The sequence below is a fragment of the Amycolatopsis sp. NPDC005961 genome (assembly GCF_040629235.1).
In the GTDB taxonomy this organism is placed as follows: domain Bacteria; phylum Actinomycetota; class Actinomycetes; order Mycobacteriales; family Pseudonocardiaceae; genus Amycolatopsis; species Amycolatopsis camponoti.
The window spans coordinates 109,828-196,672 of record NZ_JBEXVF010000012.1 but is presented as its reverse complement, the minus strand read 5'-3'; the positions used below and the strand labels follow the sequence as shown (position 1 = coordinate 196,672).

79 protein-coding genes and 2 pseudogenes (1 of these 81 cut by a window edge) are annotated in these 86,845 nt (G+C 72.7%); 37 read left to right on the top strand and 44 right to left on the bottom strand.

Annotated elements, in window-relative coordinates; genetic code table 11:
- Positions 1-96: 96 nt before the first annotated feature.
- From ABZ342_RS14305 to ABZ342_RS14295, 3 genes and pseudogenes are all read left to right on the top strand, one after another.
- Positions 97-255: pseudogene (locus ABZ342_RS14305) on the top strand (helix-turn-helix domain-containing protein); the annotation flags it as partial.
- On the top strand, positions 252-1,688 hold the full coding sequence (locus ABZ342_RS14300) for a HAMP domain-containing sensor histidine kinase (RefSeq protein ID WP_360472734.1): 1,437 nt from the start codon (positions 252-254) through the stop codon (positions 1,686-1,688). The pseudogene ABZ342_RS14305 and the gene ABZ342_RS14300, both read left to right, overlap by 4 nt.
- Before the next feature lie 245 nt (positions 1,689-1,933).
- Positions 1,934-2,386: pseudogene (locus ABZ342_RS14295) on the top strand (integrase core domain-containing protein); the annotation flags it as partial.
- Here ABZ342_RS14295 and ABZ342_RS14290 read toward each other — a convergent pair.
- Both ABZ342_RS14290 and ABZ342_RS14285 read right to left on the bottom strand, forming a co-directional pair.
- A complete protein-coding gene (locus tag ABZ342_RS14290; protein WP_360472731.1) occupies positions 2,383-4,290 on the bottom strand; it encodes a potassium transporter Kup in 1,908 nt (635 codons plus the stop codon). The pseudogene ABZ342_RS14295 and the gene ABZ342_RS14290 overlap by 4 nt on opposite strands.
- 95 nt (positions 4,291-4,385) lie before the next feature.
- Entirely contained in the window at positions 4,386-4,694 is a 309-nt protein-coding gene (locus tag ABZ342_RS14285; RefSeq protein ID WP_360472728.1) for a winged helix-turn-helix domain-containing protein, read from the bottom strand.
- A 186-nt stretch (positions 4,695-4,880) separates the two neighbouring features.
- On the opposite strand from ABZ342_RS14285, the gene ABZ342_RS14280 reads away from it, so the two are divergent.
- Both ABZ342_RS14280 and ABZ342_RS14275 read left to right on the top strand, forming a co-directional pair.
- Complete coding sequence (locus tag ABZ342_RS14280; protein ID WP_360472726.1) at positions 4,881-5,813, top strand: TerC family protein; 933 nt, start codon at positions 4,881-4,883, stop codon at positions 5,811-5,813.
- Complete coding sequence (locus ABZ342_RS14275; RefSeq protein ID WP_360472723.1) at positions 5,810-6,187, top strand: bacteriophage spanin2 family protein; 378 nt, start codon at positions 5,810-5,812, stop codon at positions 6,185-6,187. The genes ABZ342_RS14280 and ABZ342_RS14275 overlap by 4 nt, the downstream gene beginning before the upstream one ends.
- Before the next feature lie 65 nt (positions 6,188-6,252).
- Here the strand turns inward: ABZ342_RS14275 and ABZ342_RS14270 are convergent, their stop codons facing one another.
- Positions 6,253-7,695, bottom strand: coding sequence for an aromatic amino acid ammonia-lyase (locus ABZ342_RS14270; RefSeq protein WP_155543197.1), 1,443 nt, complete (start codon positions 7,693-7,695; stop codon positions 6,253-6,255).
- A 90-nt stretch (positions 7,696-7,785) separates the two neighbouring features.
- Here ABZ342_RS14270 and ABZ342_RS14265 point away from each other — a divergent pair, with 90 nt between their 5' ends.
- The gene (locus ABZ342_RS14265) at positions 7,786-8,610 is read left to right on the top strand and encodes a MurR/RpiR family transcriptional regulator (protein ID WP_155543196.1); all 825 of its coding nucleotides are present in this window, start codon (positions 7,786-7,788) and stop codon (positions 8,608-8,610) included.
- Complete coding sequence (locus tag ABZ342_RS14260; protein WP_360472720.1) at positions 8,576-9,910, top strand: MFS transporter; 1,335 nt, start codon at positions 8,576-8,578, stop codon at positions 9,908-9,910. The genes ABZ342_RS14265 and ABZ342_RS14260 overlap by 35 nt, the downstream gene beginning before the upstream one ends.
- A gap of 38 nt (positions 9,911-9,948) precedes the next feature.
- Here the strand turns inward: ABZ342_RS14260 and ABZ342_RS14255 are convergent, their stop codons facing one another.
- Positions 9,949-11,166: an oxygenase MpaB family protein gene (locus ABZ342_RS14255; RefSeq protein ID WP_360472717.1), complete on the bottom strand. Its 1,218-nt coding sequence runs from the start codon at positions 11,164-11,166 to the stop codon at positions 9,949-9,951.
- A gap of 135 nt (positions 11,167-11,301) precedes the next feature.
- On the opposite strand from ABZ342_RS14255, the gene ABZ342_RS14250 reads away from it, so the two are divergent.
- Positions 11,302-11,958, top strand: a complete 657-nt coding sequence (locus tag ABZ342_RS14250; RefSeq protein ID WP_360472714.1) for a TetR family transcriptional regulator — start codon at positions 11,302-11,304, stop codon at positions 11,956-11,958.
- 28 nt (positions 11,959-11,986) lie between these two features.
- Positions 11,987-13,093, top strand: a complete 1,107-nt coding sequence (locus tag ABZ342_RS14245; protein ID WP_360472711.1) for an acyl-CoA dehydrogenase family protein — start codon at positions 11,987-11,989, stop codon at positions 13,091-13,093.
- On the opposite strand, the gene ABZ342_RS14240 is transcribed toward ABZ342_RS14245, so the two are convergent.
- On the bottom strand, positions 13,090-13,554 hold the full coding sequence (locus tag ABZ342_RS14240; RefSeq protein ID WP_360472708.1) for a MarR family transcriptional regulator: 465 nt from the start codon (positions 13,552-13,554) through the stop codon (positions 13,090-13,092). The two genes, ABZ342_RS14245 and ABZ342_RS14240, sit on opposite strands and share 4 nt — an antisense overlap.
- 67 nt (positions 13,555-13,621) lie before the next feature.
- On the opposite strand from ABZ342_RS14240, the gene ABZ342_RS14235 reads away from it, so the two are divergent.
- The 3 genes from ABZ342_RS14235 to ABZ342_RS14225 are packed head-to-tail and all read left to right on the top strand — an operon-like array spanning position 13,622 to position 16,351.
- Positions 13,622-14,659 carry an LLM class flavin-dependent oxidoreductase gene (locus tag ABZ342_RS14235; protein WP_360472705.1) on the top strand — a complete coding sequence of 346 codons (1,038 nt, stop codon included), beginning with the start codon at positions 13,622-13,624 and terminating at the stop codon, positions 14,657-14,659.
- Positions 14,652-15,689: an LLM class flavin-dependent oxidoreductase gene (locus ABZ342_RS14230; protein WP_360472702.1), complete on the top strand. Its 1,038-nt coding sequence runs from the start codon at positions 14,652-14,654 to the stop codon at positions 15,687-15,689. The genes ABZ342_RS14235 and ABZ342_RS14230 overlap by 8 nt, the downstream gene beginning before the upstream one ends.
- On the top strand, positions 15,686-16,351 hold the full coding sequence (locus ABZ342_RS14225) for an NAD(P)-binding domain-containing protein (protein WP_360472700.1): 666 nt from the start codon (positions 15,686-15,688) through the stop codon (positions 16,349-16,351). The genes ABZ342_RS14230 and ABZ342_RS14225 overlap by 4 nt, the downstream gene beginning before the upstream one ends.
- Here the strand turns inward: ABZ342_RS14225 and ABZ342_RS14220 are convergent.
- Together ABZ342_RS14220 and ABZ342_RS14215 are read right to left on the bottom strand one after the other, a co-directional pair.
- Entirely contained in the window at positions 16,284-16,685 is a 402-nt protein-coding gene (locus ABZ342_RS14220) for an ANTAR domain-containing protein (protein ID WP_360472697.1), read from the bottom strand. The genes ABZ342_RS14225 and ABZ342_RS14220 overlap by 68 nt on opposite strands.
- An 85-nt stretch (positions 16,686-16,770) precedes the next feature.
- Entirely contained in the window at positions 16,771-18,144 is a 1,374-nt protein-coding gene (locus ABZ342_RS14215) for an MFS transporter (RefSeq protein ID WP_360472694.1), read from the bottom strand.
- A 93-nt stretch (positions 18,145-18,237) separates the two neighbouring features.
- On the opposite strand from ABZ342_RS14215, the gene ABZ342_RS14210 reads away from it, so the two are divergent.
- The 3 genes from ABZ342_RS14210 to ABZ342_RS14200 all read left to right on the top strand — a co-directional run bounded on the left by ABZ342_RS14210 (position 18,238) and on the right by ABZ342_RS14200 (position 20,127).
- Positions 18,238-18,756, top strand: a complete 519-nt coding sequence (locus ABZ342_RS14210; protein ID WP_360472691.1) for a helix-turn-helix domain-containing protein — start codon at positions 18,238-18,240, stop codon at positions 18,754-18,756.
- A 67-nt stretch (positions 18,757-18,823) separates the two neighbouring features.
- Positions 18,824-19,381, top strand: a complete 558-nt coding sequence (locus tag ABZ342_RS14205) for a TetR/AcrR family transcriptional regulator (protein ID WP_360472688.1) — start codon at positions 18,824-18,826, stop codon at positions 19,379-19,381.
- Between the two features lie 11 nt (positions 19,382-19,392).
- Positions 19,393-20,127, top strand: a complete 735-nt coding sequence (locus ABZ342_RS14200) for a cupin domain-containing protein (RefSeq protein WP_360472685.1) — start codon at positions 19,393-19,395, stop codon at positions 20,125-20,127.
- Between the two features lie 6 nt (positions 20,128-20,133).
- Here the strand turns inward: ABZ342_RS14200 and ABZ342_RS14195 are convergent, their stop codons facing one another.
- Entirely contained in the window at positions 20,134-20,610 is a 477-nt protein-coding gene (locus ABZ342_RS14195; RefSeq protein WP_360472682.1) for a hypothetical protein, read from the bottom strand.
- A gap of 45 nt (positions 20,611-20,655) precedes the next feature.
- Entirely contained in the window at positions 20,656-21,537 is an 882-nt protein-coding gene (locus ABZ342_RS14190) for an SDR family oxidoreductase (RefSeq protein ID WP_360472679.1), read from the bottom strand.
- Between the two features lie 110 nt (positions 21,538-21,647).
- On the opposite strand from ABZ342_RS14190, the gene ABZ342_RS14185 reads away from it, so the two are divergent.
- Both ABZ342_RS14185 and ABZ342_RS14180 read left to right on the top strand, forming a co-directional pair.
- Positions 21,648-22,217, top strand: coding sequence for a helix-turn-helix domain-containing protein (locus ABZ342_RS14185; RefSeq protein ID WP_360472677.1), 570 nt, complete (start codon positions 21,648-21,650; stop codon positions 22,215-22,217).
- A complete protein-coding gene (locus ABZ342_RS14180) occupies positions 22,214-22,981 on the top strand; it encodes an SDR family oxidoreductase (RefSeq protein WP_360472674.1) in 768 nt (255 codons plus the stop codon). Before ABZ342_RS14185 ends, ABZ342_RS14180 begins: the two co-directional genes overlap by 4 nt.
- A 62-nt stretch (positions 22,982-23,043) precedes the next feature.
- On the opposite strand, the gene ABZ342_RS14175 is transcribed toward ABZ342_RS14180, so the two are convergent.
- Positions 23,044-23,730, bottom strand: a complete 687-nt coding sequence (locus ABZ342_RS14175) for a Rieske (2Fe-2S) protein (RefSeq protein ID WP_360472671.1) — start codon at positions 23,728-23,730, stop codon at positions 23,044-23,046.
- Entirely contained in the window at positions 23,727-24,308 is a 582-nt protein-coding gene (locus ABZ342_RS14170; protein ID WP_360472668.1) for a sigma-70 family RNA polymerase sigma factor, read from the bottom strand. Before ABZ342_RS14170 ends, ABZ342_RS14175 begins: the two co-directional genes overlap by 4 nt.
- A gap of 114 nt (positions 24,309-24,422) precedes the next feature.
- Between ABZ342_RS14170 and ABZ342_RS14165 the strand changes: the two genes are divergently transcribed.
- A complete protein-coding gene (locus ABZ342_RS14165; RefSeq protein ID WP_360472665.1) occupies positions 24,423-25,691 on the top strand; it encodes a vanadium-dependent haloperoxidase in 1,269 nt (422 codons plus the stop codon).
- Between the two features lie 37 nt (positions 25,692-25,728).
- Here ABZ342_RS14165 and ABZ342_RS14160 read toward each other — a convergent pair whose 3' ends face one another.
- Positions 25,729-26,232: a MarR family transcriptional regulator gene (locus ABZ342_RS14160; protein ID WP_155543178.1), complete on the bottom strand. Its 504-nt coding sequence runs from the start codon at positions 26,230-26,232 to the stop codon at positions 25,729-25,731.
- 62 nt (positions 26,233-26,294) lie between these two features.
- Between ABZ342_RS14160 and ABZ342_RS14155 the strand changes: the two genes are divergently transcribed.
- Together ABZ342_RS14155 and ABZ342_RS14150 are read left to right on the top strand one after the other, a co-directional pair.
- A complete protein-coding gene (locus tag ABZ342_RS14155; RefSeq protein WP_155543177.1) occupies positions 26,295-26,720 on the top strand; it encodes a DUF6069 family protein in 426 nt (141 codons plus the stop codon).
- Positions 26,721-26,730: 10 nt separating this feature from the next.
- On the top strand, positions 26,731-27,333 hold the full coding sequence (locus ABZ342_RS14150; RefSeq protein ID WP_360472661.1) for a hypothetical protein: 603 nt from the start codon (positions 26,731-26,733) through the stop codon (positions 27,331-27,333).
- Between the two features lie 64 nt (positions 27,334-27,397).
- Here ABZ342_RS14150 and ABZ342_RS14145 read toward each other — a convergent pair whose 3' ends face one another.
- Together ABZ342_RS14145 and ABZ342_RS14140 are read right to left on the bottom strand one after the other, a co-directional pair.
- On the bottom strand, positions 27,398-28,054 hold the full coding sequence (locus ABZ342_RS14145; protein WP_360472658.1) for an amidohydrolase family protein: 657 nt from the start codon (positions 28,052-28,054) through the stop codon (positions 27,398-27,400).
- A gap of 30 nt (positions 28,055-28,084) precedes the next feature.
- On the bottom strand, positions 28,085-29,197 hold the full coding sequence (locus ABZ342_RS14140) for an NAD(P)/FAD-dependent oxidoreductase (protein WP_360472655.1): 1,113 nt from the start codon (positions 29,195-29,197) through the stop codon (positions 28,085-28,087).
- Positions 29,198-29,260: 63 nt separating this feature from the next.
- On the opposite strand from ABZ342_RS14140, the gene ABZ342_RS14135 reads away from it, so the two are divergent.
- Together ABZ342_RS14135 and ABZ342_RS14130 are read left to right on the top strand one after the other, a co-directional pair.
- Positions 29,261-29,938, top strand: coding sequence for a TetR/AcrR family transcriptional regulator (locus ABZ342_RS14135; RefSeq protein ID WP_360472652.1), 678 nt, complete (start codon positions 29,261-29,263; stop codon positions 29,936-29,938).
- A gap of 88 nt (positions 29,939-30,026) precedes the next feature.
- Positions 30,027-31,676, top strand: coding sequence for a CotH kinase family protein (locus tag ABZ342_RS14130; protein ID WP_360472649.1), 1,650 nt, complete (start codon positions 30,027-30,029; stop codon positions 31,674-31,676).
- A 1-nt stretch (position 31,677) separates the two neighbouring features.
- On the opposite strand, the gene ABZ342_RS14125 is transcribed toward ABZ342_RS14130, so the two are convergent.
- On the bottom strand, positions 31,678-32,550 hold the full coding sequence (locus tag ABZ342_RS14125; RefSeq protein ID WP_360472646.1) for a hypothetical protein: 873 nt from the start codon (positions 32,548-32,550) through the stop codon (positions 31,678-31,680).
- Between the two features lie 52 nt (positions 32,551-32,602).
- A complete protein-coding gene (locus ABZ342_RS14120; RefSeq protein ID WP_360472643.1) occupies positions 32,603-33,322 on the bottom strand; it encodes a TetR family transcriptional regulator in 720 nt (239 codons plus the stop codon).
- Positions 33,323-33,415: 93 nt separating this feature from the next.
- On the opposite strand from ABZ342_RS14120, the gene ABZ342_RS14115 reads away from it, so the two are divergent.
- The 3 genes from ABZ342_RS14115 (at position 33,416) to ABZ342_RS14105 (ending at position 35,814) form a co-directional block, all read left to right on the top strand.
- A complete protein-coding gene (locus ABZ342_RS14115; RefSeq protein WP_360472640.1) occupies positions 33,416-33,883 on the top strand; it encodes a glycogen operon protein GlgX in 468 nt (155 codons plus the stop codon).
- A gap of 81 nt (positions 33,884-33,964) precedes the next feature.
- Positions 33,965-34,912 carry a GNAT family N-acetyltransferase gene (locus tag ABZ342_RS14110; RefSeq protein ID WP_360472637.1) on the top strand — a complete coding sequence of 316 codons (948 nt, stop codon included), beginning with the start codon at positions 33,965-33,967 and terminating at the stop codon, positions 34,910-34,912.
- A gap of 209 nt (positions 34,913-35,121) precedes the next feature.
- Positions 35,122-35,814 (top strand): signal peptidase II, encoded by a 693-nt coding sequence (locus ABZ342_RS14105; protein WP_360472635.1) that lies wholly within the window; start codon positions 35,122-35,124, stop codon positions 35,812-35,814.
- Between the two features lie 10 nt (positions 35,815-35,824).
- On the opposite strand, the gene ABZ342_RS14100 is transcribed toward ABZ342_RS14105, so the two are convergent.
- Entirely contained in the window at positions 35,825-36,778 is a 954-nt protein-coding gene (locus tag ABZ342_RS14100) for a sensor histidine kinase (protein ID WP_360472632.1), read from the bottom strand.
- A 164-nt stretch (positions 36,779-36,942) separates the two neighbouring features.
- Positions 36,943-37,527: a helix-turn-helix domain-containing protein gene (locus ABZ342_RS14095; protein ID WP_360472629.1), complete on the bottom strand. Its 585-nt coding sequence runs from the start codon at positions 37,525-37,527 to the stop codon at positions 36,943-36,945.
- A 110-nt stretch (positions 37,528-37,637) separates the two neighbouring features.
- Between ABZ342_RS14095 and ABZ342_RS14090 the strand changes: the two genes are divergently transcribed.
- The gene (locus ABZ342_RS14090; RefSeq protein WP_360472626.1) at positions 37,638-38,906 is read left to right on the top strand and encodes an alpha/beta fold hydrolase; all 1,269 of its coding nucleotides are present in this window, start codon (positions 37,638-37,640) and stop codon (positions 38,904-38,906) included.
- Between the two features lie 11 nt (positions 38,907-38,917).
- The gene (locus tag ABZ342_RS14085) at positions 38,918-40,294 is read left to right on the top strand and encodes an MDR family MFS transporter (RefSeq protein WP_360472623.1); all 1,377 of its coding nucleotides are present in this window, start codon (positions 38,918-38,920) and stop codon (positions 40,292-40,294) included.
- A gap of 319 nt (positions 40,295-40,613) precedes the next feature.
- Here ABZ342_RS14085 and ABZ342_RS14080 read toward each other — a convergent pair whose 3' ends face one another.
- Entirely contained in the window at positions 40,614-41,069 is a 456-nt protein-coding gene (locus tag ABZ342_RS14080; protein WP_360472620.1) for a DinB family protein, read from the bottom strand.
- A gap of 151 nt (positions 41,070-41,220) precedes the next feature.
- Between ABZ342_RS14080 and ABZ342_RS14075 the strand changes: the two genes are divergently transcribed.
- Together ABZ342_RS14075 and ABZ342_RS14070 are read left to right on the top strand one after the other, a co-directional pair.
- Positions 41,221-42,522 carry a DUF1800 domain-containing protein gene (locus ABZ342_RS14075; protein WP_360472617.1) on the top strand — a complete coding sequence of 434 codons (1,302 nt, stop codon included), beginning with the start codon at positions 41,221-41,223 and terminating at the stop codon, positions 42,520-42,522.
- The gene (locus ABZ342_RS14070; RefSeq protein ID WP_360472614.1) at positions 42,519-43,727 is read left to right on the top strand and encodes a DUF1501 domain-containing protein; all 1,209 of its coding nucleotides are present in this window, start codon (positions 42,519-42,521) and stop codon (positions 43,725-43,727) included. The genes ABZ342_RS14075 and ABZ342_RS14070 overlap by 4 nt, the downstream gene beginning before the upstream one ends.
- Here ABZ342_RS14070 and ABZ342_RS14065 read toward each other — a convergent pair.
- The 5 genes from ABZ342_RS14065 to ABZ342_RS14045 are packed head-to-tail and all read right to left on the bottom strand — an operon-like array spanning position 43,720 to position 47,790.
- Entirely contained in the window at positions 43,720-45,030 is a 1,311-nt protein-coding gene (locus tag ABZ342_RS14065; protein WP_360472611.1) for a HAMP domain-containing sensor histidine kinase, read from the bottom strand. The genes ABZ342_RS14070 and ABZ342_RS14065 overlap by 8 nt on opposite strands.
- On the bottom strand, positions 45,027-45,707 hold the full coding sequence (locus ABZ342_RS14060; RefSeq protein ID WP_360472609.1) for a response regulator transcription factor: 681 nt from the start codon (positions 45,705-45,707) through the stop codon (positions 45,027-45,029). Before ABZ342_RS14060 ends, ABZ342_RS14065 begins: the two co-directional genes overlap by 4 nt.
- A 9-nt stretch (positions 45,708-45,716) precedes the next feature.
- Positions 45,717-46,337: a DUF5947 family protein gene (locus tag ABZ342_RS14055; RefSeq protein WP_360472606.1), complete on the bottom strand. Its 621-nt coding sequence runs from the start codon at positions 46,335-46,337 to the stop codon at positions 45,717-45,719.
- The gene (locus tag ABZ342_RS14050) at positions 46,334-46,792 is read right to left on the bottom strand and encodes a NifU family protein (protein ID WP_360472604.1); all 459 of its coding nucleotides are present in this window, start codon (positions 46,790-46,792) and stop codon (positions 46,334-46,336) included. Before ABZ342_RS14050 ends, ABZ342_RS14055 begins: the two co-directional genes overlap by 4 nt.
- Complete coding sequence (locus tag ABZ342_RS14045; RefSeq protein WP_360472601.1) at positions 46,789-47,790, bottom strand: hydrogenase expression protein HypE; 1,002 nt, start codon at positions 47,788-47,790, stop codon at positions 46,789-46,791. Before ABZ342_RS14045 ends, ABZ342_RS14050 begins: the two co-directional genes overlap by 4 nt.
- Before the next feature lie 169 nt (positions 47,791-47,959).
- Here ABZ342_RS14045 and ABZ342_RS14040 point away from each other — a divergent pair, with 169 nt between their 5' ends.
- Positions 47,960-48,478: a helix-turn-helix transcriptional regulator gene (locus ABZ342_RS14040; RefSeq protein WP_360472598.1), complete on the top strand. Its 519-nt coding sequence runs from the start codon at positions 47,960-47,962 to the stop codon at positions 48,476-48,478.
- On the opposite strand, the gene ABZ342_RS14035 is transcribed toward ABZ342_RS14040, so the two are convergent.
- The 6 genes from ABZ342_RS14035 to ABZ342_RS14010 all read right to left on the bottom strand — a co-directional run bounded on the left by ABZ342_RS14035 (position 48,475) and on the right by ABZ342_RS14010 (position 53,400).
- Positions 48,475-49,440, bottom strand: a complete 966-nt coding sequence (locus ABZ342_RS14035; RefSeq protein WP_360472596.1) for an MEDS domain-containing protein — start codon at positions 49,438-49,440, stop codon at positions 48,475-48,477. The genes ABZ342_RS14040 and ABZ342_RS14035 overlap by 4 nt on opposite strands.
- A gap of 358 nt (positions 49,441-49,798) precedes the next feature.
- On the bottom strand, positions 49,799-50,260 hold the full coding sequence (locus ABZ342_RS14030; protein ID WP_360472594.1) for a DUF6292 family protein: 462 nt from the start codon (positions 50,258-50,260) through the stop codon (positions 49,799-49,801).
- 319 nt (positions 50,261-50,579) lie between these two features.
- Positions 50,580-51,248, bottom strand: coding sequence for a hypothetical protein (locus ABZ342_RS14025; RefSeq protein ID WP_155543154.1), 669 nt, complete (start codon positions 51,246-51,248; stop codon positions 50,580-50,582).
- Positions 51,249-51,268: 20 nt separating this feature from the next.
- Positions 51,269-51,634, bottom strand: a complete 366-nt coding sequence (locus ABZ342_RS14020; RefSeq protein ID WP_196425446.1) for a hypothetical protein — start codon at positions 51,632-51,634, stop codon at positions 51,269-51,271.
- A gap of 31 nt (positions 51,635-51,665) precedes the next feature.
- Positions 51,666-52,034, bottom strand: coding sequence for a roadblock/LC7 domain-containing protein (locus tag ABZ342_RS14015; protein WP_155543153.1), 369 nt, complete (start codon positions 52,032-52,034; stop codon positions 51,666-51,668).
- A gap of 385 nt (positions 52,035-52,419) precedes the next feature.
- The gene (locus ABZ342_RS14010) at positions 52,420-53,400 is read right to left on the bottom strand and encodes a sigma-70 family RNA polymerase sigma factor (protein WP_360472590.1); all 981 of its coding nucleotides are present in this window, start codon (positions 53,398-53,400) and stop codon (positions 52,420-52,422) included.
- A 94-nt stretch (positions 53,401-53,494) separates the two neighbouring features.
- On the opposite strand from ABZ342_RS14010, the gene ABZ342_RS14005 reads away from it, so the two are divergent.
- Positions 53,495-54,058: a dihydrofolate reductase family protein gene (locus ABZ342_RS14005; protein WP_360472587.1), complete on the top strand. Its 564-nt coding sequence runs from the start codon at positions 53,495-53,497 to the stop codon at positions 54,056-54,058.
- 113 nt (positions 54,059-54,171) lie between these two features.
- On the top strand, positions 54,172-54,615 hold the full coding sequence (locus tag ABZ342_RS14000; protein ID WP_360472584.1) for a hypothetical protein: 444 nt from the start codon (positions 54,172-54,174) through the stop codon (positions 54,613-54,615).
- 9 nt (positions 54,616-54,624) lie between these two features.
- Here the strand turns inward: ABZ342_RS14000 and ABZ342_RS13995 are convergent, their stop codons facing one another.
- Entirely contained in the window at positions 54,625-54,987 is a 363-nt protein-coding gene (locus ABZ342_RS13995; RefSeq protein ID WP_360472581.1) for a nuclear transport factor 2 family protein, read from the bottom strand.
- Between the two features lie 78 nt (positions 54,988-55,065).
- On the opposite strand from ABZ342_RS13995, the gene ABZ342_RS13990 reads away from it, so the two are divergent.
- Positions 55,066-55,860, top strand: coding sequence for a MerR family transcriptional regulator (locus ABZ342_RS13990; protein WP_360472578.1), 795 nt, complete (start codon positions 55,066-55,068; stop codon positions 55,858-55,860).
- A 53-nt stretch (positions 55,861-55,913) separates the two neighbouring features.
- Here ABZ342_RS13990 and ABZ342_RS13985 read toward each other — a convergent pair whose 3' ends face one another.
- The 4 genes from ABZ342_RS13985 to ABZ342_RS13970 form a co-directional block, all read right to left on the bottom strand.
- A complete protein-coding gene (locus ABZ342_RS13985) occupies positions 55,914-56,390 on the bottom strand; it encodes a (2Fe-2S)-binding protein (protein ID WP_155543145.1) in 477 nt (158 codons plus the stop codon).
- A gap of 10 nt (positions 56,391-56,400) precedes the next feature.
- Complete coding sequence (locus tag ABZ342_RS13980) at positions 56,401-58,680, bottom strand: molybdopterin cofactor-binding domain-containing protein (RefSeq protein WP_360472575.1); 2,280 nt, start codon at positions 58,678-58,680, stop codon at positions 56,401-56,403.
- A gap of 203 nt (positions 58,681-58,883) precedes the next feature.
- Positions 58,884-60,095 (bottom strand): helix-turn-helix domain-containing protein, encoded by a 1,212-nt coding sequence (locus ABZ342_RS13975; RefSeq protein ID WP_360472572.1) that lies wholly within the window; start codon positions 60,093-60,095, stop codon positions 58,884-58,886.
- Between the two features lie 62 nt (positions 60,096-60,157).
- Entirely contained in the window at positions 60,158-64,141 is a 3,984-nt protein-coding gene (locus ABZ342_RS13970; RefSeq protein WP_360472570.1) for a cellulase family glycosylhydrolase, read from the bottom strand.
- 256 nt (positions 64,142-64,397) lie between these two features.
- Here ABZ342_RS13970 and ABZ342_RS13965 point away from each other — a divergent pair, with 256 nt between their 5' ends.
- Positions 64,398-65,390, top strand: a complete 993-nt coding sequence (locus ABZ342_RS13965) for a hypothetical protein (RefSeq protein ID WP_360472568.1) — start codon at positions 64,398-64,400, stop codon at positions 65,388-65,390.
- A 146-nt stretch (positions 65,391-65,536) separates the two neighbouring features.
- Positions 65,537-66,349, top strand: a complete 813-nt coding sequence (locus ABZ342_RS13960; protein ID WP_360472565.1) for a SigB/SigF/SigG family RNA polymerase sigma factor — start codon at positions 65,537-65,539, stop codon at positions 66,347-66,349.
- Here the strand turns inward: ABZ342_RS13960 and ABZ342_RS13955 are convergent.
- Entirely contained in the window at positions 66,328-72,684 is a 6,357-nt protein-coding gene (locus ABZ342_RS13955) for a type I polyketide synthase (RefSeq protein WP_360472562.1), read from the bottom strand. The genes ABZ342_RS13960 and ABZ342_RS13955 overlap by 22 nt on opposite strands.
- A 119-nt stretch (positions 72,685-72,803) precedes the next feature.
- Here ABZ342_RS13955 and ABZ342_RS13950 point away from each other — a divergent pair, with 119 nt between their 5' ends.
- Entirely contained in the window at positions 72,804-76,388 is a 3,585-nt protein-coding gene (locus tag ABZ342_RS13950; protein WP_360472560.1) for a hypothetical protein, read from the top strand.
- Positions 76,388-77,128, top strand: a complete 741-nt coding sequence (locus tag ABZ342_RS13945; RefSeq protein ID WP_360472557.1) for a hypothetical protein — start codon at positions 76,388-76,390, stop codon at positions 77,126-77,128. Before ABZ342_RS13950 ends, ABZ342_RS13945 begins: the two co-directional genes overlap by 1 nt.
- A gap of 11 nt (positions 77,129-77,139) precedes the next feature.
- Here ABZ342_RS13945 and ABZ342_RS13940 read toward each other — a convergent pair whose 3' ends face one another.
- The 8 genes in view from ABZ342_RS13940 to ABZ342_RS13905 are tightly spaced (at most 15 nt apart) and all read right to left on the bottom strand, a layout consistent with a single transcriptional unit that may run on beyond the window.
- On the bottom strand, positions 77,140-77,436 hold the full coding sequence (locus ABZ342_RS13940; RefSeq protein ID WP_360472554.1) for a hypothetical protein: 297 nt from the start codon (positions 77,434-77,436) through the stop codon (positions 77,140-77,142).
- Positions 77,429-79,498 (bottom strand): AAA family ATPase, encoded by a 2,070-nt coding sequence (locus tag ABZ342_RS13935; RefSeq protein WP_360472551.1) that lies wholly within the window; start codon positions 79,496-79,498, stop codon positions 77,429-77,431. Before ABZ342_RS13935 ends, ABZ342_RS13940 begins: the two co-directional genes overlap by 8 nt.
- A gap of 1 nt (position 79,499) precedes the next feature.
- Entirely contained in the window at positions 79,500-81,155 is a 1,656-nt protein-coding gene (locus ABZ342_RS13930; protein ID WP_360472548.1) for a hypothetical protein, read from the bottom strand.
- A complete protein-coding gene (locus ABZ342_RS13925) occupies positions 81,152-81,661 on the bottom strand; it encodes a hypothetical protein (protein WP_360472545.1) in 510 nt (169 codons plus the stop codon). Before ABZ342_RS13925 ends, ABZ342_RS13930 begins: the two co-directional genes overlap by 4 nt.
- 1 nt (position 81,662) lies before the next feature.
- Positions 81,663-82,790 carry a hypothetical protein gene (locus ABZ342_RS13920; RefSeq protein ID WP_360472542.1) on the bottom strand — a complete coding sequence of 376 codons (1,128 nt, stop codon included), beginning with the start codon at positions 82,788-82,790 and terminating at the stop codon, positions 81,663-81,665.
- On the bottom strand, positions 82,787-84,787 hold the full coding sequence (locus ABZ342_RS13915) for a hypothetical protein (RefSeq protein WP_360472540.1): 2,001 nt from the start codon (positions 84,785-84,787) through the stop codon (positions 82,787-82,789). Before ABZ342_RS13915 ends, ABZ342_RS13920 begins: the two co-directional genes overlap by 4 nt.
- A complete protein-coding gene (locus tag ABZ342_RS13910; RefSeq protein WP_360472537.1) occupies positions 84,784-86,007 on the bottom strand; it encodes a hypothetical protein in 1,224 nt (407 codons plus the stop codon). The genes ABZ342_RS13915 and ABZ342_RS13910 overlap by 4 nt, the downstream gene beginning before the upstream one ends.
- A gap of 15 nt (positions 86,008-86,022) precedes the next feature.
- Positions 86,023-86,845, bottom strand: the 3' portion of a protein-coding gene (locus ABZ342_RS13905; RefSeq protein ID WP_360472534.1) for a phage tail protein. It continues 1,103 nt past the right edge of the window; only the last 823 of its 1,926 coding nucleotides appear in the window; its start codon lies off the right edge, out of view; its stop codon occupies positions 86,023-86,025.

The following is an 86,845-nucleotide window of genomic DNA, read 5'->3' as shown; positions in this document are numbered from 1 at the left end:
GCTCGAACTCGGCTGGCTGAGTGACGGCTGGGAGACTCCCGAAGAGTCAGCGGGGCGTCCACCTCGCCGGTACTACCTCGTGACCGACGACGGAGGCAGATCCTCGACCGCGTGTGGCGCGACGACTTCGGCGGGGACGCCAGCATCGTCGACACCTACATCTCCTACCTGCGCCGGAAAGTGGACACCGAGGAGCCGAAGCTGATCCACACCGTGCACGGCGTCGGCTACGTGCTGCGGGAGCCCCGGCGGTGAGGCGGCTGTCGCTGCGCGCCCGGCTGCTCCTGCTCACCGCGGGTCTCCTGCTGGCCGGCCTGACCCTCATAAGCACGCTGGTTTCCGGTCGGCTGGAGCGCTTCCAGCTCGACCGGCTCGACGGCCAGCTGCGGTCGATGACCGAGCTCATCTCGCGCGCCGCGGGGCCGCCGCCCGCCGAGAACCCCACGGTGCGGCCGGACCTCCTCGACCCCGCGCTCGGCCTGTTCGGCACGCCGTACGTCGTCTACCTCGACACCGGCGGCGCGGTGGTGGGCGGCCTGCACTCCTCGCGGGTGCCCGGCGCGGCGCTGCCGCCGTCCGACGCGTTGCGCACGGTCCCCGCCGACGGGACGGCCGTCGACCTGGACGCCGCCGACGGGTCACAGCGCTGGCGTGCCGTCGCGCTCCGGGCGGTCCGCTGGGGCGGGACGGTGGTTTCGGCCGCGCCGCTCGCCGAAGCCGACGCCACGATCACCCAGCTGCGGGTGAGCAGCCTGGTCACCGGCGCGGGCCTGCTCGTCGTGCTGACCGCCGCCGGCTGGTTCGCGCTCGGCCGCGGTCTGCGGCCGCTGCGCCGGATCGAGCACACGGCGGCCGCCATCGCCGGCGGCGACCTCACCCGGCGCGTCCCGGGTCTCGCCTCGCCCGGCACGGAGATCGGGCACCTCGCGGCGTCGCTCAACACGATGCTCGGCCAGCTGGAGGAGGCGTTCGCCGACCGGGCGGCGTCCGAGGCGCGGATGCGCACGTTCGTGGCGGACGTCAGCCACGAGCTGCGGACGCCGCTGTTCGGGATCAAGGGGTCGACGGAGCTCTACCGGATGGGGGCGCTGACCGGAGCGTCCGATGTGGACGACGCGATGCGCCGCATCGACCGCGAAGCCACCCGGCTCACCGCGCTCACCGAGGACCTGCTGCTGCTCGCCCAGCTCGACGACGCACCCGAGGACCAGCTCGACCGCGCCCCGATGGACCTGCGCACCCTCGCCGGCGACGCGCGCCACGACCTGCGGGCGCTGGATCCTTCTCGCGAGATTTCCCTGACCGGGCCGGGCGGAGCCGGACCACCGGGCCCGGCCCCGGTCGACGCGGACGAAGCCCGGCTGCGCCAGGTGGTCACCAACCTGGTCGGCAACGCGGCGGCGCACACCCCACCCGGCACGCCCGTCCGCATCGGCGTGGGCACGGCCGACGGCCGCGCGGTGCTCGAGGTGGTGGACGAAGGTCCGGGGATGACGGCCGAGCAGGCGGAGAAGGTGTTCAACCGCTTCTACCGCGCCGACCGGTCCCGCACCCGAACGGGCGGCGCGGACGCGGGCCTGGGGTTGTCGATCGCCCGGTCTTTGGCCCGGGCACACGGCGGCGACGTCGAACTGGAGACCGCCCTCGGCGAGGGCGCCTGCTTCCGGCTGGCTTTGCCGCTGCTCTAGACGTGATGTCCAGGGACGTTGTCCCGAGTTGAGGTGACCGGTGACGGCCTGTCCGCTGACAGGTGAAGGCCTCCGGATGTGAAGTGGAGCTGTCTAGGAACCACATCACCCACCGGAGGCCTTCGTGTCCCACCCCAACGCCACCCTGACCCCACGCACCTGGCTGCGACTTGCCCGCCTGATCGTCGAAGAGGGCTGGACCTGCACCGCGGCGGCGAAGATGTTCATGGTCGCTGCGAGACCGCCGCCTGCCCGCCTCGATCGTCCACACCGTCATCGACGACCACTCCCGCGTCGCCTAAGCCGAAATTCACTCCGACGAAACCGCGGTCACCGCCACCGCAGTCCCGCACCGGGCCGTCGCCTGGTTCGCCGCCCGTGGTGTGACCGTCGAACGGGCCCTATCCGACAACGGCTCCGCCTACCGATCTCATGCCTGGCGCGACACCTGCACCGACCTGGGAATCATTCCGAAACGGACCCGACCCTACCGGCCGCGAACCAACGGCAAGATCGAACGCTTCCACCGCACCCTGGCCGAAGGCTGGGCCTACGCCCGGTTCGACCCGTCCAAGAGCCTGCGCCGGGCGGCGCTACCAGGCTGACTGCACTTCTACAATCACCACCGACCCCACAGCTCAACCGGCGGCAAGCCGCCGGTCACCCGGCTGACCAACCTCCCCGGACATCACATCTAGACGTCGACGTGGGAGCCCATGATCACCGTGCGGTCCCGGGGCAGGCCGAAGTACTCCGCCGCGTCCGCCGTGATGTACGACGTCGCGATGAACAGGCGCTTGCGCCAGGCCGCCATCGTCGGCTCGGGGCCGCGCTGGAGCTCGATCTTGGACAGGAAGTACGACGCCTCGTCCAGCCGCAGGCGGCCTTCGGTCTGCTCCGGGTCGAGCAGGGCGAGCGCGCCCGGGACGTCCGGGGTCTCCATGTAGCCGTACCGCGCGGTGACGAACACGATCCCGTCGTGGGCGTGCCCGAGGTCCGCGACGCTCACCCGCTCCTCGGTCGGTACCCGCGGTACCGGCTCGGTCTCCAGCGACAGGATCACGACCTGCTCGTGCCGGACGTGGTTGTGCTCGGCGTTCGCGCGCAGGGCCAGCGGGGCGGTCCGGCCGCCGCGGTTGAGGAACACCGCCGTGCCCGGGACCCGCTGCACCGGTGTTTCGTGCAGTCCCTCGATGAACTCCGGCAGCGGGCCCTCACGACGTTCGCGCTCGGCCGTGACGATCCGGCGGCCGCGCTGCCACGTCGTCATGATCGTGAACGCCGTGAGACCGATCAGCAGCGGCAGCCACGCGCCGTGCACGAGCTTGGTCAGGTTGGCCGCGACGAACAGCAGGTCCACGGTCAGCAGGACGGCCGCGCCGGCACCGAGCAGCCAGCCCGGCGTCCCCCACCGCGTCCGGGCGACGTAGAAGAACAGCAGCGTCGTGATGGTGATCGTGCCGGTCACCGCCATGCCGAACGCGAACGCCAGCGCCGTCGAGCTGCGGAACGCGAAGACCAGCGTCAGCACCGAAACCAGGAGCAGCCAGTTGATCCACGGGACGTAGATCTGGCCCCGCTCGGTCTCCGACGTGTGCGCGATCCGCAGCCGGGGCAGGTACCCGAGCTGGGCGGCCTGCGCGGCGACCGAGTACGCGCCGGTGATGACCGCCTGCGACGCGATCACCGTCGCCGCCGTCGCCAGCACCACCATCGGCAGCCGTCCCCAGCTCGGCACGAGCAGGAAGAACGGGCTGCTGACGTTCGCCGGGTCCTCGAGGATCAGGGCGCCCTGCCCGAGGTAGCTGAGCACGCAGGCGGGCAGGACCAGGAACAACCAGCCCCGGGTGATCGCGCGCCGGCCGAAGTGGCCCATGTCGGCGTACAGCGCTTCGGCGCCGGTCACCGACAGCACGATCGCCGCCAGCGCGAAGAACGCGATGCCGAAGTGCCCGGCCATGAACCCGATCGCGTACGTCGGCGAGAGCGCCTTCAGGATCTCCGGGTGCCCGGCGATCCCGGCGATCCCGCACGCGCCGACCACCCCGAACCACGCGATCATGACGGGCCCGAACGCCCGCCCGACCGCCGCGGTGCCGCGCCGCTGCACCAGGAACAGCCCGATGATGATCACGGCGGTGATCGGCACGATCCAGGCGTCGAGGTCGTCCGAGACGAGCTTGAGGCCCTCGACCGCGGACAGCACGGAGATCGCCGGGGTGATCATGCTGTCGCCGAAGAACAGGGCGGCGCCGAAGATGCCGAGCCCGGCCAGCACCAGTGCGGTCCGACGCCCGCTCGGCTCGCGCACGCGCCGCAGCTGGGTGATGAGGGCCATGATGCCGCCCTCGCCGTCGTTGTCGGCGCGCATGGCCAGCAGCACGTACGTGACGGTCACGATGATCATCACCGACCAGAAGATGAGCGACACCACGCCGAACACGTTGTCCGCGCTCACCGGGACCGGATGCGGGTCACCGGGGCTGAACACCGTCTGCAGCGTGTAGATCGGGCTGGTGCCGATGTCCCCGAACACGACGCCGAGCGCGCCGATCACCAGGCCCAGGCGGACGGTGTCCGTCGTGGTGGTCTTCCCGTTCACGTGCTCCTCCTCGGCGCCGGGCACGCCGGACCCTACTGGCCCGCTCCGGCCGGGCGCCGGTTTTCGCGCCAGGACGCGGAGGAGTTCACGCGAATTTACGGAATCTTAGCGCCGCTTCGCACGCGGGGACGCTCCGGGCCCAGGGCCTCCACCAGCTCCGCCACCCGGTGGTGCGCCTCCAGCGGGTGGCGCAACCGGCTCTCCGGATGGATCGTGTAGTGGTTGCGCCGGCCGACGCGCTCGCGCTCGACGTAGCCGCCCGCGATCAGGTCCGCGAGGATCAGCTGGACGCCACGCTCGGTGATGCCGACGCGCTCGGCGATGTCGTGCAGCTTGTGGTCCGGGTTCTCCGCCAGGCACAGCAGAACGTGCGCGTGGTTGCTCAGGAACGTCCACGTGGCCATCGTCGCAGCATAGCCGTCCACACTTGACAGACGAAGCACAGTTCGTCATTCTGGAGGAGACGGAGGGGAGTACCCGCTCGGTCCGGCATCGTCAATACGGCTGTCTCTGCGCAGACCCGGTGCCGGCGCCACCTTCTGGGTGGTCGGGAAGACCTCCGGTTCGCCACCGAACCGGAGGAGTCTGCTGTGACCGTCCCCATCTGGGCCTGGGCCGCCGTGCTGGGCGTCATCCTGCTGATGCTCGCGGTCGACCTGTTCGCCCACCGCAAGGCGCACGTCGTCGGCGTCCGCGAAGCGCTCACCTGGTCCGCTGTCTGGGTCGCGCTGGGCGTCGCGTTCGGCGCCGTCGTCTGGTGGGTCTGGGGCGCGGAGCTCGCCGGTCAGTACTTCGCCGGCTACGTGATCGAGAAATCCCTGGCCGTCGACAACGTCTTCGTGTTCGCGATCATCTTCGGCTACTTCGCCGTACCTCGCGAACACCAGCACCGCATCCTCTTCTACGGCGTCATCGGCGCCCTGGTCTTCCGGGCGGTGTTCATCGCCGCCGGCTCGGCGCTGCTCGCGAGCTTCGCCTGGATCCTCTACGTGTTCGGCGCTTTCCTCGTCCTCACCGGCATCCGGATGGCGCTGCACCGCTCGGAGACGGTGGACTACGACCGGAACGTCGTCCTGCGTGTCTTCCGCAAGCTCGTCCCGTCGACGGATGTCCACCACGGCAAGAAGTTCCTCGTCCGCGAAGCGGGCCGCTGGGTGGCGACGCCGCTGCTGGCCGTGCTGGTGCTGATCGAGGTCACCGACGTCGTCTTCGCGGTCGACTCGATCCCCGCGATCTTCGCCGTGACCCAGGAACCGTTCCTGGTGTTCACGTCGAACGCGTTCGCCATCCTCGGCCTGCGCGCCCTGTACTTCCTGCTCGCCGACCTCATGCACCGGTTCGTCTACCTCAAGTTCGGTCTGGCGCTGGTCCTGGTCTGGGTCGGCGTGAAGATGCTGCTGCTGGAGATCTGGAAGATCTCCACGGCGCTTTCGCTGGGCGTGGTCGGCCTCATCCTCGCGACGGCGGTCGCCGCGAGCCTCCTCAAGACGCGCAACGCTCCGGTCGAAGGGAAAACCCGATGAAACGACTCACGACAGCGGCCATCGCCGGCGGTCTCCTGCTGGCTCTCACGGGCTGCGGCGCGGCTTCCGAAACCGCCGACCGCGTCGGCAACGCCGCCACGACGGTCAGCGTCTGCACCGACGCGGTCCGGATCGCCACCGCCACCCCCGACCTCGCCGACCCGCGAGCCGCGGCGGACCGCGCGCACGAGGCCGGCCGGGAGCTGACGGCCCTCGCGGAACGCGCCGCCGGCACGACCGCCGGCGAGGCGATCGGCTCCCTGGCGACCACGCTGCGCGAGACCACGGTCGACGACCTGGTCACCGGCCCGGCGGACTGGGTGCGGCGCAAGTCCGAGCAGGTCACCGCGCTGACCAAGGCGTGCGGCCTCTGAGCGAACCCGGGTCCGGAACGGCATCACGCGTGCTCCGGCGGGCAGCACGCGTGACTGCCGGGGCATCAGAGCACGGCCAGCCGGTCCAGGAGCCGTTCGGCCTGCTTGATCTCCGCGCTGAGCGGGTGGTCCTCCGGGATGTGCGGGAGGCCGCCGTCGGCGAGGCGGAACGCTTCCCGCAGCGGCGTGTCCGGTAGCCGGACCCCGGACAGCCGGAGCGCGCGGACCGCGGCGAGCAGCTCGCACGCCAGCACCGTCCGGTACGCCGCGGTGGCGGCGACCGTGCTGCGGACGGCGTGCGTCGAAAAGCTCGCGTGATCCTCCAGCCCGCGGGAGATCACCGCGGTCCCGAGCGTGACCGGCGAAGCCGCGTGCCGCAGCGTGCCCAGCGCGTCGTGGGCGACGTACTCCAGGATCATGATCCCCGAGCTGCCCGCCGGCCCCTCGGCGAGGAACGGTGGCAGCCCGCTCAGGTCCGGCTCCACCAGGTCGCCCAGCCGCGCGGTGGACAGCTCCGCGACGTGGTGCAGCGCCGCGCGCAGCTGGTCGAACGCCAGCGCCACGTGCGCGGTCGAGAACTGGCCGTGGTGGTAGGCCTGCTCGGTCTCGACGTCGATCAGCGGGTTCTCCGCGGCGGCGTTGATGTCGATGGCCAGCACGCTTTCGACGGCCGCCACGGCGTCCAGCGCCGGGGCCTGGACCTGCGGGAACGCCCGTAGCCCGAACGGATCCTGCAGCCGCCGCCCTTCGGCGGCGCCGGTCAGCAGGCGACGCATCTCGGCGGCGCAGTGGACGGCGCCCGGGTGCGGCCGCGCGGCGTGGACGCGCTCCGAGTACGCCTCGGCCGAGCCGCCGAGCGCGCAGAACGTCAGCGCCGTGACGACGTGGCTCGCCGCGAGCAGCCGGCTGAGGTCGTGCCAGGCCAGGACGGCCTCGCCCAGGGTGGCGGCGTTGCTGGAGATGAACGCGAGCGCGTCGCCCGGGCTGATCGCGACCGGGTCGAGGTCGCCCGCCGCCCACGGCAGCTCCCCCGCCAGGGTCAGGGCGATCTCGGCGAGCTGGGCGAGGTCGCCGGTGCCGATCGCGCCGCGCGAGTGGACGTGCGGGAGCGCGCCGACGCGCAACGCCGTCTGCAGCACCTCCAGCAGCCGCGGGTGCACGCCGCTCCCGCCGGCGGCCAGCTGGTTGAGGCGGATGGCCATCACCGCGCGCACGGCGTCGTCCGGCAGCGGGTCGCCGGTCCCGCCCGCGTGGCTGCGCAGCAGGCGCAGGCCGTGGTGGTCGGCCGACTCCGGGTCGACGACGGTGTGCCGGTTCGCGCCGACCCCGGTCGTGCGGCCGTAGACCGCGCGCTTGGCGCCCAGCTCGACGGCCAGCTGATAGCTCGACTCCGCCTTCTTCAGCGCGTCGGCCCCGAGCTCCGTCGACGCGCTGCGCCGGGCCACGCGCACCACGTCGGCGCAGCGGAGGCCGGCCCCGCTGATCTCGATGCGGTTGGTGTCGGTCATCGCCACCTTCCCTGACAAGCGCTCTTGACAAGTTTTCATTCATTCCTAAGGTGACATGAAACTACTCATTCACACAAGGACGGAGACCCGGTGTCCCGGTCGCTGCACGAGCTGCTCACCGCCCACCGGCTGACCCCGGCGCAGCGGCGCATCGCCAGCTACCTCGCCGACCACGCGGCCGAGGCCGTGGCGCTCACCAGCGCCGAGCTCGCCGAGTACGCGCAGGTCAGCCAGCCGTCGGTCACCCGGTTCGTCGCGTTGCTCGGGTTCGACGGCTACGCCGGGTTCCGCCGCTACCTGCGGGAAGCGGCGGCCGAGCCCGAGCCGGAGTGCGGCGGCAACAAGTTCCAGGACGCGATCGACGCCGACGTCCGGAACCTCGGCGCCCTGCGAGCGCAGCTGGCCGACGACACCCGCCTGCGGACGCTCGCGGCGGGGCTCATGGAATCCGTCCCGCTCGTCGTCGCGGGCTACCGCGTCTCCGCGGCCCAAGCGGCCGCTTTCGCTTACCTGGCCACGAAGATCCACCCGGACGTCCGCCTGCTGACCGACTCCGGCAGCGTCTTCGGCGACTCCCTGCGCCACGCCCACCGGTGCGGCGCGCGGACGCTGGTCCTGGTCGCGCTCCCCCGCTACCCGCGGGAAAGCGCCGCCGCGCTCGAGCAGGCCCGCGCGCTCGGCCTGCGCACCCTCCTGATCACGGACCGGCCCGTCACGGCGCTGACCCCTCTCGCCGACGACGTGCTCAGCGCGGGCGTCGCGTCGGAGTTCGTGTTCGACTCCCACGCCGCGGTCGTCTCGCTGACCGTGGCGCTGGTCGAGGCGATGGCCGACGCGGCCGGCGCCACGGCCCGGCAACGACTGGAAGGCTTCGAAGACTATGCCGCAGAGCAAGACCTCTTCCTCCCCGAGTGAGGCGGTCACCGCTTTCGACGACGTCCCCCTCAACCGGTTCCACCTGCGCATCACGGCACTGACGTTCTGCGCCAACTATTCCGACGGCTACGAGCTGGGCATCATCAGCATCGCCCTGCCGGTGATCGCGTCCTCGCTCGGGTTCGGCGCGGTGTGGGAGGGCCTGCTCGGCGCGTCGGCGCTGATCGGGATCTTCCTCGGCAGCGTGCTGGTCGGCTGGGCGGCGGACAAGATCGGCCGCCAGCGACTGTACACTGTGGACTTCCTGCTGATCGCCGTCGCGTCGGCCGCGGAGTTCTTCGTGCAGGATCCCGTGCAGCTGTTCGTCTTGCGGTTGTTGATCGGCATCGGGATCGGCGCCGACTACGCACTGGGGCCGACCCTCGTCGCGGAGTTCGTCCCGCGCAAGTACCGCGGTGGGCTGCTGGCGTCGCTGACGGTGCTGTGGACCGTGGGCTACGTCGCGGCGTTCTTCCTCGGCAACTACCTGGTCTCCCTGGGCGGCGACTCGTGGCGCTGGCTGCTGGCGACGAGCTGTCTCCCGGCGATCGCCGTGGTGCTGCTGCGCATCGGCGTCCCGGAGTCCCCGCGCTGGCTGCTGACGCAGGGCCGCCTCGACCAGGCCCGCGCGGTGGTGCGCCGGCTGCACGGCGACGAAGCGGCGTTCGAGCAGCTGGTGGCCACCCACCGCCCGGAGCGGCGGGCGCGCTACCGCGAGCTGTTCGGCAAGCAGTACCGCCGCGCCACGGCGTTCGGCGCGATCTTCTACAACGCGCAGGTCATCCCGTACTTCGCGATCTACACGTTCCTGCCGCTGGTGCTGCTCAAGATCGGCATCGGCGAGGAGGACACGACCAGCGACGGCATCCTGAACCTGTTCCTGCTGCTGGGCAGCTTCGGCGGCCTGTGGCTGGTCGCGAAGATGACCCGCCGCGGCCTGACGATCTGGTCGTTCGTGGTGCTGATCGTGACGATGGCCCCGATGGCGGTCTGGCCGGACGCCCCGACGGCGCTGCTGTTCCCGCTGTTCCTGGTCTTCACGTTCACCATGTCGGCGGCGGTCAACCTCGACCAGGTGTACCCGCCGGAGCTGTTCCCGACGGACCTGCGCAGTTCGGGAGTGGGCCTGCTGAACGGACTGAGCCGCGTGGGCTCGGCGATCGGCACGTTCCTGCTGCCGCTGGCCCTGGACGGGATCGGCTTCTCACCGACGATGCTGATCCTGACACTGGTTCTGGTGGTGGGGCTCGTGGTGTCGGTGAAGTGGGCCCCGGAGACGAAGAACTCCATGCTGGACTGACGAACCCGGGGCCGCCCGGCCACGGCGGCCCCGGGCGGTCAGGACGGGCGGTTCGCGTCGGGGATCTCGATGCTGATCGGGTTCCCCTCGGACAGGAACAGCAGCGTCGCCTGGCGGATGATCTCGTCGAACGTCCAGTACGCCGCCGGGGCCAGCGGGAACGGGAGCAGGCCCTCGCGGACCGCGATGAACGGGCCCCACGCCACCTCGAGCAGCGGGTCCCAGACCGGCTCGCGGGGGATGCGCAGCCAGTTCGCGATCCGGTCGCCGAGCATGAACCGCGTGAACGCGCCCAGCACGTGCGTGCTCAGCACGCCACCGTCCACAGAGGACCCCAGGTTGAGCAGGATCTCGGCCAGGGCGATGCCCTCGTCGGTCGGGGCGAGCACCGGGGTCAGGATCTGCTCGGCCTGGGCGTTCGCTTCGGTCCAGGACGCCGGGATGTACTCGTCCATGATGCCGAGCATGTGCGCGGTCAGCTGCCAGGAGTGCAGGAAACCGTCGGACTCCGCGCGCGGGATCGGCACCTCCCACGAGGTCAGCTTCCCCATCACGGTCGTCGGCAGGCTGTGCCACGTGACGAGCATGTCGCGCTGGCTGATCGGCGCCGTCTGGTCGGCGGTGCCCGTCCACCCCGGCGACCGCGGCAGGAGGTGGCGCACCGCGGCGTGCACCAGCCGGGTCTTCACGCACGTCACGATCATCTCGCCGTCGGCGGCGAAGGCGTTGCGCGTCATGATGTCGTAGCCGAGCTTGGCGGTCTTGGTGATGCGGTCCTTCATGGCCGCGCCGCCCTTGGAGTAGTACACCGCGCGCGCCTCGTGCGGGATGACCGTGCTGATCATCCCGCTCGCCAGGCCGTACAGGATCCCGAGGTAGAGACCGCGCTTCTCGGTGAACGCGAACGACTTGGCGAGCTTGCCCTGGTCGGTCCAGGACGGCAGCTGCCGCGCCCGCTCGACGAAGTCCCGCACGTCGGCGGGCAGGCCGTCGGGGAGGGCCTGCCCGTTCTTCTTCCACGTCCGCAGCAGCGCGTTCACCACCGGCACGTCGCCGCGGTCGATGACCGAGGCCAGCAGCGCGTCGGCCTCGGGATCCCACACCCACCGGGGATCCGCGCCGGCTCCGGTCCGGGCGACCGACGCCTCGGCCGGCCACGTCCACAGCGCCGGTGACGTCACGGTCACCGCGCCCAGCACTCCCAGCGCCCCGCCGCGCTTCAACGCGAGCCGCCGGCTGACTTCGTCCTTGGCCATCGCTTCTCCTCCGGAGCCGAGATCGACAGTGATGCTCGAACAATCAGGTACAGTGATACGCGACTTGCCTCCTTGTATCAGAGCATGATGTGCTGACCCCGGCAAGCCCCCGAGTGGAAGGATCAGGAGGTGGTCGTGGAACAGCCGTTCATCGGTGCCCCGGGCGCGGAGTCGCTGCTGGAGCGCGCCTACATCGACGCCGTCGAACAGGTCGACGACGCCGACGACACCCGCGTCCGCGTGCTCGACGCGGCCTACGAGCAGTTCTGCCGGATAGGCATCCAGCGGTCGACCATGGAGGACGTCGCCAAGCGCGCGGGGCTCTCGCGCATCACGGTCTACCGGCGGTTCGCGACGAAGGACACGCTGGTCGAGCACGTCGTCCGCCGCGAGTACCGCCGCTACTTCGACCGGTTCCTGGTCGAGATCAAGCAAGCCGAGACGGTCGCCGACCGGGTCGTGCTCGGCTTCGTGAGCTCGCTGCGCGCCATCCGCGGCAACCCGCTGATCGGTGGGCTGATGGCCGCGGAACCGGGCTTGCTCGCGTCGTCCATGATCACCGACGACGGACGCACGCTGGCCACCGTGCGGGAGTTCGTCGCCGGCCAGCTCCGGCAGGAGCAGCACGCGGGGAACGTGCGCGCCGAGCTGGACGCCGACGTCGTGGCCGAGCTGATGGTCCGGGTCTCCGGCTCGTTCCTGGCCATCCCCAGTCACGTCATCGACCTCGACGACGAGGAGCAGCTGGCCGCGCTGGCCCGGCGCTACCTCGTCCCCCTGCTCGAAGCCTGAGCCCGTACGCCTACCGCCGGGAGCACTCGTGAGCCTTTCCACCGAGCAACGCGACTTCGTCGCGGCCGTCGACGACTTCTGCCGCCGGGAGGTGGGCGACCGGACCACCCCGCACGACGACGCGCTGTACCGGAAGATGGCCGGCCTCGGCTGGCTCGGCCTCGCCGTCCCGCAGGAGTACGGCGGGGCGGGGCAGGGGATGCTGGACCTGGTGCTGTTCCTGGAGACGACGGCCTACCACCAGGCGCCCATCGGCGGGTTCGCCACGTCGGTGATCACCGCGGCGTCGTACGAGAAGTTCGCTTCGGAAGACCGCAAGCGCGAAGTGCTGGGCGACTTCCTCCGCGGTGACGTGCTGGCCGTCTCGATGTCCGAACCCGGCGCCGGCTCCGACGTCGGGGCGCTGACGTGCAAGGCGGTCCGCCGCGACGACGGCTGGGTGATCGACGGGCAGAAGACGTGGTGCTCCAACGCGCACCTCGCCCGGCACATCCTGCTGGTCGCGCGCACGTCCGCCGACGGCGGCAAGCACGACGGCCTGACGATGTTCTCGGTGCCCGCCGGCCTCGACGGCTTGGCCGTGCACGGCATCGACACGATGGGCGGGCGCGAGGTGAACGACCTCTACTTCACCGGCTGCAGGCTGCCCGCGGACGCCGTGGTCGGCGAGGCCGGGCAGGGCTGGCGGCAGCTGATGGCGGGCCTGAACCTCGAGCGGATGATCCTGGCGGCGATCATGCTGGGCACCGCCCGTCGCGCGTTCGACGACACGGTGGCCTACGTCCGCGAGCGCCGGCAGTTCGGCCGCCCGGTCGGGTCGTTCCAGGCCCTGCGGCACCGGATCGCCGACCACGCGACCGAGCTGGAGTGCACCCGCCTGCTGGTGCACGACGTCGCCCGCAAGATCGACGCCTCGGACGGGAAACCGTTGCCGCGCGAGGCATCCATGGCCAAGCTGAAGGCGACGGAGTTCGCGAAGGCCATGGCGCTGGACGGAATGCAGATGATGGGCGGCTACGGCTACGCGACCGAGTACGGCATGGAACGCCTCCTGCGGTCGACCGTGGTGTCCACGGTGTACGGAGGCACGAGCGAGATCCAGCGCGACATCATCGGCAAGACGTACGGCCTCTAGCCGAGCTTGGCCCGGAGCGCCGCCGCGACCTCGCCGGCCGCGGTGAGCTGTTCCGGGGTCAGCGCGTCCACGAACAGCTCGCGGACCGCCGTCAGGTGCGGGACCGTCGCGCCCCGGAAGGCCGCCGAACCTTCGGTCGTCAGCACCACCTCGGCTCCCCGGTTGTCCGTCCGGCACTCCTCGCGGCGGAGCAGTCCGCGCTTCTCCATGCGGCCGAGGTGGTGGGACAGGCGGCTGCGCTCCCAGCCGATGTCGTCGGCGAGCTGCGACGACCGCAGCCGCTGGCCGTCCGCCTCGCTGAGCGCGAGCAGCACCGCGTAGTCCCCCGGCGAGAGCGCGCACTCCGCCTGCAGCCGCGCGCCGAGCTCGGCGCGCAGAGCTTCGGCCGTCTCGATGAAGCCGCGCCAGACGCGCAGCTCCTCGGTGGTCGGCAGCACACGCCGCCGTGTCGTCCGGGTCACGCTTCCTCCTAGTTGACACGTCAATCATATCGAGCGAATGATTGACGTGTCAATCAAGGGAGCCACGATGATCGAGCTGGGACTGAACTCGTTCGGCGAGGTCGCCACGGACGACGGCCGCGCGCTGAGCGACGCGGAGACCGTCCGGTTGCTGGTCGAGGAGGCACGGCTGGCCGAATCGGCGGGTCTGGACGTCTTCAGCGTCGGCGAGCACTACCGCGAGGGCCACAACGACAGCGCCACGCCCGTGCTGCTGGCGGCGATCGCGACGGCGACCGAGCGCCTCAAGCTCGGCACCTCGGTGACCGTCCTGAGCACCCAGGACCCGGTGCGCCTCTACCACGAGTTCTCCACCCTCGACGCCGTCTCGGACGGACGCGCCCAGCTGGTGCTGGGCCGGGCCTCGGCGACGGAGTCGTTCCCGCTGTTCGGCTACGACCTCGCCGACTACGAGCGGCTCTTCGAGGAGAAGCTCGACCTGTTCCTGCGGCTGCAGCGCGAGGAGAGCGTCACCTGGTCCGGCGGGACACGCGCGCCGCTGACCGAACAGACGCTGCACCCCCGGATGCGTCCGGGCGGGATCCCGACCTGGATCGGCGTCGGCGGCAGCCCGGACTCGGTGGTGCGGGCGGCCCGCCACGGGCTCCCGCCCATGCTGGCGATCATCGGCGGCCGCCCGCAGCGGTTCGCCGGCCACGTCGAGCTGTACCGGCGAGCGCTCGAGCAGTTCGGGCAGTCACCGCAGCCCATCGGGCAGCACTCCCTCGGCCTGATCGCGGACACCGACGAGGAAGCCGTCGAGACCTGGTGGCGGTACTGGCACCCGGTCGTGACGCGGATCGCCGCCGAACGCGGCTTCTACGAACCGGATCGCCGCCGCTATCTGTCCGAAGTGGACACCGGGACCCTGTTCGTCGGCTCCCCGGACACGGTCGCCCGCAAGATCGCGACCGTGGCGCGCGACCTGCGCCTGAGCCGCTTCGACCTCAAGTACGACATCATGCACCTGCCGCGGGCCGCCCGGGCCCGGACGATCGAGCTGCTCGGCAGCGAGGTCGCGCCGCGGGTGCGCGAACTGCTCGCGAAGGAGCCTTCCCGTGTCTGACGTGCAATTCGGCCTCGACACCTTCGGCGACGTCCCCGAGGACGACGCCGGCCGGCCGCTTTCCCACGCCGCCGCCATCCGGCAGGTGGTCGACGAAGCCGTCCTCGCCGACGAGATCGGGGTGGACGTGATCGCCCTCGGCGAGCACCACCGTCCCGAGTACTCCATCTCGACGCCCGAAACCGTGCTGGCCGGCATCGCCACCCGGACGTCGCGGATCCGGCTGTCCTCCGGCGTCACGGTGCTGAGCTCCGACGACCCCGTCCGCGTGTTCCAGCGCTTCGCGACGGTCGACGCCCTCTCCGACGGCCGCGCCGAGGTCATCCTCGGCCGGGGCTCGTTCACCGAGTCGTTCCCGCTGTTCGGCTACGACCTGAGCGACTACGACGCGCTTTTCGAGGAGAAGCTCGACCTGTTCGTGCGGCTGCTCGACGAGAAACCCGTGAGCTGGCAGGGAAAACTGCGGCCATCGCTGGAGGAGGCCGACGTCTACCCGAAGACCGAGTCCGGCCGGCTGACGACGTGGGTCGGCGTCGGCGGGTCACCCCAGTCGGTCATCCGGACCGCCCACCACGGCCTCCCGCTCATGCTGGCGATCATCGGCGGACCGCCGCAGCGCTTCGCGCCCTACCTCGACCTGTACCGCAAGGCGGCCGCGCAGTTCGGCACCACCGCCCACCCGGTCGGCATGCACTCCCCCGGGTTCGTCGCCGACACCGACGACGAGGCGCGCGAGGTGTTCTGGCCGCGCTACCGCGTGATCCGCGACCGGATCGGCGCGTTGCGCGGCTGGGCGCCGATCCGGCGCGAAGAGTACGACCGCGAGATCGAGCACGGTTCGCTCTACATCGGGTCCCCCGAGACCGTCGCCCGCAAGATCGCCGGCGCGGTCGCGGAGCTGGGCGTCGGCCGGTTCGACCTCATCTACAGCTCGGGATCGCAGCCGGCGAGCGCGCGTCTGCGCGCCGTCGAGCTGTACGGCACCAAGGTGATCCCGCTGGTGCGCGACATCCTTTCGGAGGCGAAATGATCATCGGCATCCTCGGCGCGGGCAAGGTCGGCACGGTCCTGGCCCGGCTCGCCCTCGCCGCCGGGCACGAGGTGCTCGTGGCCGGCTCGGGCGCGGCGGACAAGATCGCACTGACGGTCGACGTCCTCACGCCCGGCGCGATCGCGACGACCGCGCCGGACGCGGCGGCGAAGGCGGACGTCGTGCTACTCGCGCTGCCGCTGGGCAAGTACCGCACCGTCCCGGTGGAAGCGCTGGCCGGGAAGCTCGTCGTCGACGCGATGAACTACTGGTGGGAGGTCGACGGCGTCCGCGACGACCTGCTCGTGTCGACCAGCGAGACCGTGCAGTCCTTTTTGGACGGGTCACGCGTCGTGAAGGCGTTCAACCACATGGGCTACCACGATCTCGAGGACGAGGCCCGCCCCGCGGGAACACCGGGCCGCAAGGCGATCGCGGTCGCCGGCAACGACCCGGCCGACGTGGCGCGCGTGGCCGAGCTGGTCGACGCACTGGGCTTCGACCCGCTCCTCGCCGGTTCCCTGGCCGAGGGCGTCCGGCTCGAACCGGGCGCCGAAGCCTTCGGCGCGAACGTCACCGCCGGCGAGCTGCGCGTCATGCTCGACCGGTTCCCCGAGTCGGAGCGAGGCCGGCTCGTCGCCCGGTCAGGAGCCGTTTCTTAGCGGGCGGACGACCGTCGGGGCGCTCGCCGCGGTGGCCGACCAGCCACTCCGCGACCTCGCGCAGCTTCCGGTTGGCGTGCTGCGAAGCGTGCACCAGCATCGAAAACGCGCGCTCGGCGTCGATGTCGTGCCACTCCACGAGGATGCCCTTGGCCATCCCGATCACGCCACGGGCGCCCAGGGCCGCGCGCAGGTGTGCTCGGTCGGCGCGACCGTGGTGATCACGCCGTTCCCCAGCAGGTTCACCCCCGCCGACGTGCTCGACGGCCGCCCGGGTGATCGTCGCCAGCGCGTCCGGCTCGGCCTGCGGATCGCGAGCCACTTCGCTGAGCACCGAAGCCAGTCCGCCCCGCCGAGGCCTGCCCACCTCGCCTCGTGTCCATCAAGACCGGTTACCCGTGCGGGGGCGGCACCCACCGTCAGGCCGCGACCGCCGCCGTGGCGCGCTTCGCCCGGACTGTCAATGCCGCGATCGCCGCCGCGCCCACCAGCGATACCGCAATGCCCACGAGGACCGCGGTGTTCCAGCCCGCGGTCAGCGTCGCCGGCGTCGGCGTGCCGTGGACCGCCAGCACGCTGACCACGGTGACGCCTAGCGCCGCGCCGACGTAGCGGCTCGTGTTGTTGATGCCGCTGCCCATGCCGGCCCGGTGCGGCGGCACGCTCGCCACCGCTTCCCGCCCGAGCGACGCGTTCACCACGCCCGTCCCGAAGCCCGCGACCACCAGGCCCGGCAGCAGGGCCGCCGGCGCCGAGGCCGGGGTGACGAACGCGAGCGGGACCAGCCCCGCGGCCACCACGACGAAGCCCGCGCTCAGCCGCGCACCGCCGGAGAGCGCGGCCGGGAGCCGGCGCGTGAGCAGTGCCGAAACCACGCTCGTCGCCGACCAGCCCAGCACCACGAGCGCCGCCGTCAGGGGGCTGACCGCGAGGCCGTTCTCGAGCATCGTGCCGAGGAACGCCATCAGCGCGGTCACCCCGGCACCCGCCACGAACGCGCCCGCCGTCGCCGACACCAGCGCCGGGCGGCGGAAGAGTGCCAGGTCGAGCATCCCGCCGCCGGCGGAGTTCTGGTGGGCGAAGAACGCGGCGAGCAGCACGACCGCCGCCGCGACGAGGGTCAGTTCGAGGGGGCTCGTCCAGCCCTGCCTGCCTTCGGTCAGCGCGGCCAGCAGCGCCGCGAGTCCGCCGCCCAGCAGCAGCGCGCGGGGCAGGTCGACCGTCCGCGCCCGCGCCGAAACGGACTCCTCCAGCAGGACCCACCCGAGCACGGCCACCCCGAGCGACAGCACCGTGATCACGACGTAGAGCACGCGCCAGTCGTGGTTCAGGGCCGCGCCCGCCAACGGGCCGATCGCGATGCCCGCACCGACGCAGGCGCCCCACAGCCCGGTGGCGCGGGCGCGACCGGCGGCGTCCGGGAACGCGGGTCCGAGCACCGCGAGCCCGCACGCGATCAGCGCGGCGGAGCCGAGGCCTTCGACGACCCGGCCGCCGATGAACATCAGCGGGGCGGGCGCGACCGCGCACAGCACGGACCCCACAGCCGTCACGAGGGCGCCGGCGACGAAGACGCGCCGACGGCCGAAGTCGTCGCCGACCGCGCCGGCCGGCAGCAGCGCGACGGCCAGGCCGAGGCTCATCGAGCTGAGGATCCACGACGTCGCGACCGCGCCGGCCCCGAGGCCGCCGGCCACGGCCGGGACGATCGAGAGCGGCGCGGTGAAGACGAAGAGAGCGAGCAGGGTCGCGCCGCCGGAAGCGACGAGTACGGCTCCGGTGCGGCTGGCCATGCGGACTCCATTGATTCGGTGACCGAACTCTTCCGCCGGAAGGCTAGCACGATTGGTTCGATGAACGAACTATTTTGTGGCAGACTGGGACTCATGGCACTCCCCCGCGAATACACCAACCAGGCCTGCTCGATGGTCCGCGCCCTGGAGATCGTCGGAGAGCGCTGGACGCTGCTGATCGTCCGCGACGCCGTCTTCGGCGTCCGCCGCTTCAGCGACTTCGTCGAGCACCTCGGCATCCCGCGCGCGGTCCTGACCGAACGACTGGAGTTCCTGATCGGCGAAGGCGTGCTGGACCGCGTCCCGGGCCCCGGCAAGCGCAGCGAGTACGAGCTGACGGCGAAGGGCCGCGGGCTCTGGCCGGTCATCCGGGCCCTGTCGGCCTGGGGCGACGAGCACTACGCGCCGAGCGGGCGGCGCCGCGTGTTCGTCCACGCGGGTTGCGAGGGCGAAGTCGCGCAGTCGGGCACCTGCCGGCACTGCGGCGAAGAGGTGGCGCTCGCCGAGACGGTGATGACGCCCGGCCCGGGACTGACGCCGCCGTCCCCGGAAGACGGCCAGGTCAGCGCGGTCCTCGCGCGGCCGCGCCCCCTCCTCCAGCCCGTGCACTGAGTTCTCCCGCCGAGTTTCGAGGGCACGACCCTGGTTTCTGTACCTACTGGTATGTACAGTGCTCGGCGTGAGCACCAGGGACCAGCTCGTCGACAGCACCCGTGAGCTGTTGTGGGAACGCGGCTACGTGGGCACCAGCCCCAAGGCCATCCAGCAGCACGCCGGCGCCGGGCAAGGCAGCATGTACCACCACTTCTCCGGCAAGCGGGAGCTGGCCCTGGAGGCCGTGCGGCGCAGCGCGGACGAGCTGCTGGCGGCCGCCGAGGCCCAGCTGCGCACGCCCGGGACCGCCGTCGAGCGGATCACCGCGTACCTGCGTCGTGAGCGCGAAGTGCTCAAGGGCTGCCCCATCGGCCGGCTCACGCAGGACCCCGACATCGTCGCCGACCCGGAGCTGCGCGCGCCGGTCGACGAGACCCTGAGGCGCCTGCGGGCCCGGCTGGCCGAGGTTCTGGACGAGGGCCGGGCCGCGGGTGAGCTGCCGGCCGGGCTGGACACCGCGGCGCTGGCGGCCACCGTCGTCGCCGTCCTGCAGGGCGGCTATGTGCTCGCTCGCGCCGCCGCCGCACCCGAACCGTTCGACCAGGCCGTTTCCGGCGTTCTCTCCCTGCTCACCGCTCTCTGAGGAGTCCTTTCGTGCACGTCCGTCCCGCTCCGCCGACCAGCACCGCCGCACCCGCTTCGGCGATCACCGGCAGCGCCTGGGTCACGTCGCTGGCCGTCCCCGACGGGCCGTCACGGACTCAGGTCGACCGCGTGCAGTTCGCGCCCGGCGCCCGTACGCGCTGGCACCGGCACCCGCTCGGCCAGGTCCTCGTCGTCACCGACGGAACCGGGTACGTGCAACGCCGCGGCGGCCCGGCCCAGCTGGTCCGGCCCGGCGACACGGTCCGCGTCGCCGCCGGCGAATGGCACTGGCACGGCGCGACCGACACTTCGCCGATGACGCACCTGGCCATCGAAGAGATCCCCGCCGACGGCACGCCCACGGAGATCGGCGACCCGGTCGCGGGCGCCGAACCCGCACCCGCCACCGCCCCGCCGGTGAGCCGGACCCTGGTGCTGGAGCAGCGGCTCCCGGCGCCCCGCCTGGTCGACCTGGTCGAGATCCGCCGCATCACGATCGCCCCCGGCCACGGCTCCGGCCTGCACGTCCACAATGGACCGGTGTTCGGCAGCGTCGAGGCCGGTTCGGCGGTGTACGAGATCGAGGGCGGACCGGCGTCGGTACTGCGGCCGGGCGACGTGTTCTACGAGCCGGAGGCAGCACGCATCGCCCGTTTCGACGCGCAGGACGACGGCGTCACGTTCATCGCCCACTTTCCCGTGGGACCGGGGGAAACCCCGCGCTTGGACCTGCTCGACAGCTAGGGCCGGTCAGTCCACCGGGACGTGGTCACCGCCGGCCCGGGCGGCGGCGAGTGCGGGATGCGTGGACGCACGGGTCATGAAGCGCCCCCGCACGACCCGGACGTAGGCACCGTCGAGGGGAAAGACGAGCACGAACTCCGGCCCGTCGTTTCCGCGCAGGACGGCTCCCTTTCTCAGGTTGTCGAGGAACTCGATGATGTCGTGTTCGATCTCTTCGGCGAATTCCCGCTGCTCGCTCCGCGAGATGTCGTACAGATCGGTGTCGATTGCGTAGGTGGCGCGCCTGCCGCCCACCGGGTCCCGCGCCTCGAACTCCAACCCGAGCCACCGCCGCGGCTCGACGACCACGGTCGCCTGCCACGTCGTTCCGCCGAGCTGCCACGTCGACCCGGCGCCGGCCTCCTCGGCGACGACCGTCCACGTGGTGGTCGCCTCGAGTTCTCGGAGGAAGTCGAGGAGCCGCCGGCCCACTCCGGATGTCATGTACCCACCACTTCTCGCGGCAGCGCCGACGGAATCAGGGGAAGTCTAGGCGGGCGCCGCGAAGTAGTCGCCGTTCTCCAGGTCTTCCAGCAAGCCCGGGTGACCGGGCGTCCAGCCGAGCAGCTGCCGCGTCCCGGCACTCGAGACCGGCCCGTCGAAGCCGTGGACCCGGGCCATGAACGGGCTCGCGAAATGCGACGCGGCCTCCTCCGGCGTCAGGGAAACCGCGGGCAGGCCGAGCTTCCGGGCGACCGTCTCCGCGATGTCCTTGAACGTCACATTCTCGGCCACGCCGTGCAGCACGCTCCCGGCCGGAGTCTCCTCCAAGGCCAGCCGGAACAGGACGGCCGCGTCGCGGCGGTGGACCGCGGGCCAGCGGTTGCCGCCGTCGCCGACGTACGCCGAGACGCCGGTCTTGCGCGCCGTGGCGATGAGCATCGGGATGAAGCCGTGGTCCCGCGGGCCGTGGACGGTGGGCGCCAGCCGGACCACCGTGCCGCCGGCGTCCAGGCACGCCCGCTCGCCCGGGATGCGGAAGCCGGCGATGCCGTGCGCGTCGGGCTCATCCCGTTCGGTGCTCTCCCGGCCGCCGGGCAGGACCAGCGTCCCCGACGTGCTGACGAACGGCTTGCCCGCCGCCCGGCCGAGCGCCTCGATCGCCGCCGTGTCGCGCCGCGTCAGGTCGTCCGGATCGGCGAAGTCGCCGCCGAACGCCATGTGCAGGACGCCGTCGGCCGCCTCGGCCCCGCGGCGCAGAACATCGAGATCCTCCAGCGAGCCGCGGAGTACGGCGGCTCCCCACGATTCCAGCCGCGCGGCCGCGGCCTCCGAGCGTGCGAGGCCGGTGACGGCGTGGCCGGCCGAGAGAAGCTCGGCGACGACGGTGGGACCGGTCTGGCCGGAACCCCCGGTGACGAAGACATGCATGCGAAGACTCCCGTCGAGACGACTTAGTGCCAGTCGCTGACACTACGCGTAGCGCCAGTGACTGGCGCAACGTGACGCCAGTCACTGGCGGAATGCGGTAGCCTCGGCTCGTGCCACGAAGCGGAGCAGAAGCGCGCCGCCGCCTCCAGCAGGCGGCCCTCGAGCTGTACGGGGAACGCGGGTTCGACCGGACCACCACCGCGGAGATCGCCGCGCGCGCCGGCCTCAACGAGCGCACCTACTTCCGGCACTTCGCGGACAAGCGCGAAGTGCTCTTCGACGGCGAAGCCGACCTGCGCGACACGATGACCGAGGCGGTGGCCGAAGCCCCCGACGGCCTGACGCCGTACGAGATCCTGCTGCGCGCGTTCCGGAAGGCCGCGCGGATCCTCGAAGCCAACCGCCCGTTCTCCGAGCCGCGGCTGGCGATCATCGCCGCGACCCCGGCGCTGCGCGAACGCGAACTGGCCAAGCACGCCTCACTCACCGACGCGCTGGCGGAAGCACTGCGGGAGCGGGGCATCCGAAGCGGGGCGGCGGGCCTGGCCGCGCAGACCGGCTGGGCGACCTTCCACCACGCGGCCCAGGCCTGGATCGACGACCCCGCGCAGAGCCTGGACATCCATCTCTCGCAAGCTTTCGACGAACTGCGGGCCCTGTCGACGGGAGGCGGACGATGACCGGGCAAAGAGGCGTACTGGTCACGGGCGGCTCCCGCGGCATCGGCCGGGCCACCGCCGTGGCCTTCGCGGCGCGCGGCTACCGCGTGGCCGTCCACTACGCGACCCGGCGCGACGACGCCGAGGCGACGCTGCGCGAGCTGGCGGGCTCCGGACACACGTGCATCGCCGGCGACCTGGGCGACCCGGCCGCGGCGCGCCAGGTCGTCGACGAAGCGATCGCGACGCTCGGCCGCGTCGACGTCCTGGTCAACAACGCCGCCCAGGCCCCGACGGAACAGACTCGCCACGCCGTGGCCGAGGTCGGCTACGACCAGTGGGTGGAGGTGTGGCGGCGCACGGTCGACGTCAACCTCCTCGGCGCCGCCAACGTCACCTGGGCGGTGGCCCGCCACCTGATCGAGGACGGCCGCCCGGGCAGCGTCGTCAACGTCGGCTCGCGCGGCGCGTTCCGCGGCGAACCCGAGCACCCGGCCTACGGCGCGAGCAAGGCCGCGCTGCACGCCTTCGGCCAGTCGATGGCGATCGCCCTGGCCCCGCACGGGATTTCCGTGACGTCGGTGGCGCCCGGGTTCGTCGCCACCGAACGCCAGGAAGCCAAGCTCGCCGGCCCGGGCGGCGAAGCGCTGCGGGACCAGAGCCCGTTCGGCCGGGTCGGCACCGCCGAGGACGTCGCCGCGGCGATCGTCCACCTCGCCTCACCGGAAGCGGCGTGGAGCTCCGGCGCGATCCTCGACGTCAACGGCGCCTCGCACCTGCGCTGAACGGCGGACGAGCGCGACCCGGTGCCGGTGACCGTGGTGCCCTGCCAGGAAACGCGCGGGGGTCACGCTCCGGCCGGCGGGACCAGCACCTCGACCACTCCCCCGGCTTCGCGCACCACCAGGTGCGGCAGCGGCGGCGGCGTCACCGGCAGCTGGTGCGTCAGGACCACGCCGTCGACCGCGAACGCCGTCCGGTGGCACGGGCAGTCCAGCCGCCGCGCCGGGGCGTCCAGGTTCAGCCGGCAGCCCAGGTGCGTGCAGGTCGCCGAAACCGCGCTGACCTGCCCGCCCGAACGCCGGACGAACCCCGCCACGGCGCCGAAGTCGAACGGCAGCACCCCGCCTTCGGGCAGGTCCTGCGCCGCAACGACGGCCCGCCACCGGCCGTTCTCGGGCCGCAGCGTCTCCTCCGGCGTGGGTGGCGGCTCGGCCGCCGTCTCGCCTCCCGACGTCACCAGGTACTCGACGCCGGCGCCCGCCGCGGCCGCCACCGCCGCGGCCGAGGACACCTGGATGAACCGGCGGCGGGTGCCGCCGCGCCCGGGCGCCGGTTCCCCGAGCTCCTGGGCGAGCCGCCGGTGCAGCCCGGCGACGAACTCCTCGCTCGCCGCTCCGGCTCCCGGCCGGGCGGCACGCAGCAGCACCGCGGTCCGCAGCTCGGCTTCGTCACCGGGGCCGGCCTCGAACGGGCGCGGCCGGCGCCGGCGCAGGAGGTCCTTGACGTACCGGCGGACGCCTCGAGTGGTCACGTCTCCGTCCCTTCCGCGAGCTGGGCCGCCTGTCGCAACGCGCGGTGCTGCAGCACCTTCGCGTTGCCGACGGTGATGCCGAGCTCCGCCGCCGCTTCCTTGAGCGAGCACGCCTGCAGGAACCGCAGCCGCAGGATGCGGCCGTACCGTTCGGGCAGCTGACGGAGGATCGCCTCGGCGCGGGCCGGGGTCCGCGGGTCGATCGCGCCGGCTTCGAAGGCCGCGATGTCGCGCTCCTCGTCCAGGGCCGTGATCTCCCGGCCGAGCGTGCGCCGCCAGTGCCCGGCCAGCACCGTCCGCGCGGTGGCCAGCAGGTACGCCCGGACCTCGCCCACGCTCGCCGAGACGCGCAACGGCCGCAACGCCGTCAGGAAGACCTCCGTGGTGAGGTCCTCCGCGTCGGGCCGGTTGCCGACCTTCGAGAACATCAGCCGGTAGACGCGGTCGACGTTGTCGCGGTAGACCGCCTCCCAGTCCGGGTAGACGTCCGCGCCGACCGCGTGCAGCCGCGCGCGGGGCGCTTCGCCCGCGTCGTCCCCTTCGGCGCGTCTGCGCCGGAACCGCTGTGCCACCGGCACCGCCCGCCTTCTCCCCTGCCGATTCTTCTCGCCACTTGAGGGATACGCGACGGGGTTACGCCGTAACCGGCGGGCGTATCGGCAAGTGGACCATCCAGTTACCCGGGGAGAGAAATGACCACATCGATGTCGCGCCGGCACCTGTTCGTCACCGGCGGGACGGCCGCCGCCGTGCTCGCCACCACCGGCATGCGGTCGACGGCCACCGCGGCCCCGGCCCGGCGCGGCGGCGCGGACGTCGTCGTCGCCTGGAACCGCGAGCTGCTGGCCACCGTGCGCACGGCCGGTCTCCAGCCCGCGACCGTGCACCCGACCCGCGCCTTCGCCCTGCTGCACGCGGCGATCCACGACGCGGTCGTCGCGACGGCCGGGACCGGGCGGCCCTACCTGTTCACCGTCGACGTCCCGGGTGCGGCGGCCCCGGAAGCCGCCGCCGCTCAGTCCGCGCACGACGTCCTGGCCGCGCTGTACCCCACCCGGGCCGGCGAGTTCGGCAGCCTGCTGGCGGGACAGCTCGCCGCGGTGGATCCGGCGCGGCGCGAGGGCGGGGTGCGGGCCGGGCGCCTGGTCGCCCGGCTGCTGCTGGGCCTGCGCGCCGACGACGGTTCGGCCGCGGTCCCGCCGGTGCTGCCGCCGGGGACGGCACCCGGGCAGTACCGGCCGTCCCCGCCCGCGTTCGCGCCCGCCGCGTTCACCCACTGGGCCGCGGTGACGCCGTTCGTGCTCGACCGGGCGAGCCGGTTCCGGCCGGCGCCCTACCCCGCGCTGGGCGGCGCCCGCTACGCGAAGGCGGTGCGCGAAGTCGCGGCGGCCGGGCGCGACACCAGCACCACCCGCACCGCCGACGAGACCCAGCGGGCGCGGTTCTGGGCCGCGCCGATCTGGAACTACTGGAACGAGATCGCCCAGTCGGTCGTCGGCGGTTCCCGGAGCGGCCTGCTGGTCGCGGCGCGGGTGTTCGCGCGGCTGAACCTGGCGTTCGCGGACGCGGTGATCGCGTTCTACGAGGCGAAGTACCACTACCGGATCTGGCGGCCGATCACCGCGATCCGCCTGGCCGGCGAGGACGGGAACCCGGCGACGGACGGCGTCCCGGACTGGTCGAGCCTGGCGACCACCCCGGCGGACCCGGCGTACCCGGGCGCGCACAGCGTCGTCTCGCAGGCGGGTGCCCTGGTGCTGCGGGGAGAGTACGGGCCTCGGTGGGCCCTGGACGTGACGTCCGAAGCGCTGCCGGGCGTGGTCCGGCGGTTCGCGACGTTCCAGGACGTCGCCGACGAGGCGGGCCTGAGCCGCATCGTCGCGGGCGTCCACACCCGGCTCGACCACGAAGCCGGGCGGCAGCTGGGCACCGACGTCGCCGGGTTCGTCCTCCGGTCGTGACGCCGCGCTGACGGGGCCTGGCCGGCGCGGTCGCCGGTCAGGCTTTCGGCCGTTTGAGGACTTCGGTGGGCAGCCCGAGGTTCTCGACGATCCGCTCGACGGCGTCCCCGAGCCGCAGGAAGTCGTCGCCGAGCGGGTCGACCACCAGGCGCCGCACGTTCGCCACGTGCGCGGGCGACGCGTCCGCGAGGTGCGCGCGGCCGGCGTCGGTCAGGGTCGCGGTCGTGAACCGGCGGCCCTGGCCGGTGCACACCTTCCGCGTCACCCACCCGCGATCCTCCATCCGGGCCACCGCGTGCGAAATCCGCGGCAGCGACCCGTTGGCCATCTCCGCGATCTCGCTCATCCGCAGGCTTTCCCCCGGCACGACCGAAAGCCGCGCCAGGATCATGTAGCCCAGCAGCGTCAGGTCGGCGTCCCGAAGCAGCTGGCTCTCCAGCGCGCCCGGCAGCGTGAGCAGGACCTTCGCCAGGTTGATCCACACACGCCGCTCTTCTTTGCCGAGCCGGTCGAACGGCTCCTCGGTTTCCTGCTCGCCCACGCTTGACTTTAACACGCAACTCGACCTACCTTTGGGTTTAACACGCAACCCAAGGAGGAGCGATGACCACCACCGCCACCCGGACGCCCGCCACGGCCCTTCGCCTGGGGGTCGCCGTCGTGGCGGCCGCCGCCGTCAACACCGCCATCGCGCTGACGGCGTCCTCGCTCGACGACGGCGGGATCGGCATGGGCCTCAACGCCGCGTCCTACCTGCCGGCGACCGTGCTCGGACTGCTCCTCGGCACCGCCGGCTGGATCCTGATCGCCCGCCGGGCCCCGAAGGCGCTGCGCGTCGTCGTCCCCGCGGTCCTCGTCCTGACCTGGGTGCCGGACCTGCTGATCCTCAACGCCGGGGCCACCGCCGCGAACGTCGTCGGGCTGATGCTCATGCACCTGGTGGTCACGACGGCGGTCGTCCTCGCGCTGCGCCCGACCCTGCGGGAGGCGAACGCGGTGCCGGCGGCTCCGGGGCAGGTCGCCCGGTAACGTCTCCGGGATGGACTGGGAACCGACTCGGCGATCACTGCACGGCGTCGCGGAACTGCTGCTGGCCGGCCCGCAGCACCGCGCGACCGAGCGCATCGAGCTCCAGGTGGCCGAAGGTGGTTTCGCGACCGTCGCCGGACCCGCGCTGCGCGTCGAAGGCGCCGAGCTCGTGACGGACTCCGCCCGAATGCCGCTGGCCGGGCGCACTTACGCCGACGTCGCGGCGGAGGCCGGGCTCGAGGCGGGCGAGCCCGCGGGCGTCTACTCCGGCGGTCCCGGAGTCCGCCCCGAGGAGACGATCACCTTCGCCGCGGACGCGCTGAAGAGCCTCCTCGCGGCCTTCGCCACCGGGGACCGGGCGCTGCGCGCGTTCGCCCCGGGCAGCACGCCGGTGCTGTGGCCGGAGCACTTCGACGTCGCGATCGTCCTCGACGAGGTCAACTACGGCGTCTCCCCCGGCGACGGCTACCTGGGCGAGCCCTACGCGTACGTCGGCCCGTTCGAGGCACGCGAGGGCGAGTTCTGGAACGCGCCGTTCGGGGCCGCCCGCCCGCTGCGCGACCTCGACGGCGAGGTGACGGCGTTCTTCCGCGCCGGCCGCGAACTACTCTGAGCCCGGACCGGCGAGCCACGGGAAGAGGCGGCGCAGGTGGTGAGCTCCCGCCACGTGGTCCCGGTCAGTTGGACGGCCGCGTCGATGGTCGCCAGCTGAGCGCCGACCGGGTCCAGCAGAAGTCGCTGCCGTACAGCAGCCGCCGGGTGCCGAACGCGCGCTCGAACGCCGGAACCTGGTGCGGGAAAGACGTTCCCGCGATGTCGAACCACAGGTCGCGACCTGCTCTGGGACCGTCGGGCCGCCCGCGTTCCCGGCCGACGCGGTGCGGAACAGCTCCAGAGGTTCGGCCACCGGCGGCAGCACGCCGCCGCCGTGGGTGAAGATCCACGGGATCCGCGGGGTATCGCCGGAGAGTTCCGGTGAAGGCCAGGTCGCTCCCGGCCCGGGCGGTGTCGAAGAGGAACTCCAGCCTCGGCCGCGGCCGACCGAGCGCGATCGCCCCGGCGTGCGGCGGCGACGTCGGGTGGACGAACACCGGCGTCCGGCGGCGTTCCAGTTCCGTCCACAGTGGAGCGAAGGCCGGGTCGCCGAGGTAGCGCCCGCCCGCGTTGGTCTCGATCGTCACGCCGTCACCGCCCAGCTCGTCGACCGCGTGGGCCACTTCGGCGAGCGCCGTCCACATCGGACAGCGGCAGTGCAGGCTAACCCCTGGGATGACGGGGACGGGCAGCATCGGCGCGGCGGCCGCCGAGGTGCTCTCCGCGGCCGCGGTGAGCACCGACGCCGGGGTGACGGCGTTCGCGCGGGTTCACCGACCTTCCGGGGCGAACATGGCGAGCAGGCCGCGGGGTGAGTCGTCGCCGAAGAGGAGTTCGTGGAGCTCGTTGCCGTCGGCGGCCGACTCGGCGCTCCGGGGGAACATCGCCCGCTCGAACTCGGCCAGGGCGGTCTCCACGTCGTCGTGTGCGGCCAGGGCCTTGCCCAGCTCGGCGCCGTCGAGCATGGCGAGGTTCGCGCCTTCGCCGTTCGGGGTGGCGAGGTGGGCGGCGTCGCCGACCAGCGTCACGCCCGGGACGCGGTCCCACCGGTGCTCGACCGGCAGGGTGTGGAGCGGGCGCAGCACCGGTGCGGTGTCGCCGTCGGTGATCAGCGCGGTCAGCTCGGGAGCCCAGCCTTCGAACTCGCGCGCGGTCCGCTCGACGGCGGCGGCCGCGTCGGTGAAGTCGCCGAACCACTCCACCGGCTCGGTCAGCGCCACGTAGGTGTGCAGCGTGCCGTCCTTTTCGCGGTGGGCCTGGATCCCCTTGCCCGGGGCCGGCGCGAGCAGGGCCCCGCCGCCGACGGCTTTCGCGGCGGCCGGGTGCCGGGTGTCGCTGTCGTACAGGAAGGTCTCGACGTACGAGCGCCCGATGTACTCGGGCACGGCGTCCGACAGCAGCGGCCGGACCTTCGACCAGGCGCCGTCCGCGCCGACCAGCAGGGTCGTGGTGACGGTCGCGCCGCCGGCGAAGGTCACCTCGTGCCGGCCGCCGCCCAGCGCGCGGACGCCGGTGACCTTGTGTCCCCAGTGGACGGTGCCATCCGGCAGCGAGTCGAGCAGCAGCTGCCGCAGCTCGCCGCGCGGCACTTCGGGGCGGCCTCCGGTGCCGTCGTCGGGCTCGTCGTAGAGGACCGAGCCGTCGCGGTCGAGGATCCGGGTGGCCTCGTGCCCTTCCAGGATCAGCCCGCGGAACCCGTCGGTCAGGCCGGCCGCTTCGAGGGCGACCTGACCGGTCTTTTCGTGGATGTCGAGCAGGCCGCCCTGCTTGCGGGCGGCCGGGGACGCTTCGGCCTCGTAGACGGTGGCCGCGATGCCGTGGACGTGCAGGACGCGGGCGAGGACGAGCCCGCCGAGACCGGCTCCGATGATCGTGACGTTCATGATGCCTCCTTATGGAATGTCATTCCATATTGGAACAGCGTTCCAGACATGTCAAGATGAGGCATGACACCACGCACCCGCCGGCGCACCGAAGCACTCAGCCGGGACCGGATCGTCGAGGCGGCGGTCGAGCTGCTCGACGCGGGCGGCGAGGCCGGGCTGACGTTCCGGACGCTGACCGAACGCCTCGAGACCGGGGCGGGAGCGATCTACTGGCACGTGGCGAACAAGGACGAGCTCCTGGCCGCGGCCACCGACGGCGTCGTCGCCGCGGCGCTGGCGGTCGGCTCCCCCGGCTCGCCGCCCGACGAGATCCGCGCGGTCGCGCTCGGGTTGTTCGAGGCGATCGAGCGGCACCCGTGGCTGGCGACGCAGCTCGCCTTGCAGTTCTCCCGCAGCCCGTCGGGCTCGGTGACGCCCCGGATCTTCGAGGCGATCGGCCGGCGGGTCCGGTCGCTGGGCGTGCCCGCGGGACACCGGTTCACCACGACGTCGGCCTTGGTCAGCTACATCCTCGGCGCCGCGGGCCAGAACGCGGCGAACGCGCAGAGCGCGGCACACACGAACCGGGCCGAGTTCCTCGACGCGGTGTCGGACGCCTGGGAGGAGCTGGACGCGCAGGAATACCCGTTCATGCGGGAGATCGCGGCCGAGCAGCGCGGGCACGACGACCGCGAGCAGTTCCTCGCCGGGGTGGACCTCGTGCTCGCCGGCATCACCGCCGTCCACCGAGCCGGGTGAAACAGCCACCGGAAACAGCGCGACCATAAAATTCATTGCTGAATTTTCCGCGCGCCCGATCACGGAAACCCGGTCGTACACTGGCGGCATGGGCGACCAGGAACAGCAAGCACTCGATTCCCTCTACGAGATCGAAAATGTGCTGACGATCGACATCACGATGCCCGCGGCCGACTGGGAAGCGGTGCGCACCGAACAGCCGGCCGGCGGCACGTGCAACTTCGACTGGGCCGGCGGCAGCCGTTACACCTGGCGGAAAGCCACGTCGGTCGCGATATCCGGGATGCGGTTCCCCGCCCGTACGTCGTTTTCCGACGTGGGGATCAAGAAGAAGTCCTTCTGCGGCTCGATCAACAGCGACAAACCGTGCCTGCACATCGACTTCGGGAAGTTCCTCGACGCCAACAAGGCGCCGGTCCAGAACCTGATCGGTTCGCGGTACCTGACGCTCAACAACTCGGTCCAGGACCTGTCGTTCGTCCGGCAGCTGTTCGGCTACAAACTGTTCGAGCTCGCCGGTCTCCCCCATTCCCGCGGCAACTTCGCCCGGGTGCTCGTGAACGGCACCCCGATCGGCCAGGGCGTCGCCGGCGTCACCGCCCCCGGCGTCTTCGTGAACGTCGAGCCGATCATGCCGCGGTACATCGAGCGCAATTTCAAGCACCGGAAAGGCAATCTGTACGAGCTCGAACACCAGGACGACTTCGTTGGCAAGCGGTTCGATCTCATCGGCGTGGAACCGCTGTCGGAGTTCGAGGACAAGGCCGACCTGCGCCTGGCCATCGACCACATCGCCGCGCACGGGCTGGCGGGCGCGAGCGAGGTGTTCGACCTCGACCAGTTCGTCAAGGTCTACGCGATGGAGTTCTTCCTCAAGCACTGGGACGGCTACTCCCGCAACACCAACAACACCTACGTGTACAACGACGTGGACGCCGTCGCCGCACCCGGACTGGGCGACGTCCGCTTCAAGATGATTCCGTGGGGCCTCGACCAGACCCTGCAGCCCGCCCGGCACTTCCGGCTCGACACCGCCGGGCTGCTCGCCAAGCTGGTGCGCGACGACCCGGGCCGCCGGGCCCAGCTGATCGGCCAGATCCGCGCCTACCGCGAAAGCGTGTTCGGCCACCGGACCCAGGAAAAGGTCCTCAAGCCGCTGCTCGAACGGATGGCGGGGCTGCTCACGGGACTGGGGGTGCCGGACGTGCCCACCCAGGTCACGACGGTGCGCAAGCAGCTCCGGCTCGCCACCTCCGCCGGCTACCTCTGCGGCGGCCTGCCGGGGGCCGACGGCGCCTACGTCCGCGAGGACATCACCAACGAGTGCATGCACGCCGATTCCGCGGAAGCCGTGCCGGCGGATCCGGGGAGCTTCGAAGTCGTCCACCGGCCTCGGCCGGCCGGGCTCGAAGACGCGGATCTGTGGTGCTTCGACGTTCTCGGCACCGGGAAGTCGCTCGCCGCCAAGGGAACCGGGCGGTTCCTGCACGCGAGCACGACGACGTCGAGCCAGGGCCACGAACTGCTCGGCACACGCGCGGCGGACAATTCCGAGCACGCCGAAGAATTCTCCGTCACGCCGGTCGCCCCGCCGGACGACCCCTTCACCTTCAGCGGCTATTTCACGCTGGCGAGCGTCCGGACCGGGGCGAACGTGGCTTTCGGAACCGATCCCACGGCGAGCGGGCGGCCCCGGGTCGTCCAGGACGCCACGGCGTCGCAACTGTACTTCTCCTGATTCACAGGACCGCGTAACCGCCGCCGTCGTCGACGATGAGGATCTTCCGCTCGTCGCCGAGGGAGAACGTCGTGACGCCTTCCGGCTTCGCGGTCCGGTGGAAGGTGATGTCGAGCAGCCGGACGCTGTCGTCTCCGCGGCGCCAGGTGCCGAGCCGGAACGGCGCGTCGCCGTGGCTGGCCGACCGGCCGAGCAGCAGCAGGAGGCCGCCGGTTCGCTCGTCGCCCGAGATGTCGCGGATACCCTGCGGCGCCGCCGATCGGGGGACGCCGATGGACAGCAGCGTCGGCGTCCCCAGCGACCCGGTCGTCCACTGCCCGCCCAGGTCGACCGGGACGCGGACCATAGCGACGCGGCCGGGGACGGCCGGTCCCCGCAGGCCGAACAGCAACGCGCCCGCGTCCCACGCGAGGCCCTCGACGTTCAGCCCGCCCGCGTCCGGTTCCAGCCGTCCGGCGGCGGCGAGGGACGGCATGTGCTCGAGCAGCCACTCGCGGAACGCGTCCATCGGCTCGGCCGGCAGGTCCCCGTCGGGGCGGTACCGGACGCGCACCAGTCCGTCGTCGACCCGCCGCCCGGCCTTCGCGACCGCCAGCGAGGAAGCCACGACGAGGAACGTCTCGCCGTCCCGGTCGGCCCGGGTGAGACCTTCGGGGTCACCCAGGCCACCCGCGCCGATCAGCCGGCGCCGGTGGATCCGTTCCACGGTCTCCACGGGAGCGTCGAACGTCATTTCGAACAACGCGGTGGGGTCTTTGTTGTCGACGAAGGCGAACCGCCGGGTGCCCGTCCGCACCACGCCCGAGGCGTTGAACGGAACTCCGCCGTTCTCTTCCGGGAACGGCGCCGGCTTGACGTTCTTCCGCTTCGCCACCGATCGAGTGTAAACCGCTTTCCGCCGCCGTGGCACTCAGTGCCAGTGGTGCTCAGCCGCGCAGGACTTCGCCGACCCGGGCGACGACCTCGCGCAAGGGCGTCGCCGTCGTCAGGACCGCGACGACGGTGGCCTCGTCGCCACCGGGAGCCCGGAACGCGTCGATGACCAGCGCGAACGCCTCGGCGGCGGTGGCCTTGATGTCGCCGGTGCCGCCGGTGCGCAGCCAGCGCCGGAGGACGTGGTTGTTGGCGGCCGCGATCGCCGCCGCGGCCACGGCCGCGCGTAGGCTCGCCGTCTCGTCGCCCTGCTCCTCGTAGCGCGCCTGCAGGTAGCGGGCGAGCACGCGCTGGTAGCGGTCGACGGTCGCGACCTCCTTGTCCCGCAACGAGGGAACCGTGCGGGTCAGGGCGAACCGCTTGAGCGAGACGTCGAGGTCGGTGGCGTAGGAGTCGAGCACCAGGCCGACCGCGGCGCACGCCACCTCGACCGGGTCGCGGCCCGGATCGGCCGCGGCGAAGGCCTCTTCCATCTCCGCCACGATCTCGTCGTGGTTGGCGAACAGGACGTCGTCCTTGGCGTCGAAGTACCGGAAGAACGTGCGGCGCCCGACCCCGGCGGCGGCCGCGATGTCGTCCACGGTGGTGGCCTCGTAACCGTTGGCCGCGAACAGGTCCACGGCCGCGGAGGCGAGGGCGCGGCGCAGCTGCCGCCGGCCCGCGGGGGTCGCCCCGACCCGGGTGGCCGGCGCGCGGCGCGGCGAATCCGTCATGGCCGGACGGTAGCAGCCGCCCTTGCTAGCGGCACTGAGTGCCGTTAGGCTGGCGGTCGCTGCCCCACCCCACCCCGCGGAAAGGCGTCGACGATGTCGCTCGACCAGCAGGTGCCGACGAGCACCACCGTGACCGGCGACCCGGCGGGCGACCGGGTCGACGCCTTCTACGGCCGCCTGTTCGGCTGGCCGGTGAAGTGGCGCGGCGTCCACCCGTTCCTGGCGCTGGAGAACGGGATCTGCGCGGTGACGCTGCCCAAGCTCAGCGCCGGCCCGGTCCTGGCCCGGCTGGCGGCGACGGGCTGCCAGGGTCCGGCCATGCACCTCCCCACCCAGCAGGGCCCGCGGGTCGCGCTGCTCGCGGAGACCGACGGCCTGATCCCTTCGCGTTCGGAGTTGCCCCGCACCGTCGAGGTGCTGGCCTGGGGCACGCTGCTCCCCCTGCCGGTCGGCACCCGCCGGGTGGACGCGGCGACGGAGTGGCTGTCGGCGCCGGACCCGCAGCAGCGCTGGCTGCCGAGCTTGGGCGCCGTCCTCGCGGGCATCCCCGAACGCCGGTAGCCCGGTCCACCCGGTAGCCCGCTCCACACTGCCCCGAAATCGGTTCGACGGCTTCCCCGCGTCCTGACACAGTGGCTGACCATGGTGACCGCCGAACTGCTGACCGCCGACGACGTCGAGCTCATGCAGGGTCTGGCGCAACGGATCACCGCCACCCGGCCGGAGCTGGTGAACAGTGACGCGTCGTACGGCGAGCTGGCCTGGAACTGGGGCCGGGGGCACGCCGCCGACGGTGCCGGCTGGCGGCGACGGCTGTGGTTCTCCGACGGCGAGCTGGTGGCGTGGGGCTGGGCCCAGCTCCCGCGCCGGGTCCGGCGCACCGACGGGTCCGTCAAAGACGTCACCGGCGCGTACCTCGCCCACCAGGTCCACCCGGAGCACGCCGGCCTGGTGGACGACGTGATCACCTGGTTCGATGCCACGGCGGAGAACCTCGAGCGCACCGTGCTGCCGTGTGCCGGCGACGAGTTCGCGCTGGAGCGCTGGGCGGCGCACGGCTACGAGACCGACCCGGCCGCCCTCGGCGACACCGGGTCGTGGACCCAGCTCACCGAGCGGGACCTCGTCGACATCGAAGAACCGGTGCTGCCGCGGGGATTCCGCTTCCGCACCGCGGACGAGGCCGGGCCGGCGGCCGCGGTCGAAGCCCACGTGCACGCGTGGACTCCGACGTCGTACACGGCCGAAGCCTACGAAGGCGTCCGCCGGACGCCGGCGTACCGCGGCGACCTGCACATCCTCATCGAAGCGCCGGACGGGACGATGGCGGCGTCGGCGATCCTGTGGCTCGACGAGGTGAACGAGACCGTCGAGTTCGAGCCGGTCGGGACGCACCCGGGCTACCGGCGCCTCGGGCTGGGCCGGGCGATGATGCTGCACGGCCTGCACCGGGCGCGGGCGGCGGGCGCGCGGCACGCGACCGTCGCCTGCCTCGGTGCGCCCGGACACCCCCGGGCCCGCGGGCTCTACCACGGCGTCGGCTTCCGGGAGATCTCCCGGGACGCGCCGTTGCTCAAGATCGCCGACTGAGGATCACGGCGGCCGCTCGAACCGCGCCGCCGTGGCTCACCGGCCCCGGGCAGCGCCCCTCACGTCCACAATGGACACTTTGATTCCCGAACGCGATGTTTGACGGCGCCGCCGGTGGGGTATTCACCAACCCCGCGAATCCACGCAGCCCCGTCGCCGCCCGTCCGGGCCACGGCCCGTGGTCGCCGAGCCCGGGCTGTGAGGAAACCATGAGCTCCGACGGCACCGCCGGGACCACCCGGCTCGAAGCGGCAGTTCCCGGCGCGCGGGTCTCGCGGCCGCCGTGGACCGCGTTCGCCCTCATCCTGGTCGTCGTCGTGGACCAGGTGACCAAAGCGTGGGCCTGGCGCGAAGTGCCACGGGCGCACATCAACTTCGGCGGCAACCCGCTGGTCGGGCCGGTCGTCGGGGCCTGGTACGCCGGTCCGGTGACGGGGGCGGTGCTCGACCTCGCCGGCAGCGCGCTGCTGACCGCCGCCGTGCTGCTCCTCCTGCGCCGTCGGCACCCGGCGTTCCTGCGGGCGCCGGCGGCGCTGGCGATCGGCGGCTGGATCAGCAACCTGCTCGACCGCCTCGGGCTGCACCACCTCACGGCGCCGGGCAGCGTCCGCGGCGCCATCGACTTCGTCCCGGTCGGCCGGTACACCTTCAACGTCGCCGACTTCTTCATCATCGGCGCCACCCTGGCGTTTTCGCTCGCCCACGGCTACCGGTGGGCCACGGCGAACCTGTCCCACACCTCCGCCGACATCCCCCGCCCCCGGCCGCGGCTGCGCACCCCGGCGCGCATCGTGACGGCCAGCGGTGCCGCCGTGCTCGTCGCCGCCGTGACGCTCGGGGCCACCCACTACGGCGGGACGACGCATCCCCCGCGCGTCCACCGGACTTCCGTGAGCCGGTAGGCGGGCCGGCTCAGCGGCGCCAGGGGTTGCCCGCGGTGAGCCGGGCGGTGAAGCCGGTCTCGTCGCGGTGCAGCGTCACCTGGCTGCAGACCTGGTGCGCGATCCACAGCCCGCGGCCGCCGATGTGGCGGGCGGCCGGCAGCAGGCCGGCGAACGGGTCGGCGGGGCCTTCGCCGGTGTCGTGCACGGTCACCACGACGTGGCCGGCGTCGGCCCAGATCCGCATCGTGATCGGCGGGCGGCCGTAGCGCACCGCGTTGTCGACGATCTCGCTGACCGCCAGGACGAGGTCGTCGATCTCACCGGCGGGCAGGTCGGTCCCGGCGATGCCGAGCACGGCGTGGCGGGCGGTCGGCGGGTCCGGGTCGGCGAGCTCGACGAGCGGAGCGGAGTGCTGGATCGGGTGCGGCGTCATCGGCCGCGGGTCCGCCAGGAAGGCCGGCGGGTCGATGTAGCCGGCGTTGCGGCGCTGCCCGCCGGGAATGGCGACGAACGGGTGCGTGCGGGCGACGTCGTCGAGCACGTGCCGCGGGGTGGTGCGCGTGTCGTAGGCGCAGACGCTGCGCAGCGGGAACTCGTCGTAGGCGTGGTTGACCGCGGCTTCGTACCGGGCCCACCAGTCCCACGACGTGTCGATGGCGGCGCGTGGGATCTCGCCGAAGATGCGGATGCCCCCGGCCCCGTCGGCGACGAGCCCGGCCATCAGGTCGCGGTAGGACCTGATCGCGGCAGCGGGCCGGGCGTAGAAGTCGTCCGTGGACAGGTACTGCGTCTTCGCCGCCGGGGAGAGCGCCCGGCGGACCAGTTCGGCCCGCTCCGGCTCCAGTGACACGAGCGTGGGCTCGCCCGCGGCCAGCCCGCTTTCGAGGAACGGCACGGCGACGGCGAGCAGGTCGGCATCGGAGCGGTAGCGGACGGCGGCGTGGTCGTAACCCCGGCGGGCGGCCTTCGGATCGGCGGTCACGACGCGCGCTCCGCGCGGGCCGCACCCCGGCAGCGGGCCGGCGAAACCGGCTCACTGTCGCCCTGTGTCGGCATCTGCACGGTCCGAGAGTACGCCGCCCGGGCACACCACGATGAGACGACGGTCACGGTGGGCCGAAAGCGGCAAACCGACGGGCCCCGGCCTCAGCTCTCGAGGGCGGCCCGCGTGAGCACGCTCGCCGTGTGGACGATGCTGTCCACCGCCTCCCCGGCCGGCAGTCCGTGCAGATCGGTGAGCCCGAACAGCGCCTCCGCGCTCATGACGACCGCGAGATCACGCTTCAGCTGAGCCAGCTCCGGCGCGGCCATCCCGCCCAGCTCGGCCGGCGGGGCCAGCGCCGCCTCGATGAGGCCGAAGCGCAACCCCGGCCGGGCGGCCGTGTCCGCGGGGCGGGTGATCGTCGCCGCGATCATGGCGCGGACTGCGCCCTCGTGGGTCAGGACGTGGCGCAGCAGGTGTTCCGTCGCGGCGGCGACGCGGGCGACGGGATCCACGCGGTCAGCCAGGGGTGCGAGCGCCTCGGCCGGGTCGAACAGCGTCCCCGCGACGGCTTCCCGCAGCAGGCTCGCCAGGTCCGGGAAGTACCGGTACGCGGTCGCCTCGGACACCTCCGCCGCCTTGGCGACCTCGGGCATCGTCACCGTCCGGCCGTCGCGGACCAGCTCGGTCGCGGCGGCCAGGATCGCGTTGCGCGTCCGCCGCTTCTGGTTGACCCGTCCGCCGTCCATCGTCGCCGCCTTCCGTGACCCGAGCCGGCTCTCATCATAAGAGTGCACTTGCACGAACGCTAGATGAGGGTCTACCTTCCTCGTGATAGTTCACTCTCACAAGGAGCAGCATGACGCGCATCGCGATCGTCGGGCCCGAAGACGGCGAGATCACCATGACCGGCCCGATCCGGTTGCGGATCCTGGAGGACGGCAGCACCACCGGGCACCGGCTGGGCCTGGGCGAGATCGTCGTCGCCCCGCACACGCCCGGCCCGCCGCAGCACCGGCACGCCCAGCACGACGAGGGCTTCTACGTCGTGCGCGGCACGGTCCGCTTCACGGTCGGCGAAGAGAGCCACGACGCTCCCGCCGGGAGCCTCGTCATGGTGCCGCCGGGCGCGCCGCACACCTTCGCGAACCCGGGCGACGAACCCGCGGTCATCCTCAACACCTTCACCCCGGACCTGTACGTCCAGTACTTCCGCGACCTGCGCGCGTTCGCCGAAGAGGCCGGCCGGCCCGCGCGGGGCGACGAAATCACCGAGCTCATGGCCCGCTACCACACGGAACCGGCGACGACCTACGCGAGCGAGACGCCGGTGACCACCGACGTCCGGCTCGACGACGACCTGGTCGTCCGGGTCGAAGAACGTGGTGCCGGCCGGCCGGTCCTGCTGCTGCACGGCGGCGCGGGCCCGGCTTCGGTCGCCGTTCTGGCCGCGCTCCTCGCGGCGCGCGGCGCGCGGGTGCTCACGCCGGTCATCCCCGGCTTCGACGGCACCCCGGCCGCCGGTGGCGTCACCGACGTTCCCGGGCTGGCCCGCACGTTCCGGCGGCTGCTCGGCGAACTCGGCCTTGGCGGCGTCCTCGTCGCCGGCAACTCGGTCGGCGGCTGGATCGTGGCGCAGATGGGCGTCGACGAGCAGGCGGCCCGCGACGCCGGGGAGACGTCCCGCGTCGACCGGCTCGTGCTGCTGGACGCCGTCGGCATCACCGTCGACGGGCACCCGATCACCGACCTGTCGGCGATCCCGCCGGACAAGCTCGCCGACCACGTCTTCCACTCCCCCGACCGGTTCCGCACGGACCCGTCCCTGCTGCCGCCCGAGCGCCTCGCCGCCATGCAGGGCAACGCCGCCGCCCTGACCGGGTACGCGGGCGACCCGTACATGCACGACCCCGCGCTGCGGGCCCGGCTCGAATCGGTGCGGCTGCCGGTGCGGGTCGTCTGGGGTGAGAGCGACGGGATCGCCGACCTGTCCTACGGACGCGCCTTCGCGGCGGCTTTCGCCGGCGAGAACGACGAAGGCGCCGAGTTCACGGTCGTGCGCGAAGCGGGCCACCAGCCGCAGCTCGAACAGCCGGACCGCGTCGCCGACCTCGTCCTCGGCGTCTGAGGGGAACCGTCATGGTCGTCTCCCCACCACCCCTCGACGTGCCCGCGCCGCCGATGAGCCCGGGACGGCTGCGCGCGGCGTTCGCCGTCCTGCTGCTCGGCATGCTGCTCGCGATGCTCGACACGACCGTCGTCGGCACCGCGATGCCGACGATCGTCGGGCAGCTCGGCGGCCTCGACCGGCTTTCGTGGGTCGTCACCGCCTACACCCTGACGACGGCCGCTTCGACGCCGATCTGGGGCAAGCTCGGCGATCTCCACGGGCGCAAACGCGTGCACCTGAGTGCGATCGCGCTCTTCACGGTCGCCTCGGTGGCGTGCGGGTTCGCCCAGGACATGACGCAGCTGATCGCGTTCCGCGCGGTCCAGGGCCTCGGCGGCGGCGGGCTGGCCGTCGGCGCGCTGTCCCTGATCGGGGTGCTGGTCCCGCCCCGCGAACGCGGCCGCTACCAGGGCCTGACGGCGAGCGTGATGGCCGCGGGGCAGATCGGCGGCCCGCTCTTCGGCGGTCTGGTGACGAGCTTCCTGGGCTGGCGCTGGAACTTCTACCTCAACCTCCCGCTCGGGCTGGCGGTGTTCGCGGCCACCGCGGTCGTCCTGGTGGTGCCGTCCGCGCCCCGGCGCCGGGTGCACCTGGACGTCGCGGGCGCGCTGCTGCTCACGACCGCCGTGACCGGCTTGCTGCTGCTCACCACCGGCACGGGCCCGGTGGCGGTGCTCCTGCCGATCGCCGTCGCGGCCTTCGCGGCCTTCGTCGCGGTGGAACGGCGCAGCAGCGAACCTGTCCTGCCGCTGAGCCTGTTCGCGCGGCGCAACATCCGGCTGACGACCGCGGTGGTCTTCGTCGTCGGCGTGGTCAGCTTCGGCACGATCACGTTCGTCCCGCTGTTCCAGCAGACCGTGCAGGGCGTTTCGGCGTCCGGCTCCGGAACGCTGCTGCTGCCGATGACCCTGGCCGTCGTCATCGCGTCGCAGGTGGCCGGGCGGGTGAGCAGCCGGACCGGCCGGTACCGGATCTTCCCGATCATCGGGGCTTCGGCGATGGCGGCGGGGTGCGCCGTGCTCGCGACCGGCCACGCCGGCACCCCGATCTGGCTCACCAGCGGCGCGCTCGTGCTCGTCGGTGCCGGGCTCGGCCTGAGCACGCAGCTGATGACGGTGATCGCCCAGAACACCGTACCGGCCGGAGAGATCGGCGTGGCGACGGCGAACACGACGATGTTCCGCACGATCGGCGGCGCGGTCGGCACGTCGGCATTCGGCGCGCTGCTGGCCGGCGGCCCGCTGGTGACGGGGATGTCGCGCATCTTCGCCGTCGCCGCATTCGTCGCCGCGCTCGCGGTCGTCGCGGCGTGGCGGATCCGGGAGGTCCCGCTCCGGTCTCGGTAGTGCGCCGTTTTCGGGCTGCGTTGGCGAAATGGGGAGATCCGGGGCCGCTGTCGCGGTTGTCATGAAACTGGCCGGCACCGCCTGCTCGACCCCGGCACCGGCCCCTCCGCCGACGTCCACGACCGCCCGGCCACGACCGCGGTGACCACCACCCAGCGGGCCGCGCCACCGTTCACGCCGCCGGCGTCGCCCGCGAAGGTCACCGGAGCGTGCCGCTGGACCGGACCTTCACGCCGGGCCCCCAGTTCCAGTGCCGCTACGAAGGCAAGTACGTGACGCCGTGGATGCTCGACCTGGCCGGGATGCTCGCCGATCGGCTCTAGCGGAGGAGGTCGCGGGTCAGCTCGAGCTGACCGTGGTGTTGCGCCAGTTCTTCGTACACGTGCTGCAGCGCACCGCCTTGCGACCGGCCCGCCGGGGTCCCGGCGTACTTGACGGGCGCCGGAGCGCGCGGCGGCGCGGCGGACTCGGCCACCAACAGGTCGGCACGCAGCCGGTCCTTGGCGGCGGCGACCCGTGCGATCAGCGCGTCCACCGGGCCGGACGCGGTGAATTCGGCCTCCCGGTCACGCTCCACCGCGCGGCCGGCGACGAGCGAGCCGACCCAGAACTCGAGGACGCCGAGGCAGTGCGTGACGATCACGTAGGGCGAGTTGGCCCCGGGCAGCGGTGGCCGCCGGTTGGCCCGGTCGTCCCCCAGCTCGGCGAGGATCGCCGCCATGCCGTCGAGGGCCCGGCCGGCGAACCACAGGTAGTCCTCGTCACTGATGTCCATGCGCTCCCCTGGTCGGATCGGCCGTCGAAGCCGGCGCCGACCTTACCGGCACGACGGCGAACGAGCTCGGGGCCGCTGGCAGCTGTGGATCGCCTTAAGAAACGCCCTCGCCGGTCGCCGTCACCAGGTCGCGCGCCGCAGGATCGGGGGCATGGTGGTTCTCTCCGAACGCGCGGCGGTCCGGCGGCTGCACGATCGCCTCGGCTTCGGGCCCCGGCCCGGGGATCTCGACCGGGGCTTCGCCGAGACCCGCGATCGGCTGCTCGGCGCCGGCCCGGACGCCGGGGCGGCCGCGACGCCGATGCCCGACCTCGGCCCGCCGCCGGACAAGCCCGGCAAGAACGCCGACCAGGCCGCGAAACAGCAGACGAAGAAACAGGTGCAGGCCCAAGCCACGCAAGCCGTCGGCTGGTGGCTCGATCGGATGGCCGCCGCCGACGTCGCGTCGGTCGAACGGCTCACCTGGTTCTGGCACGGGCACTTCGCCACCAGTGAACAGAAGGTCCGCAGCCCGCGGCTGATGCTCGCGCAGAACCGGACCCAGCGCGACCACGCCCTCGGCAGCTTCACCGACCTGGCCCGCGCGATGGTCGTCGACCCGGCGATGCTCCTCTGGCTCGACGGCAACAGCAACAAAGCGGGCAAGCCCAACGAGAACCTCGCCCGCGAGTTCATGGAACTGTTCACCCTCGGCGTCGGGCACTACACCGAGGACGACGTCCGCGAGGCGGCGCGGGCGCTCACCGGCTGGTCCGCCCAGCGCGACGCCGACGGAGCGCGGCTGGTCGCCAAGCGGCACGACGACGGCGTCAAGCAGATCCTCGGTGCGAGCAGCGACTTCGACGCGGAGTCCTTCACCGACCTCGTGCTGGGCCGGCCCGAGTCGGCGGCGTTCGTCGCCGGGCGCGTGTGGTTCCGGCTCGTGTCCTCGGCCCCACCGCCCGCCGATGTCCTCAACCGGCTGGTCGCCGCCTACGGGAGCCGCCGCGACATCCGGGCGCTGCTGCGCGCGGTCACCGACGAGCCGGCGTTCCACGACAGCGCGACGTCGCTGGTCAAGCAGCCGGTCGAGTGGCTGGCCGGCCTGCTGCGGGCGCTCGGCGTCCGGCCGGGGAAGCTCGACGACAAGACCCGCGCGCAGCTGCTGACCGGGCTGCGCGGGATGGGCCAGGTGCCGTTCCAGCCACCCAGCGTCGGCGGCTGGGCGGCGGGCGGGGCCTGGCTGACGACGTCCGCGGGCGTCGCGCGGCTGCACCTCGCGCAGCAGGTCACCGCACACGCCGACCTCGGCGCGGTGACGAAGGCGCGCGACAAGGTCGCCGCGATCGGGGACCTCCTCGGCGTCGACGCCTGGTCCGACCGGACCCGGGCCGCGCTGGCCGGCGTCGCCGGGAATGTCCGTCAACTGTCCACAGTGGCCGCTTGTGCCCCCGAATACGCAGTGAGCGGGTGACGATCGTGCAGCAGGTGAACCGACGCCGGTTCCTCACCGCGACCGGCGTGACGGCCGCGGCGGCGCTCGCCGCCGGGGCCACCCAGGTCGACTGGGGTCACCTCATGACGGCCGCCGGGGAGAACCCGCTCGACCCGGGCGCGGGGGTGCTCGTCGTCGTCACGCTCTACGGCGGCAACGACGGGCTCAACACGGTCGTCCCGGCGAGCGACTCCGCCTACCTCAACGCCCGGTCCGAGCTGGCGTACAAGCCCGAAGAAGTCCTCGATCTCGGCGAAGGCCTCGGGCTCAACCCGGGCATGAAGGGCTTCAAGAGCCTCTGGGACGGCGGGCAGCTCGCCGTGCTGCGCGGCGTGGGCTACCCCAAGCCGGACCACAGCCACTTCAGGTCGATGGCGATCTGGCAGACGGCGTCGCCGGAGACGTCGGTGCCGACCGGCTGGCTCGGCCGCTGGCTCGACGCGACGGGCGACGACCCGCTGCGCGCGGTGTCCGTCGACCCGGTGCTGCCGCCGATGCTGGCCGGCGAGCGGACGGCCGCGGCGTCCCTGCCCGTCGGCGGGCTGAAGCTGCCGGAAGGCGCGCTGGGCAAGGCGTTCGAAGGCCTGGGCGCCGGTCAGGCCGGGGAAGGGTTCTGGCAGGCACGCGCGGCGCGATCGGTGAACGACCTGCACCGGGCCGTGCGGACCCTCGGTTCGTCCACAAAGGACGGACACAAGGTCAAGGGAGAGCTGGCCGCGCAGCTGGACGTCGTGGCCGGGCTGATCGAAGCGGGCGTCCCGTCGCGGGTGTACTCGGTGTCGCTGGGCGGGTTCGACACGCACGCCGACGAACGCGGCACCCAGCAGCGCCTGCTCACCGAACTGGACGGCGCGCTGACGCCGTTCGCGCAGCGGCTGGCGAAGTCCGATCGCGGCAAGCAGGCGACGGTGCTGGTGTACTCGGAGTTCGGCCGCCGGGTCACGGCCAACGCGAGCCAGGGCACCGACCACGGCACCGCGGGCCCGGTGTTCGTCCTCGGTTCGAAGGTGAAGGGCGGTTTCCACGGCGCGGAGCCGAGCCTGACCGACCTCGACGACGGCGACCTCAAGCTGACCACGGACTTCCGCGACGTCTACGCGAGCCTGGTCGAGGACGTGCTGGGCACGGACGCGGGCAAGGTGCTGCCCGGCCACAGTGGACGAATGGACGGCCTCTTCACCTGACGGGCGGCAGACCGGTCAGCCGGAAGCGCGCTCCCCCGCCCGGTGCCGCCTCGCACCACAGGTCGCCGCCGTGCGCACGGGCGAACCCGCGGGCGATCGGCAGTCCCAGGCCCGAGCCGCCTTCACCACCGCGAGCCGCGTCGAGGCGGACCAAGCGGTCGAAGATGCGCTCGCGGTCCGGGCCCGGCACGCCCGGACCCGTGTCGGACACGACGACGCCGTCCCCGGTGACCTCGACGGTCAGCGTCCCGCGGCCGTCCATCGCGCGCACCGCGTTGCCGGTCAGGTTCGCCACGATCTGGGTGAGCCGCGCGCGGTCGCCGAGCACCCGCGTGTCCGGCCCGGAAACCTCGACCACGACGTCGGGCGCGGTCAGCCGCACCTGGTCCGCCTGCGTCCGCACGAGATCGAGCAAGGCGACCGGCGCGCGCTCGAGCTGCGCGCCCGCGTCGAGCCGCGCGAGGTCCAGCAGGTCGGCCACCAGCTTCCCGGCCCGCCGCGACTCGCGGACCACCAGCAGCTGCAACCGTTCCCGCTGCTCCGCGGGCGCGTCGGGCGGCTGCTGGAGCAGCGCCTCGGCCGCCGCCTGGATCCCGGCCAAAGGGGTCCGCAGCTCGTGGGCCGCGTCGGCGACGAACTGGCGCGTGCGTTCTTCCGACGCCTGTGCCGCCCGCTCCGCGCCTTCGAGGGCGTCGAGCGCCGAGTCGAACGCGGCGGCCGCGCGGCCCAGCTCGGTGCCGGTGCGCTCCGGCGCGAGCCGCCCGCCGCGCCCGCCGGAGACGATCGTGCGGGCCAGCCGGGTCGTCGCGTCGAGCGGTGCCAAGGCGAACCGGACGGCCAGCAGCAACGCGACCGCGGCGACGAGCAGGGCCCCGAGACCGGTGCCGAGCAGCACCCACCGCAGGCTCTGCTCGGCCGCCGCGATCAGCGACTCGTCGGCGGTGAGCGTCAGCTTCGCGCCGTCGACGCGCGCCGGCCCGGACAGCGTGGCCCGCACTTGGCGGATCCGATCGTCGGCCGGCAGGTCGGCCGCGCCGAGGAACGTCCCGTCGGGCAGCGCCAGCGACGCCCGCACCCCGCGTGTTTCCAGGCGCCGCAGCAGGTTCTGCGGCGCCACGTTCTGCTTCGCCAGCTGCTGGGCCAGCTGGACCCGCGCGGTGAGCACGGCGTTGACGTCCCGCTCGGCCTGCGCGCGGAACACCGTGTCGACGACGAGCCCGACGGCGACCAGCACCACCGCCAGGACCACCAGCACGGTGACGGTGACCCGGCGCCGCAGCGACGTCGTCCGCAGGCCGGTCACGGGTCCCCGCGCAGGACGTACCCCTGGCCCCGGACCGTGTGCACCACGCGCGGGCCGTGCGCCTCGAGCTTGCGGCGCAACGTGCTCACGTTGACCTCGACGAGGTTCGCCGCGTAGTCGCCGTAACCCCACACCGCGGTGAGAACCTGGGTTTTCGTGACGACCCGGTCCCGGTGCTCGGCGAGGTGCACGAGCAGCTTCCACTCGGTGGAGGTCAGCTCGACGTCGGCGGCGCCGTAGCGGACCCGGCCGCCCTCGACGTCGACCACCAGCTCCCCGACCTCGATGGTGGGCCGGGTGCGGCCGGTCCGGCGCAGCACCGCCGTCACCCGCGCGACCAGCTCGGCCAGCACGAACGGCTTCACGACGTAGTCGTCCGCGCCTTCGCCCAGGCCGCGCAGCCGGTCTTCGACGCCGTCGCGGGCGGTCAGCATCACCACCCCGGCGGCCGAGTGCCGCCGGATGACGCGCAGCAGCTCGAAGCCGTCCCGGCCGGGCAGCATCACGTCCAGCACCACGAGGTCCGGCCGGGCACGGGTCAGCTCGCCCTCGAGCCCGGCGCCGTCGGCGCACGCCCGCACCGAGAACCCGGCGGTGGTCAGCGCCGCCTCGACCGGCACGCGGATCGCTTCGGCGTCCTCGATCAGGAGGATGCGCGGGGCGGTCGGCTCGTCCACCCGTTCAGCCTAGTCGTCGCCCCCGCACAGCGGTCGTGCTCGCCACGCGATCTCCGCGAACAGCTCGCCGACGCGGGCCCGCATCTCGGGCCCGCCGTCGCGGCCGGCCCAGAACCGGCGGACCGCGCCGACGAGCCGGTAGCACGCGTCGATCGGGACGAGGAAGCACTCGGTGATCCGCTCGGTCCCCCGGAACACGATCGCCTCGACCTCGGGTTCCGCCGCCGCGAGCAAGGGGTGGCCCGCGGTGAGGTCCGCCCAGAGCTCGAGCGGCAGCACGGTCTCGGTGGCGCCGGCCGGGCCGGGCTGGAACGCCGTGACGCGCGTGCCGCGGCGCAGGACGAACGCGAACCCCGCCGGGACGTCGAGCCGGCGCCAGTCGAGGCAGGCGACCGGGTGCCCGGGGTCCCACAGGTAGCGCTCCGGCACGGCGCGGTAGCGCGGGTCGCCGCTCGCGCACCGGGTGGACAGCAGGAAGCACGCCCTGCAGGAGCACAGCAGCCCGCGGCGGCCGGTGTCGACGACGTGGCCGTGGCGGCCGGCCACCGGCGTCCCGCACAGCTCACAGCGTTCGGGCCGCACCGCGCGCCGCTCCCGCACGGCCGGGAAGGATCCACTGTGGACGCTCATGAGGCCCGCCCCGCCGGCGGTCCCACGCCGATCTGGTAGAACGCCGTGACGAACTCGACGCCGGTGACCTCGGGAGCGGCGTCCCGGACCGCGGCTTCCACCACTGCCTGGGGCACACCCGAACACCCGCCGCCGAGCCACACGCGCGCCACGCCGCCGTCGAGGCCCAGGTACCCGGCGTCGCCGCCCACCCGCTCCAGCGCGAGCCGGACGCGCTCGGCCACGTCGAGGGGGTGCAGGTCGTGCAGCACCAGCAGGTCCGTGACGACGTCGTCGGCGGCGATCGCGTCGAGCAGGTCCGGCGCGTGCTCGCGCAGCGCGGCGACCACCCGGGTCAGGCCGTCGCCGTAGAGGTCGGTCAGCTGCCGGACGAGCTCCTCCGCGGACCGCCGGTGCTCCCCGGCGAGCAGGGTGGCCAGCAGCGTCCCGAGGCGGGCCCCGGCGGCGGGGGTCACCGGTCCCCCGCCGTCCGGATCTCGCGCAGGATGCGGATCGCCGACCCGGCCACGCTGGTCGTCGCCGTCGGCACCCCCGCGTCGGCCGGGTCCTCCATGAACGGCATGAACTTGTCGGGGAACCCGGGCATGGTGCAGCCGATGCAGATGCCGCCGACGTTCGGGCAGCCGCCGACGCCGTTGATCCAGCCGCGCTTGGGCACGTTGCACCGGACCACCTGGCCCCAGCACCCCAGCTTCACCAGGCAGCGCGGGGAGTCGTGGCGGTCGGCGAACTCGTCCTGTTCGTAGTAGCCGGCCCGGTCGCAGCCTTCGTGGACGGTGTTGCCGAACAGCCACTTCGGCCGCAGCGCTTCGTCGACGTCGATCTCCGGCGCACTCCCGGACGCCTGGAAGAGCAGGTGCAGGATCGTCTCGGACATGTTGTCCGGCTGGACCGGGCAGCCCGGCACGCACACGATCGGCAGCCCGGCCCACGACCGCCAGTCCCGGCCGAGGTACTCGGGCACGCCCATCGCGCCGGTCGGGTTGCCCGCCATGGCGTGCACTCCGCCGTAGCTGGCGCAGGTGCCGACCGCCAGGATCGCCATCGCCCGGGGAGCCAGCCGGTCGAGCCATTCGCTCGCCGTCACGGGCTGGCCGGTCTCGGGGTCGGTGCCGAAGCCGCTCCAGAAGCCTTCGGTCTTGGTGGTCTCGTCGGCGATCGACCCCTCGACGATCAGGATGAACGGGTCGAGCTCCCCGCGGGCCGCGCGGTGCCACCATTCGATGAAACTGTCCCGGCCGCCGTCGGGCCCGCTCTGGAAATCGAGGAACGGCCAGTGCATGGCGATCTCCGGGAGGCCGGGAAGCCCGCCGAGAACGATCTCTTCGATACTGGGCTGGGTGGCCGCGGTGAGCGCCACGGATTCGCCGTCGCAGCTCAGCCCGCCATTCATCCACAGGATATGAACGGTCGGTGGTGTATTTCCGGAGCCGGCCTCCGTGGCGCTGACCATCGTGGACCCCTTCGCCGCGCACGCGAGAAGACGCCACCGTAGTCCCGTCGGACAGGTGCGGCAAGAGCGCCGGACACTCCTGATCGCCCGGGCGGGACAAAACCGGACGTCCGCGCCGCGCGTTTCCGCGACTACACTGGACACGTCGTCGGAAGGGACATTGATCGAAATGGAATCGGCCGGCCGGTCGCAGGGGAAGTCGATCGAAGTCGTGGCGGTCGAAATCGTCACGAAGATCTTTCCGGCTCGCCCGTCCGCGGTTCCCCGGATCCGGGAATTCGTCCGGCACTGCCTCGGGGACGCGCCGCTCGCCGACGCGGAAGACCGCGAAATCGGCAACACGATCCTCCATGCGCTGCTGACCGCCGCCGGACCTTCCGGGGTGCTGGAGGTCTCCTGCCGGAAATACCCCGGGCGCGTGGAGTTCGACGTGCTCCCTTCCCGCGCCCGGCCGGACGGCCCCGCGGCCACGCGGCCGGAACCGGCCGCCAGTTTCGCCGACTGGCTGGCCGAGGCGCTGCGCAGCCGGGGAATCTCCAAGGAGACCGCGGCCGAGCAGCTGGACGTGTCCGCCAAGACGCTGACCCGCTGGCTCGGCGGCCAGACCGAGCCCCGCTTGCGCGACCTGCGCCGGATCGAGGACCGCTTCGGCGACGTCCGGCTGCGGCGCGGGACAGAAGTGTCCTAGGCGCCGTCCGGGTTTCCGGCGGTCATCGCCAGCTCGATGGTGCAGCCCGCGGCGTCGGAGCTGACGTCGAGCCATTCGCAGATCCGGTCGCTCATCCACAACCCGGCGCCGGCGGGGCGGAGGCCGTAGAACGCCGGGCCGTCGACCGGCCGGTCGCTGTGCAGCGTGCACACCACCCGGCCGGCCGCCGGCCGCACCCAGACGGCCGCCCGGTCGATGCCGTGCTCGAGCAGGTACGCGATCGCCTCGCCGACGGCGACACCGAACAGCGTCACCGTGTTCTCGGATCGAAGCAGGGCGCTCGCCCGCTCGAGCACGTGCCGCCGGACGGCGACCAGATCGCCCTCGAAGCGGAAGAGGTCGGCCGCGGAGCCCGGCGGTGCCGGCTCGCCGGATCCGCCGGCTTCCGCGGGTGCGGTGAACTCGCCGGACGGCCGGACCTCCCCGTCCACGACGCATTCCGGGTGGGCGCGCCGGGCGTGCTCGACCGCGCCGGCGTCGAGGGTCCGGGTGTCGTACGGGCAGATCATCCAGATGTGGGTGCCCGCCAGGGACACGTTGAACTCCGCTTCGGCGCGCTGCCACGCGGCTTCTTCGCCGGGGCTGCCCGCCCGGGCGGGCTCGGCGAGGACGCGGACGGCACCGGTCGGCGCGGTGGCGCGGTGCCGGTTCCAGTAGCGGTGCAGGGCGTCGGCCAGCTTCGCCGGACGGCGGCCGATGTAGGCCGATTCGGCGAACGCGATCCGGTCGGTGTCGGCGCCCACCGCGGCCTGCAGCAGCCCGAGGTTGGCCGCGGTCGTGGTGACCAGCACCGGCTCACCCCGGCGCAACCCTTCCTGCGCGAACGGGACGGCCATCGCGAGGAACTCGGCGTCGCTGCCGTAGAGGCACCCTTGGTGCCGGAAGCCGGCCTCCGGCGCACCTTCCGGCGCGGATCCGGCGGCCGGAGTCGTCCTGTGCACGAAGCCTCCTGAAGCCGTCGCCGATCGCTCGTCGCGATGATCTGTTTTTCCCCGGAATTCCCGCAGAACGCCGGTAGCGTACTCGACCGCACCCGATCCGGCTATTACTCACCGAATTGATTGCACCCGTTCGGAGCAATTGACGCGCTGGGCTCACGGCACCCGCCCGGCACTGCCGGGATCGGCGGTTCCGGAGCACGAAACCGCCGTGGCACAGCAGGTCGAAGCCAGATGTGTCCCAGTGGGGCCGGGCGCGGACACTACTGTCCGCGGGCTCCCCGGAAACGGATCGGAAACCATTGTATCCACGTGTTCGAAGAACAATTCCCGCCGCACCGGCGGGCAGGACGGAATTGTTTCACCACGCGTGGGGCCGGAACGGGACCGTCGCCGCCCACCGGACGCGGCGATGACGGCCGAGCCGGGTGAGCAGATCCCCGCGATCGCCGCTCAGGTCCGGCGGAACGGGCTCGCCGGACGCGCCGCCCGCGGACCGGACCGCCGTCACGAAAGCGCGGACGCGGGACGGCGCGGGCACGAGCTCGTCGCCGAGGTAGGCGAGCACCAGCAGGTCCTCGCCGGAATGCGTCTCCATCGCGAACGCCCAGCCGTGGCGCTCGTCCCACACCAGCGCCATGTCGCGGCCGGGATGCCGGCGCAACCGCACGTCGAGGGCGACGTACGCCGAAGCCGGGTCGCCGGGATCCACGGTGCAGGACTCTTCCCCCACATCGACCGCGGCACCCACCGCCGCCAGGTAGCCGATCAGGCCGCTCCGCAGGTGGTGGTCACGGTCGATACCGGTCAGCAGCGGGATCACCCTCCATCGTGTCGGCACGCAGGGCGGCCGTGGCGGGAGGTGGCACGCCGGGACCGGAGCCGGTCACCGCGTGGTGTCACATCGGGACGAACACGGTCGCCGTGGGCCGCGTCGCGCCGGGACGGGCACCGGCCACCTCCGGCCGGGTCGCATCGGGACTCGACGGTACGGTTCCGCGGCCGTCACCGGAAGGCGCCTTTCGGCCCTATCGGCCGGGACTTCCGGCCCGCGCGGCGGACGCGGCGCGGGCCGAAGGTCCCCCCTCGCCGAAGGTCTTCGCCTCGACAGCGCCGCGCTCGGGACGGGCGCAGCGGCGGGGTCAGGACGAGACTTCCATCTCCAGCCCCATGATCCGGACGGTGCGCCGGCGGCGGAGCCAGCCGCGGGCGGGCGCGCCGTCCGGGAGCTCGTCGAGGATCGCCTTGCGCTGCGCCGAGGTCGTCGACCGCCAGCGCATCGCGAGCACCGGGCGGACCGGCGCGATGAACGGGCGCACCCGTTCGTGCGCCCCGGACAGCCGGACCTCGTAGTCGCGGTCCGGCCGGTACGCGAGGTCCAGGTCGATCAACGGCTCGGCGCCGCCGGCCCGGTGGTGGGAGCGCGAAAGCACGCGGGCGAGCTCGTCCAGCGCGACCTTCAGCGTGCAGGGCATCTGGTCCTGCCAGCGCCCGAGGCGCGGGGCGTTCACCGCCGCCGCCGTGACGTCGGCCGCGAGCACGACCACGGCCCGGACCGGCGTCCCGGCGAGCTCGACGCGGATCCGCCTGCCGTCCGCGTCGACGGAGAAGCGCAGCACACGGTCGGCCACGACGGCACCCGACCGCAGCCGCACCCACTCCTCGACGGCGTCGGGCGAAGGGCAGGACGACACGAAGGTGAACGCCAGCTCGTCGCCGGCGAGGTTCATCGCCACCGGGAACAACGAACCGAGGTCGTGCATCAACGTCGTGCCGATGACGAGTGCGGCGCGGGAGCCGCCTCCGGTCATCGCCCTCTCCTCCTCCGGGGTTACACCTGCAGGTCGGCTTCGATGCGTTTGAGGTAGTGCCGGGCCAGCGCGAGGTTCGCCCGCTCCCGGTCCAGCACGAGGTACAGGAACAGCGAGTTGCGCGAGGTGTTGATCAACCGGATCAGGTGGTACTGGCGGTGCAGCGTGATCAGGATGTCCTCGATGCTGTCGTTCAGCGCGAGCGACGACATCACCCGCAGCTTCGCCCGCACGACCTCGGTGTTGCCGGCGGCGGCGACCTCCAGGTCGAGCCACTCGCCACCACCGCTGGTGCCGAGCGACATCCCGCTTTCGTAGTCGACCAGCGCGACGCCGACGGCGCCGGCGATCGACATGGCTTCCTTGAGCGCGGTGTCGATGTTCATCATCATGCCGTTCCTTCCGTTGAACTTGCTGCTACGCGGCCAGAATCGTGCCGATCCGCTCGATGACGGGCCGGGACTCGAAGAGGAGGCGCCCGACGTTCAGGCCCTTGTCCCCCAGGACGACCATCAGCGCCAGCCGCCCCACGGCGTAGACGGCCATGTAGCCGTCGCTGCCGAACACGACGGTCTGGCTGAGCGTGCCCTTGCCCGTCATTTCGGCGGCCTGGCGCGCGATCCCGAGATCGGCGGCGGCGAGCGCGGAGATCTTCGCCGGATCGAGGTAGTCGTCCGCGTCGGCGATGATCGGTATCCCGTCGACCGCGGCGAGCACCGTGCCGGTCACCCCCGCTACGCTTTCCCGGAGATTTCGCAGCTCAGCGGCCAGTGCGTCGAAGTCCAATTCTCTTCTTTCCTTCGGAATCACCGATCGACCCGGGACGGGCGCGGTAACTCCGGTCGAAGTCATGAGCAAACCGGCGGCGGTAAAGACGATCAGCCGTTCGGGCTGCCCTGCCGCGGGGGACCCTACAGCCATCATCACTTAACGCTCGACGGTCACTCTCGCCTTTACACGATCGGGTGAAGCACGCCGGTTGGTGTAACCAAAAATAATTCACCACGGAAACCGTCGTCCATTGATCACAACGGAGACGGCGTCGGTGTTCCCGATTTTCGGCGGCCCGCCTGAAATGCGCTTAAGCCGTCAAGAGACCCCGATCACGGTTGTATCTCTGCGTGATCGGCAGGTCACTTTCACCCATTCGCCGCGGCACCGGCGTCCGCGGTCATTCCGGCAGCGAGCGCGGGAGGCCGAACGCCGGGAGCACGCTGTTCTCGAAGCGCGTCATCGCCCGGATCCGGTCGCCGGCCAGCTCGAGGACGTACAACCCCGTGCCGTGCCGGATCCCCGAAGCACCGCACAGGTAGGCGCCGAACGCCGGCTGGCCGTTGGCGCGCGTCGGGACGAGGGTGAAGCGGCGGCCCGCGCCGAACAGGCCGGCGCAGAAGCGGGCCGTGACATCCCGGCCCTCGTATTCGAGCGGCAGCGGCGGCATCGCCATGAAGACGTCGTCGGTCAGCAGGGCGACCAGCGCGTCGATGTCGGCGCTCTCCCACGCGCGCACGAAGTTCGCCACGATCGCGTTCTCCTCGGGGGACCCCGGCGCGGGCGGCGCTGCGCCCGGCTCCCGGCGCCGCAGGCCGGCGCGAGCCCGCTTGAGGGCGCTCTTGACCGAGTCGGCCGTCGTGTCCAGCATCCCGGCGACCTCGCTCGCGGGAAACCCGAGGACGTCGCGCAGGACGAGCACGGCCAGCTGGCGGGGCGGCAGGGTCTGCAGGGCCGTCACGAACGCCAGCGAGACGGACTCGCTCCGCTCGTAACGCGCCTCCGGGCCGGCCGCCTCGGGAAGGAGCGCGTCGGGAAACGGCTCGAGCCAGACGACCTCGCCGAGCCGGGTCGGCTCGGGCGGTTCGACGCCGGGGATGTCCCACGCTTTCGCCGGGCGCCGGGCGGCCGAGCGCAACGCGCTGAGACACCGGTTGGTGGCGATCCGGTACAGCCAGGTGCGGATCGAGGCGCGGCCGTCGAAGCCGTCGAGCCCGCACCACGCGGACAGCAACGTGTCCTGCAGCGCGTCTTCGGCGTCCTGGAACGAGCCGAGCATCCGGTAGCAGTGCACCTGCAGCTCACGGCGGTGCGGCTCGGTCAGCGCCCGGAACGCCTCGCCGTCCCCGGCCCGCGCCCGGCCGATCAGTTCCGTTCCCATCCGCGTCCCTTCCCGTCGTGATTCTGTACGGACGCCGCCGGGGACGTGAAGGGGGCGCCGCCCCTTTTCCGGGTGCCGCGGCGTCGGAACCGGCATGGGAAAAATCATCATCAGCGAGAACGTCACGCTCGACGGAGTCGTCCAGGACCCGACCGGCGACGAGGGCACCGGCCGCGGCAGCTGGTTCACCTGGATCGGCGACGAGGACCGCGTGGCGTGGGCCGAGGTCGAGTACGAGGAAGCACTGGGCGCCGAAGCCCTCCTGATGGGACGGCGGACCTACGAGTACTTCATCAGGCGCGGCTGGGTGTCGCGCACCGGCGCATGGGCGGACCGGCTGCGGGATCTGCCGAAGTACGTCGTCTCCTCCGGCGCCGTCGGCGACGACTGGGGCACGACGAAAGTGCTGGGGATCGAGGAGGTCGCGAAGCTGAAGGAAGAGGTGAGCGGGGAGATCGTCGTCTACGGCAGCGGGCGGCTCGTGCACGACCTGATCGAGCGCGACCTGGCCGACGAGCTGCGGCTGATGACCTACCCGGTCGTGGCCGGCGCGGGCGGGCGGCTCTTCCCCGGGACGAGCGGCGTCAAGCCCCTGCGCCTGGTCGGCACCCGCGCGGTCGGCGGCTCCCTCGCCCTGCTGACGTACGCGACGGCGTGACCCCCGCCCCCCCGGACCTCGTCCTTTCGGCCGAGGTCCGGGGTACCTTCGGCCGAGGTGATCCCCTGCCCCGCTCCCCTAGCTTGATCGTCAAGCGGGAGCGAGGAGACGCCATGAGGGTGCGCAGCAGACGAGCCGGGGTCATCGCCGTCGCGGCCGGGGCGGCGGTGGTGGCGATCGGGGCGACGGTCATGGCCACCGCCGCCGACCCCGTCGCGCCGGAGGTCACCAGCGCGACGCCGGCCGAAGCCGGGCACGAGAACGAAGGCAAGTACACCGCCGCGGACTACGTGCTGAACGTGCACGAGCTGAACGACGACGGCGAAGGCATGAGCACCACCATCGGCCCGCACACCGTGTACTACTCGAAGACCTTGCACGGCACCGGAACCTGGACGCCGGTGGTCGTCAAGTTCTCCGTCGGCCGCGACAGCGACGCACCGACGGTCTTCGCCTACCCGGTGCCCAGAGCGGGCATGGGCGTCGACTGCGTCGCGTCCGGCACCGAGGCCGCACCGCTCGTCCGGTGCGAGACGAAGGCCGGCGGCCGACCATGAAGAGTTCGGTCAAGCTGCGTGGTTGGCGATGACGAGTTCGGCGACGAGGTCACCCCGCAACGCGAACCGGTAGTCGAGCTCGGCGACGCCACCCGGGAAAGTGCCCTCGAGCCGCACAGTCACCACCCAGTGACCGTCATCGACGCGGCGAGCGCCGATCTGCTCGGTCGTGTACTCGAACTCGGACCCGGCGTCCCGCAGGAACGCGTGGGCCTCCTCCTTGCCGCGGAAGGTCTCGCCCTGGTCGACGAGCACCGCATCCTCGGTGAGGAACGACAAGGCGGTGTCGGCGTCGCGGACGACGTGGGCGGCGAAGAACTCGCGCACGGTGGCCGGGAGCGGATCGGACGGGAGATCGGTGTGCTGTGTCATGAACCCATCGTGTGAGCTCGCGGCGTGGGAGGGTCAAGCCGTGGACCCTCTCCCGGGGGGAGAGTCCAGAATGGAGAGGTGCTGAGCATCGGCGAGTTCTCGCGGCTGACCCACTTGAGCGTGCGGACCCTGCGCCGGTATCACGAGGCGGCCCTGCTGGAACCCGCCGTGGTGGACGAGACCACCGGTTACCGCTACTACGGCATCGACCAGATCCCGGCCGCGCAGGTCATCCACCGGCTCCGCGAACTCGACGTCCCCCTGAGCGACGTGCAGCGAATCCTGCGGACCCCCGACCCCGGTGTCCGGGCGGCCCTGGTCGCGGACCACCTGCAACGCCTCGAGGACGTGCTCGACCGCACCCGGGCCGCGGTCGTGTCGCTGCGGCGCCTGCTCCGGCCCGACCCCGCGCCGATCGACGTCGAACTGCGGGCGGAGCCCGCCCGGACGGTCGCGGCGGTGGAGGCCGTAGTCGGGCACAGCGACGTCGAAACCTGGTACGCGGGCGCGATGGCCGAACTGGAGGCAGCCGTCGGCGCCGCCGCGACCGGACCGCCGGGCGGCTGCTACGACAACGCCCTTTTCGAACAGGAACGCGGTCACCTGCTCGTCTACCTGCCGACCGCCGCGCCACCTCGCACCGGACGGGTGCACCCCGCAGTTCTCCCGGCCGCGGAACTGGCCGTCACCACCCACGTCGGCGCGCACGACGGCATCGAGGTCACGTACGGCGAACTGGGGACCTGGGTGGTGGAGAACGCGATGTCGGTCGCCGGGCCGGTGCGGGAGGTCTACGTCGCCGGCCCTCGTGACGCGAGCGATCCCGCTGCGTGGCGCACCGAGATCGGCTGGCCGGTCTTCCGCGTCACCTGAAGCTCGTCGAGGACGCCTTCAGCGCAGCGAAGGCGTCCTCGACGATCACCGGGTCACATGTTCTTCGCGCCCGCCTTCACCGCTTCGCGGATGCGGGCGTACGTGCCGCAGCGGCAGATGTTGCGGATCTCGTCCAGGTCCGCGTCCGTGATGTCGCGGCCCGCCGCCTGTGCCTGGCGGACCTTCGCCACCGCCGCCATGATCTGGCCCGGCTGGCAGTAGCCGCACTGGGCCACGTCGCGGTCGAGCCACGCCTGCTGCATCGGGTGGAGGTCCTTGCCGACCGTCGCGGGCAGGCCCTCGATCGTCGTGATCTCGTCGGTCTCCTTGATGTCGGCCACTCGCACCGAGCACGGGTTGAACGCCTTGCCGTTGATGTGGCTGGTGCACGCCTTGCAGACGTCGAGCCCGCAGCCGTACTTCGGGCCGGTGATGCCCAGCAGGTCGCGCAGGACCCACAGCAGCCGGAGGTCGTCGTCGGCGTCGACGGTGACCACGCGGCCGTTGACCTTGAACGTTTGGTTCGGCACAGCGGGGCTCCTAGTAGGCGTGGTCGAGGCCGTCGGTCGGCGACGGCGGCGTGGACGGCTGCAGCGGCAACGGCTCGAAGCTCAGCGTGCCGTGGTTGATCGGGAACGACGTCGGCATCTTCCCGACGGCGCGGGCGTAGGCGCAGGCGACCGCGGCGAACGACGGCGCCACCGCCAGCTCCCCCGCGCCACTCGGGCTCGACGACGTGTTCGGCATGACGACGACCTGCGTCTCGGGCGGGGTGTTCCACTCCCGGGTGTAGAAGTAGTTGTCCCAGCTGCCTTCCAGCGGGAGCCCGTCCTTGATGTGGATGCTGGACGTCAGGCACATCGCGATGCCGTCGTTGAGGCCGCCGATCATCTGCGCCTCGAGGCCGCGCGGGTTGATCGCGAAGCCCGGGTCGACGACGACGAGCGCCTTCGTCACCCGCGGACCCGTGACGCCGTCGCGGATCGGGCGGTTGACCGTCGCCGGGCGGCAGTCGATCTCCACCAGCACCGCGACCGCGCCGCGGTACTCCGCGTGCAGCGCGATCCCCTGCGCCACCCCGGCCGGCAGCGCACGGCCCCAGTTGCCGACCTGGACGGCCTTGTCGAGCACCGCGCGCAGCCGGTCGTCCTTGAGGAACTCGCGGCGGAACGCCACCGGGTCCTTGCCGAACTTCTTGGCCAGCTGGTCGACGACGAGCTCTTCGGCGGTGACCACGTTGGGCGAGTAGATGTTGCGCATGCTGCCGGTGTTGAACTTCAGCGGGATCTCGTTGAGCAGCTGGGTCGTGACGCCGAAGTTGTACGGCGAGGACTGGCTCAGCAGGAAGATCGACTCGGCGAAGCTGAGGTTGCCGGCGATCGGGAGCTTCGCGGCGGTCGCGGTGATCATCTCGCCGAGCCCGTGGCTGAACTCCGTCTGCACGCTCGTGTGCCGCTGCTCGAAGCTGACGACGTTGCCGAGCAGGTAGGTCGCCCGGACCCGCGACACGCACATCGGGTGGATGCGGCCCTGGCGGAAGTCGTCGGTGCGCGACCACATCAGCTTGACCGGCTTGCCCATCTTCTGCGACGCCTCCGCCGCTTCGGCGGCCGCGTCGTGGAACAGGTGGCGGCCGAACGAGCCGCCGCCCTGGGTGACGTGCACCGTGACCGCGTCCTGCGGCAGCCCCAGCAGCTTGGCGATCTCCTCCTGGGCGACGATCGGCACCTTCAGGCACGACCAGATCTCCGCGCGGTCCGGGCGGACGTCGGCGATCGCGGCGCCGGTCTCCAGCGGGCTGTTGCTGGCGGCGGCGAAGGTGAATTCCGCGTCGATGTACTGGTCGAGCAGGCCGGGCACGGCCATCGGCAGCTGCGCGGCCTTGAGCTTCTTGAGCACGGTCGCGTCGGACTCGCCGTCGACCGTGCCCGCGCCCCAGGTCACCTTCAGCGCCCGGATCGCGTCGATGCACTGGCCGAACGTGCGGCCGCGCACCGCGACGCCGTGGGAGATCGCGACGACGTCGGTGATCCCGGACATCGCCTTGACCTCGGCCGCGTTGAGGATCGCGCGCGGCGTGCCGTTGATCGTGGGCGGCCGGGCGACCATGGTCGGCAGCGCGTTCGGCACGTCCAGGTCGAGGGTGAACTGCTTGGTGCCGGTGACCGCGGCGTGGGCGTCGAGGCGGTTCTGCGGCGTGCCGAGCACCGTGAACTGCGACTGCGGCTTCAGCGTCGCCGCCACGCTGATCGTCGTGGCGGAGGCGGCGGCCTTCGCGAGCGAGCCGTAGCTCGCGGTGCGGCCGCCGGAGCCGCGCACGACCCCGCCGGACGTCGTCAGCTGCGACGCCGGCACGCCCCACTTCGCGGCGGCCGCGGCGATCAGCCGCTGCCGGGCGATCGCCGAGGCGGTCCGGACCGGCGTGTAGATGCTGCGCATCGAGTTGGAGCCACCGGTCAGCTGGTTCATCAGCAGCTCGGGCCGGGCGTCGGCCAGCGTGACGTCGATCTTGTCCAGCGGGAGGTCGAGCTCCTCGGCGATCATCATCGCGACGGCGGTGGTCATCCCCTGGCCGACCTCGGCGCGCGGCACGGCGAACGCGGCCCGGCCGTCGGCGCCGATCTGCACGCTGATCAGGCCGGACGTCGGCAGCGCGGCGAGGTTCTGCAGGTCGCCGAGGTCGAAGATGTCCTCGGGCTGGGGCAGCGACGGGATCGCGGCGTCGGCCTTGCTCGGCGCCAGCTCCGCGCCCCCGACCTGCGCGGCGACGGCGAGCGTCGGCGCGGCGAGCACGAAACCGAGGAAGCGGCGGCGGGCCATGGAGCGTGGCTCGGACCCGGGTGGTGGGGCGGAAGGGTCGTGTTCGGGCATGAGCGGCTGGGACCTCTCGAACGACGGTGTGGGAGAAGCGCGGGCCTGAGCACCGCCGGCCGGAGTGTTACACACATCACGCCACCGAATGAAGGATCTGAGTGCCTACATTTGGCCTAGTGTCGTTGTGCACTGTGCACAGCGGGTACCGGTCACGGCACGCGCGGTGGCGGGAGGAAGGGCAGCGCGCGGACGACCAGGGCCAGCTCCAGCGCCAGGTCACCGCCGGTCAGCGACCGGCCGGTCAGCTCTTCGATCCGGTGGATCCGGTTGAGCACGGTGTTGCGGTGGCAGTGCAGCGCGTGCGCCGAGCGGGTCGCCGAACCACCCGTCCGGACCCACGTCGCGAGGGTCTCCAGCAGCGGGCCGCGCTCCGCGGTCCGCAGGTCCAGCAGGCCGCCCAGCCAGTTCTGCTGCAGCGACGCGGTCAGTTCGGGCGAGCTGAGCAGCAGGGCTTCGGGCAGCCGTTCGGCCAGGCACACGACGTCGACGCGGCCCGGCGGCACCGTCCGCATCGCCAGCACCGCCTGCCGGTAGGCCGTGTGCACGGCGGCCAGCCCGTCGACGACCAGCGACACGCCGGCCGGCACGGTCAGCACGGACCCGATCGCGGCGACGATGTCGGCGACCTCGCGGCCCGGCAGCGAAACCAGGCCGACGAGCACGTCCGCGCGCGACTGCCAGGCCGACGCCGACCCGAGGTCCTCCAGGGCGGAGCCGAGCGGCTCGGCGAAGGCGGCGTCACCGGGACCGGCGGCCGCGACTACGACGTAGGGCCCCGAAATAGGCAGGCGCAGCGCGCGGCCGGCCTCGTAGGCGAACCCGGCGTCGGCCGCCCGTCCCTGCAGCAGTCCCTCCCAGAGCGACGCGCGCCGCTGCTCGTCGGCGCGGACGAAACTCCGCTCGGCCACGTGGTAGGCCAGCGCCACCTGGGCCGAGGTGGCGTCGACGACCTCCCAGACGCGGGTCGCGAGGTCGAGCATGGCCTCGTTGTTGACGTACCCGGTCGCCCGGGCCTTCTCGGTCAGGGCCTGCCAGACCAGCCGGCCGCCGATCCGGAACGAGCGCAGCACGTCGTCGAGGGGCAGCTGCTGCTCGGCCCGGCGCCGTCCGGTCGCCTTGGCCGCGTCGTAGAGGTCCTCGGTGGTTTCGGGGCCCCGGCCGATCAGCTGCAGGACCCGGCGGAGGTTGTCGTGGCAGGAGCGCCACAGGTCGTCGTCGGGCACGACGTCGATCACGCGGTAGCCGGGGTTCTGCTCGACGATGACGGCGACCAGGGCGCCGGTGAGCTCGTCGAGCTCGTCCAGCACCCTGGCCGCGAGCGACCACGCGGTGTCCCGGGCCGCCGCCCGTGCCTCGCCCATCCGCACCACCACCGTCGCGCTCTCGCCGGCGGATCAGCCTACGTCGCGGCCGGGCTTCCCGCTCACCTCGCCAGCGCGAAACTCGGGTGCGGCGGCTGGTTGTAGGCGGTGTTCTGCCACGCCACGGCCTCCCGGTACTGCCGGTCCTGCATCAGCGAGACGTGCGAGATGCTCGTCGCGTCCGTGGTCGAGTAGATCCGCAACGCGCGGTTGTCCGACGTCGGCCAGACGACCTCCTCGCGCCAGTCGCCGAACAGGTCCGCCTGCAACGACGGCGTGTTCTTGGTGCCGTTGTTCGCGTGCACACCGGACGCGGTGAGCAGCCTCGTGTCGGCGCTCGTGCCGTACTTGTCGATGTGGGTGCCGTCCAGCAGCTCGCGCTGGGCGTCGCCGTCCCACCAGAGGACGAAGTTCGTCGAGGACGGTTTCCGGCCGATGTTCTGCCCGCTCGTGTTCAGCAGCCCGGACACCGCGGACGACCACGACTCGGCGCCGGGGCTGCCCGCGTAGATGTCGTCCGAGACACCGCGTCCGTTGTCGCAGGAGCACGACGGGTTCTGCCAGATGATCTGCCCGGTCTTCGCGTCGGCCATCCAGGCGGCCGGCTTCGAGGTGTCTTCGTCCACTTTGAACTCCTCCAGGCCGGCGCGACTCGGGATGAGGTCGCCGACGTGCATGGCGTCGCCGTGGCCGAGCCGGATGTTCCACAGTGGACTGCCGTTGTCGTCGACGGCCATGGCCCCGAAGACGATCTCGTCTCGGCCGTCGCCGTCCGCGTCGGCGATGGCCAGCTGGTGGTCGCCCTGGCCGGTGTACTGCGACCCGGCCGAGTTGGAGTCGAACTTCCACCGCTCGGTCAGCGCGCCGCCCCGGAAGTCCCAGGCCGCGATGACGGTCCGGGTGTAGTAGCCGCGGGACATGATCAGGCTCGGGTGCGAGCCGTCCAGGTACGCAGTCCCGGCGAGGAAGCGGTCCACGCGGTTGCCGTAGCTGTCGCCCCACGACGACACGGTGCCGCGCGGCGGGTCGTAGTTCACCGTGGCCGTCGCGGCGCCGGTCTGGCCGTTGAACATCGTCAGGTACTCGGGTCCGGACAGGACGTACCCGCCCGAGTTGCGGTAGTCCGCGCTGGAGCTGCCGATGACCTGCCCGGTGCCGGAGCGCGTGCCGTCGGCGGTCTTCATCGCGACCTCGGCCCGGCCGTCGCCGTCGTAGTCGAAGACCTGGAACTGCGTGTAGTGCGCGCCGGCGCGGATGTTGCGGCCCAGGTCGATCCGCCAGAGGCGGGTGCCGTCCAGCCGGTAGGCGTCGACGTAGACGTCCCCGGTGTAGCCGGACTGCGAGTTGTCCTTGGCGTTGCTCGGATCCCACTTCAGGACGATTTCGTACTGGCCGTCGCCGTCCAGGTCGCCGACGCTCGCGTCGTTCGCGGCGTAGGTGTAGCTCTCCCCGGACGGCGTGGTGCCGCCGGGCGGGATCTGGATCGGCACGTCCCGGGTGCTCGCCGCAGCTGTGCTGTCCAGCGTCAGCGACTTCTCCGCGGCGAAGGCCGACATGCGTTCGACACCGCCGACGACGGCGCGGACGGTGTAGTTCGCCCCGGCGGGAGCGCCCGCGTCGAGGAAGCCGGTCGGCCCACCGGCGGGCGTCTCCGTCACCCTCGTGCCGTCGCGGTAGACGGCGAACGCCACGCCCGCGGGGTCGTCGGCGAGCAACCGCCAGCCGACCCGGTTCCCCGCCGCGGTGTGGACGCTGACCACTCCGCGGCTCAGCTTGTCGAACGTCGGCGCGGTCGTGCAAGGGCTTCCGTTGAGGGTGAACGAGGCCGGCGCCGGGTTGGCCCCGGTGAACGTGCCGTTGAAGCCGATGCCGGTCGACGCGTTCGGGGCCAGCGTGCCGTTCCAGGACAGGTTGGTGGCGGTGACCGCGCCGCCGGTCTGCGTGAAGGTCGCGCCCCAGCCGGGCAGGGTCACGCGCTGGCCGTCGGCGTAGGTGAAGGCCAGCGACCAGCCGGTGAGCGTGCCCGCGCCCGTGTTGGTGATGGTCACGGAGGCGGTGAACCCGGTGCCCCCGCCCCAGGCCGGCGCGGAATAGCCGATCCTGCACGTCCCGGTGCCGCCCGCGGCGGTCGTCACGGTCGCCGCCGAGGAGTTCGCCGAAACGTTCCCCGCCGCGTCACGGGCCCGCACCTGGTAGCGGTAGGTCGTCGAGGCGGTCAGGCCGGTGTCGGTGAACGTGGTCGTCCCCGTCGTGCCGACCTGGCTGAACGTGCCGCTGCCGGTCGCCCGGAGGACGTCGTAGCCGGTGACGCCCACGTTGTCGGTCGAGGCACTCCAGCTCAACGTGGCGCCGGTCGACGTCACCGCCGACGCGGACGGCGTGCCCGGCGTCGTCGGGGCCACGGTGTCCGCGGTGCCGCCGCCGTAGATCGTGGCTTCTTTCGACGTCTGGCGGACACCGTTCGTGCCGTTCAGAAAGCGCTCTCCCCACGCAGTCAGGCTGGCCGGGTCGAAGTTGTTCACCAGGTCGAGGTAGGCGACGTCACTGCTGTTGCCGCTCCACGACCAGCCGAGGTAGCCGAGCCCACGGGCCTGTGCCTGGGCCATGATCGTGTCCTCGTCGGGGTTGCCGTCGGTGTGCATGTTCCCGAACTCCCCCACCACCAGCGGCAGGCCGGCGGTGCGGAACGCGTCGAAGTACCCGGTGATCTCGGCCGCGGTGTCGTAGACGCCGTACATGTGGAGGGAGAACACCGTGTTGTGCTGCGGATCGGCGCTGAGTACCGAAGCGGCGTTGTCACGCATGATGTTCTGCCAGTCCTGGCCCCACATCGGCGCGTCGGCCATCAGCAGGTGCGTCAGGCCGGCGCCGCGCAGCCGGGTGATCGCGGCGCTCGTCGCGCTCGCCCAGGTCGCGCTCACCTGCTGGTTGTTGCCGAACGGCTCGTTGCCGAGGTTGATCACGACGTAGTTCTCCTGGCCCTTCAGCGCACTCGCGACGCTGATCCAGTAGCTCGCGGCCTGGTCCAGGCTCGCGGCCGCGCCCTCCTCGCCGTATCCGGTGGTGTCGTGCGCTTCCAGCACACAGATCAGCCGGGACTGCTTGCACAGCGAGACGACGGTCGCGACCTCGGCCGCCGACGTCGGGCCCCACCGCTGGCCGCTGCCGAGTACCACGCGCACGGTGTTGGCCCCGAAGGACTTGATGTCCGCGAAGGCGCCGGTCTGGCTCGGGTACCAGGCGTACGGGTGGTTCACACCGCGCATGACGAACGCCGCGCCGTTCGCTTCGGCGACCTGGGTGCCGCTGACGTGCAGGCCCGCCACCGCCGTGCTGCCGGGCAGCGCCGCGACCAGGGCCGGGTACCAGCGGCTTTCCATCTTCTGGATGCCGGTGGTGCTGTTCGGGTGCACGCCGTCGGTGGTGTCGGCCGCGGTGTCGAAGCCGGTCCACTGGTCGGCGACGGTGATCGGCGAAGCCGCGGTGCTGTGCGCCTGGGCCCAGGCGGGAATGGCGTTGTTCAGGTCGACGACCCGCTGGGCGCAGGCGGCGCAGTTGGCGGGGTTCATCGGGATGATCTTCGCGACGACGAGCTTCGTCGCCGGGTTGCTCGCCCGCAGCTGGCCGAGCAGGGTCGTGTAGGCGTCGAGGATGGTGCTCGCCGCGATGCCGTTCCAGACGTCGTTGGTGCCGAGGTGCATCAGGACGATGTCCGGCCGGCTGGCGGAAAGCCAGCCGGGCAGCTGGTTGTCGCGCACGATGCCGGTGGCGAGGAACCCGCCGTGGCCCTCGTTCTCGCCGTCGTAGGTGAAGCCACAGCCCTGGGCGGGAAGCGTCCCGACGAAGTCGACGTCGGTGTGGCCGGTGGCCTGCAGGTGCTGCCAGAGCAGCGCGCGCCAGCACCCGGGCGAGCCGGTGATGGAGTCGCCGAGCGCCATGATCCGCGTGGGTGCCGCGGTGGTTCCGGCGGTGGCCGGAGAGGGAGCGACGACGCAGGCGGCGAAGAGCAAGCCGACCACGAGCGCCCGGGAGAAACGCCGGGTCATACCGACCTCCTGGAGAAATACGACAGGGACAGTCGACCTGGGAGCGCTCCCAGCACGGGAGTGTAACGGCTCCGCCACCCCGAGCGAAAGTATCGGCGGATTCGACCACGTCGTCGAACTCATCTCGTCGTCCACAGTGGACACGACCCGGATGGCCCAGTCCGTTCGGCGGATGCGCCCACCACCCGCGGTGGGTACAGTCCCCTTCGTCAAGATCATCTCCCGACGCCGCCGCCCCGCCCCTCAGGAGCACGACGTGCGTATCTCCCTCCGGCTCATCGCCCCCGCCATCCTTCTTCCGGCCCTCCTCACCGCCTCCCCCGGCAGTGCCCAAGCCGCGACCGCGAAGTGGCCCGGCGATCCGGCCGTCACCGTGGCCGACGCCGCCGGCGTCTTCGGCGAGAACCTCAGCGGGCTGTCGTTCCAGGGCCCCGACGTGCTGTGGGCGGTCAAGAACGGCCCCGGCACCCTGTACCGGCTCGTCCACCAGGGCAGCACGTGGACGCCGGACAGCGGCTGGCCGGGCGGCAAGAAGCTGCACTACCGGAGTGGCAGCGGCGACCCGGACGCCGAAGGCGTGGTGGCCACGCCCGACGGTGTGTTCGCGGCGACCGAGCGTGACAACGACGAAGACGGCAGCCTGCTGAAGGTGCTGCGGTTCGACACCGCGTCGTCGGCGAAGTCGCTGAACGCGGTCGCGGAGTGGGACCTCACCGACGACCTGCCCTCGGTCGACGACAACGGCGGCTTCGAGGGCATCACCTGGGTCCCGGACGCGTTCCTGACCGCCGGCGGCTTCCGCGACGACCACACGAAGGCGGCCTACGACCCGGCGGCCTACGCCGGCCACGGCACCGGCCTCTACTTCGTCGGTCTCGAGGACGAAGGCAAGATCTACGCCTACGCGCTCGACCAGGCGGGCGGCGGGTTCACCCGCGTGGCGACCATCGCGTCCGGGTTCCCGAAGGTCATGGAGCTGGAGTTCGACCCGGAAACGGGCAGCCTCTGGTCGGTCTGCGACGACACGTGCGGCGGGAAGTCGGCGACGCTGAAGCTCGCCGGCGGCAAGTTCACGGTGTCGGCGACGTACGCGCGGCCGTCGAAGATGCCGGACTACAACAACGAGGGGTTCGCGATCGCCCCGCCCTCGACGTGCGCCGCCGGGCGCAAGGCGGTGGTGTGGGCGGACGACTCGAACGACGGCAACCACGCCCTGCGCGCGGGAACGCTGCCCTGCGGCGGGAACTGACCGACGCCCGGCGAGGTTTCACCGCCGGAAAAGTGGGTAACCAGGCGAGTTTTCGCCGCGCACACCGGTTACTCCGAGTGCACCAATACCCGTCGTCGCCCTCACCGCTTCGTGTGATTCCGGACGGCTTTGGGTATGTGGGCACCATGGTTGTCAGAGCACCGGAGCGACCCCCCGCGACGCTCGTCGCGTCCACGCCGCGGCGGTCGAACCAGTTCGCCCATTGCGTTCCGCTGTTCCACGAGCACAGCCGGCTGCCGGCCGAGGACCCGCGCCGGACCGGGCTGCGCGACCGGCTGATCACCGAGCACCTCGAGCTCGCCGAGAACATCGCCAAGCGCTTCGGCGGCCGCGGCGAGTCCTACGACGACCTCGTGCAGGTCGCCCGGACCGGCCTGATCCACGCCGTCGACCGCTACGACCCCACCAAGGGCCGCGACTTCCTGTCCTTCGCCGTCCCGACGATCATGGGCGAGGTCCGCCGGCACTTCCGCGACAGCGCCTGGTCGATGCGCGTGCCCCGCGGGCTCAAGGAACTGCAGCAGACCCTGGCCCGGGCGACCGGCGAGCTGGCCCACGACCTCGGCCGCTCCCCCACCCCGAGCGAGCTCGCGGCCCACCTCGACATCGACGTCGAGACGGTCCGGGAAGGACTCCTCGCGGCGGAGGCCTACAAGCCGGCGTCCCTCGACGCCCCCGCCCGCGGCGGCACCGACGTCACGGTCGCCGACCAGCTCGCCGACCACGAGTCCCCGTACACCAAATCCGACGACCACCTGACGTTGCAGGCCGCGATGGCGGGCCTCCCGCCCCGCGAGCGCGCGATCATCGAGATGCGGTTCGTCGAGGAGCTCACGCAGAGCCAGATCGCCGAGCGCGTCGGCGTCTCGCAGATGCAGGTGTCGCGGCTGCTGACGAAGACGCTGGAACAGCTGCGTCACCGGATCGTCGCCGACTGACCGCCCCGCTCCCGGAGGAAGCGGGCGAGCCGGGCCACGGTCGGCTGGTCGAAGACGACCGTGGCCGGCAGGTCGGTTCCCGACAAGCCGGTCAGGCGCGTGCGCAGCTCGATCACCGTCAGGGAGTCGAAACCGAGTTCGAGGAACGACCGGTCGTCGGCGATCACCGTCGCGTCCGGGTGGCCCAGTACCGCCGCCACCTCCGCGCGCACCAGCTCGCGCAGCTCGGGCTCGGCCGGGTCCGGCGGCCAGCTCGGGCGCGGGATGACGGCGCGTGACCCGCCGGTCAGCGGGGCCAGCGCGGCCGACGGGTCGAACCGGACCGGGACCAGTACCGGCTCGGGCGAGCCGAGCGCCGCGTCGAACAACGCCAGGCCTTGCTCCTCGGTGAGCCCTTCGACGCCGGACGCGTGCATCCGCCGTTTGGCCGTGGCCGAGATGCGGTCGCCGAGGCCGGTGCCCAGCTCCCACAGCCCCCACGCCAGCGACAACGCGGGGAGCCCGGCCGCCCGGCGGCGGGACGCCAGCGCGTCCAGGACCCGGTTGGCGGCTGCGTAGTTGGCCTGACCCGCCTTGCCGAACACCCCGGCGATCGACGAGAACAGGACGAACGCCGTCAGCGGCCGGTGCCGGGTCACCTCGTCGAGCACCACCGCCGCGTCCACCTTCGGGCGCAGCACCGTGTCCAGGCGCTCCGGCGTCTGCGCGGCCAGGACCCCGTCGTCCACCACCGCCGCGCTGTGCACCACCGCCGTCAGCGGCGGGTCGCAGCTGTCGACCAGCCGCTCGACGGTGGCGCGGTCCGTGACGTCGGCGGCGACGATCCGCACTGCCGCACCCAGCTCCGCCCGCAGCGCTTCGGCGCCGGGGGCGGCCGGCCCGCGGCGGCTCACCAGCAGCAGGTGCCGGACGCCGTGCGCGGTGACCAGGTGCCGGGCCAGCGCCCGGCCGAGCGCGCCCGTCCCACCGGTGACCAGCACCGTCCCGTCCGGACCGAACGGCCGGCCGTCGGACGGCGCCGTCCGCGCGATCCGCAGCACCTGCGGCGTCCCGGCGCGGATGGCGATCTGCGGCTCCGCGCTACCGCCGACGACGCCGGCCACCCGCTCCACCGGGAAGCCGGGTTCCAGGTCGACCAGGCTGATCCGGCCCGGGTACTCCGCCGCCGCCGCGCACCCGAGACCCCAGACCGCCGCGGCGCCGAGGTCCGGATCCGGCCCGGTCGCGTTCCTGGTCACGAGGATCAGCCGGTCGCCGCGGTCCTGCCAGTCGTGGAGCACGGTGAGCGCCCGGCCGGCCGCCGCCCGGACGTCGCCGGGCTCGATCTCCACCACCCGGACCGGTTCCCCGGCCGCGACCGGCGCCAGCGGAATCCACTGTGGACGGTAGAGCATCGTGTCCCGCGCCGCCATCGGCCGCGTCGTCAGGGAGGCGACGCGGGCCACCGGGTTCCCGTCGTCGTCGAACAGCGTGACGCGGACGGCGCCGGCGCCGAGGCGGACGCCGTGTACCCGGGCCCGCCGCGCGCCGGGCGCGTGGACCTCGACGCCGCTCCAGAGGAACGGCACCCTCGGCTCGGCCCCCGGTCCCTCCGCGAGCGCCGTCGCGTGCACGGCCGCGTCCAGCAGGGCAGGGTGCAGCGAGAACCGTCCGCCGACGTCCGGCGCCAGTTCCACTTCGGCGAAGAACTCCTCGTCCCGCGTCCACAACCGGTGCACGGCGCGGAAAGCGGGCCCGTAGGCGTGCGCGCGGTAGGCCTCGGCGACGTCGGCTTCCGCCGCGCCCGGCGGCGGCCACTCCCCGGTCCACGCGGCCGGGCGGGGCCCACGCGCGCGCAGCCGGCCGCCCGCGTGCTTCCGCCACCGCTCGTCCGCCGGACGCCGGGCGTAGACGTCGACGTGCGGCCCGTCCACGACGACCTGGACGTGCACGTCCTCGCCCGCGTCGAGCCGCAGCGGCGCCTCGATCGTGAGCTCTTCGACGGCCGTCCCGCCGGCGTGCAGGGCCAGCTCGACGAACGCCGTGCCGGGCGCGAGGACCGCTCCCCCGACGACGTGGTCGGCGAGCCACCGGTGCCGGCGGAGGCCGAGCGAGCCGCCGTGCACGATCCGCGGCGAGTCGGGCGCGACCAGGGCCGGGCCGAGGACCGCGTGGTCGCCGCCCGCCGGCTCCGGCGGCGACGGCGGGTCGAGCCAGTACCGGGTGCGCTCGAACGGGTATGTGGGCAGCGCCGTGATCCGGGCGCCGCTGCCGGCGAACACCGCGCGCCAGTCGACGGGGACCCCCGCGGTGTGCACCGCCCCGGCCGCGGCCAGCACCCCGCTCCCTGTCATGGTCGCCGGCGAGGTGCCGGCCGCGATGCGGCTGAGCACGGGCGCCGGGCCGATCTCCAAGCCGGTGACCGGGCCGGGTGCGGCGATCGTGGCGAGGGCGTCGGCGAACCGCACGGCCGAGCGGGCGTGGCGGCGCCAGTGGCCGGGCTCGAGCTCGTCGACGAGCTGCCCGGTCAGGCACGAGACCAGCGGCAGGGACGGCCGGTGGTGCTTCAGCCCGGTGGCGACGTCGTGGAACTCGTCGAGCATCGGGTCCAGCAGCGGCGAATGGAACGCGTGGCTGACGCGCAGCCGCGTCCCGCCGCCGAAGCGGGCGGCCAGGGCCGTTGTCGCGGCGTCCTCACCGGAAAGGACGAGCGAGCGCGGGCCGTTGACCGCGGCGATCGAGACGCCGGCACCCACCAGCGGCGCCACCTCCGCTTCGGTGGCCTCGACGGCGATCATCACCCCGCCGCCCGGAAGCCCGGCCATGAGCCGGCCGCGCGCGGCCACCAGCGTCGCCGCATCCCGCAGGGACAGCACGCCGGCGACGTGCGCGGCGGCGATCTCGCCGACCGAGTGCCCGGCCAGCACGTCCGGCCGCAGTCCCCAGGACTCGAAGAGCCGGTACTGGGCGACTTCGAAGGCGAACAACGCGGCCTGCGCGTGGTCGGTGCGGTCCAGCGCCTCGCCGCCGGCGAACGCGATGTCGCGCACCGGGCCGCCGATCGCGTCGCAGGCTTCCTCGAAGGCGCCGGCGAACACCGGGAACAGCTCGGAAAGCTCCCGTCCCATCCCGGCGCGCTGGGCGCCCTGTCCGCTGAACAGCACCGCCAGCCGGGTCCCGCCGCGCACGGTCCGGCCGGGTAGGCGGCCTTCGGCGACGTCCCGGACGGCGTCCGGGGTCACCAGCACGCGGTGCTTGAGCGGCGTCCGGCGGGCGAGGGTGTAGGCGACGTCGGCGGTGCCGCCGACCTCGGCCAGGCCGGCCGCGACGCGCCGCAACCCTGCGTCGTCGGCCGCGCTGAGCAGCAGCGGTGCCGCCGGAAATGCTTGCGGCGCCGGGACTTCCGGCGCCGGCGCCTCTTCGACGAGCACGTGCGCGTTGGTGCCGCCGATCCCGAAGGCGGACACGCCGGCCCGGCGGACCCGGCTCGTGCGCGGCCAGGGCCGCGCAGTGTCGAGCAGGGCCACCCCGCTGCCCGCCCAGTCGACGTGCGGGCTCGGCTCGTCCGCGTACAGCGACGGCGGAAGCTGCTCGTGCTGCAACGCCGTCACCATCTTGATCACGCCGGCGACCCCGGCGGCGGCCTGGGTGTGGCCGAGGTTCGACTTCACCGAACCGAGCCGCAGCGGGTCGCCGTCCCGGCCGCGCCCGTAGGCCGCGATCACCGCCTCCGCCTCGATCGGGTCGCCCAGGGACGTGCCCGTGCCGTGGCCCTCGACGGCGTCGACGTCGGCCGCGGTCAGCCCGGCGTCGGCGAGGGCCGCCGCGATCAGGGCCTGCTGCGCGCGCCCGTTCGGAGCGGTCAGGCCGTTCGACGCGCCGTCGGCGTTCACCGCCGTGCCGCGCAGGAGCGCCAGGACCGGGTGCCCGTGGCGGCGGGCGTCGGACAGCCGCTCCAGCAGGAGGACGCCGGCGCCCTCGGACCACGCCGTGCCGTCCGCCCCGGCGGCGTACGACCGGCAGCGCCCGTCCGGGGACAGGCCGCGCTGGCGGCTGAAGGCCAGGAAGGTCCGCGGGGTCGCCATCACCGTCGCCCCGCCGGCGACCGCGAGCGAACATTCGCCCGCGCGCAGCGCTTTCGCCGCGAGGTGCAGGGCGACCAGCGACGACGAGCACGCCGTGTCGACGGTGAGCGCCGGGCCGGTCAGCCCGAAGGTGTAGGAGATCCGGCCCGAGGCCACCGCGTGCGAAGACCCGATGCCCAGCCACGCTTCGAGCTCGTGAGGGGTGGTGAACCGGCTCGCGTAGTCCTCGTTCATCACCCCGACGAACACGCCGGTGTCGCTGCCGCGCAGCGTCGCGACGTCGATGCCGGCCCGCTCGAACGCTTCCCACGACGTCTCCAGCAGCAGCCGCTGCTGCGGGTCGGTCGCGAGCGCCTCCCGGGGCGAGATGCCGAACACGCCCGCGTCGAAGTCCCCCGCGCCGTCGAGGAAACCGCCGCGGCGCGTCACCGACCGGCCGAGCGCGTCGGGATCCGGGTCGTACAGCTCGTCGGTGTCCCAGCCGCGGTCGGCCGGGAACTCGCTCGTCGCGTCGACCTGGTCCGCGACGAGCCGCCAGAGGTCCTCCGGCGAGCGCACGCCGCCGGGGAACCGGCAGGCCATCGCCACGACGGCGATCGGCTCGGCGGCGGGCACCGGCCGCGCCGGCGGGCGCGTCGCCGAGCTGCCCGAGGCCAGGCGGGCCAGCTCGGCGATGACCTCGCCGGGCGTCGGGAAGTCGTAGATCAGCGAGTGCGGGACGGGCACGCCGGTGAGCGCGGTGATCCGGTGCCGGAACTGCACGCCGGCCAGGGACGACAGCCCGAGCTCGGTGAAGGGCCGGTCGCGCCAGCCGTCGCCGCCGTCGTGGCCGCACAGCGCTACCAGCTCGGCCCGCACGACCGCGGCCAGGTCCGGCGGTTCCGGCACGCTCGCCAGGACGTTCCGCCGCGGCTTGCCCGAGGGCGTGCGCGGGATTTCGCCGACCTCGAGGTAGGCGACCGGGACCTTGTACAGCGAGAGCCGGCTCAGGCACAGCCGCCGCAGGTCCTCGGCGTCGAACCCGTCCGGCCCGGGGACCACGAAGGCGATCGGGACCGCGCCGACGACGTCGTCGGGCCGGCCGGCGACGAGGACGTCCCGCACCGACGGCGACTCCTCGAGCACCGCCTCGATCTCGGCCGGGTGGACGTTCTGGCCGCCGCAGACGATGACGTCGTCGACCCGCCCGTCGAGGACGAGCCTGCCGTCTTCGAGGCGGCCCGCGTCTCCGGTGGGGTACCAGCCGTCGCGCAACGGCGAGGACTGGCCGTGGTAGCCGAGCATCAGCCCCGGACCGCGGACGAGCACCTCGCCGGCGTCGATCCGGACCTCCATGCCGGGCAGCGGCCTCAGCCCGGGCGCGCCCGGCGCCTCCACGGCGATCTTGCCGCCGGTCTCGGTGCTGCCGTAGCCGTCGAGCAGCTCGGTGCCGAACAGGTCGCGGACCGCGGACCGCGTCGCCGGCGTGCACGGCGCACCACCCGTCAGGCACAGCCGCGGTGCTCCCAGCGGGCCGTCGTGCTCCTGGCGCAGGCGCAGGTAGGTGGCCGGAACGCCGGCCAGCACGCAGCCGGGGTGGGCGGCGAGCAGGTCCGGGGAAACGCTTTCGGCGAACCGGGTGTGGCAGCCCACCGCGATGGTCGCGGCGAAGGCCAGCGACAAGGCGTAGGCGTGGTGCGTCGGCAGCGGCCACAGGAGGGTGTCGTCCGCGGTCAGCCCGAACCTCGGGACGTACCCCGCGGCGGCCGACCACAGCATCGCGCGCTGGGAAAGCCGGACACCCTTGGGACGGCCCGTGGTGCCGGAGGTGTAGAGCAGCCAGGCGGGTTCGTCGAGGCCGAGATCGTCTCTCGGCCGGGACTCCGTGCGGCTCGGCGGATCCTCCACGACCAGAACCCGCAGGTTCCGGTTTTCGCCGAGCCGGTGCGCCATTTCCGCGTGCCTCGCCTCGGTGACGAGCAGCGTCGCCCCGGAGTCGTCGGCGATGTGCGCCAGCTCGGCTTCGGTCGCCCGCGTGCTGACCGGGACCCCGACGGCCGAGGCGCGCAGGACGGCCATCAGGTACTCGGCGAACTCGACCCGGCTGCCGACGTGGACGAGCACCCGATCGCCCCGCGCGACGCCGAGCGCGGCGGCGTACGTCGCGCTGCGGTCGGCGAGCTGCCCGTACGTGATGGTCCGCGTGCCGTCCGAGTAGGCCGGCCGATCACCGGGATGGGCGGACAACGCGGCGGCGAGCGGCCGGACGAGCCCGGCCCGGATTTCTTCCACCGCTCCGGGTATACCGCAGTTTTCCCCTCGACGGCCACGCGGGGACGTTTCCGCGACGCCCCGGTGACGGCCGGCTGCGACGCTGTCCGGGGTTCCCGCAGCGGGAGGAGTGCTGCCCCATGCCGCCGCCACCGAAGGTTCGCGCGAAGCTCCCCGCGCTGACGGTGGACGCGGCGAGGGCCACCGCTCCGGCGGCCGTGCGGGACCGGCCACCGCCGCGGACGCCGGATCGGCTGCCGCCGTCGAACGCGGCGGCGCTGGCGGCGTTGCGGGCGGGTGACCGGAAGCCGCTAGCCGACCCGTCGCGGAAGGACTCGCAGGACAAGGTCGGCAACGGCGCGGTGGCGGCGGGCCTGGCCAGGAGCCCGGGCGCGGACCCGAAGTTCGCGGTGCTGAAGAAGGACGTCGCGCGGAAGAAGCACACGGTCGCGAAGTCCCATCCGCCGGCGAACCAGGAAGCGACGTCGGCGCAGAAGGCCTCGGTGCCGCCCAAGGACGACGAGGTGGCGCAGGGCAAGACGGCCAACGCCGAGAAGATGAACGAGGCCGAGCCGAAGGACTTCGACAAGGCAGCCTTCATCGAGGCCGTCGAGAAGGCCATCGCCGAAAAGGCGCCGAAGAACCTCGAACAGGCCGACGACTTCGCCGGGTCCGGCAAGCCGGCCGAGATCAAGGCGGAGGTCCAGGGCAAGGTCGGCGAGGGCAAGACGGACTCGGCCCGGCAGATTGCCGACACCACCGCGGCGCCGCCGGACACCTCGGTCGCCGAGGTCAAGCAAGTCGTGCCCATGACGGCGGACCGCCCACCGGGCACCCCGGCCACACCCGACCCGGCGAACGCGGCGCCGGACAAGCTGCCGCCGTCGGCCACCGACCTCTCCGCGGGCCCGGCGAGTGTCGACAAGGAGATGGCCGACAACCAGGTCACCGAAAAGCAGCTGGCGACGGACCCGGCGTTCAGCCCGGCGTTGAAGGAGAAGAAGGTCGCCGAGCAGCATTCGGAGGCGACGCCACCCGAGCTCCGCCAGAACGAGACCCGGCAGCTGCGTCGGACCACCGCGCAGGCCAAGCACTTCGGTGCCGCCGCCATGGGCGCGATCGCCGCCCGGCGGGCGGGCACCGGCCGGCTGGTCGACGGCGGGAAGGAGACCGCGAAGACCGGCGACCAGGACAAGCGCGCCGAGGTGACGGCCCTGCTGCAGAAGGTCTTCGACACCATGAAGACCGACGTCGAAGGCATTCTCACGGGCCTCGACAAGCTCGTCGACGACCAGTTCACGAAGGGCGAGAAGGAAGCGCGCGACGCGTTCACCGCCGAGCACCGGCGCAAGATGGACGAGTACAAGGACCGGCGCTACAGCGGCGGGTGGGGCCTGGTCAAGTGGGGCCACGACAAGCTGTTCGGGCTGCCCGAGGAAGCGAACCAGATCTTCGTGGAGGCGCGCGACCACTACGTCAAGCGGATGCGCGACGTCATCTCGGCCGTCGCGGACACGATCGGCCGCGAGCTGACCCGGGCGAAGCAGCGCATCGCGACGGGCCGCGCGGAACTGCGGAAGGCGGTCGAGAGCCTGCCGAAGGACCTGAAGGCGCTGGGCACCGAGGCGGCCGCGGGATTCGCGGACAAGTTCGACGAGCTGACCCAGTCGGTCGACGACAAGAGCACCGAGCTGGTCGACACGCTGGCCACGAAGTACACCGACGCCGTCAAGTCGGTCGACGCCGAGATCGCCGCGGAGAAGGAGAAGAACCGGGGCCTCGTCGACAAGGCCCTGGACGCGGTCAAGGGCGTCATCAAGACGATCCTCGAGCTGAAGGACCTGCTGCTGGGGGTGCTCGCGAAGGCCGCACAGGCGGTGCTGGGCATCCTCAAGGACCCGATCGGCTTCCTGGGCAACCTGGTGTCCGCGGTCGGGGGCGGGCTCAAGCAGTTCAAGAACAACGCTCTCGCGCACCTGCAACAGGGGGTGTTGTCGTGGCTGCTGGGGACGGCGGCCACCGCCGGGATCGAGCTGCCGACGAGCTTCGACGTCGTGAGCATCCTGGTGCTGCTGGCCAGTTTGCTGGGGCTGTCCGGGGCCAACCTCCTGACCCGGATCAAGCGGAAGGCCCCCCGCCCGGCCATGGCGGCCATCGAGGCCGGTCAGGCGGCGCTGCCGATCATCGCCGAGGTGCGGAAGCACGGCGTGCGCGCGCTGTGGGACGACCTCAAGTCCCGGGTCGGCGACCTGAAGAAGACCCTGATCGACAACCTGGTGTCGTACCTGCTGCCGACCATCGTCCTGGCGGGCATCACGTGGATCATCTCGCTGTTCAACCCGGCGTCGGCGTTCATCCGCGCCTGCAAGATGATCATCGACATCATCAGGTTCATCGTCACCAACGGCAAGCAGATCATCGAGTTCGTCAACACGGTCCTGGACGCGGTGATCGCGATCGCCAAGGGCGGGGCCGGCGGCGTGGCCGGCCTGGTGGAAAAGGCGCTCGCGCGGTCGATTCCGGTGCTGATCGGTGCGCTGGCCGCGCTACTGGGCCTGGGTGGCATCGCGGGCAAGGTCAAGGAGATCTTCCAGAAGCTCGCGCGTCCGGTGAACAAGGCGATCGACTGGGTCGTCGACAAGATCGTGGGCCTGGTCAAGAAGCTGTGGGCCAAGCTCAAGCCGAAGAAGCGCCCCGCCGCGCGCCGGCCCGGGGACAAGCGCGAGGAGAAGCGCCCCGAGCGGGACAAGGGCGCGCTCGACGCCGCGCTCCGCGAAGCGCACGACCTGGTCCGCACCGGCATGCCGGTCGACGAGATCGAAAAGCGCCTCCCGCCGATCCGCCGCCGGCACCGGCTGACCGCCTTGAAGCTCGTCGTCGACCGGCGCGAGGGCGACCACCACGTCATCCACTTCGCCGCGACCATCAACCCGGCGAAGGAAAGCCGGCCGGAGAACTCGCCGCTGAGCCGGAAGAAGGCGCAGGCGGACTACGGGATCCTCGTCAAGAACGGCCGGAAGTTCCAGCGGTTCGCCGACGCGAACGACCTGATCATCGAAGTCCGGCCGACCAACCCGGAATCGATCCGCCACCTCATGCGCGGCGCCTGGTACAAACCGGTGGACATCAAGGCGAAGACGATCCAGCGATCCGACACGTTCCTCGGCATCGAGCCGGAGAAGCGGGGCCTGGTCGGGTTCTTCGTCAACGCCGTGCCGCAACCGAAACGCCGGGGTCTGGACCGGGCCGACGTCGAAGCGGGCCGGAAGCGCCACCGCATGCGGGTCGAGGAACGTCGGGAGTACGGTGCCAAGATGAAGAAGCTGGCCCGGAAACCCTTGGGCCCCGGCCGGTTCGAGGTGCTGGGCTACGTCGTGCACGGCTACGACGAGAACCAGGCCCGCCACCCCATCGCCGGTGACCACGACCTGTACGACATCCGCCGTCCGGACGGCACCGAAATCCCGATCGACGAGTACGAGCTGCTCATCGAAGACATGCGGGAGCGCGAATTCGGCGTGATGCACGGCGCGGTCGTGCGCTGGAACCCCCGGGACCCGCACGAGCGGGAAATGCGCGACAAGCTCGTGCGGCAGCACCAGCGCGGCGGCGGCGAAGGCCTCGTGCGGTTCGCGCCGGGCCAGCCGATGCGGTTCGTCGTGGCGGAGACCCCGCAGTGGACGGACCGGCGGCCGTGGCACCCGCCCGCGGGGAGGCCGGACTAGTGGACGTTCCCGCCGAGCGGGCCCGGCTGGTGGCCGAAGGCGACCGGCTGGCCGGGCAGAAGTCACCGGACCCCAACCGCGTCCAGGACGTCAACCGCAGATACCGGGCCCTCCTGCCGGACATCACGGTCGCGCGGTCCCCGGAAACCGGCGAACCGGTGCGCTGGCCGATCGACGTGTTCGGCCTCGACGGCCGGTTCTGGGACTACGAAAAGCCGATCCGCCGCCCGTCGTCGGCACGACCGCCCGAGTGGCTGGCCATGACCGGCGCGATGCGCCTGGCCGATCCGGTGGAGCACCCGCGGTTCCCGGTGGTGCCGGGCCCGGACGTGCCGTTCGTCGTCCCGCGGATCCTGGACGCCCCGGACGTGCGCGCGGTGCTCGCCGAAGTGCCGGTCGGCGCGCACACCGGGTGGACGATCAGCTATTTCGGGCCGCTACCGGACGAGACCCGGCTGGTGAACCTGTGGGGCACGAACAAGTACCTGATCTACCAGGGGGGTGGTCCGGGCGGCTGGGACTGGGCGATCCCCCGGGTCGCCGACTACGACTTCGAGCTCGAACCGTGGCTCCGCTCCGGCAAGCTGCTGTGGCTGGCGCCGGGCGACGAGTCGGCCGCGTTGCGGGAGGGACCGTCCGGGTGCCCGTTCGTGGACCTGCCCGGCGACCGCCGGATCACGGTCATCAGGAACGGCCTGGTCCAGCACCTGGCTTCGTTCGCCGGCCACGGCGCGGGGTGACCACCCCGGCGTCAGCAGCTCGGGCAGGCGTCCTTCGCCGGCACCGCCATCGGCACCACCCGCATCGCCGCCCCCGCGATCGCGGCGTTGCCCACCCGGTCCTGCCCCGCGGCCAACGTCGAAGCCAGGTGCGAAGGCACCGTCTTCGCACTGCCGTCCATAGCCGTCTTCGCCGCTTGGGCGTTGCCGACCACCGCGGGCACCAGGACGAGCTTCTCCTTGCCCCGATCCGAAGCCGCCGCGGTCCGGAGTTCACGTGCGGTCACCGGTACCGCGGGCTTGGTCTGCGGGGGCATCAGTTCAGGCATGCGCACTCCCGTTGTCGGTCAGGAGTCCAGCGTACCGGCCCAGCTCGGCCGGGCGGAACAACCGCGCCTCGCGCTGGAACTGGCGGGAAACTCCTCGCACGACGTGACGCATGCCGATCGACGAAGAGACGCTGTCGGCCGCGGACAACGCCGCCGTGCGGGCCGCCGAGGCGATGCCCGCGCCCGTCATGTCCAAGCGGCACAACACTTCCACGTCGACCTCCGGGTCCAGCGGCGCCTCCGGCGGGAACGCCAGTTCCCACAGGCGGCGGCGCTCGGCGAGACCGGGCCGCGGGAAGTGGACCACGAAGTGGAACCGCCGGGTGAACGCCGGGTCGATGTTCTCCTTGAGGTTGCTCGTCAAGATGATCAGCCCGTCGCTCGCTTCGAGGCGCTGCAACAGGTAGCCGACCTCCAGGTTGGCGTACCGGTCGGTCCCCTGCTTCACCTCGCCGCGCTTGCCGAACAGCGCGTCCGCCTCGTCGAACAGCAGCACCGCGTGGCTGTCCTCGGCCTGCCGGAACACCTCCTCCATGTTCTTCTCCGTCTCCCCCACCCACTTCGACACCACCTGCGCCAGATCCACCTTCAGCAGCTCCAGGCCCAGCATCCCGGTGACGACCTCCGCCGACATCGTCTTGCCCGTGCCCGGCTCGCCGGTGAACAGCGCCTTGACCCCGCCGGTCGTCGACTTGCGGGCGAAGCCCCAGGACTCCGCGATGCGGGGCCACGCGCGGAACGCCGACGCGATCTCGGCGATCTGGGACATCTGGGCCTCCGGCAGCACCAGGTCCTCCACGGTGCGGCGCGGGATGATCGACTGCACCACCCCGCTGGTGCGGCCGCGGGTCACCGTGGCGATCGCCGGCTCCACGTGCTCGGCGACCGGGCCGCCGGTGCCGGACAGGCGCGCACCGGCGTCGGCGACGGCGGCCACCGCGCGGAGGTCGCCGCCGCTCATGCGGTAGCGGGCGGCCAGGTCCTCGAGCACGTCCGGATCCAGCACCGGGAAAGCGGACGACCACATCTCCCGGCGTTCCGGGAAGTCCGGCGCCGGGATCGTCAGCTCCGCGTAGGTGCGGGCGGCCAGCAACCCGGGCGGGCGCCACGGGTTCACGCCGGTCAGGCACAGCGGCACGCCCGATCTCACCAGCGCCTCGTCGAAGTCGCGGTCCGCCAGGACCCACAGGATCGCGTTCAGGGCGGCAGCGGTCCGCAGGTCCTGCGCCACGTCCGCGGTCACGCGCCGCAGGGGCCGGCCGGCCGCGGTCGCCAGCGCCCGCGCCGCGTCGGGCTGGCTGTCGGCGGAACACCCCCACAGGCCGACGACGTCGACGTCGCCCGCGGCCAGCGCGCGGCCGAGGGCGATCAGCCGGTCCGACCGGAGGTACGGGGACGCCACCGGTCGCTCCGGGTCCGTCACCTCGCCGGGGTCGTGGCCGAGGATCCCGACGTCGCCGCCCCAGCCCATCAGGTACTCGAACACCCCGCCGCCGAGGGCCAGTTCCCGGGCCGGCTCATTCGGCGCCTCCCCGTACGCCCGCAGCAGGCCGTAGCGGCGCAACCGGCCCGAGGAGCCCAGCAGCCGGCGGACGGCCAGGCGGTCCGCCGGGGCCTGCGCGACCACGGTGACCAGCAGCTCCACGCACGGCGCCCGCCGGTTCAGGTTGTCCACCACGTACGCGTAGACGCGCTCGTAGCCCGGGTCCAGCTCCGGCGCGGCCACCAGCAGCAGCGCGTCCTGCTCGACGCGGGACAGGCCGTAGCGGGTCGCGAGGGCGTCCAGTGGCAACGTCACCCCGCGCGCCGCGGCCAGGCGCCGCAGGTGCTGCTCGGACTCCGGGTCCGGGCGCGGCGCGGACGGCGGCTCGGTCATCGCCTCGGTGAAGGCGTCCACGCGATCGAGCAACGTGTCGACCTGTTCGTCCGTCACGCAGAACGGCGTCAGGTCCGGGCGGGTCAGCACCGCCGCGGCCGCCGACTGGTGCGCGACGGCGACCCGCAGTGCCTGGTGCAGCTCCGCCAGGCGGACCCGGAGGTGCTCGACCGCCAGTCCGCTCATCTCAGCCACCGGAGAAGGTCAGGGTCCGGCCGCCCAGCCAGACCACGTCCGGCACGTCGGCGAGGGCCCCGCCCCGGTCCAGGTCCGCGTGCCGGCGGCCCAGCGGGATCCTGACGCGCACCGCGTCCCGGGTGAACCGCACCGTGGCCTCCAGGTCGGCGAACCGCGTCCGGGCGAGGACCGGCGTTTCCCCGCCCCACAGCCTCCCCGAGATCATGCCCAGCGACAGCGACGCCGCGAGCGCGGCGGTGTGGTCCAAAGCGTGGTCCTCGGCCCGGGGCACCGCTCGGTGGCCGCCGAACAGGGTCCGGGCGAGGTCGTCCAGCGGCCCGGCGGGAAGTTCGGCCGCCAGCCGGGGTTCCACGCCGCCGGTCGTCCACAGTGGAGTCCGCGACGACAGCCGGGACACGGGGTCGTCGCGCAGCGGGCGCGCGTCCGTGAGGAACCGGACGCCCGCCGCCGCCAGCTCCCGCAGGCACGCCGACGGCAGCGGGCCGTCCCGGACGAGGACCGGGGGCCGGCCGCACGCTTCCCAGTGCGGCAGCAGACCCTCCACTGTGGACGACCAGGCGATCGGGAAGAGACCGGCGGCGTCGACCAGCAGCAGGCCGTCGTCGACGCCCGTGACCAGCAGCGGGTCGCCGGGATCGTGGCCGCGGCACAGGGACAGCGCGAGCACGCCGTCGAGGACGGGCAGCGCGGGAGCGGCCTGCCGGGCGAAGGCGGTCAGGTCCGGCACCGACTCCAGGCCCGCGAACGTCGCGGCGGCGGTCTCGTCCTCGGGCGTGCGCCGCCAGCCCCGGTGCGGCTCGCCGAGGACCTGGTACGCGAGGGCGGCGGCGAACAGCGGGGCGTCGCCGAGCAGGTCAGCTCCGGACAGTGCCGGGCCGATCGCGTCCAGGTAACCGGTCCGCGCCAACGGGCCCACCAGGAGGAACGGCAGCACCGAGCCGACCCTCGTCTCCCCCGTCGGCCGCGGGACGGCGGCCACGTCACCGGACGTTCTGCCGCCGACGGGTGTGGCCGCCTGCTCGCCGGATTCCCGGGCGTGCGTTTCCAGCAGCCCGAGGAGTTCCGCGGGGGTCGTGGGCGGCTCCGGGAGAACCCGCCGCCGGGCCAGCTCCGCCGCCAGTTCGGCGACCGGGCCCGGAGAGAAGGCCCGCTCGCTGTCGACCTCGGCGAGCAGCGCGGCCAGGTACGTCCGCACTGCCTCCTCGGGGAGCAGGGCGAGCAACGCGGCCAGCTCGTCCCGGGCGGCGAGTTCCTCGAACAGCACGGCCACCGCCGAGGCCGGCACGTCCCCGACGACGGATACATCGGCAGTAGCGTCCATAGTGGACTGAGCAGGCGGCGGGGCGGACACCGGCGCCGCCGGGGGAACCGGGTCCGCGCCCGCCACGCGTTCGAGGACGAGACCCGCCGGCTCCAGCCCACTGGTGCCCCGCGCGGCCAGCCGGACGGACAGCCGCACCGGCTCGGTGACCTCCAGGTCCGGGCCGTCGCCGGTGAGGTGCTCGCCGAACTCCGCGGCCAGCAGGTCCGGCAGCGCGTCGAGCACCCGCTGGAGGAGTCCCCGCGGGTCGGGTCCCCAGCTCCACCCCCCGCGCCGGACCACACGCACCGCGCAGTGGTGCACGGTGATCCCGCCGGCGGTCACTGCTTCTCGACCTCGTCCAGCCGGCCCGCCCAGCCCGCCACCAGCAGCAGCACGGCGTGCGGGCCCGCGCTCACCGTGACCGGCAGCGACACGTGGTCGGTGTCCTTCGCGATCGTCCCGGTGACCAGCAGCGTCCCCGGCCCGTCGGAAACCAGCGCGAACACCGTGGTGTCCTGGGCCGGGTTCCCCGGCAGCGCGACGAGCAGCCCGGTGCCGTCGAACGCCGGAGGGTCGGGCAGCTCGGCCAGTTGCGCCAGTGCGGGCTTGGGCGGCTGGTCCGGCAGCCGCGTGACCCCGTAGGCCAGTGGGTCGGCGAACACCTCCGGCTGGTCGTCCGCCTCGTGCACGGCCAGCTCCCGCGCCGGCAGCGACAAGGTGGCCGCGCCCGAGCGCACCGGCAGCGCGGCGCCGACCAGCGCGTCCACCGCCGGCACCGGGACGTCGATCGCCTTGACCGCACCCACCACGACCCCGGTACTCGTTTCGTACACCGCGAAAACGCTCACCTCAGCCACCTCCGCTCGTCGCCGCGACCGTCGCCAGGACCAGGAAGTCGACCGCGCCCGGCCGTTCGGTGACCGCCGGCCCCGCGCCGGGGTCGTAGGACCGCAGCCGGCACCGGACCCGCCGGTCACCGTCCACAGTGGCCTCGGCCGGGACGGTGAGCCCGGACTCCGACGGCGGTATCCGCGGGGTCACGTACACGTGCAGCGACACCCGGCCGTCGGCGACCTCCTCCGGCGTCACCCCGCCGGGCAGCGGCAGCACCATGCCGTCCGTCGCGCTGCCGGACGTCGCCAGCACGCTGCCCGCGGAGATCCGGCCGGAGAAGCTGCCGGCGATGGTCAGGTTCCCGTTGGGCTCCACGGTCATCAGCGGCTCGACGTCGCCGGTTCCCTTGTACAGCCCGTAGACCAGCTTCGGGGTGTCCGAGCCGGACAGCACCAGCGCCGGCTCGCCCTCGCCGGGCTGGGGCCGGGTCCGCAGGGACAGCGAGCCGGACCGGGCCGACACGGTGTCCGCGCGCACCCCGGCGAACCGCACGCCGACGTTGCGGGCTTCCGGGACCGCCGCGGTGAAGTGGCCGCCGGTCCACTGGACGAAGCCCAGCAGCACCAGCCAGGGGACGGGCGGGGCGGCCGGGGCGGCGTTCACCGCGGGCGGCTGCTGGTCGGCCACCAGCCGCTCGTCGCCGAGCCGTCTGAAGAGGATCTGGAAGGACTCCTCCACGCGCGCCGGCCCGGCGGATCCGGCGCACGACGCGGGTCCGCTCGCCGCCTGGGCCCGGTCCGCGGCGGTGAGGAACACCGGGTACGGCTCGGACGTCGGCCCGTCGGCCCCGTTGACGGCCTCGAAGTCGGCCTCCGACAGCACGACCGGCGCGGGCACCACGATCTCCCGGCCGGTGCCGTCGACCGCCAGCCCGGCCTGCACGCTGACCTCGACGAAGCGCGCGCCGGACGCCGGGTCGGTCCGGTTCTCGGTCGTCAGGGCGAGCCCGTCGGCGATGCCCCACTCGTGCGCCAGGCGCGCGTGCCGGACGGCCGCCGCGCGGGCGTAGGCGACGGTCGCCGCCAGGTCCGCGGCGGCGAGCACCTGACCCTCGTGGAACTCCGGGCGCAGCGGACCGGTCACGACGTCTCACCCGACCGCGGCTTGCGGGCGGACCCGCCGCTCCGGCTCGACGACGACCGGGGCCGCCGGGCCGGCGCCTTCGGCTCGGGTTCGGGCTCCGGCTCGGGTTCCGGTTCCGCGGCGGGGGCGCTCTCCAGCTCCGAAAGCCGGTCGGACAGCCGGTCCGGCACGTCCTCCCGGACCCGCGCGACCTGCTCTCGCGCGGTGTCCAGCTGGCCCCGCAGCGCCTCCACGGTGGCGATCAGGTCGCTGACCTGACCCCGCAGCGCGTTCATCTCCTGCAGGCTGTCGGTCACCTCGGCCGGCACCGTGTACACCTGCTCGCGCACGGGCTTGGGCACGGTCTCCCCCGGCGCCGGGGTCACCAGGAGGTCCCACATGCGGTCCAGCGGGCCTCGCCGCCGCCACGGTTCGAGCAGCTCCGGGACGTACGGGCGCGGGATCGGGCCCGACTCCGGCACGCCCGGCGGCCGGTACACCGGCGCCGGCTGACAGCACACCTGCTCGGCGAGGTGCCGCAGCTGGTAGAGCTTCGGCAGCCATTCGCCGTACGCCGAGCCGCCCGGCAGCACCTGCTCCCGCGTCGCCGAGCACACGCGGACGACGTCGCAGCCGTCCAGTTCCAGGTGCGCCAGCAGCACGTCGTCGTCGGCGCAGTCCACGCACGGCGGGTTCAGCGTCGAGCAGGCCGCGTCGGTGACGAACCGGCGCACGCACGTGGTCAGCTTCCCGGCCGCGTCCGCGAGCAGCCCGAGATCGGCGACGGACAAGCGGTGCGCCGGGTCCGGCTCCGGGATGGGCAGCGGCTGCGGGACGGCGACCTTGCGCACGTCGCCGTGCAGCACGCAGTCCGCGACGCCGGGCACCCGGTCCAGCCGGCCGAGCAGCCACTCGCGGATCCGCACGAGATCGGCCCGGAACTCCGCCTCCAGCACGTTGTCCAGCGGGGTGCCCTGGGCCAGCAGGCGGACCTCGATCGGCGCGTCGGGATCGGCGGTCGCCACCCGGTTCTTCGCCTCGGCCACGACGGCCAGCGCGACCGCCCGGTGCGCCGGCTCCGGCCACACCTGCTCGGGGTCCGCCGCGGCCAGCCGGTCGCACGCCGCGCCGAGCACCTGCCGGGCGGCGTCGATCTCCCCGAGCTCGTGCTTGGCTCGCAGGTCCTGCTGCCCGGCGTCGTCGTAGGTGTCGTACCGGGCGATGGCGCTCGCCAGCGCCCGCACGTACTCGGTCTGCTGCCGGGCCGCGGGCGGCTGGGGGACTCCCTCGCCGCTCTCCCGCAGCAGCCGGAGGTTGTCGGCGTACCGGACGGCGTCGGCGTCCTCGAACTTGATCGTCCGGGTCGAGAACGCCCCCGCGACCGACATCGGGTCGAGGTAGTGGTCGAGCCGCAGGCTCAGCAGCCGGATCCGCTCGTAGGCGTCCTTGTCCCCGATCTGCGCCAGCAGCTTGGTGGCCGGGTTGTACCGGTGGTCGTCGGCGGTGTCGCACTTGACGACGAACCGGAAGCCCTCCTGGACCCGCGAGGGCACGCAGCCCGGTGCCGGGCACGGCTCCTCGGTCGCGAACGGCGAGACCGGGTCGGCCATGGTCTCCTCGTAGCGCACGAAGAGCCCGTAGTGGCGCTGGTCGTCGTCGCACGGGTCGCCGCACGCGACCCCCGGCGAGGACACGCGCAGCTCGCGCACGAGCGCCTGCACGTCGACCTTTTCCTTGCAGGACAGGACGATGTCGTTGCCGCAGCAGTCGAGGGCGTGCCCGGGGTGGACGGAGACCGTCCCGCCGGCGCACGAGTCGCAGGTGACCTCCAGCCCGCACACGACCCCGGGGCCGGACAGCATCCGGTTGTGCAGCCGGTCCTTGCCGGCCACGTAGTCGGTCAGCAGGCCGAGGTCGTCCTCGGTGAGCAGCTGGCCCGCGAAGAACCGTGGCCGGACGAACGCGGCCGGGAAGGCGGGTGCGCCACCGCACCCGCACCCGCAGTCGGGCTTGCTCATGAACGCTCCTCGGTGACGAAGAACCAGCTTTCGAAGACGTCCCCGCCGGCACCGGTGCCGGACGTCCACGGCCCGATGCCCGACGGCGGCACGAGGCAGCCGGTCGGGTCGGGCTCCGGCTTGGGGTCGTGGCCGTGACCGGTCTCCGTCTCGGCGTCGGTGTCCGCGTCCGCCTTGGCCTGGCCGATGTAGGGCACCCGGCCGCCGACGTTGGTGCCGTCGACCGGGCGGCAGCAGTGGTCGAGGATGAACGCCGCGCGGACGGTGACCAGCACGCGGTCGCCGTCCTGCAGCGTCTCGCGGGTCGTCTGCCGGTAGCGGAAGTGGTCGGTGAACTCGCCGTCCTCGCCGGTGGGCTCCTTGAACTCGCCGCCCATGTACCAGGTGTCGGCGTTGCGGCCGGCGCCGCCCTCGATCACCTGGATCTCCACCACGCCGCGGCGGAGGCTGTCGACGCGGACGCCGTCGGAGAACTCGACGACCAGGCCGCCCGAGTCCTTCTGCGTGCCGAGCAGCTCCTTGGCCTCGTTCACGGTGTAGGTGTGGCCGTGGCGCCAGTTGATGCCGGTGATCACCGTCGGCACGCGGCGGCCGAAGAAGCGGCGGACGTCCAGGTGGATCTGCTCTTCGCGGACGGGCTTGCCGAAGTCGACGTCGTCGATCCTGGCCAGCCACAGGACCTTGTGCTCGCACGGGGTGCAGCAGGTCTCGCAGCGGTCGTCCTTCGGCGGCGTCTTGGTGGTGACCCGGACGCAGTAGCTCTCCTCGGTGTAGCCGAAGTCGCAGTCCGAGGTGTCCGCGCAGGCGGAGGTGAACACCGTCCTCGTCGGCTCGACCGCGCGTTCGGTGTACTCGACGCCGACCCACACCGTCCCGCCGGTGCGCTCGTCCTCGTGCAGCGCGTCCCCCAGGTCGATCGAGCAGCTGCCCGGCACGACCACCTCGTTGCCGTCGCAGTCGACGCCGAGCCCGCTCGTGATGCGCACCTTGGCCTGGTGTTCGTGCTTCTCCTTGTCGGAAGCCGCCTTGTCGTCCGCGGGCGGCGCGGGTTCCACGAAGAGCCCGCACACCACGCCGTAGCCGAGCAGGCAGCGCATCCGCAGCTTCAGCTTCTCGCGGAAGTACTCCTGTTCGCGCTGGAAGTCGCGGGCGGTGAGCAGCTGCCCGTGGAAGTACCGCAACCGGCGGAAGGGCTGTTCCTGTGTCGTTGCCTCGGTCATCTCTCTTCTGTCCTCTCAAGACACTCGCGTGTGGACCCCGACCGCGGACACCACGCCGACGGTCACGCCTTGCCGTGCGCCGCGCGGCCCGGGTCTCAGTACTCCGTCGTGGTTCAGGCGCGCGGTGCCCACCACGGGCGGCGGCAGCGGGACGAACGCCGTGTCGACCCCGACCGCCGACCGCGTGCCGACCACGAACCCCGCCCCGCCGGCGCGCACCGAACCCCTCGTGTGCGCGGGCGCCTGCCGGGCCACCAGGCGCCGCACCGCGTCCTCGTCCACCGAGCCGGACGGCAGCAGGACCCGGAACCGGTGGGCGTGCTCGGTGAGGGGATCGGAGTCCGGGTCGCCGAACGCCCGCAGCGGCGTCGCGCCCAGCGTCGAGGTGCCGAGCCGCAGCCGCGACGACGAGCGGCCGAACAGCCGCACCGAGCCGAGACCGCGCGCGGACGGCGGGGTCGGCGAGGTCACGGTCGCGCGGACCTGCGCCCAGTGGCGGTCGCCGGCCAGTTCGTCGATCACCGGCGTGACGCCGAAGACGAGGCGGATCGCCTCCTTCAGCGCGCCCGGCGTGCCGCGCCGCCGGTAGAGGCCCGGCGCGGCGGCGATCAGTTTCCGGCGGGTGTCCGCGTCCCAGCCGGCCTCGAACGACAGGCCGAGCAGCCCGGCCAGCCACGGCAGCGCGGCGTCCGGCACGCCGGCCGGGTCGAGCAGCGCCGGGTACCGCTCGACGACCCGGTCGATCTCGGCGACGCTCGCGTCGAACAGCGCCAGGAACCGCTCGGTGAAGTCGTCGGCCGCCGGGTCCTGCCGGAACGCGGCGGGCAGCAGGTCGGCG

Coding starts and splice junctions, on each gene's coding strand:
- ABZ342_RS14285 (WP_360472728.1), bottom strand. CDS start 4,694: ATGGCCACGTGGACGTTCCTGAGCAACCACGCGCACGTTCTGCTGTGC.
- ABZ342_RS14275 (WP_360472723.1), top strand. CDS start 5,810: ATGAAACGACTCACGACAGCGGCCATCGCCGGCGGTCTCCTGCTGGCT.
- ABZ342_RS14270 (WP_155543197.1), bottom strand. CDS start 7,695: ATGACCGACACCAACCGCATCGAGATCAGCGGGGCCGGCCTCCGCTGC.
- ABZ342_RS14260 (WP_360472720.1), top strand. CDS start 8,576: ATGCCGCAGAGCAAGACCTCTTCCTCCCCGAGTGAGGCGGTCACCGCT.
- ABZ342_RS14255 (WP_360472717.1), bottom strand. CDS start 11,166: ATGGCCAAGGACGAAGTCAGCCGGCGGCTCGCGTTGAAGCGCGGCGGG.
- ABZ342_RS14235 (WP_360472705.1), top strand. CDS start 13,622: ATGATCGAGCTGGGACTGAACTCGTTCGGCGAGGTCGCCACGGACGAC.
- ABZ342_RS14225 (WP_360472700.1), top strand. CDS start 15,686: ATGATCATCGGCATCCTCGGCGCGGGCAAGGTCGGCACGGTCCTGGCC.
- ABZ342_RS14215 (WP_360472694.1), bottom strand. CDS start 18,144: ATGGCCAGCCGCACCGGAGCCGTACTCGTCGCTTCCGGCGGCGCGACC.
- ABZ342_RS14210 (WP_360472691.1), top strand. CDS start 18,238: ATGGCACTCCCCCGCGAATACACCAACCAGGCCTGCTCGATGGTCCGC.
- ABZ342_RS14195 (WP_360472682.1), bottom strand. CDS start 20,610: ATGACATCCGGAGTGGGCCGGCGGCTCCTCGACTTCCTCCGAGAACTC.
- ABZ342_RS14190 (WP_360472679.1), bottom strand. CDS start 21,537: ATGCATGTCTTCGTCACCGGGGGTTCCGGCCAGACCGGTCCCACCGTC.
- ABZ342_RS14180 (WP_360472674.1), top strand. CDS start 22,214: ATGACCGGGCAAAGAGGCGTACTGGTCACGGGCGGCTCCCGCGGCATC.
- ABZ342_RS14165 (WP_360472665.1), top strand. CDS start 24,423: ATGACCACATCGATGTCGCGCCGGCACCTGTTCGTCACCGGCGGGACG.
- ABZ342_RS14155 (WP_155543177.1), top strand. CDS start 26,295: ATGACCACCACCGCCACCCGGACGCCCGCCACGGCCCTTCGCCTGGGG.
- ABZ342_RS14150 (WP_360472661.1), top strand. CDS start 26,731: ATGGACTGGGAACCGACTCGGCGATCACTGCACGGCGTCGCGGAACTG.
- ABZ342_RS14140 (WP_360472655.1), bottom strand. CDS start 29,197: ATGAACGTCACGATCATCGGAGCCGGTCTCGGCGGGCTCGTCCTCGCC.
- ABZ342_RS14135 (WP_360472652.1), top strand. CDS start 29,261: ATGACACCACGCACCCGCCGGCGCACCGAAGCACTCAGCCGGGACCGG.
- ABZ342_RS14130 (WP_360472649.1), top strand. CDS start 30,027: ATGGGCGACCAGGAACAGCAAGCACTCGATTCCCTCTACGAGATCGAA.
- ABZ342_RS14120 (WP_360472643.1), bottom strand. CDS start 33,322: ATGACGGATTCGCCGCGCCGCGCGCCGGCCACCCGGGTCGGGGCGACC.
- ABZ342_RS14115 (WP_360472640.1), top strand. CDS start 33,416: ATGTCGCTCGACCAGCAGGTGCCGACGAGCACCACCGTGACCGGCGAC.
- ABZ342_RS14110 (WP_360472637.1), top strand. CDS start 33,965: ATGGTGACCGCCGAACTGCTGACCGCCGACGACGTCGAGCTCATGCAG.
- ABZ342_RS14105 (WP_360472635.1), top strand. CDS start 35,122: ATGAGCTCCGACGGCACCGCCGGGACCACCCGGCTCGAAGCGGCAGTT.
- ABZ342_RS14095 (WP_360472629.1), bottom strand. CDS start 37,527: ATGGACGGCGGACGGGTCAACCAGAAGCGGCGGACGCGCAACGCGATC.
- ABZ342_RS14090 (WP_360472626.1), top strand. CDS start 37,638: ATGACGCGCATCGCGATCGTCGGGCCCGAAGACGGCGAGATCACCATG.
- ABZ342_RS14085 (WP_360472623.1), top strand. CDS start 38,918: ATGGTCGTCTCCCCACCACCCCTCGACGTGCCCGCGCCGCCGATGAGC.
- ABZ342_RS14080 (WP_360472620.1), bottom strand. CDS start 41,069: ATGGACATCAGTGACGAGGACTACCTGTGGTTCGCCGGCCGGGCCCTC.
- ABZ342_RS14075 (WP_360472617.1), top strand. CDS start 41,221: ATGGTGGTTCTCTCCGAACGCGCGGCGGTCCGGCGGCTGCACGATCGC.
- ABZ342_RS14055 (WP_360472606.1), bottom strand. CDS start 46,337: ATGAGCGTCCACAGTGGATCCTTCCCGGCCGTGCGGGAGCGGCGCGCG.
- ABZ342_RS14045 (WP_360472601.1), bottom strand. CDS start 47,790: ATGGTCAGCGCCACGGAGGCCGGCTCCGGAAATACACCACCGACCGTT.
- ABZ342_RS14040 (WP_360472598.1), top strand. CDS start 47,960: ATGGAATCGGCCGGCCGGTCGCAGGGGAAGTCGATCGAAGTCGTGGCG.
- ABZ342_RS14025 (WP_155543154.1), bottom strand. CDS start 51,248: ATGACCGGAGGCGGCTCCCGCGCCGCACTCGTCATCGGCACGACGTTG.
- ABZ342_RS14020 (WP_196425446.1), bottom strand. CDS start 51,634: ATGAACATCGACACCGCGCTCAAGGAAGCCATGTCGATCGCCGGCGCC.
- ABZ342_RS14010 (WP_360472590.1), bottom strand. CDS start 53,400: ATGGGAACGGAACTGATCGGCCGGGCGCGGGCCGGGGACGGCGAGGCG.
- ABZ342_RS14005 (WP_360472587.1), top strand. CDS start 53,495: ATGGGAAAAATCATCATCAGCGAGAACGTCACGCTCGACGGAGTCGTC.
- ABZ342_RS14000 (WP_360472584.1), top strand. CDS start 54,172: ATGAGGGTGCGCAGCAGACGAGCCGGGGTCATCGCCGTCGCGGCCGGG.
- ABZ342_RS13995 (WP_360472581.1), bottom strand. CDS start 54,987: ATGACACAGCACACCGATCTCCCGTCCGATCCGCTCCCGGCCACCGTG.
- ABZ342_RS13980 (WP_360472575.1), bottom strand. CDS start 58,680: ATGGCCCGCCGCCGCTTCCTCGGTTTCGTGCTCGCCGCGCCGACGCTC.
- ABZ342_RS13975 (WP_360472572.1), bottom strand. CDS start 60,095: ATGGGCGAGGCACGGGCGGCGGCCCGGGACACCGCGTGGTCGCTCGCG.
- ABZ342_RS13970 (WP_360472570.1), bottom strand. CDS start 64,141: ATGACCCGGCGTTTCTCCCGGGCGCTCGTGGTCGGCTTGCTCTTCGCC.
- ABZ342_RS13960 (WP_360472565.1), top strand. CDS start 65,537: ATGGTTGTCAGAGCACCGGAGCGACCCCCCGCGACGCTCGTCGCGTCC.
- ABZ342_RS13950 (WP_360472560.1), top strand. CDS start 72,804: ATGCCGCCGCCACCGAAGGTTCGCGCGAAGCTCCCCGCGCTGACGGTG.
- ABZ342_RS13940 (WP_360472554.1), bottom strand. CDS start 77,436: ATGCCTGAACTGATGCCCCCGCAGACCAAGCCCGCGGTACCGGTGACC.
- ABZ342_RS13935 (WP_360472551.1), bottom strand. CDS start 79,498: ATGAGCGGACTGGCGGTCGAGCACCTCCGGGTCCGCCTGGCGGAGCTG.
- ABZ342_RS13915 (WP_360472540.1), bottom strand. CDS start 84,787: ATGAGCAAGCCCGACTGCGGGTGCGGGTGCGGTGGCGCACCCGCCTTC.
- ABZ342_RS13910 (WP_360472537.1), bottom strand. CDS start 86,007: ATGACCGAGGCAACGACACAGGAACAGCCCTTCCGCCGGTTGCGGTAC.